The organism is Rhodococcus sp. IEGM 1306 (assembly GCF_036541985.1).
GTDB classification, from domain to species: domain Bacteria; phylum Actinomycetota; class Actinomycetes; order Mycobacteriales; family Mycobacteriaceae; genus Rhodococcus_F; species Rhodococcus_F qingshengii.
This window is the reverse complement of the sequence record NZ_JAZHFF010000004.1, coordinates 458,206-573,548: the sequence shown is the minus strand read 5'-3', so window position 1 is coordinate 573,548 and position 115,343 is coordinate 458,206. Positions and strand designations below refer to the sequence as shown.

Annotated in this window: 112 protein-coding genes and 4 tRNA genes (2 of these 116 only partly in view); 25 read left to right on the top strand and 91 right to left on the bottom strand. The window is 62.8% G+C overall.

What is annotated here, in order from left to right; all coding sequences use genetic code 11:
- Positions 1–610, top strand: the 3' portion of a protein-coding gene (locus V3587_RS15290) for a hypothetical protein (protein ID WP_283376687.1). Its footprint begins 839 nt before the window's first position; the window shows 610 of its 1,449 coding nt (coding positions 840–1,449); its start codon lies off the left edge, out of view; its stop codon occupies positions 608–610.
- 54 nt (positions 611–664) lie between these two features.
- On the opposite strand, the gene V3587_RS15285 is transcribed toward V3587_RS15290, so the two are convergent.
- From V3587_RS15285 to mftA, 24 genes are all read right to left on the bottom strand, one after another.
- Positions 665–1,777: an NDMA-dependent alcohol dehydrogenase gene (locus tag V3587_RS15285; protein WP_019744235.1), complete on the bottom strand. Its 1,113-nt coding sequence runs from the start codon at positions 1,775–1,777 to the stop codon at positions 665–667.
- A 47-nt stretch (positions 1,778–1,824) separates the two neighbouring features.
- Positions 1,825–3,324, bottom strand: coding sequence for an aldehyde dehydrogenase family protein (locus V3587_RS15280; protein ID WP_124569666.1), 1,500 nt, complete (start codon positions 3,322–3,324; stop codon positions 1,825–1,827).
- Positions 3,325–3,432: 108 nt separating this feature from the next.
- Positions 3,433–5,100 (bottom strand): sigma-54-dependent Fis family transcriptional regulator, encoded by a 1,668-nt coding sequence (locus V3587_RS15275; RefSeq protein WP_283376688.1) that lies wholly within the window; start codon positions 5,098–5,100, stop codon positions 3,433–3,435.
- Positions 5,101–5,104: 4 nt separating this feature from the next.
- Positions 5,105–6,742: an AMP-binding protein gene (locus tag V3587_RS15270; RefSeq protein WP_283376689.1), complete on the bottom strand. Its 1,638-nt coding sequence runs from the start codon at positions 6,740–6,742 to the stop codon at positions 5,105–5,107.
- A 207-nt stretch (positions 6,743–6,949) separates the two neighbouring features.
- Positions 6,950–8,227 carry an MFS transporter gene (locus V3587_RS15265; RefSeq protein WP_095970468.1) on the bottom strand — a complete coding sequence of 426 codons (1,278 nt, stop codon included), beginning with the start codon at positions 8,225–8,227 and terminating at the stop codon, positions 6,950–6,952.
- 330 nt (positions 8,228–8,557) lie between these two features.
- Positions 8,558–9,097 carry a hypothetical protein gene (locus V3587_RS15260; RefSeq protein WP_166811284.1) on the bottom strand — a complete coding sequence of 180 codons (540 nt, stop codon included), beginning with the start codon at positions 9,095–9,097 and terminating at the stop codon, positions 8,558–8,560.
- A gap of 142 nt (positions 9,098–9,239) precedes the next feature.
- A complete protein-coding gene (locus V3587_RS15255) occupies positions 9,240–10,538 on the bottom strand; it encodes an HAD-IB family phosphatase (protein ID WP_283376690.1) in 1,299 nt (432 codons plus the stop codon).
- A gap of 82 nt (positions 10,539–10,620) precedes the next feature.
- Complete coding sequence (eutC, locus tag V3587_RS15250) at positions 10,621–11,394, bottom strand: ethanolamine ammonia-lyase subunit EutC (protein WP_021343527.1); 774 nt, start codon at positions 11,392–11,394, stop codon at positions 10,621–10,623.
- Positions 11,391–12,803, bottom strand: coding sequence for an ethanolamine ammonia-lyase subunit EutB (locus tag V3587_RS15245; RefSeq protein WP_283376691.1), 1,413 nt, complete (start codon positions 12,801–12,803; stop codon positions 11,391–11,393). Before V3587_RS15245 ends, eutC begins: the two co-directional genes overlap by 4 nt.
- Positions 12,804–12,811: 8 nt before the next feature.
- Complete coding sequence (gene eat, locus V3587_RS15240; protein WP_003941913.1) at positions 12,812–14,284, bottom strand: ethanolamine permease; 1,473 nt, start codon at positions 14,282–14,284, stop codon at positions 12,812–12,814.
- Between the two features lie 165 nt (positions 14,285–14,449).
- Entirely contained in the window at positions 14,450–15,010 is a 561-nt protein-coding gene (locus V3587_RS15235; RefSeq protein WP_021343525.1) for a DUF779 domain-containing protein, read from the bottom strand.
- A gap of 91 nt (positions 15,011–15,101) precedes the next feature.
- Entirely contained in the window at positions 15,102–16,625 is a 1,524-nt protein-coding gene (gene adh / locus V3587_RS15230; RefSeq protein ID WP_007730158.1) for an aldehyde dehydrogenase, read from the bottom strand.
- A gap of 142 nt (positions 16,626–16,767) precedes the next feature.
- A complete protein-coding gene (locus V3587_RS15225) occupies positions 16,768–18,081 on the bottom strand; it encodes a helix-turn-helix domain-containing protein (protein ID WP_007730155.1) in 1,314 nt (437 codons plus the stop codon).
- Between the two features lie 105 nt (positions 18,082–18,186).
- The gene (mftG, locus tag V3587_RS15220; RefSeq protein WP_283376692.1) at positions 18,187–19,668 is read right to left on the bottom strand and encodes a mycofactocin dehydrogenase MftG; all 1,482 of its coding nucleotides are present in this window, start codon (positions 19,666–19,668) and stop codon (positions 18,187–18,189) included.
- Positions 19,665–21,062, bottom strand: coding sequence for a mycofactocin biosynthesis glycosyltransferase MftF (gene mftF / locus V3587_RS15215; RefSeq protein ID WP_166811277.1), 1,398 nt, complete (start codon positions 21,060–21,062; stop codon positions 19,665–19,667). The genes mftG and mftF overlap by 4 nt, the downstream gene beginning before the upstream one ends.
- A 97-nt stretch (positions 21,063–21,159) precedes the next feature.
- A complete protein-coding gene (mftE, locus tag V3587_RS15210) occupies positions 21,160–21,852 on the bottom strand; it encodes a mycofactocin biosynthesis peptidyl-dipeptidase MftE (protein WP_019744248.1) in 693 nt (230 codons plus the stop codon).
- Positions 21,853–21,945: 93 nt separating this feature from the next.
- Positions 21,946–23,184 (bottom strand): HNH endonuclease signature motif containing protein, encoded by a 1,239-nt coding sequence (locus V3587_RS15205; protein WP_283376693.1) that lies wholly within the window; start codon positions 23,182–23,184, stop codon positions 21,946–21,948.
- Positions 23,185–23,236: 52 nt separating this feature from the next.
- A complete protein-coding gene (locus V3587_RS15200) occupies positions 23,237–25,186 on the bottom strand; it encodes a mycofactocin system FadH/OYE family oxidoreductase 2 (protein WP_283376694.1) in 1,950 nt (649 codons plus the stop codon).
- Complete coding sequence (locus tag V3587_RS15195) at positions 25,186–26,013, bottom strand: mycofactocin-coupled SDR family oxidoreductase (RefSeq protein WP_283376695.1); 828 nt, start codon at positions 26,011–26,013, stop codon at positions 25,186–25,188. The genes V3587_RS15200 and V3587_RS15195 overlap by 1 nt, the downstream gene beginning before the upstream one ends.
- Positions 26,010–27,941 (bottom strand): mycofactocin system FadH/OYE family oxidoreductase 1, encoded by a 1,932-nt coding sequence (locus tag V3587_RS15190; protein WP_283376696.1) that lies wholly within the window; start codon positions 27,939–27,941, stop codon positions 26,010–26,012. The genes V3587_RS15195 and V3587_RS15190 overlap by 4 nt, the downstream gene beginning before the upstream one ends.
- 26 nt (positions 27,942–27,967) lie before the next feature.
- The gene (gene mftD, locus V3587_RS15185; RefSeq protein ID WP_283376697.1) at positions 27,968–29,146 is read right to left on the bottom strand and encodes a pre-mycofactocin synthase MftD; all 1,179 of its coding nucleotides are present in this window, start codon (positions 29,144–29,146) and stop codon (positions 27,968–27,970) included.
- 55 nt (positions 29,147–29,201) lie between these two features.
- Positions 29,202–30,419, bottom strand: a complete 1,218-nt coding sequence (gene mftC / locus V3587_RS15180; protein ID WP_003942089.1) for a mycofactocin radical SAM maturase — start codon at positions 30,417–30,419, stop codon at positions 29,202–29,204.
- Positions 30,420–30,495: 76 nt separating this feature from the next.
- Entirely contained in the window at positions 30,496–30,783 is a 288-nt protein-coding gene (gene mftB, locus V3587_RS15175; RefSeq protein ID WP_007728309.1) for a mycofactocin biosynthesis chaperone MftB, read from the bottom strand.
- Positions 30,768–30,863: a mycofactocin precursor MftA gene (gene mftA, locus V3587_RS15170; protein ID WP_063836238.1), complete on the bottom strand. Its 96-nt coding sequence runs from the start codon at positions 30,861–30,863 to the stop codon at positions 30,768–30,770. The genes mftB and mftA overlap by 16 nt, the downstream gene beginning before the upstream one ends.
- Positions 30,864–31,013: 150 nt before the next feature.
- Between mftA and mftR the strand changes: the two genes are divergently transcribed.
- Positions 31,014–31,613 carry a mycofactocin system transcriptional regulator gene (gene mftR, locus V3587_RS15165; RefSeq protein ID WP_021343507.1) on the top strand — a complete coding sequence of 200 codons (600 nt, stop codon included), beginning with the start codon at positions 31,014–31,016 and terminating at the stop codon, positions 31,611–31,613.
- Positions 31,614–31,642: 29 nt separating this feature from the next.
- Entirely contained in the window at positions 31,643–32,476 is an 834-nt protein-coding gene (mftM, locus tag V3587_RS15160) for a mycofactocin oligosaccharide methyltransferase MftM (protein WP_283376698.1), read from the top strand.
- A 6-nt stretch (positions 32,477–32,482) separates the two neighbouring features.
- Here the strand turns inward: mftM and V3587_RS15155 are convergent, their stop codons facing one another.
- Positions 32,483–32,686: a DUF4287 domain-containing protein gene (locus V3587_RS15155; protein ID WP_283376699.1), complete on the bottom strand. Its 204-nt coding sequence runs from the start codon at positions 32,684–32,686 to the stop codon at positions 32,483–32,485.
- 141 nt (positions 32,687–32,827) lie between these two features.
- Between V3587_RS15155 and V3587_RS15150 the strand changes: the two genes are divergently transcribed.
- On the top strand, positions 32,828–33,040 hold the full coding sequence (locus tag V3587_RS15150) for a TOBE domain-containing protein (protein WP_003942061.1): 213 nt from the start codon (positions 32,828–32,830) through the stop codon (positions 33,038–33,040).
- Between the two features lie 16 nt (positions 33,041–33,056).
- On the opposite strand, the gene V3587_RS15145 is transcribed toward V3587_RS15150, so the two are convergent.
- On the bottom strand, positions 33,057–33,482 hold the full coding sequence (locus V3587_RS15145) for a DUF6314 family protein (protein WP_283376700.1): 426 nt from the start codon (positions 33,480–33,482) through the stop codon (positions 33,057–33,059).
- Positions 33,483–33,585: 103 nt separating this feature from the next.
- Here V3587_RS15145 and V3587_RS15140 point away from each other — a divergent pair, with 103 nt between their 5' ends.
- Both V3587_RS15140 and V3587_RS15135 read left to right on the top strand, forming a co-directional pair.
- Positions 33,586–34,062 (top strand): MaoC/PaaZ C-terminal domain-containing protein, encoded by a 477-nt coding sequence (locus V3587_RS15140; RefSeq protein ID WP_095970295.1) that lies wholly within the window; start codon positions 33,586–33,588, stop codon positions 34,060–34,062.
- Between the two features lie 233 nt (positions 34,063–34,295).
- A complete protein-coding gene (locus tag V3587_RS15135) occupies positions 34,296–35,081 on the top strand; it encodes a thioesterase family protein (RefSeq protein WP_095970296.1) in 786 nt (261 codons plus the stop codon).
- An 11-nt stretch (positions 35,082–35,092) separates the two neighbouring features.
- Here the strand turns inward: V3587_RS15135 and V3587_RS15130 are convergent, their stop codons facing one another.
- A complete protein-coding gene (locus tag V3587_RS15130; RefSeq protein ID WP_283376701.1) occupies positions 35,093–36,760 on the bottom strand; it encodes an ABC transporter permease in 1,668 nt (555 codons plus the stop codon).
- Positions 36,757–37,692 (bottom strand): ABC transporter ATP-binding protein, encoded by a 936-nt coding sequence (locus V3587_RS15125; protein ID WP_124568260.1) that lies wholly within the window; start codon positions 37,690–37,692, stop codon positions 36,757–36,759. The genes V3587_RS15130 and V3587_RS15125 overlap by 4 nt, the downstream gene beginning before the upstream one ends.
- A gap of 68 nt (positions 37,693–37,760) precedes the next feature.
- Between V3587_RS15125 and V3587_RS15120 the strand changes: the two genes are divergently transcribed.
- On the top strand, positions 37,761–38,255 hold the full coding sequence (locus V3587_RS15120) for a GbsR/MarR family transcriptional regulator (protein ID WP_007728322.1): 495 nt from the start codon (positions 37,761–37,763) through the stop codon (positions 38,253–38,255).
- 83 nt (positions 38,256–38,338) lie between these two features.
- On the top strand, positions 38,339–38,878 hold the full coding sequence (locus V3587_RS15115; RefSeq protein WP_283376702.1) for an RNA polymerase subunit sigma: 540 nt from the start codon (positions 38,339–38,341) through the stop codon (positions 38,876–38,878).
- Here V3587_RS15115 and V3587_RS15110 read toward each other — a convergent pair.
- The 3 genes from V3587_RS15110 to V3587_RS15100 are packed head-to-tail and all read right to left on the bottom strand — an operon-like array spanning position 38,875 to position 42,183.
- Positions 38,875–39,558 carry a MadR family response regulator transcription factor gene (locus tag V3587_RS15110; RefSeq protein ID WP_124568258.1) on the bottom strand — a complete coding sequence of 228 codons (684 nt, stop codon included), beginning with the start codon at positions 39,556–39,558 and terminating at the stop codon, positions 38,875–38,877. The genes V3587_RS15115 and V3587_RS15110 overlap by 4 nt on opposite strands.
- Positions 39,555–40,946: a MadS family sensor histidine kinase gene (locus V3587_RS15105; RefSeq protein ID WP_095970300.1), complete on the bottom strand. Its 1,392-nt coding sequence runs from the start codon at positions 40,944–40,946 to the stop codon at positions 39,555–39,557. The genes V3587_RS15110 and V3587_RS15105 overlap by 4 nt, the downstream gene beginning before the upstream one ends.
- A gap of 31 nt (positions 40,947–40,977) precedes the next feature.
- Entirely contained in the window at positions 40,978–42,183 is a 1,206-nt protein-coding gene (locus V3587_RS15100; RefSeq protein WP_003942060.1) for an iron-containing alcohol dehydrogenase, read from the bottom strand.
- Positions 42,184–42,616: 433 nt separating this feature from the next.
- On the opposite strand from V3587_RS15100, the gene V3587_RS15095 reads away from it, so the two are divergent.
- Together V3587_RS15095 and V3587_RS15090 are read left to right on the top strand one after the other, a co-directional pair.
- On the top strand, positions 42,617–42,979 hold the full coding sequence (locus tag V3587_RS15095) for an RNHCP domain-containing protein (protein ID WP_095970302.1): 363 nt from the start codon (positions 42,617–42,619) through the stop codon (positions 42,977–42,979).
- Between the two features lie 14 nt (positions 42,980–42,993).
- Positions 42,994–43,413 (top strand): RNHCP domain-containing protein, encoded by a 420-nt coding sequence (locus tag V3587_RS15090; protein ID WP_235171690.1) that lies wholly within the window; start codon positions 42,994–42,996, stop codon positions 43,411–43,413.
- Here V3587_RS15090 and V3587_RS15085 read toward each other — a convergent pair.
- The 4 genes from V3587_RS15085 to mdo form a co-directional block, all read right to left on the bottom strand.
- Positions 43,402–43,749 carry a hypothetical protein gene (locus tag V3587_RS15085; RefSeq protein ID WP_235171689.1) on the bottom strand — a complete coding sequence of 116 codons (348 nt, stop codon included), beginning with the start codon at positions 43,747–43,749 and terminating at the stop codon, positions 43,402–43,404. The two genes, V3587_RS15090 and V3587_RS15085, sit on opposite strands and share 12 nt — an antisense overlap.
- Positions 43,750–43,803: 54 nt before the next feature.
- Positions 43,804–45,327 carry a MadC family VWA domain-containing protein gene (gene madC, locus V3587_RS15080; RefSeq protein ID WP_283376703.1) on the bottom strand — a complete coding sequence of 508 codons (1,524 nt, stop codon included), beginning with the start codon at positions 45,325–45,327 and terminating at the stop codon, positions 43,804–43,806.
- On the bottom strand, positions 45,324–46,406 hold the full coding sequence (locus V3587_RS15075) for a MadB family AAA-type ATPase (protein ID WP_124568254.1): 1,083 nt from the start codon (positions 46,404–46,406) through the stop codon (positions 45,324–45,326). Before V3587_RS15075 ends, madC begins: the two co-directional genes overlap by 4 nt.
- A gap of 86 nt (positions 46,407–46,492) precedes the next feature.
- Positions 46,493–47,767 carry an NDMA-dependent methanol dehydrogenase gene (gene mdo / locus V3587_RS15070; protein ID WP_003942095.1) on the bottom strand — a complete coding sequence of 425 codons (1,275 nt, stop codon included), beginning with the start codon at positions 47,765–47,767 and terminating at the stop codon, positions 46,493–46,495.
- Between the two features lie 361 nt (positions 47,768–48,128).
- On the opposite strand from mdo, the gene V3587_RS15065 reads away from it, so the two are divergent.
- Positions 48,129–49,184, top strand: a complete 1,056-nt coding sequence (locus tag V3587_RS15065) for a ferredoxin--NADP reductase (RefSeq protein ID WP_283376704.1) — start codon at positions 48,129–48,131, stop codon at positions 49,182–49,184.
- Here V3587_RS15065 and V3587_RS15060 read toward each other — a convergent pair.
- Positions 49,156–50,463, bottom strand: a complete 1,308-nt coding sequence (locus tag V3587_RS15060; RefSeq protein ID WP_283376705.1) for a glycosyltransferase 87 family protein — start codon at positions 50,461–50,463, stop codon at positions 49,156–49,158. The genes V3587_RS15065 and V3587_RS15060 overlap by 29 nt on opposite strands.
- 38 nt (positions 50,464–50,501) lie before the next feature.
- On the bottom strand, positions 50,502–51,239 hold the full coding sequence (locus V3587_RS15055; RefSeq protein ID WP_283376706.1) for a DNA alkylation repair protein: 738 nt from the start codon (positions 51,237–51,239) through the stop codon (positions 50,502–50,504).
- A 360-nt stretch (positions 51,240–51,599) separates the two neighbouring features.
- Here V3587_RS15055 and V3587_RS15050 point away from each other — a divergent pair, with 360 nt between their 5' ends.
- Positions 51,600–51,968, top strand: a complete 369-nt coding sequence (locus V3587_RS15050; protein ID WP_283376707.1) for an SPW repeat domain-containing protein — start codon at positions 51,600–51,602, stop codon at positions 51,966–51,968.
- Between the two features lie 61 nt (positions 51,969–52,029).
- Here the strand turns inward: V3587_RS15050 and V3587_RS15045 are convergent, their stop codons facing one another.
- Both V3587_RS15045 and V3587_RS15040 read right to left on the bottom strand, forming a co-directional pair.
- Entirely contained in the window at positions 52,030–52,794 is a 765-nt protein-coding gene (locus V3587_RS15045) for a glutamate racemase (protein ID WP_283376708.1), read from the bottom strand.
- A 42-nt stretch (positions 52,795–52,836) separates the two neighbouring features.
- On the bottom strand, positions 52,837–54,072 hold the full coding sequence (locus tag V3587_RS15040; RefSeq protein WP_331701455.1) for an NAD(P)/FAD-dependent oxidoreductase: 1,236 nt from the start codon (positions 54,070–54,072) through the stop codon (positions 52,837–52,839).
- A gap of 127 nt (positions 54,073–54,199) precedes the next feature.
- Here V3587_RS15040 and V3587_RS15035 point away from each other — a divergent pair, with 127 nt between their 5' ends.
- Genes V3587_RS15035 through V3587_RS15015 form a run of 5 tightly spaced genes read left to right on the top strand, consistent with a single transcriptional unit; the run spans position 54,200 to position 56,743 of the window.
- On the top strand, positions 54,200–54,667 hold the full coding sequence (locus tag V3587_RS15035; protein ID WP_003941912.1) for an Asp23/Gls24 family envelope stress response protein: 468 nt from the start codon (positions 54,200–54,202) through the stop codon (positions 54,665–54,667).
- Positions 54,664–55,041, top strand: a complete 378-nt coding sequence (locus V3587_RS15030; protein ID WP_124568249.1) for a hypothetical protein — start codon at positions 54,664–54,666, stop codon at positions 55,039–55,041. Before V3587_RS15035 ends, V3587_RS15030 begins: the two co-directional genes overlap by 4 nt.
- A gap of 1 nt (position 55,042) precedes the next feature.
- Positions 55,043–55,222: a hypothetical protein gene (locus tag V3587_RS15025; RefSeq protein WP_003942043.1), complete on the top strand. Its 180-nt coding sequence runs from the start codon at positions 55,043–55,045 to the stop codon at positions 55,220–55,222.
- A complete protein-coding gene (locus V3587_RS15020; RefSeq protein WP_124568248.1) occupies positions 55,209–56,183 on the top strand; it encodes a DUF6286 domain-containing Asp23/Gls24 family envelope stress response protein in 975 nt (324 codons plus the stop codon). The genes V3587_RS15025 and V3587_RS15020 overlap by 14 nt, the downstream gene beginning before the upstream one ends.
- Positions 56,180–56,743, top strand: a complete 564-nt coding sequence (locus V3587_RS15015) for a hypothetical protein (RefSeq protein WP_283376709.1) — start codon at positions 56,180–56,182, stop codon at positions 56,741–56,743. The genes V3587_RS15020 and V3587_RS15015 overlap by 4 nt, the downstream gene beginning before the upstream one ends.
- 116 nt (positions 56,744–56,859) lie before the next feature.
- Here V3587_RS15015 and tuf read toward each other — a convergent pair whose 3' ends face one another.
- The 14 genes from tuf to V3587_RS14945 form a co-directional block, all read right to left on the bottom strand.
- Entirely contained in the window at positions 56,860–58,050 is a 1,191-nt protein-coding gene (tuf, locus tag V3587_RS15010; RefSeq protein ID WP_003941926.1) for an elongation factor Tu, read from the bottom strand.
- A gap of 125 nt (positions 58,051–58,175) precedes the next feature.
- Positions 58,176–60,278, bottom strand: coding sequence for an elongation factor G (gene fusA, locus V3587_RS15005; RefSeq protein WP_007728394.1), 2,103 nt, complete (start codon positions 60,276–60,278; stop codon positions 58,176–58,178).
- Between the two features lie 200 nt (positions 60,279–60,478).
- A complete protein-coding gene (gene rpsG / locus V3587_RS15000; RefSeq protein WP_003941856.1) occupies positions 60,479–60,949 on the bottom strand; it encodes a 30S ribosomal protein S7 in 471 nt (156 codons plus the stop codon).
- Positions 60,949–61,323, bottom strand: a complete 375-nt coding sequence (gene rpsL, locus V3587_RS14995; RefSeq protein WP_003941908.1) for a 30S ribosomal protein S12 — start codon at positions 61,321–61,323, stop codon at positions 60,949–60,951. The genes rpsG and rpsL overlap by 1 nt, the downstream gene beginning before the upstream one ends.
- A gap of 421 nt (positions 61,324–61,744) precedes the next feature.
- Complete coding sequence (locus tag V3587_RS14990; protein WP_234036799.1) at positions 61,745–62,245, bottom strand: DUF3558 domain-containing protein; 501 nt, start codon at positions 62,243–62,245, stop codon at positions 61,745–61,747.
- 23 nt (positions 62,246–62,268) lie between these two features.
- Positions 62,269–62,817, bottom strand: a complete 549-nt coding sequence (locus V3587_RS14985; protein WP_095970315.1) for a DUF3558 domain-containing protein — start codon at positions 62,815–62,817, stop codon at positions 62,269–62,271.
- Between the two features lie 82 nt (positions 62,818–62,899).
- Positions 62,900–63,511 carry a TetR/AcrR family transcriptional regulator gene (locus tag V3587_RS14980; protein ID WP_003942008.1) on the bottom strand — a complete coding sequence of 204 codons (612 nt, stop codon included), beginning with the start codon at positions 63,509–63,511 and terminating at the stop codon, positions 62,900–62,902.
- Positions 63,512–63,571: 60 nt separating this feature from the next.
- Positions 63,572–64,357, bottom strand: coding sequence for an enoyl-CoA hydratase family protein (locus V3587_RS14975; RefSeq protein WP_283376710.1), 786 nt, complete (start codon positions 64,355–64,357; stop codon positions 63,572–63,574).
- 25 nt (positions 64,358–64,382) lie between these two features.
- Positions 64,383–65,543, bottom strand: a complete 1,161-nt coding sequence (locus V3587_RS14970) for an acyl-CoA dehydrogenase family protein (RefSeq protein WP_033236424.1) — start codon at positions 65,541–65,543, stop codon at positions 64,383–64,385.
- The gene (locus tag V3587_RS14965; protein WP_283376711.1) at positions 65,543–67,528 is read right to left on the bottom strand and encodes an acetyl/propionyl/methylcrotonyl-CoA carboxylase subunit alpha; all 1,986 of its coding nucleotides are present in this window, start codon (positions 67,526–67,528) and stop codon (positions 65,543–65,545) included. The genes V3587_RS14970 and V3587_RS14965 overlap by 1 nt, the downstream gene beginning before the upstream one ends.
- 8 nt (positions 67,529–67,536) lie before the next feature.
- A complete protein-coding gene (locus tag V3587_RS14960) occupies positions 67,537–69,135 on the bottom strand; it encodes an acyl-CoA carboxylase subunit beta (protein ID WP_283376712.1) in 1,599 nt (532 codons plus the stop codon).
- Positions 69,132–70,280 (bottom strand): acyl-CoA dehydrogenase family protein, encoded by a 1,149-nt coding sequence (locus V3587_RS14955; protein ID WP_007728404.1) that lies wholly within the window; start codon positions 70,278–70,280, stop codon positions 69,132–69,134. The genes V3587_RS14960 and V3587_RS14955 overlap by 4 nt, the downstream gene beginning before the upstream one ends.
- A complete protein-coding gene (locus V3587_RS14950) occupies positions 70,277–71,998 on the bottom strand; it encodes an acyclic terpene utilization AtuA family protein (protein WP_095970317.1) in 1,722 nt (573 codons plus the stop codon). The genes V3587_RS14955 and V3587_RS14950 overlap by 4 nt, the downstream gene beginning before the upstream one ends.
- A complete protein-coding gene (locus tag V3587_RS14945; RefSeq protein WP_283376713.1) occupies positions 71,995–72,816 on the bottom strand; it encodes a TIGR03084 family metal-binding protein in 822 nt (273 codons plus the stop codon). Before V3587_RS14945 ends, V3587_RS14950 begins: the two co-directional genes overlap by 4 nt.
- Before the next feature lie 110 nt (positions 72,817–72,926).
- On the opposite strand from V3587_RS14945, the gene V3587_RS14940 reads away from it, so the two are divergent.
- Genes V3587_RS14940 through V3587_RS14930 form a run of 3 tightly spaced genes read left to right on the top strand, consistent with a single transcriptional unit; the run spans position 72,927 to position 75,156 of the window.
- Complete coding sequence (locus V3587_RS14940) at positions 72,927–73,727, top strand: crotonase/enoyl-CoA hydratase family protein (protein ID WP_283376714.1); 801 nt, start codon at positions 72,927–72,929, stop codon at positions 73,725–73,727.
- Entirely contained in the window at positions 73,724–74,584 is an 861-nt protein-coding gene (locus tag V3587_RS14935; protein WP_283376715.1) for an EamA family transporter, read from the top strand. The genes V3587_RS14940 and V3587_RS14935 overlap by 4 nt, the downstream gene beginning before the upstream one ends.
- Before the next feature lie 44 nt (positions 74,585–74,628).
- Positions 74,629–75,156, top strand: a complete 528-nt coding sequence (locus tag V3587_RS14930) for a gamma carbonic anhydrase family protein (protein ID WP_095970321.1) — start codon at positions 74,629–74,631, stop codon at positions 75,154–75,156.
- 40 nt (positions 75,157–75,196) lie between these two features.
- On the opposite strand, the gene V3587_RS14925 is transcribed toward V3587_RS14930, so the two are convergent.
- From V3587_RS14925 to V3587_RS14895, 7 genes are all read right to left on the bottom strand, one after another.
- A complete protein-coding gene (locus V3587_RS14925) occupies positions 75,197–76,183 on the bottom strand; it encodes a pirin family protein (protein WP_283376716.1) in 987 nt (328 codons plus the stop codon).
- Positions 76,184–76,202: 19 nt separating this feature from the next.
- Complete coding sequence (locus tag V3587_RS14920; RefSeq protein ID WP_124568269.1) at positions 76,203–76,676, bottom strand: MarR family winged helix-turn-helix transcriptional regulator; 474 nt, start codon at positions 76,674–76,676, stop codon at positions 76,203–76,205.
- Entirely contained in the window at positions 76,663–77,757 is a 1,095-nt protein-coding gene (locus V3587_RS14915) for an LLM class flavin-dependent oxidoreductase (RefSeq protein WP_095970472.1), read from the bottom strand. Before V3587_RS14915 ends, V3587_RS14920 begins: the two co-directional genes overlap by 14 nt.
- A gap of 146 nt (positions 77,758–77,903) precedes the next feature.
- Positions 77,904–79,436, bottom strand: a complete 1,533-nt coding sequence (locus V3587_RS14910) for a DHA2 family efflux MFS transporter permease subunit (protein ID WP_050656395.1) — start codon at positions 79,434–79,436, stop codon at positions 77,904–77,906.
- Entirely contained in the window at positions 79,433–79,903 is a 471-nt protein-coding gene (locus tag V3587_RS14905) for a MarR family winged helix-turn-helix transcriptional regulator (protein WP_003941890.1), read from the bottom strand. Before V3587_RS14905 ends, V3587_RS14910 begins: the two co-directional genes overlap by 4 nt.
- 89 nt (positions 79,904–79,992) lie before the next feature.
- Positions 79,993–80,958: an NADPH:quinone oxidoreductase family protein gene (locus tag V3587_RS14900; protein WP_283376717.1), complete on the bottom strand. Its 966-nt coding sequence runs from the start codon at positions 80,956–80,958 to the stop codon at positions 79,993–79,995.
- 78 nt (positions 80,959–81,036) lie between these two features.
- Positions 81,037–81,693, bottom strand: a complete 657-nt coding sequence (locus V3587_RS14895; protein ID WP_283376718.1) for a TetR/AcrR family transcriptional regulator — start codon at positions 81,691–81,693, stop codon at positions 81,037–81,039.
- Between the two features lie 65 nt (positions 81,694–81,758).
- Here V3587_RS14895 and V3587_RS14890 point away from each other — a divergent pair, with 65 nt between their 5' ends.
- Positions 81,759–82,748, top strand: coding sequence for an NAD(P)-dependent alcohol dehydrogenase (locus tag V3587_RS14890; RefSeq protein WP_283376719.1), 990 nt, complete (start codon positions 81,759–81,761; stop codon positions 82,746–82,748).
- A 44-nt stretch (positions 82,749–82,792) separates the two neighbouring features.
- Positions 82,793–83,551 (top strand): acyl-[acyl-carrier-protein] thioesterase, encoded by a 759-nt coding sequence (locus tag V3587_RS14885; protein ID WP_007728423.1) that lies wholly within the window; start codon positions 82,793–82,795, stop codon positions 83,549–83,551.
- On the opposite strand, the gene V3587_RS14880 is transcribed toward V3587_RS14885, so the two are convergent.
- Complete coding sequence (locus V3587_RS14880; RefSeq protein ID WP_003941897.1) at positions 83,548–83,748, bottom strand: hypothetical protein; 201 nt, start codon at positions 83,746–83,748, stop codon at positions 83,548–83,550. The genes V3587_RS14885 and V3587_RS14880 overlap by 4 nt on opposite strands.
- A gap of 73 nt (positions 83,749–83,821) precedes the next feature.
- On the opposite strand from V3587_RS14880, the gene V3587_RS14875 reads away from it, so the two are divergent.
- Complete coding sequence (locus V3587_RS14875) at positions 83,822–84,319, top strand: SixA phosphatase family protein (protein ID WP_124568231.1); 498 nt, start codon at positions 83,822–83,824, stop codon at positions 84,317–84,319.
- Positions 84,320–84,332: 13 nt separating this feature from the next.
- On the opposite strand, the gene V3587_RS14870 is transcribed toward V3587_RS14875, so the two are convergent.
- Positions 84,333–85,340 carry an LLM class flavin-dependent oxidoreductase gene (locus tag V3587_RS14870; protein WP_283376720.1) on the bottom strand — a complete coding sequence of 336 codons (1,008 nt, stop codon included), beginning with the start codon at positions 85,338–85,340 and terminating at the stop codon, positions 84,333–84,335.
- Positions 85,341–85,428: 88 nt separating this feature from the next.
- Here V3587_RS14870 and V3587_RS14865 point away from each other — a divergent pair, with 88 nt between their 5' ends.
- A complete protein-coding gene (locus V3587_RS14865) occupies positions 85,429–85,815 on the top strand; it encodes a glyoxalase superfamily protein (protein ID WP_003942070.1) in 387 nt (128 codons plus the stop codon).
- A 72-nt stretch (positions 85,816–85,887) separates the two neighbouring features.
- Here V3587_RS14865 and V3587_RS14860 read toward each other — a convergent pair whose 3' ends face one another.
- The 27 genes from V3587_RS14860 to V3587_RS14730 form a co-directional block, all read right to left on the bottom strand.
- Positions 85,888–89,844 carry a DNA-directed RNA polymerase subunit beta' gene (locus V3587_RS14860; RefSeq protein WP_003941914.1) on the bottom strand — a complete coding sequence of 1,319 codons (3,957 nt, stop codon included), beginning with the start codon at positions 89,842–89,844 and terminating at the stop codon, positions 85,888–85,890.
- 117 nt (positions 89,845–89,961) lie between these two features.
- Complete coding sequence (gene rpoB / locus V3587_RS14855) at positions 89,962–93,468, bottom strand: DNA-directed RNA polymerase subunit beta (protein ID WP_003942068.1); 3,507 nt, start codon at positions 93,466–93,468, stop codon at positions 89,962–89,964.
- Positions 93,469–93,907: 439 nt separating this feature from the next.
- On the bottom strand, positions 93,908–94,783 hold the full coding sequence (locus V3587_RS14850; protein ID WP_283376721.1) for a hypothetical protein: 876 nt from the start codon (positions 94,781–94,783) through the stop codon (positions 93,908–93,910).
- A 45-nt stretch (positions 94,784–94,828) separates the two neighbouring features.
- On the bottom strand, positions 94,829–95,557 hold the full coding sequence (locus V3587_RS14845) for a hypothetical protein (protein ID WP_095970329.1): 729 nt from the start codon (positions 95,555–95,557) through the stop codon (positions 94,829–94,831).
- 99 nt (positions 95,558–95,656) lie between these two features.
- A complete protein-coding gene (locus V3587_RS14840) occupies positions 95,657–96,904 on the bottom strand; it encodes an MCE family protein (RefSeq protein ID WP_124568225.1) in 1,248 nt (415 codons plus the stop codon).
- On the bottom strand, positions 96,901–98,178 hold the full coding sequence (locus V3587_RS14835; protein WP_003941859.1) for an MCE family protein: 1,278 nt from the start codon (positions 98,176–98,178) through the stop codon (positions 96,901–96,903). The genes V3587_RS14840 and V3587_RS14835 overlap by 4 nt, the downstream gene beginning before the upstream one ends.
- Positions 98,175–99,428 (bottom strand): MCE family protein, encoded by a 1,254-nt coding sequence (locus tag V3587_RS14830; RefSeq protein WP_283376722.1) that lies wholly within the window; start codon positions 99,426–99,428, stop codon positions 98,175–98,177. The genes V3587_RS14835 and V3587_RS14830 overlap by 4 nt, the downstream gene beginning before the upstream one ends.
- Positions 99,428–100,423, bottom strand: coding sequence for an MCE family protein (locus V3587_RS14825; RefSeq protein ID WP_003942053.1), 996 nt, complete (start codon positions 100,421–100,423; stop codon positions 99,428–99,430). The genes V3587_RS14830 and V3587_RS14825 overlap by 1 nt, the downstream gene beginning before the upstream one ends.
- Complete coding sequence (locus tag V3587_RS14820) at positions 100,420–101,499, bottom strand: MCE family protein (RefSeq protein ID WP_003941932.1); 1,080 nt, start codon at positions 101,497–101,499, stop codon at positions 100,420–100,422. The genes V3587_RS14825 and V3587_RS14820 overlap by 4 nt, the downstream gene beginning before the upstream one ends.
- Positions 101,496–102,857 (bottom strand): MCE family protein, encoded by a 1,362-nt coding sequence (locus V3587_RS14815; RefSeq protein ID WP_283376723.1) that lies wholly within the window; start codon positions 102,855–102,857, stop codon positions 101,496–101,498. Before V3587_RS14815 ends, V3587_RS14820 begins: the two co-directional genes overlap by 4 nt.
- Positions 102,854–103,714, bottom strand: a complete 861-nt coding sequence (locus V3587_RS14810; RefSeq protein ID WP_003941894.1) for an MlaE family ABC transporter permease — start codon at positions 103,712–103,714, stop codon at positions 102,854–102,856. The genes V3587_RS14815 and V3587_RS14810 overlap by 4 nt, the downstream gene beginning before the upstream one ends.
- Before the next feature lie 5 nt (positions 103,715–103,719).
- The gene (locus tag V3587_RS14805; RefSeq protein WP_003942038.1) at positions 103,720–104,514 is read right to left on the bottom strand and encodes an MlaE family ABC transporter permease; all 795 of its coding nucleotides are present in this window, start codon (positions 104,512–104,514) and stop codon (positions 103,720–103,722) included.
- Positions 104,515–104,523: 9 nt separating this feature from the next.
- Positions 104,524–105,645, bottom strand: a complete 1,122-nt coding sequence (locus V3587_RS14800; protein WP_007728450.1) for an ABC transporter ATP-binding protein — start codon at positions 105,643–105,645, stop codon at positions 104,524–104,526.
- Between the two features lie 259 nt (positions 105,646–105,904).
- Positions 105,905–106,291 (bottom strand): 50S ribosomal protein L7/L12, encoded by a 387-nt coding sequence (rplL, locus tag V3587_RS14795; protein ID WP_003941857.1) that lies wholly within the window; start codon positions 106,289–106,291, stop codon positions 105,905–105,907.
- Positions 106,292–106,369: 78 nt separating this feature from the next.
- Positions 106,370–106,954 (bottom strand): 50S ribosomal protein L10, encoded by a 585-nt coding sequence (gene rplJ / locus V3587_RS14790; protein ID WP_003942074.1) that lies wholly within the window; start codon positions 106,952–106,954, stop codon positions 106,370–106,372.
- Positions 106,955–107,356: 402 nt separating this feature from the next.
- Complete coding sequence (locus tag V3587_RS14785; RefSeq protein ID WP_283376724.1) at positions 107,357–108,049, bottom strand: hypothetical protein; 693 nt, start codon at positions 108,047–108,049, stop codon at positions 107,357–107,359.
- 119 nt (positions 108,050–108,168) lie between these two features.
- Positions 108,169–108,888 carry a 50S ribosomal protein L1 gene (gene rplA / locus V3587_RS14780; RefSeq protein ID WP_003941982.1) on the bottom strand — a complete coding sequence of 240 codons (720 nt, stop codon included), beginning with the start codon at positions 108,886–108,888 and terminating at the stop codon, positions 108,169–108,171.
- A 109-nt stretch (positions 108,889–108,997) separates the two neighbouring features.
- Positions 108,998–109,432, bottom strand: a complete 435-nt coding sequence (gene rplK / locus V3587_RS14775; RefSeq protein WP_003941896.1) for a 50S ribosomal protein L11 — start codon at positions 109,430–109,432, stop codon at positions 108,998–109,000.
- Positions 109,433–109,498: 66 nt separating this feature from the next.
- Positions 109,499–110,335, bottom strand: a complete 837-nt coding sequence (gene nusG / locus V3587_RS14770; RefSeq protein WP_095970336.1) for a transcription termination/antitermination protein NusG — start codon at positions 110,333–110,335, stop codon at positions 109,499–109,501.
- 84 nt (positions 110,336–110,419) lie between these two features.
- Positions 110,420–110,923, bottom strand: a complete 504-nt coding sequence (gene secE / locus V3587_RS14765; protein ID WP_283376725.1) for a preprotein translocase subunit SecE — start codon at positions 110,921–110,923, stop codon at positions 110,420–110,422.
- A 31-nt stretch (positions 110,924–110,954) separates the two neighbouring features.
- Positions 110,955–111,027 (bottom strand) — tRNA-Trp (locus V3587_RS14760).
- A gap of 173 nt (positions 111,028–111,200) precedes the next feature.
- A complete protein-coding gene (gene hadB / locus V3587_RS14755) occupies positions 111,201–111,626 on the bottom strand; it encodes a (3R)-hydroxyacyl-ACP dehydratase subunit HadB (RefSeq protein WP_095970338.1) in 426 nt (141 codons plus the stop codon).
- Positions 111,613–112,167 carry a (3R)-hydroxyacyl-ACP dehydratase subunit HadA gene (hadA, locus tag V3587_RS14750; protein WP_019744315.1) on the bottom strand — a complete coding sequence of 185 codons (555 nt, stop codon included), beginning with the start codon at positions 112,165–112,167 and terminating at the stop codon, positions 111,613–111,615. Before hadA ends, hadB begins: the two co-directional genes overlap by 14 nt.
- 86 nt (positions 112,168–112,253) lie before the next feature.
- Positions 112,254–112,421: a 50S ribosomal protein L33 gene (rpmG, locus tag V3587_RS14745; RefSeq protein WP_003941903.1), complete on the bottom strand. Its 168-nt coding sequence runs from the start codon at positions 112,419–112,421 to the stop codon at positions 112,254–112,256.
- 61 nt (positions 112,422–112,482) lie between these two features.
- Positions 112,483–112,555, bottom strand: a tRNA-Met gene (locus tag V3587_RS14740).
- A gap of 45 nt (positions 112,556–112,600) precedes the next feature.
- Positions 112,601–112,673 (bottom strand) — tRNA-Thr (locus V3587_RS14735).
- Between the two features lie 299 nt (positions 112,674–112,972).
- Positions 112,973–113,055: transfer RNA gene (locus V3587_RS14730), tRNA-Tyr, on the bottom strand.
- Positions 113,056–113,279: 224 nt separating this feature from the next.
- Here V3587_RS14730 and V3587_RS14725 point away from each other — a divergent pair.
- Positions 113,280–113,771 (top strand): YajQ family cyclic di-GMP-binding protein, encoded by a 492-nt coding sequence (locus V3587_RS14725; protein WP_003941854.1) that lies wholly within the window; start codon positions 113,280–113,282, stop codon positions 113,769–113,771.
- Between the two features lie 70 nt (positions 113,772–113,841).
- Here the strand turns inward: V3587_RS14725 and htpX are convergent, their stop codons facing one another.
- Together htpX and V3587_RS14715 are read right to left on the bottom strand one after the other, a co-directional pair.
- A complete protein-coding gene (gene htpX, locus V3587_RS14720) occupies positions 113,842–114,705 on the bottom strand; it encodes a zinc metalloprotease HtpX (protein WP_283376877.1) in 864 nt (287 codons plus the stop codon).
- Positions 114,706–114,879: 174 nt separating this feature from the next.
- Positions 114,880–115,343: the end of a polyprenyl synthetase family protein gene (locus V3587_RS14715; protein ID WP_166811198.1), read on the bottom strand. 586 nt of this gene lie beyond the right edge of the window; the window shows 464 of its 1,050 coding nt (coding positions 587–1,050); its start codon lies off the right edge, out of view; its stop codon occupies positions 114,880–114,882.

Below are 115,343 nucleotides of genomic sequence, written 5' to 3'. Positions count from 1 at the left end.
TCGACGGTCGTACGTTTTCGTCCTGACGACCGGCCACCTTCGAATTCCGGCGGTGTCCAACCACGGGCAGGCAACGTCCACCTGGCTCGAAGCGCACCCCGAGATGTGGAAGGGCGAAGCCGGTCAGGCGCGAGCAGTGGCCGGGATCGCGATCGAACACCTCGGTGCACTGGGCGATACCGAAGACACCTCGACCGGCAGCTATGCCTTGGAGACCAGTCCGGAGCCGGAACTGCTCTACGCAACAAGTCGGGAAGTACACGACATCGTTGCACCACTGTGGCGCGACATCGGAGCGGGCGATCGCCGAATCGTGGCGCCAGGACCGGTCATTCACTTCGGTGAGGGTGAACCACTGTTCGAGCGGAAGATACCGGCAGTCGCCTTGGTGACGGCGCCGCAGTACCTACTCGCTCTGCGTGATGCCGGCGCCGTCACGCACGTCGATCTCGACGCGATGGTCAAGCAGGTCGAAAGCTTCCGCGATCTACTCGACGCGTTCGACGCAACCGACACCGCGGCTTTCGGCCCGGTGGTCTCGCGTTCGGTGTTCGCGAAGTTCTCGGCACTACTTCAGTTGATGCAGATTTTGTCGAAAGCCAAGAAATAGCGCTGTGCGCCTTTATTAACCGCCCGCGGTTTATAAAGGCGCACAGCAGTTGTCCTACTTGTCGTGAATGATCACGCCACGGATGTTCTTGCCGTCACGCAGATCCTGGTAGCCCTGGTTGACGTCTTCAAGGCTGTAGGTATTGGTGATCAGTTCGTCGAGCTTGAGCTGACCGGCATCGTAGAGACGGAGCAGACGCACGATGTCGTACTGCGGATTCATGGATCCGAACAGCGTGCCCTTGATCGTCTTCTGATTCAGCGTCAGATCGGTTCCCGACACGTGAACAGTCAGCTTGGCCGGATCGGCGAGACCTGTGATCACCACGGTGCCGCCCTTGCCGATCACTGCTGTCGCTGCACTGACCACGTCCTCGTCGACGGTGCCGACAAGGATGAGCGCAGCGTCGGCGCCCTGTCCCCAGGTCAGCTCGTTTACCTTGGCAGCAGCGCTCTCGGCATCCGCAAAGGCATGCGTGGCACCGAACTTGAGTGCGGTCTCACGCTTGAGCGCAACCGGGTCGACCACCACGACGTACTTGCAGCCTGCCGAAACGGCGCCCTGAACGGCGTTGATGCCGAGGCCACCGATGCCGTAGATCACCGCGGTGTCGCCGGCGCGGAGGTTACCGGCGTTGACGGCCGTTCCCCAACCCGACGGCACGCCGCAGCCGACCACCACTGCAGTCTCCAACGGAAGCCAGTCGTCGATCTTGACTACCGAGTGCTGGGAAATGGTCGCTCGCTCGGAGAACGTTCCGAGCATGCACATTCCGCCGAAATCCATTCCGTTGCCGTGGAAACGGAAGGACCCGTCCGTCATGGAACCTTCGAGGATGGTGGCACCCATGTCGCACAGGTTCTGGCGACCGGTCGAGCAGTAGCGACAGGTGCCGCAGTTGGGAATGAAGCTGCACACGACGTGGTCGCCCGGCTTGACCTTCGTGACGCCGGGTCCGACCTCTTCGATGATGCCCGAGCCTTCATGTCCGCCGACGATCGGGTAACGCGGCGGGAGATCACCGTCGGTCAGGTGCAGATCCGAATGGCACAGTCCGGCAGCGGTGTACTTGATCAGTACCTCACCCACGCCCGGGCCGTCGAGGTCGAGTTCCATGATCTCGAAAGGCTTTCCGGGCTCGAGCAGTACAGCAGCTTTGGTCTTCACTGGTGATCTCCTTGATTGTCGGACGAGAGAATGAGCGATGGGGTCGGTCAGAGGGCGATGTTGACGGCCTTGGTCTGGGTGTAGAGATCGATGGCTGAAGCGCCGAGCTCGCGGCCCCAACCCGACTGCTTGTATCCGCCGAAGGGCATTGCGGTGTCGAATCCGTTGTACTGATTGATCCACACCGAGCCGGCCTTCAGACGCTTTGCCGTGCGGTGGGCCTTGGAAATGTCCCGGGTCCAGATGCCGGCGGCAAGGCCGTAGATGGAATCGTTTGCGGCAGTGATCGGTCCGTCGTCCGCGTTGAACGGCAGCGCCGCCACGACGGGTCCGAAGATCTCCTCCTGAACGATGGAGAATTCGGGCTTGACGTCGACGAAGACGGTGGGCTCGACGAAGTAGCCCTGATCGCCCCAGCGGTTACCACCGGTGAGTGCGCGTGCGCCGTCGGCGATTCCCTCACGCAGGTAGCCGGTCACCTTGTCGAACTGCTCCTGCGAGACCAGCGGTCCGAGCTGGGTGGTGGGATCGAGACCGGGTCCGATCTTGACCTGGCTCGCTGCGTGGGCGACAGCCTCGGTGAACTTCTCGAAGATGGTGTCCTCGACGTACAGGCGTGTGCCCGCAACGCAGCACTGTCCATGGTTGAACAGCCAGGCGTTGAGCGAACCCTCCACCGCGGAATCGAAATCCGCGTCGGCGAACACGATGTTGGGGCTCTTCCCACCGAGTTCGAGCGTGACCTTCTTCAGATTGCCCTTGGCGGCGTCCACGATCTTCTTGCCCACCTCGGTGGAACCGGTGAACGCGACCTTGTCCACGTCGTCGTGGCCGGACAGTGCAGCGCCAGCATCGCCGAAGCCGGGAACGATGTTGACGACGCCCGGCGGGAAGCCGGCTTCTTCGAAGACCTCTGCGAGAAGGAGCGCGGTGAGCGGGGTCTGCTCGGCGGGCTTGAGGATCACCGTGTTGCCGGCAGCGAGAGCGGGTGCGAGTTTCCACGACGACATCAGCAGCGGGAAGTTCCACGGCACGATCAGTCCGCAGACGCCGATGGCCTCACGGAGCGTGTAGGCGTGGAACTCGCCTCCCGGCGAGAATGGCATCGACACGTTGACGGTGCTGCCTTCGATCTTGGTGGCCCAGCCTGCGTAGTAGCGGAAAACGTCTGCGGCCCAAGCAACGTCGACGGCAGTGGCGATGGCAACGGACTTGCCGTTGTCGAGAGCTTCGAGCTGGCCGAATTCCTCGGCGCGGGCGGTGAGAATGTCGCCGACACGCCAGATCATCCGCTCGCGCTCGTTTGCCTTCATACGTGACCAGGGGCCGTCTTCGAAGGCTGTGCGAGCGGCGCGCACCGCGCGGTCGATGTCTTCGGCTTGCCCGTGCGCCACGTCTGCGAGCTTCTGTCCGTCAGCCGGGTTGTACGTCGCGAAGGTCTGCCCCGAAGCGGCGTCGACGAATTCGCCGCCGATGTATAGCTTCTTCGGTCCGTTCAGGAAACCCTGTACCGCGGAACTGATGGTGTGTTCGGCTACTGCCGTCATCGGAAACTCCCCTGAAGTAGTGAGGTGCGAATGTGATGCACGCCATACTTCCGCGCTTCCAGGGGTGCTAACTGTCCGAACTTTGTACAACTGGAATCGGACAGAAAATTACACAGTGATATCGAGAGCCCGCATGCGTGTGTAGAGAGTGCTTCGGCTGATTCCGAGCTGCGCCGACGCGTGAACCTTGTTGCCGCCGCAGTCTTTCAACGCTCCGATGATCGCCTGACGCTCGGCCTTCTCCCGCCCGGCCAACCGCGACACCTTGGTGGTGGTGCGATAGTCCTCGGGCAGATCTGTGACGTCGATGCGATTGCTCGAGCGATCGCCGGAGGCGCGATGGAGTACGACGCGCAATTCGGCCAGATTGCCCGGCCAGCTGGCCGCCGCGAGCGCTTCGGCGGCGCTGGCGGTCAACCTCAGTTCGGGCGAGATCCCCTCCAACATCGCCTGCGCCAACTCGGCGATCTCGGCTTGTCTCTCGCGCAGTGGGCTGATGGCAATTCTGGAGGCACAACGCGAGATGAGCGACGCGATTGCCGGCGGTAGATCCGCGACCGCGCCGCTGGTCAGTACGATCCTCGGCCCCTCGGCGCTGGCATCGATCAGGTCTGCGACCAGCGGCAACACCGAGTCCGGAAGGAGTTGGACCTGTTCGATCACCACGACGCCCGAACGCTTACGAGCGGCTCGCACGAGATCGGTGACCCATTGCTCACGGCCGTCGAATGCGATTCGCGTGGCGTCGAGCCAACTCGCATCAACACTGCCGACGACGTCTGATGCTGCCGAGGTTCGGCCGGAACCCGCTTCACCCGAGATTGCCACGGCGGTAGAACCCGCCCGCGCTCGCAACAGGTCTCGACGCAGACGCTCGCCCGGAGACGGTGCACGCTCGTGAGTTCGGCGGATCGGTGCCCGTTCCCGCTGGAGCGGTTCGACCAGGAAGAGCGCACCGCCGTCGGCGCCGGAAATCCGGTCGGCTTGAACTCGCGCCAGCGCACCGGACGCCAATTCTACTGTCACCAATCGTGATTGGTCCGGGTTGAGGTCGGCAATCAAGGAACGCAGCGATACGTGGTCGGCGGTGTCGAGCAGATCCAAGGCGGTTCGGTTGCTCAGCAGGATGTCGTCACCGATGGCCGCGACGGCGATGTGGCGTTGATGTGACACTCGCTGAAACGCGTCGACCAACCGCTGCTCCGACGCTTTGGAGCCTTCGAGCAGCCGTTTCTCGATGTCTGCTGCCGCACGCGCAAGGAAGGGCGCGAACAGTGGGTTAGCCTGCGAGACAACGCCGGTCATGTCGAGAATGCCTTCGACGCGACGTGTGACGGGATGCAGGATCGGCTGGCCGTAGCAACTCAATCCCTTGAGGCTGTCGAGAAAATGCTCGTCACCGTGGATCACGACACTTCGTCCGACCTCGAGCGGCGTGCCGAGCGCATTGGTGCCGGCGTGCTCTTCACCGAAGCGTGAACCGTTGACAACACCCAACCGCTCGATCGTCCGCTCGACGCGGCTGTCGGAGTACACCGAGGCCACCACTCGGCAATCCCGATCGGCCAGCAGCACACAGAACCCGGTGCCCGCGATCTGTTGCGACACCTCGTCGAGCACGGGTGCGGCGGCCCGGAGTAGACGCGACTCGCCGTCCTGCTCCTCGGTGTCCACGGCGATTGCCGACGACGGATCGAGGCCACTGAGTCGAGAGCGCTTCCAGGAGAGCGCGATCTCGGGGCGTACCGGCTCACGCTCCCCTGGGTTCGCGGACATACTCTCAGGCCTGACCGATCAATTCGATCGCCTGTTCTCGCATTGCGATCTTGCGAACCTTGCCCGTGACTGTCATCGGGAACTCGTCCACGACATGGACGTAACGCGGAATCTTGTAGTGCGCGAGTTTGCCGGTGCAGAAGGCACGGACCGAATCGGCGTCCAGATCGTCTGCACCTTCGCGCATCTGGACCCACACCATCAATTCCTCGCCGTACTTAGCATCGGGCACACCGATGACCTGCGCGTCGAGAATGTCGGGGTGGGTGTAGAGGAACTCCTCGATCTCACGCGGATAGACGTTCTCACCACCGCGAATGACCATGTCCTTGATGCGTCCGGTGATGGCGACGTACCCCGCCCCGTCCATGACTCCGATGTCTCCGGTGTGCATCCACCTGGCAGCGTCGATCGCCTCGGCAGTCTTCTCCGGGTTCTCCCAGTAGCCGAGCATGACCGAGTAACCACGCGTGCACAGCTCACCAGGTTCGCCGCGCGGCACCGTCAATCCTGTTGCCGGATCGACGATCTTGATCTCGAGGTGCGGCCCCACCCGCCCGACCGTTTCGGTGCGTTGCGCGATCGAATCGTCGGAGCGAGTCTGCAGCGACACCGGCGACGTCTCCGTCATGCCGTAGCAGATGGACACCTCTGCCATGCCCATCCGATCGATGACCTGCTTCATCACCTCTACCGGGCAGGGCGAACCAGCCATGATGCCGGTACGAAGGCTCGACAGATCGAAGCTCTCGAAGTCCGGCAAAGCCAACTCTGCGATGAACATCGTCGGAACGCCGTAGAGAGATGTGCACTTTTCGGCCTGGACGGCTTCGAGCGAAGCGCGCGGATCGAATGCCGGGCCCGGAATGACCATGGCAGCACCGTGACTGGTGCACGCAAGATTGCCCATCACCATGCCGAAGCAGTGGTAGAACGGCACCGGGATGCACACCCGATCGATTTCGCTGTAGTGGCACAACTCGCCGACGAAGTAGCCGTTGTTGAGAATGTTGTGGTGGCTGAGCGTCGCACCCTTCGGGAAACCGGTAGTGCCCGAGGTGTATTGGATGTTGATCGCATCGTCCGCCGACAGCGCGGCCTGGGCAGCTGCAAGCGGAGCCGGATCGCTTGCCTGCGCCGCCAACCCGTCTGCAAGCACGGCGTCCCACTCGGGTGAGCCGAGCAAAAGCACCGAAGTCAGATCCGGGCACTGCGGCCGCACTGTCTCGATCATCGACGCGTAGTCCGAGGTCTTGAAGCTGGCCGCCGACACCAGGGTCGAGATTCCGGCCTGCTCGAGCACGTACTGCAACTCGTGCGAGCGGTATGCCGGGTTGATGTTGACCAGGATCGCCCCGATCTTTGCCGTCGCGTACTGCGTGAACGTCCATTCCGGGCCGTTGGGAGCCCAGATCCCCACCCGATCACCCTTCCCCACACCACGGGAAAGGAGTCCGGCAGCGAGCCCGTTCACCTGTTCGGCGAACTCTCGGTACGTCCATCGTCGACCGCTGGCATGGTCGATCAACGCATCACGGTCACCGTGCGCGGCAACCGTGCGATCCAGGTTGTCTCCGATGGTGTCGCCCAGCATCGGACCGTCCCATACTCCGGACGTATAGCTGGGCAGCGGCGTACTCATGTGTTCTGTCCTCTCCGGTTACCTGTTCAGGCACCTATGAGAGGGGCCGCCTCGGCGGACCCTCTCATCTACGAATTTACTCGATTCGGTGTGATGCACGACATACTTCCCGGTGCAGGGTGTCCGTAACTGTTCGAAGTCCGGACACCCCACCCGACTGCTGTGCGCCTTTATTAACCGCCGGCGGTTAATAAAGGCGCACAGTGTTTACAGGGCGTGATCCTTGGTCTCGACGAGCGCCCAGGTGCAGACAAGACTCACCACACCGAGGATTGCCAACATGATTCCGATGGCCATGCTCCCGTAGGCCGAGGCCAGCGGTGCGGCGATCAGCGGCGGCACTGCGCCGCCGAGCACTCCGGCGAGGTTGTAGCCGAGGCCGGCACCGGTGTAGCGGTAGCGGGTCTGGAACATTTCCGGAAGCAGCGCACCGCAGGGGCCGTACGCGATTCCGAAGATCATCAGCGTGCCGAACATTCCGAGGATGAACGCGATCGGTGTTCCGGTGTCCAGGAGCGGGAACAGAACGAGCGCCCACACCACAGCGAGACCACACGAGATCATGATGACCTTGCGACGCCCGATGCGGTCCGAGTACAAGGCGGAGACGATGATCGCCGCACCGAAGACGAAGGCCGACGCGATACCGACCGACAGGACGAACGGGCGGGAGAAGCCGAGGGTCTTGGTTCCGTAGCTCGTGAGGAACGCCGTGCCCATGTAGAAGAACGCGAACAGGCAAGCGAGGGCGCCGGCCGAGAGCAGGATTTCCTTGGTCTGGAATCGCCAGGCATCCAGGAACGGGAGGGTGCGCGGTGCTTCGTTCTTCTGCTCGGCGACGCGCTCTGCCTGCTCCGCCTTGAAGACCGGGGTCTCCTCGATAGCGAGTCGCATGTAGAGGCCGATGCCGACCAACACGATGGAGAACAGGAACGGGATACGCCAGCCGTAGTCGAGGAAGGCCTGATTGGTATCGCCGAGAACAGCGCCGGTGATGAGGAAGGTACTGCTCGAGAGAACGAAAGCGATTGCGGGGCCGAGCTGCGGGAACATCGCATACAGACCACGTTTGCCCGGTGGGGCGTATTCAGCGGTGAGCAGGGTTGCGCCCGCCCATTCGCCACCGACCGCGAAGCCTTGGCCGAATCGCAAGAGCACCAGGATGATCGGAGCCGCAACACCGATGGTTGCCGCACCGGGCAGCAAGCCGATCAGGAGCGTCGAGATACCCATGAGCAGGAGCGTCGAGATCAGAGTCTTCTTGCGACCGATGCGATCACCGAAGTGTCCGAACAGCATTGCGCCGACGGGCCGCGCGATGAATGCGACTGCGAAGGTCGCAAACGATGCGACGGTTCCCGCGGTGGCACCGAGCGCGGGGAAGAATACCGTCGGAAAGACAAGTGCCGCAGCGGTTCCGTAGATGAAGAAGTCGTAGAACTCGATGGTCGTGCCGATGCAGCTCGCGATCGCGACGCGCCGCACACTGGTGGTGTTCTGCGGGGGTTGCGTCGCACCTGCGGCACTCGCACCCCCGGCGCCGGCGGCACTGGTGCCGCCCGTGGGAGAGACTGTGGTCACTCGATTCCTCCGTGGTCCCGTGGTGTCGCCCTGTGGGCATCACCGTCGATAAGAGGAAAGGTAGTGATGTGGCTCACCCCCGCACTACCCCCGAAAGGGGGTGAAGTGATCTGAATCACGACTTGTATGCAATGGTAACGAGTTTCACGGCCGCTGACATGCCACAGGCCGTCCGATTCGTTCTCACGAATCGGACGGCCCATTGTGAACGGCGTCAGGGTAGAACGCTACGGATCAAGCCTTACCGGCAGCCCCGAACAGCTCCTGACGGATCTCCCCCCACACCGTGGCATAGGAGTCGATGATCGGTTCCGAAATCCACTTGGACTCCCCCGCTTGAACTTTCGCGAGAGCGTCCGAGAAGAGATCCTGGTAACGAGACAACCGCGGAACGAAAGCCGACAGATCGTCGAACAGGTTTGCAGCCCGGCGATCCAGCTCTGCAAGGGAATCCGCGTCTGCGCCGTCGACGAGTGCGACGAACTCGGCGTCCAAGGGAAGGAACGCCTCGTACACCTCACCGATGGAGTCCTCGTCGATCGAGACCCGCTCCGCGTCCAACTGATCTTCGAGTTCTGACAAGCCCTTCTCGGTCAGGCTGATGGCGTCGTCCGATTCGACCGCTTTGCCCTGCTCGACAAGTGCGTCGTACGCAGCTTGACCGGACGCTGCGCTGACGCCCAAGTGCTCGGCCAGGACCACCGCTCCGACCCGCTCCTTGAGACGTACTGCTTGAAGCAGCGCCAATTCGTCCACGTTGCCAGCGAAGGCCATCGATTTCTCCTACTCACGTGCCGCCTCTGCGGCTCCAGCATGTCAGCGGACACCCACCGGTTTCCGCAGCCCGACAAAGGGCTCGACAGAATCAGATCACACGCTGATCGATCGTTGTGAAGTCACTGCGACAAGCCGCCTATCAGGCAACGGAATCGACCTGATCGGGGATCACGCTGCCGTCCGCACGAGTTACGGCGCCTTTGGCCCCGGCCGCGTCGGTGTAGGCCTCGGTCGAGCAGTGATAGGGGGCATCTGCCTGGGCTTTGGGTTCGATGAACATGGGGTTGACCAGCCATTTCCCGTCACTGTTGTCGTAGGCATTGCACATCAGTTCGGGATTGTTCCGGTTGATCACCAGACGCGCACCGGTCGCATCTCCGAGAAAAGTCACGTCGGTGACGGAATCACCGGCAGCAAACACCTGACGCCGATCGGCAGGCAACTGCTCGAACGCCGTAGGCCCTTGGACCCCGTAGACAACCTCGTTGACCTGGCACCGCTTGCCGTCGATGTACGGAATGACCGAGTCGTCACCGTCCGCAACACCACCACATCCACGCAGGCGCCCGGACAGAACACCGTCCTCGACGATGGGCCGCACGCCCATCACGTGATCGGCGTCCAATCCCAGCTGTTCCGCCCAGACTCGAACGACCGGTTCGGCCGACGCGGAGATGATCCGCACGTCGAACCCATGAGCGCCGAGAGACTTCACCAAATCTTCGATCTGCGCGTAGTAGCGCACCGAGCCGTCGACTTCCGTCGTACCGACGATCTGATCGGATCCTTCTGCAGCAGTGAGATTCTCGGCACGCGCTGCGCGCGCGTACTCGGTGACCTCATCCTCGGTGTGCCCCGCCATCAACTGCACGGCCCACGCATACGCGGCCTTGGTCCGGCGGTGATCGTAGCCGTCGAATGCGGCCTGACCGTCGCGCGTCTTCTCCTCGAGCACCGCAACGATCTCGTCCGCGCAGTCCAAGTCGGTACTGGTTGCCAGGGGTTGACCCGGGGCGGTCTCCGAGCCACACGCGGCGGAAAGGGCGGCAGCGCCCGCTGGAGTCATGAAGCGACTGGTGGTTACCCAGTCGCCCCCGGCGGGCTGTAACACCTTGTTGTTCTTGATCATCCAGAATGCAGTTGCGCTTCCGATGTCGTTCTTGACAACTGTGTTGTCCCAGTCGAAGAGCGCCAACGGAGCACCGTCATCGACATCACCCGCAGCTCCACACGTTCCGAACTCCGTCATCATGGCATCCAACCTCACACGGTTGTCGCCGTACCACGCCAAACTGGGATCCAACGCCGCGCAGGATGAACCACTCTGCGCCGCATCCTCTTTCGTGGCGCTCTCGGCCGAACTACATGCAGTTGCACTCAACAGGACACTACCTACGGCCAACGCGCACAGGGCGCGGGCATGCAGCGAACGGAACATCGATTCCCTCATTTTCGTCGTGATTCGGGTACGACGGCATACCCGAGTGTCGATCGACCCGGGTATGCCGTGCAGCTGTCAACTAATCGAGCGTCAACACTTCGCCCGACGCAACGGCGTCGGCGCGAGAGGTGTCCTTGAGGTCGACACCGGAGCGGCCCAATTGGCGCGCTCCCGCCACCAGCCCAAGGACAACACGAGCAGCCTGCTCGTATCCGAGACCCTCGGGTGGGTGGACATTGGAAATGCAGTTTCGATCCGCGTCGGTGCGACCGACGCGCGGGAGGTGAGTCAGATAGATACCGACGCTGTCCGCAACGGAGAGCCCTGGACGTTCGCCGATCAGGACGATCGCCGTCTGCACTCCCATCGCTGCGGCGATGTGATCGCCCAGCGCCACACGGGCGTTGGTCGCAATCACGGGCGGCGCGATGGAGTACCGCTCCCCCAACAGCGTGACCAACGCGGACAGGAGTTGCTCGCCGTGGTCCATCAGTGCTCGCGGGGAGAGTCCGTCGGCGAGGATGAACCCGATTTCCTTGTCGGAACTCGAGATCGCGCTCAGGTCCGCGGGCCGGCGCCCTAGGTCGGGCCTCCGGAGATACTCGCTGCGGGTGGAGACGCTGCTCGCGACCACCACCGGAGCCCCGATACCCACCCCTTCGACCCGACTGGCGAGAGTCTCGGAATCGAGAGGCTCGTGGACCGCGTCGCGAGCTGCGGCGTGCGCCGCCTTGAATTCGAGAACCCGCTTGGTGGGCAACGAATCACCGGCGCGGCCCAACCCGATGCGCGATTGTGTGGTCTTGCGCAGTGGACCCCAGAAATCGAGGATCGGTGCCTGATCTTCTGTCATGAGTTCACCGTCAGAGCTCGCAGCGGCGACATCTCGGCATCGATCGGAAGAACCCGACCGTTTGCGTCGGTCATCCCCAAATTGTGGAGCCAGGTCTCGAACTCCGGGGCAGGCTGCAAGCCGAGAACCTTACGCACGTACAGCGCGTCGTGGAACGCCAGACTTTGATAGCCGAGCATCACGTCGTCGGCGCCGGGCACCGCGATCACGAACGCCGCGCCGGCGACGCCCAGCAAGGTGAGCAGGTTGTCCATGTCGTCTTGATCGGCTTCGGCGTGGTTGGTGTAGCAGACGTCCACTCCCATCGGCAGCCCGAGGAGTTTCCCGCAGAAGTGATCTTCCAAGCCCGCGCGAATGATCTGCTTGCCGTCGTAGAGATACTCGGGACCGATGAAGCCGACCACGGTGTTGACCAGCAACGGTTCGAGATCACGTGCCACCGCGTATGCCCGGGTTTCGAGCGTCTGTTGATCGACCGGGGCTCCGCCGGTGCCGTAGTGGGCACCTGAACTGAGGGCGGATCCCTGCCCCGTCTCGAGGTACATGACGTTGTTGCCGACCGTTCCGCGGTTCAAGGAGCGCCCGGCCTCGTTGCCCTCACGCAGGAGCGGAATATTCACTCCGAAACCGGAATTGGCGCCTTCGGTACCGGCAATCGATTGGAAGACCAGATCGACCGGCACCCCCGATTCGATCAGTCCGATCGTGGTGGTCACGTGCGAGAGCACGCACGACTGAGTCGGGATCTCGAATCTCTGACGGATGTCGTCGAGCAGGTGGAGCAGATCCGAGGTGGCCTGGGGCGAGTCCGTCGCGGGGTTGATACCGATGACGGCGTCGCCACATCCCATCAGGAGACCGTCGAGCGTTGCCGCCGCAATGCCGCGTGGATCGTCCGTCGGGTGATTCGGCTGGAGTCGAGTGCTCAGCCGTCCAGGTAGCCCGATGGTCGTGCGGAACCCCGCGGTGACCGTGACGGCCTTCGCGACGGCGATCAGGTCCTGATTGCGCATGATCTTGCTGACCGCGGCAACCATTTCCGGGGTGAGTCCGGGACTCACGGCGGACAAGCGTGCGGAAGCTTCCGGCGCCGACGCAGTCTCGAGCAGCCAGTCCCGCAGTCCGCCAACCGTCAGGTGGGCCACCGGTGCAAAGGCGAGGCGATCGTGGCTGTCGATGATGAGCCGAGTTACCTCGTCGTCCTCGTACGGAACCAACAGATCTTCGAGGAATACGGTCAGCGGAAGGTCAGCCAGAACCCATTGAGCAGCAGCACGTTCGGCGTCGGAGCTTGCCGCGCATCCGGCGAGCTCGTCGCCCGAGCGCAGCGGTGTCGCTTTTGCCATCAGATCGACGAGACCGTCGAACGAGTAGTTGGTTCCGGATACCTGCTGGTGATACTTGGCCATCCCGCGACTCATCCCAATTCTTCTTCCGCCTGTGCAAGTACAGCAAACTCCTCGTCCGGCGAGTTGGCAACAAGGTGGTGGCGACTGTAGAGACCGAAGTACGCCATGAGGACTCCGAAGGCAACCAAGGTCAACAGTGCTGCAACGGGATCGACCAGGAAGGTGGCCACCACCGATACTGCCGCGATCACGAGCGCAAACGAGGTGGTGGCGATACCACCGGGCGTACGGTACGGGCGCGGCATGTTCGGCTCGCGCTTACGAAGGACGATGTGACTCACCATCATCAGGACGTAGCTCACTGCCGCGCCGAACACGGCCATGTTGAGCAACATGGCACCTTCACCGGTGAGTGAGAGCGCGAAGCCGATGATTCCGGGAACGACGAGAGCGAGAGTGGGTGCCTTGCGCTTGTTGGTCACCGACAGGTTTTTCGGCAGGTAACCGGCGCGGGAGAGCGCAAACGTCTGACGGGAGTACGCGTACATGATCGAGAAGAAGCTCGCGACCAGACCGGCGAGGCCGATGTAGTTGACGGCCTTCGCCGCTCCGCTGTCCCCCAGAGCCTCGACGAGCGGATTTCCGGAGGTCGACAGGGCGTCGGCGCCGAGCGCACCGGTGGCGAGGAAGAGAACCGTTGCGCCTGTGACGATCAGGATCAACATGCTGATGATGATGCCGCGGGGTACGTTCTTCTCCGGCTCACGCGCTTCCTCGGCGGCCAGTGGCACACCCTCGACAGCAAGGAAGAACCAGATCGCGAAGGGCACGGCGGCCCAGATTCCGAGCAGACCGAACGGCAGGAACGACGAAGATCCGACCGCGCTGGTGTCGACGGCGATATCGGTGAGGTTGGACGAATCGAAAAGGCCGACAGCCGAAACCGCGAACACGACCAGGCCGACGAGTGCAATGGCGGTGATGATGAACATCGCCTTGAGTGCCTCACCGGCGCCGGTGAGGTGAATACCGATGAAGATCGCGTACACCGCGAGGTACACCCACCACCCGTCGGTGATCCCGAACAGGTTCAGGGATTCGACGTATGCACCGATGAAGGTCGCGATCGCCGCGGGCGCGATCGAGTACTCGATGAGAATTGCTGTGCCGGTGGCAAATCCGCCCCAAGGCCCCATGGCCCGTCTGGCGAAGGTGTATCCGCCACCCGCGGCCGGAAGCGCCGACGACATCTCGGCCATACCGAGCACCATCGCCAGGTACATACCCGCGATGACAACCGCCGCGATGAGAAGGCCACCGAAACCACCTTCGGCCAGACCGTTGTTCCAGCCGGCGTAGTCGCCGGAAATCACATAGCTGACGCCCAACCCCGCAAGCAGCACCCACCCCGCTGTTCCCTTTCGGAGGGTTCGTTTCTCCAGATACGAATTGTCTTCCGCATGGAAGTCTGCGCCGTCGTGGTGTGCACCCGCGGCACCGGCGTTTTTGCCGGTTGCGTGGTCGGAAAGAGACATGTCCATCCTCTGAATCGGTCAAGAATGAGACGACGCACGGTGGATGCGTCGCGTGAAATGAACGGTATGTGGGCGATGTGCGGAGAAGATCGCCTGGAGATGACCGCGCTGTTAACTGGCTGTCATGTGCGCGGCCCCGAGTCTGTTCAGATCTTCTTCAGGCGGCCGTTCTCAGGATCGGGCGGCCGTGCCCGGCACCGGGCAGGCATCGACGGCCTCGGCGACCACCTGGGGAACCGTCGGAGGCAAAGGTCGCACGCCCGCTTCCCAGTCAGCGCCTACGAGAATGCTCGACGCGCCGAGTGCTTCGTTTTCGTCCGGTGTGAATGCCCTTGCTCGACTGAGGAATCTGAATCCCTCAGGAGACTCCAGGCTGAATCCACTACCGCGGCCGGGCACGACGTCCAGCACCAACTGGGTGTGCTTCCAGGCTTCGAACTGTGATCCGGAAATCCAGACCTGGACTGCGTCGGTTCCGGTGGGAAGGTCTTCGGGAATCTCCCCGACAGCAAGTCGGAGATCGACGATTCCCAGTAGTACGTCGCGGTCCCCGACGATGAATTCGCCTGAGGGATAACACATCGGGGCCGAGCCGTCGCAGCATCCGCCGGATTGATGCATCATCAGTTCGCCGTGAGTCCCGCTGAGGCGGCGCAGGAGGTCAGCCGCCCCAGCGGTGGTCACCAACCGGGGTGGAACGGCGCCGGTATCGGGTGTGTCCGTGGCGCTCATTCCAACCTCCGTGTGTTTGTGCAGGTTTCGCGTGTTGCAGTCGTGCTCACCGGCACCCGCAGCGAGGGGCTCACGGGTGCCGGTGGGTCGATCAGAAGAAGCCCTGAGCCTTCTGGGCGTAGCTGACCAGGAGGTTCTTGGTCTGCTGGTAGTGCGAGAGCATCATCAGGTGGTTCTCGCGGCCGATGCCGGACTGCTTGTATCCACCGAAAGCGGCGTGTGCCGGGTACTGGTGGTACGTGTTGGTCCAGACGCGACCGGCCTGGATGTCGCGGCCCGCGCGGTACGCAACTCCGCCGTCGCGGGACCAGACACCGGCACCCAAACCGTAGAGGGTGTCGTTGGCGATTTCGATGGCCTCGTCGTAGTCCTTGAACGAGGTGACCGAGACGACGGGTCCAAAGATCTCTTCCTGGAAGATGCGCATCTTGTTGTTGCCGGTGAACACCGTCGGCTGGACGTAGTAGCCGCCGGACAGGTCTCCGCCGAGTTCGGCCCGCTCGCCGCCCGTGATGACCTTGGCGCCTTCGGCCTTGCCGATCTCGATGTACGAGAGGATCTTCTCGAGCTGGTCGTTGCTGGCCTGCGCACCGATCATGGTGTCGGTGTCGAGCGGATCCCCTTGGCGCACAGCCTTCGTGCGGATGGCCGCCATTGCGAGGAACTCGTCGAAGATGTCTTCCTGGATCAGCGAACGTGACGGGCATGTGCAGACCTCGCCCTGGTTGAGGGCGAACATCGTGAAGCCCTCGAGTGCCTTGTCCTGGTAGTCGTCGTTGGAGGCGAGGACGTCGGAGAAGAAGATGTTGGGGCTCTTGCCACCGAGTTCGAGGGTCACGGGGATGAGGTTCTGCGACGCGTACTGCATGATCAGGCGACCTGTGGTGGTTTCACCGGTGAACGCGATCTTCTTGATACGCGGGCTCGACGCCAGCGGCTTGCCGGCCTCGACGCCGAAGCCGTTGACGATGTTGAGAACACCGGCAGGCAGCAGGTCACCGATGATGCCGATGAGGTGCAGGATCGACACGGGTGTCTGCTCGGCAGGCTTGAGCACGATGGCATTGCCGGCAGCGAGGGCGGGAGCAAGCTTCCACACGGCCATGAGGATCGGGAAGTTCCACGGAATGATCTGGCCGACTACGCCGAGCGGCTCGTGGAAGTGGTACGCCACGGTGTCGGAGTTGATTTCCGAAAGCGAACCTTCCTGTGCGCGAATGGCTCCCGCGAAGTAACGGAAGTGATCGATGGCGAGAGGAATGTCGGCGTTGAGGGTCTCGCGGATCGGCTTGCCGTTGTCCCACGACTCGGCGAGTGCGATCGATTCGAGGTTCTCCTCCATGCGATCAGCGATCTTGTTCAAGATGATCGCGCGCTCGGCGACCGAGGTCTTGCCCCAGGCCGGAGCTGCTGCGTGCGCTGCGTCGAGAGCGAGTTCGATGTCTTCTGCGGTGGAACGAGCCACGTCACAGAAATTCTGTCCGGTCACCGGTGTCGGGTTCTCGAAGTACTGACCCTTGACCGGAGCAACCCATTCGTTGCCGATCCAGTTGTCGTATCGAGACTGGAAGGACATGATCGCGTCGGCGGTACCTGGGCGGGCGTACACGGTCATTGCAAGCTCCTATGTAAACGTGATCTTCCTGGGCGCACCCACCAAATCGGTGACTGCAATCCCACCCCCGGTGGGGTGTGATTCACAACACTAGGAGTTGCAACGTTGCAAGTACGTTGCGTGCGAGAAACGCAGATGATTCTCAGATGCCCAATTGGCGGTCGAGGAGATCAATTCTTGCCTGGACCTGTGAATACAGCGGAGATTGAGGATCCAATGTGGACAGGTAGGCCTCCCACACGACGGAGTCTTCGCGCCCGTGTACGGACGTGGTCCACCGGGCCAGAAGGTTGGCGTCACCTCCACGCAGCAGTGCCGCCTGAACCCTGGTGCGTAGCTCTTCCCGCACCTCTTCGATGCCGGGAGAGGCCGAGCCTGCCAGCACCGGGCCCGAATACAGTTTCATCGCCGTCGCCGCGTCTCCGCGATCCAACGCCGCCCGCACGTCGCCGACGTCTGTCGTGAACTCCGTGATGATCCGATAAGGACGCGAAGCCAAACGGTCGGCACCGAAAACCTTACGAAGACGCGACATTTCCGCACGAATGGTCACTGCGTCGAGTTCACCCTCGTCGAGCAGGACCGCAAGGTGGTCGGAGCTGAGACCCTCCGGATGTTCGGAGAGCAGAAGGAGAATCTCGGCGTGACGCTGCGAAATCGGGATGCGGTCACCGCCGCGAACCAGCGTCGGCCGGCCTGCTCCGAATGTTTCGAGGCGCGGAGCCGTGGCGCTGAGCGGGATGGGCGAGTTCAAGAGGTGGAATCGCAATTCCGATTCGGCGGCCGCAACAGTTGCACGGATCAGTGACAGCACTTCGGGAACCGCGACCCTGGGACCACCGGTGATGTCGATGGCACCGAGGATTTGCCCAGTGGTGGGATCGTGGACGGGTGCGGCCGAACAACTCCAGTCGTGCACGGTTCGGTTGAAATGCTCGGATCCGAATATCTGTACGGAGTGATCGAGAGCAAGAGCCGTTCCCGGCGCATTGGTGCCGACACGATCTTCGCTCCAGTCGGCGCCTTCGACGAAGTTCATGGACAACGCCTTGTCCTTGGCCGAATTGTCACCCTCCACCCAGAGCAATCGACCATGTGCGTCGCTGATCGCGATCAGCAATCCGGTCTCGGCAGCATCCTCCACCAGGAGTTTCCGAATCACCGGACGAATCAGTGACATGGGATGCGCGGAGCGATATTTTTCGAGCTCCAACCCTTCGAGCATCTCAGGGTTGCCGACAACATCAGGATTTACTCCCTTGTTGCGGCTCCGCATCCAGGACTCGAGCACGACCGAACGGACATGGGAGTCATCGGTCAGCCCTTGGCCGGGCACGCCGCGGGCATCGATGAACGACTGATGGGCAGACGAAAGTCGCCGCGCAAGTAACGCGACGTCATCGCCTGGCCTGACCGCCACCCACGGGTTGCCAGGCACAGCCTGTTCACGTGCCATATTTTGCGTTCCTCCGCTCCGTGGACCACTGTAACGCCGATCACAGCCAGTAGGCGAGAACGACCATTCGGTTTGACTGCCGACCCAGCCCGCTGCCCCTCGCGGTCACTCGTCACCGAGCAGGATGGCGCCTGCCCGCTCCGCGACCATCACCGCGGTCGCGTGTGGGCCGCGGGTCGGAATCGTCGGCAGGATTGACGTGTCAACAATACTGAGTCCTGCCGCGCCGATCACACGGCACCGATCATCGACGACTGCGAACGGGTCCGATTCGGCGCCCATTACGCAGCTACCGGACATGTGCAAGGACGTGCCGAGGCGAGATTCGATCCACTCGTCGGTGTACTCCACGACGGGGCGGTCGATCAACCCGGTCTCGGCGATCGACTCGAGAAGGTTCTCGGCGATCTGCATTCCTTCCCGAATGGCTGCTCGATCGTGCGTCGACGCGACGTAGTTGTATCGAATACGCGGCGCCCCAGCGGGATCCCCCGATGCCAGTTCGATACTTCCCCGGCTGCGCGGCGCCATGAGGACCACTCCGACGCCGTGATCCATGCGAGGCACACCGGGAACCAAATCCGTGAAAGATGCGGTGTACGGACGGATTTCAAGCTCGGCGAGATTGAGAGCAGTCTCCAGCACCGGTGTCTGCGAGCGAATCGCGCGAGGGGTCGAAAAATGGTAGGGCAGCAGCACTTCCGGATGGTCGACGAAGTTCTGTCCGACGCCAGGTCGGTCGAGAATGACGGAAACTCCTTGCTCTGCAAGTTGTTCCGCCGGACCAACGCCGGAATTCAAGAGAATGTGCGGCGTCGCCACAGCACCCGAACACACGATCACGCGGTCGGCACGAATGCGTCGGACGTTGCCGTCGTCGAGAACGTCGACGCCGATCGCACGGGTTCCCGAGAATACGATGCGAATGACGTTCACTCCGGATTCCACCCGCAAATTCGGGCGGTGCAACGCCGGCATCAGATACCCGATCGCAGTACTGATCCGACGATGATCCGCCACGTTCAGTGGCACTCGGCCGACGCCGAACGAGTCCGGCGCATTCTTGTCGACGTCGTCGGGAAAGCCTGCTGCGAGCGCTGCCGCCTGGAATTCGCCGCTCAGTGGATGCAGTTGGTCCCACGCTCGACGCTCGACCGGGATCGGACCGGCCGTCCCGTGGAACTCGCCCTCGAAATCACGATCCGTCTCAGACTTCTTGAAGTACGGCAAGACGTCGTCGTATCCCCATGAGCTCGGCCAATTCTCGAAATCAGCACGGGTCGCGCGGGTGAAGTACGCACCGTTGACGGCGCCGGACCCACCGAGTGTCCGCCCGCGCGCAATCGTGGACGCCCGACGCGGTGTCAGTTCGACCGGATACGTCCACGTGTATTCGCTCGCAGGTCCGACCGGCAATCGGTACGGATCACCCAGGACGTCCGGAAGTTCGAGCGCCGAACGATATCCACTTCCCGATTCGAGGAGCATCACCGTGGCGGATGGATCTTCACTGAGCCTGGCTGCGACGACGCAGCCACACGTGCCACCACCGACAACCAGGAAATCTGCGTAGTCGGCTTCTGTCACTTGGTGATTCGAGGTTTCAGTGCCGCCCAGTCACGGGCGTCGAACGCACCCCGCCAGAGTCCGGCTCCATACGCGATGTCGTCTGCTCGTTTGAACAAGACGTACCGAACCGGACCCAACCCGCCCGGCTCACGGTGGCGATACCAGTCCACCACACCTTCGGTAACGGCCGCAGCGACGGCCAGTCGCCGAATTCGACGGGAGGCGATCACCGCCAAGAGCGTCACGGGCCAGTAGTGACGACACATCGCCGAGGCGAGTTGCCAGAATCCTCCGACAAACCCCTGCGCAGTGAGGATCGCTGCGATCCGGGTGGGCTGACTCAGGCCGTTGAACATCTTTCGCAGGCGATACACGGTGAAGAGCAGTGCGCCCAACGCACCCGCAAGACCGGAACGGGTCAGTGTTGCGGCGGCGATGCACGCGAAGAGCGTCGAGAACGACATCGCCATCGGCGGAACCGAACCCTCGTGTCTTGCAGCCAACGGCGCCGCACCCGTGCCGTAGAACGCTCTCCTGGCGAACCACTTGTCGAACTGAACTCGATGATCGTGGGCGACATGCGCTACCGGTTCGTACCTCAGTCGCCAACCCGCAGCCTGCAGTCGCCAGCAGAAATCGACGTCCTCGGCTACTTCGAGACTCTCGTCGAAACCGTTGCATTCGAGCGCCACGTCGCGCCGGACGATTACGGCCGCGCTGGGGACATAGGCGACCGGACTGCCCGACTTCACCGCAGCTTCCTTGCGTCCGAGGTCGAGCGACGATCGCATGTTCTCGTACCGCGCCAGCGCCGTCCCGTACGGATCGAGGGCGACGATGCGGGGTGCGACAAGGGCAACCCCTGGATCGCTGAAGTGGCCCAACATCAACTCGAGCCAACCGGCACGCGGTATGACGTCGGAGTCGAGGAAAGCCACGAAACGTGTTTGGGCCGAACGCAATCCCGAGTTTCTCGCTGCCGATGGTCCGCGGGCGCTCTCGTGCCGCACCACTGTGATGGTGCCGGTGCCCGGGCAGGCGCGACGAGGCTCCACCGGCACTTCCGAACCGTCGTCGACAACGATGACGGTCAGATCCTTGAGGACGGGCAGCAACCGTTCGACGCCGGCCTGGTTGTCCTTGACCGGAATCACGACGGTGACATCGGCAGCGGACGGCGTCGACATCGGACGAGGATTCGCGACGCCTGAATCAAGGAGGTGCCGAGCAACCGCAGCGCTCTGCTGATCGACCACCTCGAGGAAGCCGTCACCGATCATCGCCGCAGCCGTCGGAGCCAGCTTGAGCATCCGTGTCGGAGAGCCGCCGATGAGCACCCGGCCGCCCGAGTACGTGCGCACCTTGGGGTCCAACCGAATGCCGAAGCCGTCGGGGAGTCTTGCTGGTCGCATCAGATGATCGTAAGGGACGTAGCCCGTCGTGCTGCCACTCGTCGCAGCCTCGAAAGCCGTCGCAGGTGGACCGTCCGCCCCCACTCGGTCGTGGTCGTCACCGAAGCCTCCCATCTGGACCAGGCTCCCACCGGGCCAGTCCATCCGTCACGCGTCCTACCAACTCACCGAAGATGTATGCGCCGTCTTCGGCGGTAGCCCCGACTGGATTGCCGAGAACGCCGTTTTGCGACACAGCGACCATACCGCCCGAACGCATTCCTGGCATCAGGTCCGCGATAGGAGACAAATTTCCTGTCTCAGCAAGGCTCATGTGCACCAAATCGGGCGAAAGGTGCAGCAATAGGCTCGTTTCAGTGTGTCCCGCGTGCGCATCGGCACCCGCAACAGCGCACGGCACCCACGCGGCGTCACGTCCCTCGTATCGAAGAAGTGCCACAGCTTTGGCCAGCGCGGGACCGTTTCCGCCGTGGCCGTTGACGAACAACACCCGCTTCGTCCATCTGAACGCCGACCTTCCGTATTCCACGACGAGGGTTTCCATGGCCTCGGCACCGATCGAAATCGTGCCGGCAAACCCTTCGTGTTCGCCGCTCGCCCCGTATTCGATAGCCGGGGCAACGACGACGTCGGGCAGAGCCTGTGCGACTGCTCTCGCGATCCGCGTGTCGGTATCGAGAGGCAGGTGCGGTCCGTGTTGTTCGAAAGAACCGACCGGGACCACGACGGTGAGCGCAGTGCCCTCGAGCGCAGGACTCGGGATGGCAGCAAGGTCACGCGGAGAACTCATCCCCCGATCGTATTGTGCACAGCTCCTCCCACTGCAACACTGCGTGCGGATACACCGGGGCATGTTGTGCCCCGGTGTATGAGTTGTCTCAATTCACGCAGCTGTGGGTGGACTGTTCCCGCCGATCGGCCGCTGATACGGGTCGATCGACATCGGCGGATAGAACACCGACTTCCGATCCGGGCCGATCTCCACCCGCCACTGCGTGTGGTGCAACGTCCGATGATGATGACCGCACAACAAGATCAGATTATCGAGATCTGTTGGGCCACCATCATTCCAATGAACAATATGATGGGCATCGCACCACCCCGATGGCGTTCCACACCCCGGAAACGCGCACCCACCATCACGCACCGCCAACGCCCGCCGCTGCGGAACCGTCGCTGTTCTCGCTTCCTTACCACAGTCGAGCGGAACACCATTCTCGTCCAACAAGATCCGGGTGACCGTGCAGTCGCAGGCGAGCATCCGGGCAGTATCGATACTGATCGGACCTACCCAATCCGTCCACGCGAACCCGAGTTCCTCGGTGGACGGCAACAGATCTTTCAGAGCTTTGAGATCGGTCATGTCTTTCGCACTGGCAGTGACCGTGATGTGCGGTTTCACCCCGCCCTCGATCGGACCCAACCCCGCCCGCTCATCCCGCCGCAGTAGTTCACAGAACCCGTCGGCACGCCGTAAAGCCGGAGTACGCGTGTCCTTGACGCCGTCCTTCTCCGGTGTCGGAGCCGACAGGCTCGACAACAACGTGATCAACCGCGCCCCGTTCACCGCATCCAAATCACCCTTCACAGACACACGCCCGTACAAGCCTTTCGAGGCATAGAACTCGTTACGTTCGGAATCCTCGCCGACCGGAACTCCGTCCTCGCGTGTGCCGTACTGCTTCTCGATCCGCCGAATCGCAGCCCGCACCGCATCACAATCCGCAATACTCTTCGACGCCAACCCCAACAAGATCCCGCGAGCCTTGTCCACATCCGCCAGCGACATGTTCTTCGGCGGATGCTGACAAAACGACGCCACCTGCCGGGCCTTCAACGCATCCACATCACCACGATGAAAAGCATCGCCCACCACAGGTTCGAGCATCAACAACCGCGCCAACCCGACCAGCAGACTGCACTCACCGATCTCCAGATTCGCCGAACCGTGCAACCACTGCGCGATCGCCCGAAAACCCTTCCCGCCGAGAACATCCCGGGAAAACAACTCCACGATCAACAGCACCATCCGCGACTGCAACTCGTGCCGGACACGCACCAGACCCAGAACCTCACCCTCGAGGTCCTCACCATCCAGCTGCCACGCATCCCGACTGTCCATACCGAAATCTTAATCGAACATACTTTCGATAACCAGGGACAAACCGGACGACTTATATCGCCAACGCAGCCCGATGCCCCTCGATGACGGCTGCATGTGAACGTCTCGGGGACAACGCATCACCGATGCGAAATATCTCGAAAGAACATCCCTGCAAGGTGTTCCACAAATCGTCGACAGGTTCCTGCTGTGTCGCGAAGACCACCCAGTCGACCGCAACTTCCTCGACCACACCCATCGGAAGGTGAACCAAGCTCACGAGCGGCGAAGCCCCACCGGCCACCGACGTCACCATCAGATCCGTCCGTTGCATGATCGACTTCTCGAACGCCCGGCGGTTCCACCCCTCGAAATCCAGGGTGATGCTCAGATCTTGGGCAACCACCATGCCGTTGGTCGCGATCGTGACAATGCAACCTCGGTCAGCGAGGAATTCCGCCACCGACGTGCCCTGATGGAATCCCAACTCGTCGTACACGAGCACCGTTCCACTCGGCAGAACCCTGCCGTCGAGAACGTCTCGAACACTCACCACACGCTCTGATCCACGCCCCCAGGCCGGTCGAACAGGCCGCGCTCCGGTTGCAATCACGACCACGTCGGGCGCCTGCTCCTCCACGATCGCGCGATCAGCTCCAGCACCCAGCTCGATCGTCACACCGCTTCGGCGACACTCCGATTCGAGATTCCGGACGAGGTCGGCGAGCTCGCGGCGAGCCGATACCACCGAGGCGGTGAGAATCTGTCCGCCAAGTCTTCGTTCACGCTCGAACAGCGTCACCGCATGACCTCGCTGGGCCGCGGTGGCCGCAGCTTGCAGGCCGGCCGGGCCTCCGCCGACCACCAGCACAGTGCGACCTCGTCGCCGCGGCATCGGCAGCGGTACCGATTCCCGACCAGCGCGCGGGTTTTCCGTGCACCCCAACCAACGTCCCAGACCCATCCGCCCGACACATTCCTGGTTGCAGGACAGGCAGGTTCGCACCTGTGCCGATTGTCCGGCACGCGCCTTGTTCACAAAATCCGGATCGGCGATCTGCCCGCGAACTACGCCCACCAGATCGCACACACCGTCCTCGAGCGCAGCTTCAGCGTGCTCTGGTGTCTTGAAACGGCCGACACCGACGACCGGAAGATCGACCGCTTCCTTGATCGCAGACGGGACGAAGTTGGCGTAGCCAGTGGGCACCGCCATCGACGCTTCGACCAGATGCAATGTTTCCGTGGCCATTCCGACGGTGGTGTTGATGTAGTCGACGTGACCGTCAGCTTCGACGAGTCGGGCGGTGGCTACTGCGTCGGACAGTTCGATCCCACCCCGCGTTCCTTCGTACCCACTGAGGCGCACGCCGAGCACACGATCCGGACCGATGGCCTCACGCAGTACCCCGAGCACTTCGAGAAGGAAACGCGCACGATGTGCCACGCCCCCGCCGTAGCGATCGGTGCGCAGGTTGGTCGAGGATGCGAGAAACGCGCGCACAATGGACGACTGCGACGCCTGCAGTTCCACCCCGTCGAAGCCACCGGCGACGCAGTTGCGCGCAACAAGGGCGAACCCTTCGAGAATCTCGGCGATGTCCGCGTCGTCGACAGCCTTGGGCACCTCGCGGAACAACGGATCGGCGACGGCGCTCGGCGCCCACAGAGGCAATCGTGAGTAGGTTCCAGCGCCCTGACCCCCATTGTGGTTGATCTGCGCGAGAATCGATGAACCATGTGCATGAACGGCGTCGGTGATCCGCCGGTATCCCTCGATCGCTTCGGGCCGATAGCCCGCAATCATCTTCTCGTACGGTCGATCCGAAGGATGCGTCGAGTGCTCCTCGGTGATGATCAGACCCGCACCACCGCGTGCCCGCGCCTCGTAGTAGCTCGCGTGCTGCTCCGTCGGCAACCCGCTCTCCGCGTAATTGGTCAGGTGCGCGGAGAACACGACCCGATTGCGGAGTGTCAGGTTGCCCAGGCGCAGTGGCGCGAAGAGGCGCGGGTACGGCGTCATCAGACCTTGGAGTTTCCTTGATCGAGCGCGATATGACTTGCCGTGACGGTGCGTGAACCGTCACCGGCAAGCCACAGGACGGTGTCGGCGATCTCGTCGGGTTCGGCGAACGCGATGTCCGAGAGGATCGGAGTGAAGTTGGGAAGGTACTGCGGGAACTTGGCAAACACCTCGAGCGCACCCTGGTCGACACCCATCGGCGTATTGACTCCGTAAGGATGGATCGAGTTGACCCTGATCTTGTACTCCCCCAGTTCCTTTGCCGCGGCCTGCGTCAGACCGACGAGACCGAACTTGGCGCTCGCGTAGTGCGCTTGCCCGGGCAGTGCCTTGAGTCCTGCCACCGAACTGACCACGATGATCGATCCACCGCGCCCACCTTCGATGATCGCCGGTACCGAGGCCTTGAGGGTTTTCCAGACTCCGGTCAGGTTGATGTCGATCAGGGTTTCCCACTGCACGTCCGACATTTCCCAGAATCGATTCCAATTACAGACCCCGGCATTGGCGACCACGATGTCGAGACGTCCGAACTGCTCGACACCGTCCTTGACCACCGCGGTGAGCGCTGCACCGTCACGGACATCGACCTCGCGAGCGAGGATCTTCCCACCCTCCGCTTCGACCAGACGTACCGTCTCGGCAAAGTCCTCGGAAGTTGCTGCGTCGTAAGAATTGTCCGACGCCACCGACGCGCACACGTCGACTGCGATGATCGCTGCTCCCTCGCGCGCCATCTTGACTGCGTGCGCACGTCCTTGACCGCGCGCTGCGCCGGTGATGAAAGCAACGCGACCTTCGAGCGAACGAACTGAACCCTGTGTCATGAGATAGCCCTCTCTGCAGAATTGAAACTCGTTCTAGTAGTAAACCCTGCAAAGCGCCCTTCGCGGATGGATTCGAGAACAGTTCTCGGGGCAACCGAGTCACCCACCTGGATGTCGGCCGCTTCCTTCAGCATTTCGTTCGGCAGACGGGGCGAGCAGTCGATCACCACTTCACACGCGAGCTGTGACCGCTCGCCGGTATGAACGTGCTCGACGCAGACGGCCCCTGAGGCGATTTCGACGACACGCGACGCGAGCACCCTGGTGATCCCGGCCCGCTGGATGCGAGTGTTGGCGCCGACCAGATCCCCACTCGCGCCGAGCCGCGAGCCGACGATGCTGTCCGGGGTGACAATCGAGACGGAAGCGCCCTGGGCCGCGAGTGCTTCTCCGAGGGCCACTGCGACCGGTCCACCGAGCGGATCGATCAGCACGACCGGACCCGGCCCCACGGGGCTCAACTTCTCGAAGGTTTCCGACGCATCCAGCCACCGAACCGAGTCGTCGACCGGATACGTCGGCGGCCGCGCAGCACTACCGGTGGCCACCACAACCAGCTCGCCCCGACGGCGTGCCTCGCCCAGGTCCTGCACGTCGACCGCCGCCTCGGTCCGCATCGTCACGCCGCTACGACGGCATTCGTCCTCGAGCCACTGCGCGAGGAGTGCGAACCGGCCGCGGCCGTCACCTCGCGCAAAAGTTCGGATCATGCCGCCGAACTGCGATGAACTCTCGACGAGTGTGACCGAGTGTCCCGCCACCGCTGAGATCCGCGCCGCCTCCATCCCGGCGGGGCCACCCCCCACGACCAGCACGGCTCCCGGTGTCGAAATCTGCTCTCGCTCATCGAGGTCCACCGACTCGAAACCCGCGCTCGGATTCCCGACGCACGTCACGACAGGATTTCGAGGATCACGCACGAGGCACGTCTGATTGCAGAGCACACACGGCCGGGGCCGATCGCCGCGCTCAGCTTTCACGACCAGGTCCGGGTCTGCGATCTGGGCCCTGGTCATCTCGACGAACTCGGCTACTTGCAGTGCTGCGTGAGCGTCGGCGATGTCCACGACGCTCCCCTGCAGGACAACGGGAATCGACACCGCGGCCTTGATCTCACGGCACAGATCGAGGTTGAAGTTCGTCGGGCAGTGAAAGTCGGGGCGGTACCTGTCAGACGAATAGAGTCCGCCACGAACGACAACAAGGAGATCGAGGAGCGGAGACACTTCACGCGCAATACCGATGGCAAGATCGGGCGTCAGGCCCGCCCATGGCGCTTCCTCGTCGCAGGACAACCGCAAGGAGACAACGCGATCCGGTCCTAGTTCGTCACGCACGGCCGAAAGGATCTCGCGAACAAGGGCAACGCGATCAGTACCGTATCGGTCGTGCCGAGTGTTGGTCAGGCCCGAAAGGAATTGCCGCAGAATACTTCGAGGGCCGGCATCGAGTTCCACTCCGTCCATTCCCGAAGCGACGGCCAGCGCCGACGCTTCGCAGAAGCCGGCTGTCAGCTGGTCGATTTCCGGCTGCCCCATTGCCATCGGCAATTCGCGAGTCACCGGGTCGGCCACTCTTGACGGTCCCCACAGCACCGATTGAGAGTATGCACTGGAACCCTGCATCCCGGTATGCCCCAGCCCGGCAAGAACCAACGCTCCGTACGGAGCGCACGCAGTCGCGATCGACTGCCACCCCCGGCCACATTGCGACGCCAGCGGTGCCCGCTCGTACGGCCAGTCGTCGGCAAGTACCGACGCCACTTCGGTGACGACGATCCCGGCACCGCCTTCGGCGCGGCGCTGGTAATACGCCCGGTGCCGATCGGAAAGCGAGCGCCTCACAGCAAGATTGGTCTCGTGCGGACCGAAAACAACCCTGGACCGGACTCTGCGTCCGGCCAGGGTTGTGTGTTCGTGAAGGCTCAACTCACAGCTCGATCAGAGCCGGAGATTCAGCTCGCACCCAGCGTGCGGGTGAAGCCTTCCGGGATCACCAGATCCGCCGGGCTCAGCTCGGTGATGGACGAGTGGCCGAGACCCATCAGCCCCGAGTCGATGCCCATCCGCATCAGGTCGAGCACGTTCTCGACACCGGCCTGGCCGTTCGCCGAGAGACCCCACAGGTAGGCGCGCCCGAGCATGACGGCCTTGGCTCCGAGTGCGAGTGCCTTGACGACATCGCCGCCGCGTCGAATACCGCCGTCGAGAACAACTTCCACCTGATCGCCCACGGCCTCGGCGATGTCCGGGAGCACGCGGATCGGCGCCGGGGTGCCGTCGAGGTTGTTACCACCGTGGTTGGAGACCGAGATAGCGGAGACACCGGCGTCGACAGCTCGCTTCGCGTCGTCGATGCGCATGATGCCCTTGAGCATGAACGGTCCACCCCACTGCTCACGCAGCCAGGCGATGTCTTCCCACGTCGGAAGCGGAGTCTGCATCCACTCGCCGTACGCGCCGAAGAACGTCGGTGCCGGCTGGCCGGGAGCCGCGAGGTTGGGTGTGGTCAGATCCGGGATCTTGCCGGTCTTGGCGAACTCCAGCAACCACTTCGGACGCATGATGCCCTCGGGAGCGAACTGGAACATCGCCTTGAGATCCATCTTCTCGGGGATGGACGGGCTGCCCCAGTCGCGACCGTACGAGAAGGACCAGTCGGTGGTGATGATCAGGCCCTTGGCACCGGCAGCGCGAGCGCGCTCCATACGCTGGAGAAGCACGTCGCGGCTGCCGACCCAATACATCTGGAAGAAGACCTGCGGGTTGGCCGCGGCAACTTCTTCGATGGACTTGCTGGCGAAAGAACTCAGTCCGATGGCTGTTCCCCGTGCTGCAGCCGCACGAGCTACAGCTACCTCACCATCGGGGTGCACTGCCTGCACACCGGTCGGTGAAATCATGACGGGCAACGAAATGTCCTGGCCCATAATGGTGGTGGACATCTCGCGCTTGTCCGACAGTCCCGCAGCGTGGGGAGCGAAACCCAGTTCGCTGAATGCCGCGACGTTGTCGTCGACAGTCAGCCCTTTCTCGGATCCCGCCACCAACGCCGCGTACACGGACTTGGGCAACCTCTTCTTCGCACGGCGCTGTGCTTCTGCCACCGTCTCGAAGAAAGCATTCTTAGCCATTGAACTGACCTCTCTGGGGTGCAGCTTTCGCCGCACTGTCGGTATCGCGCAGTAGTTACTGCATTCCCGCAAGCGGGTTTTCGTCACAAATCTTGGCGGGCGGACGCATCATCAGTGTCAGGGGCACCGATGCACGTGGGGTCTTACGTTGACCGGAACGGGAGTGATCGACACTGGACTTCGGGACCTCTCCCGCCGACGCCAATGCCATTTCACCGTTGCCGATGACGCACTCGGGGTCGGGTCCGTCCATCGGCAGTCCGGTGAAGAACTTGGCCGCCATGCAGCCGCCGCGGCAGGAGTCGTAGTGGTTGCACTTGCTGCAGGCGCCACCGGTCTGCGGCGAGCGCAGCTCCTCGAACAGGTCCGAGTGCTGCCAGACTTCCTGGAATCCACCGTCTTTCACGATGTTTCCGGCAAGGAACTGCTCGTGAATCGCGAACGGGCACGCGTACACGTCACCGACCGGATCGATCAGGCACACGACTCGCCCCGCACCACAGAGATTGAGACCAGGCAATGCATCGCCGAAGGCGGAGAGGTGGAAGAACGAGTCGCCCGTCAGGACGCCTTCACCATTGGCCACCAGCCAGTTGTAGAGCTCACGCTGCTGCTCGGGGCGTGGGTGCAGGTCGTCCCACACGTCGGCGCCGCGGCCCGAAGGACGCAGTCGAGTGATGCGCAGGGTCGCGTCGTACTTGTCCGCGAGAGCCTTGAACTCGTCGAGCTGACTGACATTGTGCCGCGTGACGACCACCGAAATCTTGGCGTCCTTGAAGCCGGCTTCCTTCAGGTTCGCGAGAGCGCGCTCAGCCATCGCGAACGAACCAGGCCCGCGCACAGCGTCATTGACCTCAGCGGTGGCACCGTCGATGGAAATCTGCACGTCGACGTAGTCACTGGCGGCGAGGCGCGCCGCGACCTTCTTGTCGATCTTCACTCCGTTGGTGGAGAACTTCACACCGACCTGGTGGTCCGTCGCGTAGTCGACGAGCTCCCAGAAGTCGGAGCGTACCGTCGGCTCGCCGCCACCGATGTTGACGTAGAAAACCTGCATACGCTGCAGCTCGTCGATGATGGACTTGCACTGTTCGGTGCTCAGCTCGTTGGGGTCACGACGACCCGAAGACGAAAGGCAGTGCACGCAGGACAGGTTGCAGGCGTAGGTGAGTTCCCACGTCAGGCAGATCGGGGCGTCGAGTCCGAGTTCGAACTGATCGACGAGGCGACCCACCTTGGCGGGCGGGGAGGGCTGTTCAAGAACTGAGGTCATGGCTGTGTCCTCGCGAAGAAATGAAGCGGGCGAACGTGCAGAAGGGCTGTTCCGCACGTGGGGGCGAGCGTCTGGCTCAGACAGGCACGATCATGTGCGAATCGGCGAGAGTGCTCAGCGCGCGGGCATATTGGGGAGCCGCGTCATCTTCGATGCCCTGCGCACGTAGTGCGGACCGGACATCAGGATGGTCTGGCAACGCCTTGACCACCGCAACGATGGTCGTGTTCTTCAGGAACGACAGCTTGCGCGTTCCGAAGTGGTAGAGCAACGCCCCGAAAGGTTCGGGGCGAAGCGCTACCTGCGGGTGGAGTTTCCACCCCGCATCGAGATCCAAAGCAGACACGGTCAGTACACGCCGCACATGCCGTCGATGGAAACTTCCTCCACGAGGGACTCCTCGACGAGGTCGTTCTCGAGCGCCTTGTTGTCACGATCTGACATGGATTCCTCCTGCGGTCGCACTCCGTCTGGAAGTCTGTAGATCAGACTTCCAACCTGGGAGTTGGTGGTCACTAGTGGGACTTCACTGTGACTCGGTTCACCACTGTAATGGCATCGAGTGCAGAATGACACACATGGAGCGAAAAAAGTATGCGTAGCCGCAAGAAACCGTCCGCTCGGATAGGTCGTCGCCCCTCCACAACGAAGGAGGGAATCAGCACGATCGGCATCGAACTGTTCTCCACAGTCGGCTTCAACGAGGTGAGCGTCGATCAGATAGCCGACGCCGCCGGCATCGCGCGTCGGACCTTCTTTCGCTACTTCCCGTCCAAGAACGCAGTTCCCTGGGGAGACTTCGACGGGCATCTCGACGAGATGCGCGAGCACCTGGACTCACTGCCCGCCGACATCCCGTTGGTAGACGCACTCGAATCCGCATTGCTGACGTTCAACACCTTCCCACCGGAAGAGACTGCGGTACATCGCAAACGGATGGAATTGATCCTCGAAGTTCCGACACTTCAGGCATACTCTGTGGTGATGTACGAAGGTTGGCGGCAGGTGGTCGCCGACTACGTCGCACGCCGAATGGATCTCGAGCCGACCGATCACGGCCCACGCACGGTCGGCTATCTTCTGCTCGGGGTCGCCATGTCGGCGTACGAACAGTGGCTCACCGACGATTCACTCGAGCTACCGGAACTCTTGAAAACGGGTACGCAGTCCCTGCGGACCGGCATCAGCACCTGAGAAAGCATCACCACCTGAGAAAGGCGATCATGTCCACCACCACGAACGAACCGGTCCTGGATTCGCTGGCACCGTCGACGCCGGGCTTGTGGTCGTTCGGGCATGTCACCGTCGAACGCGTCGAGTCCGGTCCGATCTCGCTGGATCGCCGAGGCGGTCGTCTCCACGTCAGACACTCCCTCACTCCCGCCGATCTGAGTGAGCGACTCGTCGCCGGAGTCACCTCGTCGATCCAGGACGCGGAGTTCGGTCAGGACGAATTCGAGTTGACGATGGTCGGCCTGGTTCGCTCCACCGTGGACGGTGCTCTCGCATCCTGGACCACGTACTACCGGAACTCCCTTGCCGAACTGTTGGACGGCACTGCAGATTTCGCGCCGATTCACGACAAAGCCGAAGAACTGGTTCGCGGTTCCGTGCTCGATCTGGGTTCCTGCTTCGGATTCCTGCCACTACGGCTCGCGCGCGCCGGAATGGACGTGACCGCCACGGACATCCTGCCCGGAACGATGATCCTGCTCGACGCGGTAGCCCCCGAACTCGGCATCACGATCGACACGGTGATCTGCGATGCGGGTGAAGTACCGGCACCGGACAACAGCGCCGACACCGTCACCGCGATTCATCTCCTCGAGCACGTCGACGACGCAGTCGGCGAGGCCGTGATCGCGCAGGCACTCCGAATCGCACGTCAGCGGGTCGTCATAGCCGTCCCCTTCGAGGACGAAGCCACCGCGTGCCACGGCCACATCCGCACTTTCGATCTCGAGTCACTGCAGGCGGTCGGCCGGCAGACCGGTGCGCCGTTCGAGGTATTCGAGCATCACGGCGGCTGGTTGGTGCTGGACACCACTGACGCCTGAGGAGACTCAGTCTTCTTTCAAGGTATGCGCGACAAGGGCATTCGCGTGTCCATGACCCATACCGTGCTCCGACTTCAACCAATTCACCAATTCCATGTGCTTGGTGAGGTCTGAGCTTCTGATCAGCTCTTGCCATTCACCGATCGGCCGACCGTACTTCTTCTCGATCGACGGAAAATACGACGCCGGGCCTTTCACGGGTTCAGTCATGACCGGAATCTACCTCCACCGCCCGACAATATTCGCGCACCGGCGGCGCCCGCATGTCCGCACCTGCGGAATCGCTGGGTAGATACGCGACCGTCGGATTATGGTCGACGTACACCCGCCCGAGAGCACAGGAGTTCAGCAATGCGACTGTCCACACGAAATCAACTCACCGGCACCATCACCGAGGTCAACCTCGGCACGGTCATGGCAACGGTCAAGGTGAAATTGGACGGCGGCAACCAGATCGTGACTTCGTCGATCACCCGCGATGCCGCGCTGGATCTCGACCTCGAACCAGGCCAAGCTGCAACGGTATTCGTGAAGTCCACCGAGGTGACGATCGGCGTCGAATAACTGGCACGACCGCTGTTCAGGGCCGAGTGAGATGCGTGGTCATCGTGTAGTCCTTGCTCGGCCCCGTCACAGTCCAGACCACAGCCCAAGCCGATCCATCCACGGCAGTGATGTCGATCCGCCCGCGATAGGTGTCAGCACCACACAGGTGCTCGACTTCCTCTCCCGGGGCCCAGTCGTGGAACTCTCTGCCGTCTTCGAAGGTCACGGCCCACTCGAGGCCGCGCTTCGCGATGAACAGAGTCCGGAACACGGCCAGTTCCACATCGCCGTCACGCAGAGTGCCGCTCTCGTACCAGCGCATCCGACCGTCACCGGCGTCGGAGATAGTGGTCTCGCCGAAGACTTGCTTGGTGGAACCGGAAAGGCGGTCGACGATGTCGCGCTCGAAGTGCCACGTCCCTGCCAGCACCCTCGGCTCGATCTTCGCGTCGTCAACCATGTGGCGATTCTAGTGACCCTGGACAAGGACGTGCGAAGGAGCCGAACACACTGCGGGAGTATGTTCCGAGTACACCCGGAACACGCAGGAGATTTGCACAACCATGAACGATTCGGCCGCCCTTCACAAACGCACAGTGTTCGCCGAGGATCTCGAGATCGGCCAAGTAATCCCTTTGGGCTCGTATTCGGTAACCGAGGAAGAAATCGTCGAGTTCGCAACCCAGTGGGATCCCCAGTGGTTTCACATCGACAAGGAAGCCGCCGGGTCCGGTGTCTTCGGCGGGTTGATCGCCAGCGGGCTGCACACCTTGTCGATCTGCCAGAAATTGGTGGTCGCCGGCCTCTACGACCAATGGAACGTGATCGCCGGAAAGACCATGCGCGACGTGAGCTTCCTACGGCCACTTCGCCCCGGTGACACCCTCAGCGGAAAGGTCACCGTCGACAACGTCGTGTTCGACAATCGCGCGCGGGGATTGGTCACCATCACAGCGAAATTGGTCGATGCACACGGCAATCGCGTTCTGGACGTGGTCACTGACGCCTACCTGCACTGTCGCCCGACTCGCGGACAGTGAATTATCGGTAAATTCCGCACCGCATTGCCTGAATTGCCGTACTTTCAGTGACGTTGCGACGCAACAATACCCATCCCCGCAAACAGGAGTTCCTCACACATGAGCAGCCTCGGCGAGATCAATCCCCTCGGCATTCTTCAGATCCTCATCTACATGCTCTTCGGTGGGTCGTCCAGCACTCCCGAGTAGACCCTAGCTTGCCATTGCCATAGTCAGCATCTACTGTGCTGACTATGGCAATTACTAGTCAGGTATCCGTGACGGCCGCGCCGTCAATCGACGCAGCGCGTCATCACACCGAGTTCGACTCCAGCTGGCGAAGTTTCGACGGCATTCAGGGCGGACTCGCCGTAGCACGGATGCTGCGAGTTGCCGCCGACGCGTCCGGAGCCGAACCCATGGCGGTCACGGCACACCTGGACCGCCCCGTCCCTCCGGGGCCGGCCGAGTTGACCGTCGGCGAGATGCGGGGCGGGCGGACTGTCAGTTGCCACGTCACGCTGACCGATGCGGGATCCGCCCTCGTTCGGTTGGCCCGCGACACAGGAGCCACGACGCTGTCCGCCCCCGGAATCGAGCCGAGTCCGGTCGACCCGGCAACCCTGCCACCGCTGGAGATCCCGGTGGACTTCGTGCCGTTCTCCCAGCACCTCGACATCCGTCCGATCAATTCCGCGAGGCCGTTCGCCGGTGGCGACTCCCCGGAATTCGACGTCTGGATCCGATTGCTGACCGACCTCGATTTCACGGCCCAGGAGCGCGCCGCCGTTCTGCTCGACGCGCTTCCGCCCGGACTGTTCGCGACGCTGACGACGCCCGTGGCCATTCCCACCGTCGAGTTCACCGCGCATTTCATGCCGGAGTACGTCACGGCAGATCAGTCACCGTTCCAGTGGTATCGCCTGCGTCATGGCACCGTGTGGGCAACCGACACACTCTGCGTCGACGAAACCGAATTATTCGACGCCGCAGGACGGCTCGCTGCACGGGCTCGCCAGCTTCGTCGAATTCTGAGTTGAGTTCAGCTCTCCTACACCTGGATGTCGCGACGACGGAAAGCAACAAGCGATGCTGTCGAAAGTGATACTGCCACAACGATCATTGCCAGCAGGGGTAGAACTGTCACCGGCTCGGCAGGGGCACCCGGCACGTGGGTGAAGGGCGACAGATCCAGCACTACCTGCGGAAGCTTCAGCAACGTGCCGAGTTGCCCGAGCACGATGCATGCCGCCAGGATTCCCCAGGAGAGCGCCGACGCGTAGGCCGGAAACAGTCCGAAAGCCAACGACACCAACCCCACGACTACGAGCACCGCAGGAAGATAGGCCAAGGCAGCGCCGGTCATTCGGAGTGTGTTGCCGCCGATGTCGTCCGTGACGAGCCCGAAGGCAAATCCGGTGAAGGCACCCATCAGGACGTGCGCAAGAACCACACCGCCCACAACCACACCCAGATGGGAAAGCATCCACCTCCACCGAGACAAGGAGGTTGCCAGCAACGGTTCGAGCCGTCCCGATGTTTCCTCGCCCCGCATCCGGAGAAGACTCTGGACCGAATACGCCGCGATCACTGTCGACGTGAGCCCCAGAGCAGTGGCCAGGTAGGAATCCACCAGATCCGTTCCGCCGCCACCAAGTTTCTCGAACATCTCCGCGGTTTGCTGCGACGATCCCACCATCGCGTCGATCTCGTTGCCCACGGCACCGTACGCGAACCCGAGAATGACAACGGCAAAGATCCACCAGAACATCGTCATTCGTTGCATCCGCCAGGCCAGGCCCCAGGCGGAAGGCAACCACGATGCCGCGGTCGGTGGGCCGGGACGGGGCTGAACGAGTCCCGCTCCCTGATCGCGATGACCGATGAGAACGAACGCCACCACCACGTGTACGGCAGCAAATCCGATCAGCAACAACAGGATCCACCAGGCGTCGTCGTCGAACGGTCTGATCTGTTGTGCCCATCCGATCGGCGAGAGCCACGACAACCAACCGCTCACCACGCGAGTTCCGTCGTCGACGACCGTACTGTTCACGTCACCGATCGCGCGCAGCATGAAGGCAACGCCGATCGCGGCACCCGCCAGACCGTTGGCCGTGCGAGCACCGTCGGTGATCTGCGCAGTCACCGCCGCCACACCGGCAAACGCGATTCCGGTACCGCCAACCGAGGCACCCAGCGCAAGCGAACCACCGACCGGCAGACCGACGGCCATCGCCCCCAGCGCGATTCCCAGTGCCAGAACGACGTTCGCACCGACCGTGACGGTCAGCGCGGAGGTGAGGAGCGCTCGTCTACCAACCACCGCTGCACCGATCATCTCGGCGCGGCCGGTCTCCTCGTTCTGTCGCGTATGACGAACCACCGCAACCGTGCTCATCAATGCCGCCACCAACGCGAACACGAGCACCGACTGGCTGGCGACTATCGCGCCCTGCGAATCGCCGGACACGATTCCGTTGGTCGCCAGCGCTACCGGCGAGACCGCGGAACTGACTGCGATGTTTCGCAATTCCTCGGGTGTCTTATACAGCCCGGTCACACTGGCGACGACGAGCAACATGAACAAGACGATCGAGATGACCCACACGGAAAGCTGAATTCGGTCCCGACGCAAAGCGAGCCGGACCAGTCGGCGCGTACCGGTGAATTGGCTCGCCGACGCCGGTACCGGTGGAGCGGCCTCGACGACGGTCACGGCCGTACTCCGGTCTCGGCTCGCAGGTGGACCGAAGTCTCCCTTGCCCGCTCGTCGCCGTAGTGCCGCAAGAAGAGTTCTTCGAGTGTCGGCGGAGTGGAACTGAGCGCAACGATCCCGAAGCCGACCAAGTACGTCATGAGAGGTCCGAGTTGCGCGCTGTCGACTTCGCAGGTGACATGGTTCCCGTCGATCACCGCGTCGTGGACACCGCCGAGCCCGTCCAGGCTACCGATCGGTCGCTGCGTCTCCGCCGAGACGGACGTGCGCGTGAGATGTCTGAGTTCGGACAGCGTTCCCTCTTCCACCGTCCGCCCGTCGCGGATGATGCTCACGCGATCGCACAGCGCTTCGACCTCGGCGAGGATATGGCTCGACAGCAGGACCGTCTTCCCGGCGTGAGCCACCTCCTCGACGCAATCCTGAAACACCGCTTCCATCAACGGGTCGAGCCCCGATGTCGGTTCGTCGAGGACGTAAAGGTCGACGTCGGACGAGAACGCCGCCACGAGTGCAACCTTCTGCCGGTTACCTTTCGAGTACGTCCGCGCTTTCTTGGTCGGGTCGAGTTCGAAGCGCTCGAGCAACTCGCTTCGGCGTTTTCGGTCGAGGCCACCACGCAGACCGGCCAGCAGATCGATGGCCTCCCCGCCGGTGAGATTGGGCCACAGGTTCACGTCACCAGGCACGTAAGCGAGACGTCGATGCAAAGTCACGGCGTCTCGCCACGGATCGCCGCCGAGGACGGTTGCGTCTCCGGAATCAGAGCGGAGCAGGCCGAGGAGTACCCGAATGGTGGTGGATTTTCCGGAGCCGTTCGGCCCCAGGAATCCGTGCACTTCGCCCGTCGAGACGTCGAGGTCGAGGCCATCCAGCGCGCGGGTGGTACCGAACGTCTTGACGAGGTTCTTCACTGAAATCGCCGCACCCATGAACTTGACCGTACGCCGATTTCACAAATGTGTGAAGATAGAAAAAGAGGAAAGATCGAAGGGTTCCGATGACCGACACCAGCCATACCGTTGCACCGGACGAGAGCCGCCATTATGTCGAGCGACTCTCACTCGTACTGAGCGACATGGGTTTTCCGCCGATGCCCGCCCGCGTCTGGGCCGCATTGATGACCAGCGAGACGCCCTCGTCCACGCCAGGAGATCTCGGATCTCGGTTGGGCGTGAGCCCCGCCGCCATTTCCGGTGCCGTCAGATACCTCCAGCAAGTCGGGTTGATCGAGCGTGTGGCCGTCCCCGGATCGAGGCGTCAGCACTACTGCGTCAGCGTCGACATGTGGGCCGACGCGTTTGTCACGAAACAGTCCTCGCTCTACCAGGTCTCGGCAGTGGCGGACGAGGGCATTCGGGTCCTCGGTGAAGGAACGACGGCCGGCGATCGTATGGCAGATCTGCGCGACTTCTTCGACTTCATGGCCGCGGAAATGCCGCGCATGCTCGCGGACTGGCGCTCCCGGCGAAAAGACCGGACACCTGGCAGGTAACTTCAGGTTTACCCGCAATTTCGGCGGGGTACCTCAATTCTCGTTCCAGCATGGTGAGGCGCGGCGTACTCGAGGAGTTGCTGATGAAGCTGTCGATCAGGGGCGCGAACACTTCACCGACTTCACCGTCAGCACGTACCGCTTCACCCGAGATCTGTGAACGATCGATTTCCTTGAACCGCACCGCCGCCGAGGCATTCGCCGGCGACCACCGAGCGCTCGCGAAACTCCTGGCCCGCGTGCACCCTCGCGTCGTTCTCTACTATCGCGCCAGGCTCCTCGGGACGTCTGTAGCAACATTCGCCGACGATCTCGCCCATCAATGCACCCTGGACGTCGTCACACGAATGTCCGACACGATCTCCGCCGACACGCGCATCGAGACTTTCGCTTACGAGTTGGCCTCTCGACGGATTGCGTCAATTCCCCAGTCACACAACACCGACGGGCGATTCAAACGCCCGCGCCGCCTGACCGACGACCAACGTGAGGTTCTCATATTGCGAATCGCAGTGGGTCTGACTGCCGAGATGACCGCGTCGACTCTGCGCACGACTCGATCGAGAGTGCTGCTCGTACAGCATCAGGCACTGCGCGCCTGGACCGTCTCCGAGCGCAGCTAGATCAGACCTTGCTTACTCGCGGCGTAGACAGCCTCTGCTCGTCGGCTCACCTCGAGTTTGCGCATGATGTTGCTGACGTGAAACTTGACGGTGGTCGGTGAGATGAACAATCGCTCACCGATCTTGATGTTGGACAGACCGTTTGCGAGAAGCCGCAATACTTCCAGTTCGCGATCGGTCAACCGTTCCTTGGTTGCCGATTGCCCGTTGAGCGAACGGACGACAGCAGATGCGCTGCGAGAGTCGAACGCACTCTCACCCCGCGAGACCGCCCTGATCGCACGCACCAGTTCGGTGGTGTCGACGTCCTTGACGACGTAGCCACGAGCGCCTGCGTGCACCGCTCGCACCACCAGTTGGTCATCGAGAAAGGTGGTGAGAACCAACAGTCCCAGCCCGGGATGTGCCGAGGACAGCTGACCGCAGAGGGTCAGCCCCTCGTAATCGGAACTGGCGGAGAGTTTGAGATCCATCAGGACGATGTCCGGGCCGACCTTGTCGACCACCGCGAGCGCCTCGGCCAGGGACGACGCCTCCCCCACGATCTCGAGGTCGCTTTCGCGCTCGAGCACCGAGCGGAGTCCTTGCCGAAGTATCGCGTGGTCGTCGACCAGGACTATGCGAACCGAACTTTGAACCGGCGACGTTCCACGGGTGACGACGGGACGAGCAGTGGTCATGATTCCTCGCTCTCGATTTCAGGTGTAGAGCAAAGGTTTTCCATGCCCGAGTCCAGCGGCGGCGCCTGCGGTAGCGGTAGTGGCAGTCGAACGAGAATCTGAATCCCACCGATCCGTGCCCGCCGCACTTCCAACGCGCCACCCAACTCCGAGGTTCGCGCCTGCATGTTCGCCAGTCCGCGGTGGCGACCGTCGACATCGTTGGTGGCTGCGAGTTTGAGGATCAGACGCATTCGCGCGGGGTCGCCGTCACCGTCGTCGGAGACCGACAGCAACACGGAGTCCGCGCGATAGGTCAGACGAAGCACCGCCCGATTCGCATGAGCATGAACCGCTGCGTTGAACAGGGCTTCTCCGGCGATCCGGAGAAGGGCATGTTCGGCATCGCCCGGAAGCTCCGTCGGGGTACCGCCGACGCGAACGCTGACCGCCAACTCGTCCGGCATGTGAACCACGCCGAGTTGCTCGAGCATCTCGGGCAGCGACGTCCGGTCCGCGTCCGAGGAATGATTGAGAGCGTAGATCGCCGAGCGAAGCTGCTCGACCGCACGCCTGGTCAAATCCTTGGCCAAGTCCAGTCTTTCACTGCGTTCCGCCTCCGGGATGTCGCTGCGGCAGACCTCGATCTGCATGCCGGCCGACAACACGGCCTGTGTCACGCTGTCGTGAAGTTCGCGGGCGATCCGGTGCCGTTCGTCGTCGACCACCTGATGCCGGTGCGCCACACCGAGTTGACGCTGCGTGGACTCCAATTCGCTGTTGCGCACCGCGAGGTCGGCTGCAGTGCGATTTGCCTCCGCGTACGCATCTTCGGCTCGTTCGAGCAGTAGTTGTCCGCGCTGATAGAGCGCCGAGTTCTGCAGAGCCACGGCAGTTTGGCTGGCCAAAATGCTCAGCACGGCTCCGTCCGTCGTGTCAAGCGTCCGGTTGGCCGGTGTCCAGGCTGCAAAGGCTCCGACCACGCCGCCGCCGAGCACGATCGGCACAAACGCGTAGTGTGCGTCGATCACCGAGTTGGACTCGATTCTCCCGTACCGGATGTCGTCGAGGCATTCGACGACGTCCTCCGGAAGCGGTGGTCCCTCCACGTTGTCGACCAGGAACGGCGTCGCATCCGGACCGAGAACCAATCGGCGTGGCCCGGCGTCCGGCAAGGTCCCGTCGGCCAAGGCGAACACTATCCAGTTGGCACTCAGATGAGCGCGGGCAGCTTCCGCGACCGCGCAGACCAGGGTTTCCGGCCCTTCGACGGTTCGCACCAAAGCCCGCGAGATCAACTCCAACGCATGCACGACGCGTTCGAGGCGCTCCGCCGCACCGCGATACTGCGGATAGAACGAACTCTTCCCCGACCGTAATCCGGTGAGCCTGGACAGGTCCGCGGTCATCGTCCGCACCGATTCACAACGCACCTCTTCTTCACAAGGCACCTCGGAACAACGCCACCATCTGCTCCTGCGTCGCTTCCCTGGGATTGGTGGACATGCAGGCGTCGAGCAACGCGAAGCTGGCGAGCCTGCTCAGATCTTCCTCGCGAACACCCAACTCCCCCAGACCCTTCGGCACGCCGACCTCGCGTGCGAGCCGTTCGACCCGGTCGGCCACTGCCAGCGCAGCTTCCTCCGGGGTGCCGCGTTGCTCGGGAAGACTCAACGCCGCAGCGATGGCAACGAAGGGGGCGGCGTCCGTCGTGGAATTGAACCGGATGACGTGGGGCAACAGAATCCCGTTGATGACGCCGTGCGGCAGGTCGAGCATGCCGCCCACCTGATGACTCATGGCGTGCGCGGCGCCGAGTATCGCGTTGGTGAACGCCAACCCGGCCTCGAGGCTGGCCTGCGCCATCACAGACCGCGCTTCCATCTCCATCGGGTCCTGGATCGTGTGCACCAGATTCTCCGTCACGAGGCCGACAGCGCGGAGCGCGTGATGATCGGTCAACGGATTGTGCGCCAGCGATACGAAGGCTTCGATTCCGTGCGTCAGTGCGTCCAATCCTGTTGCCGCATTGAGCCACTCGGGCATCGTCGTGAGCAACCGCGGATCGATGACCGTCACATCTGGCACCAGCGCCCGGCCGATGATGGTGATCTTGGTGCCGCGGGTCGTGTCCGTGACGATGCAGAACTGCGACACGTCCGCACCGGTGCCGGACGTGGTGGGAACCATCACCAACGGCGGGATCGGTTTTGTCGCCTGATCGACGCCTTCGTAGTCGAGGATGTTGCCGCCGTTGGCAGCGAGGACGGCGACACCTTTAGCCGCGTCGATGACGGAACCGCCGCCGAGCGCGATGATGACGTCACACTCACCTTCCTGGTACACCTCGAATCCGGCCGCGATCTCGAAGTCCTTGGGGTTGGGCGTCAGCCCTGACCACACCGTCGCGGTCAATCCCTGCTCCGTGAGATGGTCCTCGAGTTCGCTGACCCATCCCGCGTCGATCAAGCCGGGATCGGTGACCAGAAACGGGCGGAACCCGCCGAACCGCAGAGTCGCGTGTGCTGCCTCGACCAGGGAACCGATACCGAAGACGATCTCGGGGGCGTGAAATTTGACCAGTCGAGCAGCAGTGCCGCGGCGATGAACACCGTGGTTCACAGCATCCGGATATGCCACGGACACGACCCCACTCTCCTCTCGCTGCCCTGAGATCTCCGCTCGGGACTTTCCGTCCGTCGCTCTCAGTGCATCAGCTCTCACGTGCACCAACAGGTGTGATTCACCTTACAATCGCTGGCCCCGAGCCTACGCGGACGTCAGTCGCCGCACACCCACCGAAGGAGAGGCGCCTACCTACCCGTTCGGGCAGGTGCACACCGCCGAAAAATAGATGGCGCGGCGATCGGGTCGCGTTGTACTTTCGGTTGCGGCCAGAGCGGTCCGCAATACCGATCCAGAAGGTGTTTATGACCCAGCCCGCGCCGAGCGCGCCTCCCGCCTTTGCACAGTCCGCGACCTCGACGGTCACCTGCTGATCCCCGTGACGACGGACTGACAGCGCGAGGCCCCTCGGCCTGCTCCTACCTGCCTTGTTCACTCAGCTAGGAGTTCTCCAGTGCCTCAATCACACAATTCCATCTCGAAAACCGACACCTTCTCCTGCGTACAGTGCGGACTCACCGTCATGACGTACGGCCCCGAGGGCGATCGCCGAAACCATTGCCCCAGTTGCCTGCATTCCTTACACCTGTTCGACCAGGTGGACGGTGGGCCGTCAGACTGCGGCATGCGCATGGCTCCCATTTCGATCGCTGTGCTGCGCAGTGGCGATTGGATGATCATCCACCGCTGCGCACAGTGCCTCGAGCTCACCTCCAACCCCGTCAGCCGAGACGACAACCAGTTGTTGTTGATGAGAATGGCAGTGCGTCCTCTCGCGCAACCGCCCTTCCCGCTCGAAGCCTTCGGCGACCTGTGAGGGGTGAACCGCAGATGCCACGTAGGAACCCCACCACCCGGTCCCGGCGGACACCGCAACGCACCAAACACGTATTACACGGAACAGGTGGCGAGCACGGATCGAGTTTCCGTTGTCTCACATGCCGTTTGGACATCTCCACCGAGGCGCCGGGTACCGCTCATCGGAACCACTGCCCGAACTGCCTGGCCAGCCGTCACGTGGATGGTCGCGTTCCGGGCGACCGAGCACAACAGTGCAGAGGTGCCATGGCGGCGCTGTGCTTGTCGGTCCGGCGAGACGGTGAATGGATGCTCGTTCACCAGTGCGTCGAGTGCAATACCTTGAAAGTCAACAGGATCGCCGGCGACGACAACGCCTTGGTCCTGCTGCGCTTGGCGCTACGCCCGTTGTCGGATCCCCGACTGGGCTCGCGAGCATTGCTAGCGCTCTGATCGATCGTCCGGCGTAATCGCGCGGTCCTGCGCGCGATTACGCCGGGCGAGCACCACGAACACGATCCCGGCAAGCAAGCCGACCGCTGTCGGACCGAGAACCAATCCCGAATACAGCCACGGGGCAGGCTCTGCCGGAAAGAGGTCTATGAAATCGGGTCCGGTGAACGTCGGGTCGGAAAACGGTTCCCGATAGGATCCGCCGGTCAGAATGTGAGGTGATGCCAACGAGTTCCACCACCACTGAAACACGCCGAGCGCCACCAGCCCGCACACGGCGCCGAGCACGGTCAGTGCCGCGATCGGTCGCCAGATCGATCCCCTGATTTCAGACATGAGATCAAACTAGTTCACGACAGATCGCAGTGACATCAGTGAAGTGCGTTGACATCAGCGAAGTGCATGCCCTAGTTCGGCCGCCTTTGCCATCAGTTGCGCGGCATCTCGGGCAACGACAACCTCATCGCAGATCTCCGAATACTCCGGCATCGCGCACGACGCCTGGTTCCAGTAGCGCTGTGGTTCCGGCGTGATCCAAGCCAGACGGTGGACCTTGCGTCGCACCTCTTCCAGCTTGTCCACCTGCGGGGGCAACCCGTTGCACCGACCGTCGCCCACGATGATGACGGAAGTCCTCGAGTTCAAGGTGTTTCCGTGTTCGTCCAACAATTCGGTGAGCACCCGCCCGTAGTCGCTGCTGGCTTCCAGATCCAGGCCCGGGTGCGCGAGCACCGCTGCCAATGCACCGTCACCACTACTGGCGAGCAGGGTGTCGGTCACGTCGACCGGACGATCGACGAACGCGAGAACTTCACAACGATCCGCACGGCGATGCATTGCCTGAGCCAAGCGCAGAGTGAACGCGGTGATGGGGCGCACGGACAGCGACACGTCTGCGATCAAAAGTAGTCGGACTCGATCGGGGCGAGGAGCTTTCACGACCAGATGGAAGGGTATCCCGTCGGTGCGCAGGCTCGAACGCACCGTGCGTCGCATGTCGAGATGTCCTCGAGAGCGCTCCCGAGGACTAGGCCTGGACGGTCCTCTCATCCGCCGAAGCACCTCGTGGCACGCGAGTTCGATGTCGTTGTGCGTGGCGCCCGCAGCAGATTCACTGTCGGGCGCGTCGGGAGCGGATTCGGCGAGTGCAGCGGCCGAGAGCGCTTGCACGAACGCTTCGACCGCCTCGACGAGCCGGTTCAATTGTGCTTGCGTGAGTGGCCCGTCGTCGGAGACGTCCGCATACGCTTTGCTCGGGTCGTAGGCATTCAACCAGGCGAGGATCGACGTCGGATCGTCCCACGACAACGAGCCGACCACTGCTGCAGCAACACTGGTGCTCAGGTCACCGACCACTGCCGACGCGGCACGATCAACGTCGACCGTGTAACTGACTCCCCGCCGGCCTGTCTCCGAACCGGTATCGACCGACAGTTCCGCATCGCTGGATGTCATCGATACATCGTCGTCGTCCTTGTGCGGGTTGAACCCCTTCTCCGCCTCCGGAGTGTCGAAGTAGTCGCCGACCTCGGCTGCACGCTCGTTGTACTCGGCATACCGTCCTACTTCTTGATCCTCGTCGATCCCGAGCGCCGTGGGCAGACCGTCCGCCACTTCGGCTCGCGACGCCGGCCGTTCGGCGTGGGCCTTCTCCGCAGGCGGCCGGAACAGCGCGTCGAACGCCCGCTCGAAACCGGCCTGCTCGTGAGAGTACTTGGCGCACACTGCCCGAAGGCAGGCTCGTAACGTCTCACGATCCGAAGCGCCCACCATCGCGAGCACACGCCGAACTTCGATGACCTCGGCCGGTGACGCGGAAACTCCGGCCGCCCTCAGCAATCGGCCGAAACTCGCGGACACCACGTCGAGGACAAACGACGGCTGCCACACGGCGAGGCCACCGAGCGTCGTCATCGCGTCGAACGGATTCCGCTGCCGCCGCGGATTCCCTGTTGATGGGGGTCTCGTCCACCGGTCCCCCGGAACACGGCCGTCGTCGTGTTGGCGGGTTTGCTTGCCACCGTTGCGCGCTCGATCGGCTCACCACCGTCACGCGAGGGAGATTCGAGAAGCTTGCCGTCGAATCGTTCCTTGGCCAGCGTCACATCCGACGAGTACTTGAGCAGCGCCGTGAGCAGGATGTCGCGCACCTTGGCGTCGGAAGCGGTGTCGAATCCACTGGCCGCAAGGACGGTTGCCGCCCTGGCTGCGTCGATGACCTCCGAGATGGAGGGACTTTTGCGCAGCGGGAGGTCACGCAGGATGCGAGCCAATTCGACAACCTCGGTGGCAGTAGCGGCGTCCACTTCCGGCGCTCGGGCCGTGACGATCTCGCGTTCACGCTCCGACGTCGGATAGCCGAGATGGTAATGCAGGCAACGACGCTTGAGCGCGGGCGAGAGTTCGCGAGTGTCGTTGGATGTCAGGATGACCCAGGGCTGCGAACGGGCCACGAACGTACCGACCTCGGGAATGGTGATCTGCTGTTCGGCGAGAATCTCGAGGAGCAACGCTTCCATCGATTCCTCGGTGCGGTCCACCTCGTCGACCAGAAGCACTACCGGCTCGGGTGAGAGGATCGCTTCGAGCAGCGGCCGCACGGACAGGAAGTTCTCGGAGTACAAACCGAAATCCTGATCGGCCAGAAACTTCGACGCTTCGGCGACACTGTCGAATTCGGAAACCTGATCACTGATCCGGTCGCGGAGCATCTGCACGTGCAGGAGTTGCTTCGCGTAGTCCCATTCGTACAGGGCGCGATTGTCGTCCAACCCTTCGTAGCACTGCAAGCGCACCAGCTTGCGTCCGCCGATCGCAGCCAGCGACTTCGCCAGTTCCGTCTTGCCGACACCGGCCGGACCTTCGAGCAGGAGCGGACGCCCCAGCGCCGTCGCCAGATGAACGACTACCGCGAACTCGTCATCGGCAATGTAGTCCTGCTCTCGCAGAGCATCTTTCACTTCGATTCCGCTGGAGAAACTGCGACCGGACATGGAATACCTTTCGATAGGGGCACAGCCCCTGTGCGCGGTTAGGGAGCCTCTGGACTCCTTAACCGCGCACGGGGCCGAAGGCCCTGCTAGAAGTACGACTTGTTGATCGCGTGATCGACAACCGGGATCATCGACTCCACGGTGACCTCACGGGGATTACCCGGGGTGCACCAGTCGTCCTGAATGTGCTCGGAGATGGCGCGCACCGTCTTTTCGTCACCCTTGATGACATCACCACGACCCTCGTACTTCTTGGTGTTCATCTGGTTCTTCGCGTACGAGTCGGTGCGGACCTGACCGAAGTTGTCGGGGATACCGACGTCCTTGGCCAGACGGATGGCAGCCTCGACGGCGGCATCTGCGGCCTGAACCGTGGTGAGGTTGCGAGTGTCGACACCGAGTGCGCCGGCCAACTGGGCGTAGCGCTCGTAGCGTGAAGGCAGGTTGTACTCCCACACACGCGGCAACGCGATGGCGTTGTTCAAGCCGTGGTGGCTGTCGAAGAAGGCACTGACCGCGTGCGAGATCGAGTGAACGATGCCGAGGCCACCGGAGTTGAAGGCCTGCCCGGCAATGTACTGCGCGTTCATCATTCCCTCGCGGGCCTTGAGGTTTCGCGGCTCGAAGACAGCCTCGCGCAGGTTCTTCGCGACCAACTCGACCGAGTAGATCGCATTACCGAGTGAAGGCGCGAAATCGAGACGAGACACGAAAGGCTCACTGCCGTGCGCGAGTACGTCGAAGCCGCAGTACGCGGTGAAGTGCTGAGGGCAGGTGTAGTAGAGCAGCGGATCGTCGATCGCCAAGGTGACAATGGTCGCCTCGTCGAAGCCCACCCACTTGTGCGGGTTGTTCATGTCCGACGTGTCGGTGATGACGTATGCCCACGATGTCTCGGAACCCGTTCCGGCCGTGGTGGATACGGCGATGTGCGGCGGGTTCTCCTTGTTGGTGGACTTGGCGAAGCCCTCGAACTCGTTGATGTTGCGACCGTCGTGTGCGATCACGACGCGAGCACCCTTGGCGGCGTCGTGGCTCGAACCACCACCGATCGAGATGATCGAGTCGCACTTCTCCTTCTGGTAGAGAGCCGCGGCCTCCATGACGTTGTAGTCCTTGGGATTCGACTCGACCTTGTCGTAGAGCACGACCTCGACACCCTGGTACTCGATCTTGCCCACGAGTTCCTCGATGATGCCCGAACCGCGCAGACCGGTTGTCATCAGGAGGGTGCGCTTGAAGCCGAGATTCTTGGCCTCCACACCGATGATGTCGTGAGCGCCCACACCCATCAGGGCGCGCGGGAAGGGGTGGAACTCCTTGATGGGAAAGTCCCAGATCTGGTTGAGCTCGATAGCCATCGGTATCTCCTCAGGGATGTGCACGAATGTGACTGCGGGAGGGATTCGAGCCGATTCTTTGTGACCGGCGTCTCACCTGGTTCCCACTGTGTACCGACAAACAGCCCGTGCACAGGCTTCGGCAGCTCAACCGCCCGGACGCCGCCCGTGAACCGCCCGTTCGGGCAGGTGATCGCCACCCCGGACCGCCAGGACGGTTGGATCAGACCGCCGCGGTTCCCGCTGATCGGGAACGTGTTGCTCGGCGACTACGATCCCCAGTAGCTTTTCATCACTGCTAACATTGAACTAGAACACGTTCTAGATGTTGCACTTCACTGACCTGCGCTTTACCCAGCTTCACGAGAGGACTAGCTTCGCGATGACGACAGTCGAGGTACCGCACAGCTCGCGATCGGCGGTACTCACCGTGTCCGGAGTCATCGAAGAGACTTCCGACGCCCGGTCGCTGGTGTTCGAGATTCCCGCAGAACTGAAGGACAAGTTCGACTACAAGCCCGGTCAATTCCTGACCCTGCGCATCCCGAGCGATCAGACCGGCTCGGTCGCACGCTGCTACTCCCTGGCCAGTTCGCCTTTCACCGACGACGCCCCCAAGGTGACCGTCAAGCGAACCGTCGACGGTTACGGCTCCAACTGGTTGTGCGACAAGCTCCAGGTCGGCGACACCATCGAAGTGCTGCCGCCGTCAGGTGTCTTCACGCCCAAGTCGCTCGATCACGACTTCCTGCTCTTCGGTGCAGGCAGCGGAATCACTCCGGTGATCTCGATCCTCAAGTCCGCCCTCACGCAGGGCAACGGCAACGTCGTGCTGATCTACGCGAATCGCGACGAGAAGTCCGTCATCTTCGGCGCCGAACTTCGCGAGTTGGCAGCGCAACACCCCGGCCGCCTCACGGTGGTCCACTGGATCGAAACCGTGCAGGGACTCCCCGCCGTCTCACAGTTGGCGACACTGGCCAAGCCATTTGTCGCGTACGAGGCCTTCATGTGCGGTCCAGGCCCCTTCATGGACGCCGTCCACAAGGCACTGGCAGAGGCCGGCATGCCCCGCACGCAGGTTCACGCCGAGGTCTTCAATTCACTCGCCGGCGACCCGTTCCGTGACGTCGAGGTAGCCGAGGTCTCCGACGAAGAAGCAGCCGACGCCGCAACCGTCGAGGTCGAACTGGACGGTGAAACCCACACCCTCGTCTGGCCGCGCAAGCAGACGCTCGTCGACATCATGCTCGCCAAGGGCCTCGATGTTCCGTACTCCTGCCAGGAAGGTGAGTGCGGGTCGTGTGCCTGCACCGTCACCGAAGGCGAAGTTCAGATGAACAACTCTGAAATCCTCGACGCCGAGGACGTGGCGAACGGCTACATCCTCGGTTGCCAGGCGAAGCCGATCACCGATCACCTGAAGATCGAGTTCTGAACCCTGCTTCGATGCATGACGGCCCCTGATTCCCTGCGGAATCGGGGGCTTTGTCATCATCCGAGCCATCTTCGGAGTCCCGCCCCGACACCCACGCAGGCGCCGTCGTGGGCAACCGCCACAGTGCGAAGATCAGTACCAGGGTCACGATCAGGAAACCCTCCCGCAGGACCAACCCCACCGGCAGCAGGAGAGGCGACGTCTCGATGAACTGCTGGCCCATGCTCGGCCCGCAGTAGACGATTGCCAAGCCCAGAGCGGCCGAACCGAACTGCAGCGGCGATCGAAGCCGAAAGAGAACCGTGACGGCAGCAGGCACGAGATACACCCAGTGGTGAATCCAGCTGATCGGCGAAAGAATCGGCGCGCTCAATCCGATCACCAACGCCGCATCGACCGCGCGCCCGACGCGATAGACGTCTCGGGCGATCCAGAGCGCTACCGCCGCACACGGCACTGTCAACGGCATCGTCAGAGACGCTGTCCATGTGCCCAGCGCCGCAAGTCCGCCCTGCAGCGAACTGTTGCCGGCGCTCGCGATCGCCTGCCCACTCAAATCCACCCGGTCACTGAGATTCCAGACGACGTCCGACCAGAAGGTCCAGCTGACGGCCGGGTCCACCACTGCCGCGACGGCAGTCGCCGCGGCAAATCCGATCGAACTCCAGATCGCGAGTCGCCACTGCTTCGTGACGACGAAGTAGACGACGAACAGCGCCGGCGTCAGCTTGATCGCGGCCGCGATACCGATCAGAAGTCCTCGCGGAAACCACCGGCCGAACCTCGAATGCTCACTACGGGTCACGTCGAGCAGTACGAGCACCATGAGCACCAGGTTCACCTGGCCGAAAGAGATGTGTGCACTGACGATGGGCGTCACCGACACGGCCAGGACCAATGCCGCCATGACGAGCGGCCGCTTCGGGACGCGAGCGGGAGTGAACCTCGCAACCGTCCACACCACCGCCGCGATGCACAAGCCCGACCACAGCAGATAAGCCGTCCACCAGTCGAAGAGAACAGTCGGCCAGAGAAAGATCGCCGCGAACGGGGTGTAGGTGAACGGCATGCCCTCGTCGACGATCAACGGGCCGACAAGATTGCCCTCGTAGATGTTCGATCCCGCTGCGAATGCCTGGGCGGCGTAGCGGTAGACGAGAAAATCTACGGGTTCGACGGCTCGAACGGAGTACACCAGATAACACAGAGCTGCGACGCCGGCAGCGATCAGTGAACCGATCGTCACAATTCGAGACGCCTCGACACGGGTGGCGGGCATACCGAGAATCGTCCCACAACCTACCGAGCGGTACTTCGCTAGCGGGCCGCTCGGAAGTGCGCTCGCTCGTCTGCGGTCAGGTGTTCGCACGCGTAGCTCAGCGCTGTGCGTCCCATGTCTGCTGCATTCTCTGCGAGGAAGTCGGTCAACAAATCCCGATCCACCCGTTTGCCGACCTCGCGAAGCATCCAACCCATGGCCTTCTGTGTCAGGTCCCGTCGATCGCCCAGCACCTGCGCGGCGAGTTCGAGCGTGGTCGACGCGTCGCCACGAGTGATGAACCCGTACGTCGTCAGCAGCGCCACCCGTCGTCGCCACAGGTCACCCGAATCAGAAAGCTCGAAGATCAGCCGACGATCTCGGTCGTACAACCAGCCGCCGAGGATCTGTCCGGCGGACGAATCCACGAGATCCCAATTGTTCACCCGCCCGTCCTCGACAGCGCCGAGATAGAAGTCGGCGATGCGGGCGCGACTCTCGCCGTCGAAAAATTTTGGGCGACTGATTTTTTCGAATTGAGCAACCAGGATCAGCAGCCCGGCCAACCGGTGCTCGTGGACGTCGCTGTCGAGAAGGAGGCGTACCTGAGGCAACGCGAGGCCGACATGTTTCTTCACCACCGAGCGCGTCTTCGGCACTCGCACTCCGATGAATACGTCACCCTCGCCGTACTCCCCCGGCCCCGTCTTGAAGAACCGCTGTAGGTGGACGGCATCCGCGGGATCCGCGAGATCGGCCAACTGCTCGATCACGTCCTGGGCACTCGATTGCGTCACTCCAGAACCTTCTCACGGGTTGCGGTGCGAACTCTTCGATTCTCTCAGCGTCCTCACACCGTGCGCCCTGCTCGGCCACAGGTCGGCAGACGACACTCGAGGACAGTCAGTGAAAGGACCACCCATGATCACCGCCGCTATCGCATTCACCACTCTCACCCTCATGGCACTCTCGGGACATATCGCGGCAAGCGCTCCGCGCGGCCTCGTGGCAATCCGGACGAATGGTCACAAATCTTGATATTCAAGCCTCCGAACCGCTTCTAACTGCAACGCGAATGCAATTGGCGGAGAGTTGATCTCGATCTGCCGCGGGCGTGTACTACAGGTGGACACACTCTCGTCTTTGGAGGTCTCGTCATGAAGTCGTGGAATCGAATGCAAGATGCCGTCGCGGTGGTTCTCGGCGTCTTTGCGGCTCTCTCGCCGATGTGGCTCGACACCACCGATCGGGCAATGTGGTCACTCGTCGTCCTGGGTGTCCTGGTTGCACTGTCGGGTCTGGCACACATGGCTCGTCCGGACATGGCCATGGCGGATTACGCGATGGGCGTTTTCGGCGTCTTGATGTTCCTTTCACCCTGGGTCATGAACTTCGACGCGCTACGCGGTGCGTCGTGGACGGCCTGGGTGGTCGGGGTCCTGACCGTTGTGGTCGCGGTGAGTGCGATGCCGGTGATGAGTGCGCGGATGCATCACGGGGGTCACGGCGGCGTAGCTGCCCATTGACAGAGCGGCGTAGCTGCCCATTGACAGAGCGGCGTAGCTGCCCATTGACAGAGCGGCTGGATCAGGCTTTGATCGCGCCCAACAACCGCCCGGCGTCGAAGGCTTCGGCGCTGGGCGGTAGTGCACCCGGACGTCCACTCACGAAAACCTCGACGGTTCCCGATCCTTCACCCGCGGCACCGAGCCCGTCGATCCGCCGCAAAGTCTGTCGTGCAACGGCTTCGGCGCTGTCGAAGAGTGTGACGCCGGCGGGTAACCGCGCTGCGATTTCTTCGGCGAGCAGTGGGTAGTGCGTGCAGCCGAGGACAACGCCGCTGACCTCGTCCGGTGTTCGCGCCACTGCGGAATCGATGGCAGCGAGTGCGGCAGCGCGATCACCGAGATCTATCGAATCGGCGAGGCCGTGGCACGGCACTCCGACGACCTTTGCGCCGTTTCCGAACTGTTCGATCAGATCGGCTTGGTACCGGCTGGCGGTCGTGGCGGCTGTCGCCCAGATCGCCACGGAATCGCACGCGGCGGCGGCGGGCTTGATCGCGGGCACCGTTCCGATGACCGGCACCCCCGGTCCGACCAGTTCGCGGACGTGCGGCAGCGCGGTGACGCTGGCGGTATTGCACGGAAGAACGATGACCTGTGCCCCACGATCGAGGCTCCGCCGCACAGCACCGAGTACCCGGTCGACGACCCACGGCTCGGGCTTGGGGCCCCAAGGGGCGCCGTCCGGATCCAGGGACAGCACCAGATCGAGATCCGGGCGCAGGCGTCTAAGCCACGCAGAGGTAGGCAGCAGGCCCAGTCCCGAGTCGATGAGTGCAACGATCACCGCACAAATCTATCGTCTCGGAACCGGTCCTGCCGCATCCGTTCAGGCCGGTGTGGACTCCAACACGTCCGAGATGGGCGTGCCGGCCGCGATCTTTGCACGCATCTTCATCACCGCTCCCGCACTGCCTCCGCCGACGACAGCCGCCAACACGCCGTCGCGCTCGTAGTAGGCGACGAACTTGCGGCCGTCGTCCTTGACGATGTGAACGGTGTCCGTGGGTGCGACGGTGCCCAATGCCTGGATCTTGACGTCGTACTGATCGCTCCAGAAGTACGGAACCTGCGCCGGAGCATCCGGATCACCCGTTCCGGTGATCGCTCCCGCCAGGATCTTGGCCTGGTCGCCCGCATTGGTCCAGTGCTCGACGCGCTTGCGTCGATCACCGATCTGCCAGGACGCGACGTCGCCGACCGCCCATACGTGTTCGGTACTGGTGCGGCCGACGCCGTCGCAGAGCACTCCGTTGTCGAGTTCGATTCCCGAACCGTCGAGCCACCCCGTTACCGGCACCGAACCGACTCCGATCGCGACCACGTCGACCGGGATCTCCGAACCGTCGCTCAAGGTCGCAGCGGCAACCGCTCCGTCGCCGGACAACGAGGTCAAGCCGGTACCGACGCGGACGTCGATGCCCTCGTTCCGATGCAGACGCTCGACGAGGGCGCCGACAGTGGGGCCGAGTACCGACGCCAGCGGCGTCGGCTGAGGTTCGAGCAAGACGACGTCGACGCCGTGAGACTTCATGCTCGCGGCCAGTTCACAGCCGATGAAGCCGGCCCCGACGATCAGCGCACGCTTGCCGGGGGCCAGATCGGCGCGAAGAGCCAACGCTTCCTCGATGGAGCGCAGCACGTGTACCCCCGAGAGGTCCGGAAGGCCGGCGATGCGACGCGGCGTCAGTCCGGTCGCGATCACCAACTCGTCGTAGTCCAGGGTGGATCCGTCGGCGAACGCCACCGACTTCGCCGCAGTGTTCACGGACGTCGCCGGCGAACCGAGCTTGAGGTCGACCTTGTTCTCGACGTAGAACTCGGCCGGACGCAAGGTCGTCTCGTCCTTGTCACCGCGGATCACTTCCTTCGACAACGGAGGCCGGTCGTAAGGCAGATGCGTTTCCCCACCGGCGAGCGTCAACTCACCCTCGAAACCCGCTCGCCGTAGTTCCTCGACGGTCCGCAGCCCCGACAAACCCGCACCCACGATCACTATCCGTGCCACCACGTACCACCCTGTCCGACCCACGTCACTTGCAGCGCTCACTATGAACGCCGTCACTATTTGCCTCCGACTCTGCCATACCAAATGCCGGAGTAGGTGTGGTGCATCCCGCATGGCCACCTACCAGTCACTACAGTTGGAGGTACTTCAGACGCACGCACTGACACATGAGCAGGGAGCCCCCATGACCAGCGATTCCAGTGAAAAGAACAGCGTCCGATTCGGCGCCGACGGTGGCGCGGAACTAGTCAGCACCCAGGGCAAGACGATCATCGCCGACGCCGTGGTCGCCAAGATCGCCGGTATAGCAACACGCGAGATCAACGGCGTGTACGACGTCGGCGGGGGCACAGCGCGTGCGGTAGGGGCACTTCGCGACCGCATTCCGGGCGCCCGCGTCAACCATGCCCAGGGCGTGGCGGTGGAAGTGGGCGAGAAACAAGCCGCCATCGACATCGGCATTGTCGCCGAATACGGCGTCGCACTCCACGAACTGGCGGTGGGTATCCGTCGAAACGTCATTGCCGCAGTCGAAAGCATGACCGGCCTCGAGGTCACCGAGGTCAACATCACGGTCTTCGACGTCATGCTCTTCGAGGATGCCGAGAGCGGCGGCAGTACCGATCCGGAAGCCAAGCCGAGGGTTCAGTGAGTACCGCCGACGCCGGCCGCGAGATCGACGCGGCCGAGGTTGTCGCCGACGCAGTTCTTGCGATCCCGGAAGTGGCAGATCTACACGGCGGACAGTTCGGCGAGGTGGGAACCTACCTACCGGGACGTCGAATCACCGGCGTTGTCGTCGACGAAAACTCTTGTGCTGTACACATTTCCGTTCACTACCCGGCCGACGTTCGCAGCGTCGCCGAACGTGTCCGAGCGGTGGTGGCGAGATTGGTCGACGTACCGGTGAACGTGACGGTCGGAGACCTGTCGACAGCGGGATACCTACCGGATGTTTCCGAAAGTGCAGTCACCGAGCCTGCCACCGTCACCGACATTGCACCGAACATTCGAGAAGGGAACTGACATGAACAGCACCACCGTCGGACTGCTGGTCGGTCTGCTCCTCGCGCTCGCCGGAATCATGGGTGGGTTCAGCGGATTCGTCTTCGCAGTCCTGCTCGGCGCCGCCGGTATGGCGATCGGAGCACACCGCGACGGGCATCTCGATCTCGGCGCGATCCTCCGAAGCCGTGGCCGTGGCTGAGCCGTCCGATCCCAGCGCAGCGGACGATCCTGGCCTACGCGGCTCGTTGGTCATCAAGGACCGTGCGATGGCCAAGATCGCCACGGCCGCAGCGGTGAACGTTCCGGGAGTGGTCCGTCAGTCAGGCGGTTTGACCCGCCTGACCGGGCGCGACCTTCCGCGAGCCGACATCTCGATGGGCAGTGACGCCGTGGCCATCAATCTGTTCCTCGCTGTGTCTTGGCCGTGTTCGGTCACCGACCTGACGGGCCGCGTGCGGGCAGAAGTCGGACGCAGTGTCGAGTCGCTGACCGGCCTGCCCCTCCACGACATGAACGTCATGATCGCGGCAACCGAGGGCACCGACGAGTCATGTGCTTCGGGCGTCGAAATCGCCGAAGGCCCGGCGCAGGAGGCACTCTCGGATCCGATTCCACCCCGAGTTCCCTCCGCGAACCCGGCGGCCGCGGTTTCGGCCGTCGTCATCGCGTGCGGTCTACTCGCACTCGCCTTCGTGGTCTCGCGCGAATGGTTCATCAACCGCGGAACTTTCGAATCGGCACCCTGGATCCGAAACTCCGTGGAGTGGACGTCGCGGCTGCACTGGCAACCTTGGCTGCTTCCGGTAGCGATCGCTGCCGTTGTCGCGGGTGTGGTCCTGATAATGTCGGCGATCAAACGGCGCGCGAAAACCCATGTCCCACTGGGTAACCCGAAAGCATCGACGGTATGGATGCGACCGACGGACATTGCACGCCTGTGCAGTAGCCACGCAGCGGTCGTTCCCGGCGTCGATTCGGCCCACACGAGCGTCGACCGCAGACACGTCAAAGTCCACATCGAATCGACCGGTGGCGATCGGGCCGAACTTGCCGCGGCCGTGGACGCGGCAGTACGACCACATCTCGCGATACTGCAGCAGCCACTGCAACTTTCGGTTGTCGTGCGAGAAGCTGCCGTACGACGAAAGGACGCCTCGTGAACCGTTGGATTTCCGCGGTCGATCGGACCATCGTCCTGATTTTCGGAATCGTGCTCCTGGCGGCAGGCGCCTACGCCATCGCATGGGACGCGGGTGCCTCACTGATTCGAACCTGGGTGTCACGACTCGATCGGGAGGTCCTCTTCGGCCTTCCGGAGGAGCCTTGGTGGCACTGGGTGCTGTCCGGCACCTTCGTACTCTGCGTCTTCACCGGTTTCGGGCTGTTGTACTTGAACCTTCGCCGGCGCCGAACGAGCGCAGTCACGTTGCGGCACAACGAATCCGGTACCGACGTCAGTGTGGATCTGGGACCAGTCGCCGACGGCGTGGCCTCCGAACTCGCGCAACTGCCGGGCGTGCGAAGCACCAGAAGCAAAGCGACGGTCGATCGCGGACTGCCGACGCTGTGCGTCATCGTCACGGCGGACCCGGCGATCGACGTCGTCGGCTTCACTACTCAGGCCGAAGGCATCGCCCGTGCGACCAGGCGAAGCCTCGACGGCGCACCCGTCGCGGTACAGGTCCTGTTACATCTCGACCGGGTCGAAGCAACGAAGTAGGCAAGAACCTCACCAGCCACCAGACCGCCTGACTACAGACACAGAAAAGGCGCTCACTCCCCGAAGGGAATGAGCGCCTTTCTCAGTGCTGTGAATCAGCTAGCGAGACAAGAGTCTCACTTGATGATCTTGGCAACCTTGCCGGCGCCGACCGTACGGCCGCCTTCGCGAATTGCGAAGCGCAGGCCCTCGTCCATGGCGACAGGCTGGATGAGCTTGACGGACATCTCGGTGTTGTCACCGGGCATGACCATCTCGGTGCCCTCAGGCAGCGTCACGACGCCCGTAACGTCCGTGGTACGGAAGTAGAACTGCGGGCGGTAGTTGTTGAAGAACGGGGTGTGGCGGCCGCCCTCGTCCTTCGACAGGATGTATGCCTGGCCCTCGAACTCCGTGTGGGGAGTCGTGGTGCCCGGCTTGACGACAACCTGTCCACGCTCGACATCTTCGCGCTTGATGCCACGAACGAGCAGTCCGACGTTGTCGCCGGCCTGGCCCGAGTCGAGCAGCTTGCGGAACATCTCGATACCCGTGACCGTGGTCTTGGTCGAGGTTTCCTTGATGCCGACGATCTCGACCTCTTCGTTGACGTTGACAACGCCCCGCTCGATACGACCGGTGACAACGGTGCCACGGCCGGTGATCGTGAAGACATCCTCGACGGGCATGAGGAAGGGCTTCTCGGTCTCACGAATCGGGTCCGGGATGGACTCGTCGACAGCAGCCATCAGGTCGAGAATGGACTGCGTCCACTTCGGGTCACCCTCGAGTGCCTTGAGTGCCGAGATCGGAATGACGGGGGCTTCCTCGTCGAATTCCTGAGCGGCCAGCAGTTCGCGGACCTCCATCTCGACGAGCTCGAGGATCTCGTCGTCGTCAACCATGTCGGCCTTGTTCAGGGCGACGAGGATGTAAGGAACGCCAACCTGGCGAGCGAGCAGGACATGCTCGCGCGTCTGGGGCATCGGGCCGTCGGTAGCTGCGACGACGAGGATAGCGCCGTCCATCTGAGCTGCGCCGGTGATCATGTTCTTGATGTAGTCGGCGTGACCCGGTGCATCGACGTGCGCGTAGTGGCGCTTTTCCGTCTGGTACTCAACATGCGAGATGTTGATCGTGATGCCACGAGCCTTTTCCTCGGGAGCCTTGTCGATCTGATCGAAGGCCGAAGCCTCGTTCAGGTCGGGGAATGCATCCGCGAGAACCTTGGTGATGGCCGCCGTCGTCGTGGTCTTGCCGTGGTCGACGTGACCAATGGTGCCGATGTTCACGTGCGGCTTCGTCCGCTCGAACTTCGCCTTCGCCACTTTGTGTCCTCCTGGACTGTTGTTGCTTGCCGTATGCAGCAGTGCGGTTGGTTGTTACTTGGTCGTGCTTCGTGCCGGAAGAAACCGAGGTCACTTGCCGGCGCGGGCTGGGGAGCTCGCTGTGCTTACTCGCCCGTCGCCTTGGCGATGATTTCCTTCGAGACGTTCGCGGGAACCTCTGCGTAGGAATCGAACACCATGGAGAAGTTCGCTCGGCCCTGGGTCTTCGACCGCAGGTCACCGATGTAACCGAACATCTCCGAGAGCGGAACCAGCGCCTTCACGACACGGGCACCACTGCGTTCCTCCATGGCCTGGATCTGGCCACGGCGGGAGTTGAGGTCGCCGATCACGTCGCCCATGTACTCCTCGGGCGTTGTGACCTCGACAGCCATGAGCGGCTCGAGAATGACGGGGCCGGCCTTGCGGGCGGCTTCCTTCAGTGCCTGCGAACCGGCAACCTTGAACGCCATTTCCGAGGAGTCGACGTCGTGGTAAGCACCATCGAGCAGCGACAGCTTCAGGTTCACGAGCGGGTAGCCGGCGAGAACACCGTACTGCATCGCGTCCTGCGCACCGGCATCCACGGAGGGGATGTACTCGCGCGGGATACGTCCGCCGGAGACCTTGTTCTCGAACTCGTAGGTAGCACCGTCTTCGCCCACGAAAGGCTCCAGAGCGATGATGACCTTTGCGAACTGGCCCGAGCCACCCGTCTGCTTCTTGTGGGTGTAGTCGTGCTTCTCGACCTTCTTGGTGATGGTCTCGCGGTACGCAACCTGCGGCTTACCGACGTTCGCCTCGACCTTGAACTCGCGGCGCATGCGGTCGACGAGGATGTCGAGGTGGAGCTCGCCCATACCGCCGATGACGGTCTGGCCGGTCTCTTCGTCGAGTTCGACCGAGAAGGTCGGATCCTCTTCGGCGAGCTTCTGGATCGCGACGCCCAGCTTTTCCTGGTCGGACTTGGTCTTGGGCTCGATGGAGACCTGGATGACCGGCGCGGGGAACGACATCGACTCGAGGACGATGGGGCTCGCCTGATCGCACAAGGTGTCACCGGTGGTGGTGTCCTTGAGGCCGATCATCGCGTAGATGTGGCCGGCTACGGCCTCGTCTACCGGGTTCTCCTTGTTGGCGTGCATCTGGAAGAGCTTTCCGATGCGCTCCTTCTTGCCCTTGGTGGCATTGAGCACCTGAGCACCCGGATCGATACGACCCGAGTAGACGCGCACGAAGGTCAGCTTGCCGAAGAACGGGTGAGCAGCGATCTTGAAGGCGAGAGCCGAGAACGGCTCGTCCTTGCTCGGCTTGCGAGTGATCTCTACTTCTTCGTCACCGAGCTTGTGGCCGATTACCTCGCCGATGTCCAACGGGTTCGGAAGGTAGTCGATGACAGCGTCGAGCATGGGCTGAACGCCCTTGTTCTTGAACGCGGAGCCACAGAGAACCGGGTACAGCTCGGAGGCGACCGTCATCTTGCGGATGGCGCCCTTGATCTCCTCGATGGTGAGCTCTTCGCCGCCGAAGTACTTCTCCATGAGAGCTTCGTCGGACTCGGCAACCGTTTCGAGCAGCTTCTCGCGGTACTCGGCAGCCTTCTCGACGAGATCCGCGGGGATCTCCTCGATGGTCGGAGCGGTTCCCGTCGGGACCACGCCGCGCCAGGTGATGGCCTTCATCTCGACCAGGTCGACGACGCCGTCGAAGTCGTCCTCAGCGCCGATGGGCAGCTGGAGAACGAGCGGCTTCGCGCCCAAGCGGTCGATGATGGTCTGGACTGTGAAGTAGAAGTCCGCGCCCATCTTGTCCATCTTGTTGACGAAGCAGATGCGCGGAACGTCGTACTTGGCAGCCTGACGCCAAACCTGCTCGGACTGCGGCTCGACACCCTCTTTACCGTCGAAGACAGCAACTGCGCCGTCGAGCACGCGCAGCGACCGCTCCACCTCGACCGTGAAGTCGACGTGGCCGGGGGTGTCGATGATGTTGATCTGGTTGTTGTTCCAGAAGCAAGTCACGGCGGCAGACGTGATCGTGATGCCGCGTTCCTTCTCCTGCTCCATCCAGTCCGTCGTCGACGCACCGTCGTGCGTCTCACCGATCTTGTAATTGACACCGGTGTAGAACAGGATGCGCTCGGTGGTGGTGGTCTTGCCGGCATCGATGTGCGCCATGATGCCGATGTTGCGGACCTTGTTCAGGTCAGTCAGCACTTCCTGTGCCACAGGTTTCTTCCCCGCTCGTTGCTTGGTTTTCGGGTGTCGGCCTTATCGGTGTGTTCCACCGTCAGGGCCATGGTCTTTCAATTATGTCTCTGCCGAGGCGAACCTGGCCACCTGCGTCCGGAATCCGGCGAGATGAACAAGTCGCCAACGGCGACAAGCGTCGGAGCCCCACCCGATGGCAGTTGCTCCGACGCTTTACATCACCAGCGGTAGTGGGCGAATGCCTTGTTGGCTTCGGCCATCTTGTGAGTGTCTTCGCGACGCTTCACAGCTGCACCGAGGCCATTGCTGGCATCGAGGAGCTCGTTGGCGAGACGCTCGACCATGGTCTTCTCACGACGTGCACGCGAGAAGGTGACCAGCCAGCGCAGTGCCAGCGTGGTGGAACGACCGGGGCGAACCTCGACCGGCACCTGGTAGGTAGCGCCACCGACGCGGCGGCTACGAACCTCGAGTGCAGGCTTGACGTTGTCCAGGGCGCGCTTGAGAGTGACGACCGGATCGGTGCCGGTCTTCTCGCGTGCCTGCTCGAGAGCCTGGTACACGATTCGCTCTGCGGTGGACTTCTTGCCGTCCAGCAGGATCTTGTTGACGAGCTGCGTCACCAACGGGGAACCGTAAACCGGGTCGTTGATGAGCGGGCGCTTCGGAGCGGGGCCCTTACGTGGCATTAGCTCTTCTCCTTCTTGGCGCCGTAGCGGCTGCGTGCCTGCTTGCGACCCTTGACACCCTGGGTGTCGAGGGAGCCGCGGATGATCTTGTAGCGGACACCCGGGAGGTCCTTCACACGACCGCCACGGACGAGCACCATGGAGTGCTCCTGAAGGTTGTGACCTTCGCCGGGGATGTACGCGGTGACCTCGACCGAAGTCGTGAGGCGAACACGTGCGACCTTACGGAGCGCGGAGTTCGGCTTCTTGGGGGTGGTGGTGTACACGCGAGTGCACACGCCACGACGCTGCGGGCTGCCCTTGAGGGCTGCCGTCTTGACCTTGGCGGTCTTGTCGCGGCGACCCTTGCGGACCAGCTGGTTGATGGTTGGCATTTACCGGCTTTCTTGTGACGAACAGACTGCTCGAGCGAACTCGGGCCGTTCGAAAACGTGGCTGTTCTGAAATTAGGGATCTAGCAGTTGGAGCAAGAGAGCTGCTGCTCCTCACCCACCTCAGAGTGTGTACTCAGCACTTTCATGCCGTGCACCGCCCCCGAGGTCGGGCGTGTCGCATACCCCCACACAGGCAGCCGGATGCTCGTTCATCAGCAGATTCTGCTCGAACGCGCGCACGGCAATACCTAGCTAGGCACACAGATCGGCCCGGGCATGCCGGACACGACCCATAACGATACCTGTCGGCGCGCCACGAGGTCAAAGCGAGGCCACGGTGATAGTGACCTCACGCCCTGACCACCCACTCTGAGCGCCACTCTGAGCGCGCAGTGCGACCACCCGATCGGACCGGTCGCGATCAGATGCTGCGGTTCAACGTCAAAGCGCCGAGCTTTGCCGCCGCGTCGCACGGATCCGCGCCGCCTTGTGGCTCGGTGACCCACCACCCGAACACTCCCCCGGCCGGTGCGCTCGCGCTCACCCCGCAACTCTGCGGATCGGCCGGCTGGCGGACCTGGTACCCGCCACTGCCGTTGATGTCGATTTTCGCCACCACGTATCCGAGATGTTCGAAAGCAGCGCGCTCGTGATCGAGTGTGCCCGTCTCGAACCAGTTGAAGGTGATCTTGATCGGACCCGCGGCGCCGATGCCGTCCCAACGGCAGATAGCGCCGAAGAACCCACGCCCGACGGCGTCGGCACCCACGGCGCCGGCGATCTGCTCGTCGGTGACGGCTTCGCATTCTTGGAGGACGTTCGCGAATTCCTGGCTGTCGCTACCGCCGTAGCTGCCCTCCGCGCGGGGAGTCCCGGTAACCACCGAGCCGCAGCCTGTCAGCAGAACCAGCGACCCGGCCACGGCGAGTCCGATCCTTACTCGCTTCACTGTGCCCTCGACACTGTTTTTTCCATCAGATCCCGTGCCACCGTGCACGGATCCGCGGTCGGTGGCAGCAAACCGTAGGTGATCGACCAGTGCACGAAGTCTCCGCCGAACGCGATACCCAACTCGCACAACGAACCTGCCGTGGACGCGATGAAGCCCTGGTGTCCACCGATCGTGATGTCGTCGGCGGGGCGTCCGAGCAGGTCGGACCCAGCCCGTTCGCGGCCGATCGGGCTTCCGCGGTACCAGGAGAAACTGACGCTCGGACCGTTCGAGCCGGCGACTTCCCACTGGCAACCGACGCCGTTGCGCGTCGTCGTCGCGAAAGCGCCGAGATTGAAGGCGCTGACAACTTCTTCGTCGGTCACCGAGCCGCATTCGGCGAACATCGGTCCGGGATCCGTAGGTGCGAGTGCCTGCGAACCCGCTCCGTCGCCCGGCTGATCGACGGACCCGTCGTCGGAGCTGCATCCGACCACAGCCGAGAGCACGGCGGCCGAGACCAATACCGAAGTCCCGATCGAGGTGAGAGTGCGTGCGGCCATGGAGCCGACTGTACTTCGCGGTGGCCCCCGACACACGCCACGTGCGCGTCGCGCGCATCGGTGCGCCCACGCCGCTGCCGATTCAGGGAGTTGCGACCGGTACCCGAACCAGCGTGGAATCCAATTGCGCGGCCCACTGTTTGACCACCTCGGTGCGTCGGCGCGAGTCGTCGGTCAAGACGTCTGCAAGCCCCAGCCCACGGGCCAGGTCCAGGGTCGCCTGTACCAAGCGGTGCGTCACGGGATCGGAGTCGTCGACTCCCAGACTCTCGACGGCCATCCGGTGCGCGATCCGCCCGAACCGTTCCTCGAGGGGCAACACGCGAGCCCGCAGGTCGGGGTCCGAGGCGGCGGCCGTCCACACCTGCAGTGCTGCCTTGAACAGAGTCCCGGTGTAGTACTCGACCAACCGCGAAATGATCGCCTCTGTCCGTCCGGCACCCACCGGAAGGTCGGTGGATTCCTTGCGTGCCTGGTCCATCCTGGCGTCGAACATCACCTCGAGCGCCGCGGTGATGAGGTCCTCACGCGTCGGGAAGTGATGCTGCATCGCACCGCGGGACACCCCGGCACGCTGCGCGACGACGCTCATCGTCGTTGCGCTCCATCCGAGTTCGGCGAGACACTCCACAGTCACCTCCAGCAGGTGGGAGCGCGTGACTCGACTTCGGTCCTGCTTGGGCTCTCGAGTCATCGCGCCGCCATCCCTTCTACTGCTGTGTTCCAGCGCTTCTGTGTCCCAGCTGCGCAGTTTCTACTGCGCCCAGGCCGCTGGACGCTTCTGCAAGAAAGACATCATGCCCTCACGAGCCTCGTCGGACGAAAACAGCCGAGCCGATTGCGCGATCATCTCCTCGCCGTCCCGGTCGAATCCGGCCAGGACCGAACGCGTCGTGATCCACTTCGATTCGGCAAGCCCTTGCGGTGAACATTGGCGCAGGGTCCCGAGCAGCTCGGTGATCGACTCCCCCGTGTCCTGCGACGCGGCGGTGACGAGTCCGATGGATTCGGCCTCGTGCTGGCCGAACTTCTCTCCGGTGAGTAGATAGCGGCTCGCAGATCGCTGGTCGAGCCTCGGTAGGACGGTGAGCGAAATGATGGACGCTGCCAAACCCAACCGTGATTCCGTCACCGCGAAGGTGCTCGCCGGTCCGGCGACGACGATGTCGCACGCCCCGACAAGACCCATACCCCCGGCCCGGACGTGACCGTCGATCCGCCCGATCACCGGCTTGGGAAGCTCGAGAATGCTGCGCAAGAGCGTCAACATTCCCCGTCCTCGCTCCTTGACGGCCTCCTCCGGAGATGCCGACGACCCCGAGGCCTCACTGAGATCGGCTCCCGCGCAGAATGTTCCACCGGTGTGAGTGAGCACCACGGCTCGAACTTCCGGATCGGCCGCCGCCGACGTCAGCCCAGCCTGCAACTCCGTGACCAACCGCGTCGAAATCGCGTTGCGGTTGTGTGGTGAGTCGAGAGTGATCGTGGCCGCACCGCCCGATACGTCGTACCGTACGTATGGCTTGTCCTCGTCCGTCATGCTTCGCCCTTTCTCGTGAGACCGTCTAGTAGGACCGAGGCAGACCGAGAGAGTGTTGCGAGACGAAGTTGAGGATCATCTCGCGGCTCACCGGGGCAACGCGGGCGATACGTGCCGCGCCGAGCATGGCAGCCAACCCGTATTCCTTCGTCAGGCCTGCGCCGCCGTGCGTCTGGATCGCCTGATCGAGTGCCTTGATGCTGGCTTCGGCGGCCGCGTACTTCGCCATGTTCGCGGCTTCGGCAGCACCGAAATCGTCGCCACTGTCGTAGAGCACCGCAGCCTTCTGCATCATCAGCTTGGCGAGCTCGAGTTCGATCTTCACCTGGGCGAGTGGATGCGAAATACCTTGGTGCGCACCGATCGGCGTCTTCCAGACGGTGCGCTCGTTCGCGAACTTCACCGCAGCGTTCAGGGCGTAACGGCCCATTCCGATGGCCATCGACGCACCCAGGATGCGCTCGGGGTTCAGGCCGGCGAACAACTGCATCAGAGCGGCATCGGCTTCGCCGACCAGAGCGTCGGCCGGCAGACGCACATCGTCGAGAAAGAGGATGAACTGGTGGTCCGGTTCGATGATGTCCATCTCCATCTGCGTCTTCACGAATCCGGGAGAATCCGTGGGGACGATGAACAGAGCGGGCTTGAGCTTGCCGGTCTTGGAGTCCTCGGTGCGCGCAACGATGAGAACCGCATCAGCCTGATCGACACCCGAGATGTAAATCTTGTTCCCGCTCAGGATCCAGTCTTCTCCGTCACGCCGAGCAGTCGTCGTGATCTGATGCGAGTTGGAACCAGCGTCCGCCTCGGTGATTCCGAACGCCATGATCTTGGATCCGTCGGCGAGGCTGGGTAGCCATTGCTGCTTCTGCTCCGCCGTGCCGTACTTGCCGATGATGGTGCCGCAGATGGCCGGCGAGACGACAACCAGGAGCAGACCGGCACCCTGTGCCGCCAATTCCTCCTGCACCAGCGCGAGTTCGTAGATCCCCGCACCGCCGCCGCCGTATTCCTCCGGCAGGTTGACGCCGAGGAATCCGAGTTTGCCCGCCTCGTTCCACAATTCGGTGAGCGGCTCACCCTTTCGTGCCTTGGGCAGCACGTAGTCGACGTAGTTGAAGCGCTCACCCAGTTTGGAAACGGATGCCCGCAGTTCCTTCTGCTCTTCGGTTTCGATGAAACTCATCATGCTTCCTCTTCTGTAGCGGGTTCTTCCACACGTGCGAGTACCGATCCGACCTCGACCTGCTGGCCGACGGCAACCGGAAGTTCCACCAGGACACCGGCAGTCGGCGCGGTGACGGTGTGTTCCATCTTCATGGCCTCGAGCCACAGAATCGGCTGGCCGGCAGTGACGGTGTCACCGAGGGCGGCGCCGAGGCGGATGACCGAGCCCGGCATCGGAGCGAGCAACGAACCGGCGGCGACCTCCGCCGACGGATCCACGAAGCGCGGTGCTGCCGACAACGCGACGGGCCCGAGCGAGGAGTCGACGAAAATCTCACTCCCGTAGACCGCCACGTCGAACGAACGCCGTACTCCGCTTTCCTCGAGCACTACCCGGGACGCAGTAGCCGACACCAGACTCACGTCGTCGAAGCCTTCTGCACTCAGCACGCCGCTTCGGCTCAGGAAGTAGCGGACGTCGTAGTCGCCCGACGCAGTGGAATAACTCTTGCTCTGCGGCTGCGACGGCAGGTTGCGCCACCCGCTGGGCAAGCGGCCGATGACGCGGGCCGACGCCCGGTTGTGCGCGGCATCGGCAAGTGCGGCCGCCAGCGCCGAAAGTCTTTCGGCGTCAGTGTCGGCCAGAGGCGTTGACAGTTTCTCGAGGTCGTGGGTCTCGAAGAACGCCGTGTCGGTGTCTCCCGCAATGAAGGCCGGGTGGCTCAGGACGTTGACGAGCAGGTCCCGGTTGGTGCGCAGGCCGTGAATCCTGGTGCGCGCCAGCGTCGATCCGAGCAGCCGCGCAGCTGCCGTTCTGGTCGGCGCGTACGAGATGACCTTGGCCAACATCGGGTCGTAGTGGACGCCGACAACACTGCCGTCGACGACGCCGGAATCGAGGCGAACACCCTGCTCGCGCAGAACACTGAATTCTGCCACGTTACCGGGCAACTCGATGTGGTGAACGGTTCCGCTCTGCGGCTGCCAGTTCTTGGCGGGATCCTCGGCGTACAGACGCACCTCGATGGAATGCCCGCGGATCTCCGGCTGCTCGTCCGGCAGCGTGTCACCCGAAGCCACCTGCAATTGCAGCTCCACCAGGTCGAGCCCCGTGGTGCACTCGGTGACCGGGTGCTCCACCTGCAAACGAGTGTTCATCTCGAGGAAGAAGAAGTCGCCCTTTTCGTCGGCGAGGAACTCGACGGTTCCCGCCCCTTCGTAGCCGATGGCATTGGCGGCGAGCCGCGAGGCGTCGAAAAGCTTGTCGCGCATGGCTGGGATGCGCTGTACGAGCGGAGACGGCGCCTCTTCGACGACCTTCTGGTGTCGACGCTGGATCGAGCACTCGCGCTCTCCCACCGCCCACACGCCGCCGTGGCGGTCGGCCATGACCTGAACCTCGATGTGCCGACCGGTTTCGAGGTAGCGCTCGCAGAAGACCGTCGGGTCACCGAAAGCGGACTGCGCCTCACGCCGCGCCGCTTCCAGTTCGCCGTCCAGCGCCGACAATTCACGAACGACACGCATCCCGCGTCCGCCTCCGCCCGCCGACGCCTTGATGAGCACCGGCAGATGCGCTTCGGTCACCGCAGCGGGATCCAGTTCGGACAGCACCGGCACTCCGGCGGCATCCATGATCTTCTTGGACTCGACCTTCGACCCCATGAGCTCGATGGATTCGACGGGTGGGCCGATCCACGTCAGCCCCGCGTCGATGACGCTGCGCGCGAACTCCGCGTTCTCGGACAGGAACCCGTAGCCGGGGTGAATGGCGTCGGCGCCCGAAGCCTTTGCAGCGGCGATGATCAGCTCACCCCGCAGGTAGGTCTCGGCGGGCGTGTTACCCGGCAGCCGAACCGATGCGTCGGCTTCGGCGACGTGCGGGCTGTCGGCATCCGCATCGGAAAACACCGCGACCGTGCCGATTCCGTTCTTGCGGCAGGTTGCAAAGATACGGCGGGCGATTTCGCCACGATTGGCGACCAGTACAGAAGTGATTGTCACGGCGTGCCTCACATACGGAAGACGCCGAAGTTCTCGGTGCCTTCGATCGGGGCGGTGGCAATGGCCGACAGGCACATTCCCACCACGGTGCGGGTGTCTCGGGGATCGATGACGCCGTCGTCGTACAGACGTCCGGACAGGAACATCGGAAGTGACTCGGCCTCGATCTGGTTCTCGATCATCGCGCGCATACCGGCATCAGCCTGCTCGTCGAACACCTGGCCGCGGGCCTCGGCAGCAGCGCGTCCCACGATGGAGATGACGCCGGCGAGTTGCGCTCCGCCCATGACGGCGGACTTGGAACTGGGCCAGGCAAAGAGGAATCGCGGATCGAACGCCCGTCCGCACATGCCGTAGTGACCGGCGCCGTACGACGCTCCGAGCAGGATCGAGATGTGCGGAACCTTGGAGTTGGCAACCGCATTGATCATCATCGATCCGTGCTTGATCATGCCGCCCTCCTCGTATTCCTTGCCCACCATGTAGCCGGTGGTGTTGTGCAGGAACAGCAACGGCGTGTTGGAACGGTTGGCGAGCTGGATGAACTGCGTGGCCTTCTGGGATTCCTCGCTGAAGAGCACTCCACGGGCGTTGGCCAGGATGCCGATCGGGTAGCCGTTCAGCTCCGCCCAGCCGGTCACGAGAGAGGAACCGTAGAGCGGCTTGAACTCGTCGAAGTCGGAACCGTCGACGATGCGGGCGATGACCTCACGCGGATCGAACGGGATCTTCAGATCGGCGGGAACGATGCCGAGCAACTCTTCCGGATCCTCGAGCGGTTCGATGATCTCGGTGCGAGGCGCCGGCCCCCTCTTGGTCCAGTTGAGCCGCTTGACGATCGAGCGCCCGATGCGGATCGCATCCTGCTCGTCGGCGGCGAAGTAGTCGGCCAGACCGGACTTACGAGCGTGCATTTCGGCGCCGCCGAGTGCCTCGTCGTCGGATTCCTCACCGGTGGCCATCTTGACCAGCGGCGGGCCTGCGAGGAACACCTTGGAGCGTTCCTTGATCATCACGACGTGGTCGGACATGCCCGGGATGTACGCGCCGCCGGCCGTCGAGTTACCGAAGACCAGTGCAATGGTGGGGATTCCGGCTGCGGACAGCTGAGTGAGGTCACGGAACATCCGGCCACCGGGAATGAACACCTCTTTCTGCGTCGGCAAGTCTGCGCCACCGGACTCGACGAGCGAGATCACCGGAAGGCGATTCTGCATCGCGATGTCGTTCGCGCGGAATCCCTTACGCAGCGTCCATGGATTGCTGGTGCCGCCGCGCACGGTGGGATCGTTGGCGACGATCAGGCATTCGACGCCTTCGACGACGCCGATACCGACCACGGTGCTGGCGCCGACCGGGAAGTCGCTCCCCCACGCAGCGAGGGGGCACAGTTCGAGAAACGGTGAATCCTGATCGAGCAGAAGCTCGATCCGCTCGCGTGCCAGGAGCTTTCCCCGCTTGTGGTGACGCTCGGTGTACTTCTCGCCACCGCCCGCCAACGCCTTGGCGTGCTCGACCTCGATCTCGGCGAGCTTGGTGTTCATGGTCGATGTTGCGGTCTGGTACACCTCGGAGTTGGTGTCCAGTGTTGACCGAATGACACTCATGACTGATACCCCAATCGCTTGGCCGCGAGGCCGGTGAGGATTTCGGTGGTTCCGCCACCGATTCCCAGAATTCGCATGTCCCGGTACTGCCTCTCCACTTCACTTTCCTGCATGTATCCGAGGCCGCCGAACAGCTGAACGGCTTGGTTGGCAACCCATTCACCCGTTTCGACCGCCGTGTTCTTGGCGAAGCACACCTCGGCGATCAGATCGCCGTCACCGGCCATGTACCGCTCGATCACCGAGTGCGTGTACACCTTGGCGACGTCGATCTTGCGGGCCATCTCGGTGACGGTGTTCTGCACTGCCTGCCGACTGATCAGTGGGCGTCCGAAAGTCTCGCGGGCGCGGCACCATTCGAGGGTCAACTCGAGGCATCGCTCGGCGCTGGCATACGCCTGCGCAGCGAGGGCGACGCGCTCGGAAACGAAGGCCTGCGCGATCTGCGCGAAGCCGCTGTTCTCTGCCCCGACCAGATTCTCCACCGGAACACGGGCGTCGACGAAGGACAGCTCGGCGGTATCCGATGCACGCCACCCCATCTTCTCGAGTTTGCGCGAGACCGTGAATCCCGGTGTGCCCTTCTCGATTACGAGCAGCGAGACGCCACCCGCGCCGGGGCCACCGGTACGCACGGCAGTGACGACGAAGTCTGCGCGAACACCGGAGGTGATGAACGTCTTCGCACCGTTGACTACGTAATGGTCGCCGTCGCGCTTGGCTGTAGTTGTCAGGTGCCCGACGTCGCTGCCTCCGCCGGGTTCCGTGATGGCGAGCGAGCCGATCTTGTCGCCGCGCAGGGTCGGCTTGACCCACTTCTCGATCTGCGCCTCGTCGCCGGCCGCAATCAGGTGCGGCACGGCGATGCCGCAGGTGAACAGTGAGGCGAACAGCCCGCCCGACGCACCCGCCTGGTGCATCTCCTCACAGATCACGATGGAGTCGACGGCGTCGCCGCCCTCACCGCCCGCCGATTCGGGCGCACTGGCCCCGAGGAGGCCGAGAGCGCCTGCCTTGCGGTGCAATTCGCGCGGAATCTCGCCGTCGCGCTCCCACTGCGTCAGATGCGGCAGAATCTCTTGGTTCACGAATCCGCGTACGGTCTCGCGAAGCGCAAGCCTTTCCGGTGTGGTCCACACGGTCACCGTGAATCCTCTTTCTCGTCAGTTACGGGGAGTAGCGAAATCGGGATGTCGATGTGGCGCGAGCGCAGCCATTCACCAATTCCCTTGGCCTGCGGATCGAACCGCGCCTGCGAGGCCACACCCTGACCGAGGATTCCCTCGATCACGAAGTTGACGGCACGAAGGTGCGGAAGCTGGTAGCGAGTGACGTTCAGGTCTGCTGCTTCCGGTAGCAGTTCCTTGAGCATTTCGACGGTCAGAGTGTGCGCCAACCACTTCCACTGCTCGTCGGTGCGAACCCAGACTCCGACGTTGGCGTTTCCACCCTTGTCTCCACTGCGCGCACCGGCGATAGTGCCGAGCGGCACCGAGATCGAGGACTGTGGCGGCAAGGGCTGCGGACGCTCGGGTTCGTCGACCGGTTCGAGGTCCAGCGTCAGCGTCGACGGAGCGATGTCCACGCGCGTGCCGTCGGGAAGTACGGCGACGTGAGGCACCGATCCCGCGTCGACGTAGCCGGGGGTGAACACTCCGTACGGCTGGCCGTTGCTCGGCGGCGCGGTCAGCGAGAAGCCGGGGTAACTGGCGAGTGCCATTTCCACCGCAACCGCGGAGAAGGGACGACCGATCACCTTGGGGTCGGCGTCACGAACCACGCAGCGCAGCAACGCACTCGCTGTTTCCTCGGTGTCGGAATCCGGATGATCCGTGCGGGCGAGAGTCCAGACCAGTTCGGCCGGCTTCTTCGTCAGCCAGGATTCGAGTTGAGTCTTCGCCAGATCGGCCTTGGCCTCGATGTCGAGACCGGTCAGGATGAAGGTGGCCTCGTTGCGGAACCCGGCCAGCGTGTTCAGCGAGACCTTGTACTGCGGCGGCGGGGCCTCTCCCGTGACGCCGCTGATCAGCACCCGATCCGGGCCTTCCTGGGTGAGCACCGCATTGTCGATGCGGGTGGTCACGTCCGGTCCCGCGTAGCGTCCACCCGTGATCTCGTACAGCAGCTGCGCCGTCACGGTGCCGACGCTCACCTCGCCGTCCGTTCCGGCATGTTTGGTGATGACCGAAGATCCGTCCGCGTTGATCTCGGCGATCGGGAATCCCGGCCTACCCAAGTTGGGAATCTCTGTGAAGAACGCGTAGTTGCCGCCGGTGGCCTGAGTTCCGCACTCGATGACGTGGCCCGCCGCAACAGCACCGGCCAGCTGATCGAAATCATCTCGCTTCCAACCGAAATGGTGAGCGGCCGGACCGACGATCACCGACGCATCGGTGACACGTCCGGTGACCACGACATCGGCGTCGGCCGACAATGCTTCGACGATGCCCCAGGCACCGAGGTACGCATTGGCCGTCAGCGGGGAGCCGAGTCCGAGTTCGTCTGCGCGAGAGATCAAATCGTCGCCCTCGACGTGGGCGATCTTCGCGTTCAACCCAAGCTTGGTGTTGACCTCGCGCAGCGCATCGGCCAGGCCGGCGGGATTGAGACCGCCTGCATTCGCGACGATCTTCACCCCTTTGTCGAGCGCGAGGCCGAGAGTGTCCTCCACCTGCCGCAGGAACGTCTTCGCGTAGCCGAGCGACGGGTCCTTCATCCGATCCCGGCCGAGGATCAACATCGTCAGTTCGGCCAGGTAGTCGCCGGTCAGGTAGTCGAGTTCGCCACCCTCGAGCATCTCGCGCATCGCCGAGACGCGGTCGCCGTAGAAACCGGAACAGTTACCGATCCGTACCGAACTCATTTGCCCACCTCCGCTTCTCGTCCCTCGCCGCTGGATCCGACGGCAGCTCGTCCCTCGCCGCTGGGACCCGCGAACGCCTGCGCGAACCCGAGCCACTCGTCTGCGTCGGCACCGACGGCGACCAGGTCGAGATCAGCGCGATTGGCCCGCTGAGTGACCAGCAAGCAGAAGTCCAACGCCGACCCGGTCACCTTCTGCGGCGCATCTTCCGGCCCCCAGGTCCAGAGCGAGCCGTCGGGCGCGGTCAACTCAACCCGGAAATCGTCGGCGGGCGGCGTCTTCTCGTTGACCGAGTACGCGAAGTTCCGCGTCCGCACACCCAGGTGAGCGATGTTCTTGATGCGCGCCGTCGGGGCGCGTTCGACGCCAAGGGCATCAGCGACGTCCTGTCCGTGTGCCCACGTTTCCATCAACCGAGCGGTTGCCATGGAGACTCCGCCCATGGGCGGGCCGTACCAGGGAAACTTGGTGCCGGCCGGCGCTGCGGTCAGTGCCTCGACGAGAGCGGTGCGCCCCGCTCGCCAATCGGCCAGCAACTCTGCAGGCGGGCGAGCAGCCTGCTCGGCGGCACCGTCGTCGACGAACCCCGCCGGATTCACGAACGCCGCCTTCAACTGCTCCGCGAACCCGTCCGGGTCGGTGATCGCCAGGATCGCGGCACTGTCCGTCCAGTGCAGGTGCCCGATCTGATGCGCGATGGTCCACCCTTCCGCAGGCGTCAGTGTCGCCCACTTCTCCTCGGGCAGATCTGCAACCAGGGCGTCGAGGCTCTCGCCTTCGGCCCGCAAGTCATCGATGAACGTCTGAAGTTCGGCCATGCGACCAGCATCACACTCACTCCCATAAAAATCAAGCACGAATGATTGTTATTGCGAAATCTCGTGGTGAGAGACTGAGCTCAACTGCCATCGACTACCAGGAGCAACCCATGAGCGACGCCGTACTGATCTCGCGAACCGGCGATGTGGTCACGTGGACCCTCAATCGCACGGACACCCGCAACGCGATCTCCGAGATCGACATGATCGAAGCTCTCGAAGACGCGGTCACCGCGGTGAACCGAGATCAGAGTGTGCGCGCGGTCATCCTCACGGGAGCCGGGTCAGCCTTCTCCTCCGGTGGCAACGTCAAACACATGCGAGACAAGGAAGGCATGTTCGGTGGCGCGCCCGGCGAGATCCGCCAGGGCTACCGGCACGGCATCCAGCGCATTCCACTCGCGCTGTACACGTGTGAGGTGCCGACCATCGCAGCCGTCAACGGCCCGGCCATCGGAGCGGGCTGCGATCTCTCGCTCATGTGTGACCTCCGCATCGCCTCGACGGCGGCGGTCTTCGCCGAGAGCTTCGTCAAGGTGGGACTCATCCCCGGCGACGGCGGAGCGTGGCTGCTCCCCCGCGCGATCGGTAACGCCCGCGCCGCCGAGATGGCGTTCACCGGCGAACCGATCAATGCTGCGAAGGCACTCGACTGGGGGCTGGTCTCGCAGCTCACCGAGCCCGAGGAATTGCTCTCCGCAGCGCATGCCCTGGCAGCGCGGGTAGCGGCCAATCCCCCGCAGGTACTCCGGATGACCAAGAAACTGCTTCGCGAGGGCCAGCACCAAAGCCTCGAGAGCCTGCTCGAACTCTCGGCCGCCATGCAGTCGATCGCCCATCACACCCGCGATCACCACGAAGCCGTCGCTGCCATGCTCGAACGTCGTAGTCCTGAGTTCACTGGAGAATGAAGACCGGCAGTCAGCTACTGCCGGTCGGCGCGGTCCTCACCTCGATACTGTCGCTCCAGTTCGGAGCGGCATTCGCGACGACACTGTTCTCGCAGATCGGACCTGCCGGCGCCACGACGCTGCGACTGACGATCGCCGCGATCATCCTCGGCGTCATCGTCCGCCCGCGTTGGAGTCGGTGGTCGAACCGACAGCGCAAGGGCATCTTCGCGCTGGGCATCGCCCTGGCCGTGATGAACGGTGCCTTCTACCTCGCTCTCGAGACCGTGCCCATCGGCACCGCCGTCACCATCGAGTTCCTCGGACCGCTCACCCTGGCCGCAGTTCTGTCTCGTCGGTGGGCCGACGGGGCATGGGTGCTGCTCGCCTTCGGCGGAGTGTTGCTGCTGGGATTGGGCGATCACGGCGAATCCGGTTTGGACCCGATCGGGGTGATGTTCGCGTTGATCGCCGCTGCCGCGTGGGCCGGCTACATCGTGGCCGGTTCCCACCTGGCCGCGACACTCCCGAGCGCCGACGGGTTGGCGGGCGCAAGCATCGTCGCGGCGGTTTTGACGCTTCCCTTCGGCGTCGTCTCCGGCGGGAGTGAACTGCTGGAGCCGAAGATGCTCGCCGCCGGCGCGGCCGTCGCCATCCTCTCGTCCGTCATCCCGTACAGCTTGGAAATGTGGGCGTTGCGATCATTGGCCAAGAAGGTCTTTGCCGTCCTCATCGCCCTCGAACCCGCTGCGGCCGCACTGGCCGGAGTCCTCGTGATCGGGCAGACGCTCGACGCGTTCACACTCGTGGCCATCGGGCTGGTGGTGACCGCGGGCGTCGGCACAGTCGTCATGAATCGAAAGCCCACACCGAAATAGTCCAGGTACCGTCAGAGCACGTCATTCCAACGCACAGGAGAACCATGACCAACCCGATCATCGCCACCGTTCTCGGACGCACCCCGCAGATCGACGAAAGTGCGTTCATCGCACCCAACGCCACCGTTGTCGGCGCGGTGACCATCGCTGCGGGCGCCAGTATCTGGTACGGCGCAGTCCTGCGCGGCGACGCCGAATCGATCTCCATCGGCGCGGACACCAACATTCAGGACAACTGCACGGTGCACGCCGACCCCACGTTCCCCGCGGTACTGGGCGAACGAATCTCGGTCGGCCACAACGCGGTGCTACACGGGTGCACCGTCGAAGACGACGTGCTCGTCGGCATGGGCGCCGTGGTGCTCAACGGCGCGCACATCGGTTCGGGATCGCTGATCGCCGCCGGTGCGGTCGTGTCCCAGGGGATGCAGATCCCGCCTGGATCACTGGTCGCCGGCGTGCCCGCCAAGGTCAAACGTGAACTCTCCGAAGGTGAAAAGGCCGGTATCACCGCCAACGGCGCCGGCTACATCATGCTCGCGAAGGCTCACCAGGACATCGAGCACGCTTGATCGAGACGACGCTCGCGGCCGGTAGCAGCAAGGCCGGCGACTAGCCCCGGGGCCGCAACGTACTGTTCGGCAACTCGGGCGCCGGGAGCGCCGGACCGTCGTATCCCGGCACGACGCCGAAACGCTGGTCCGGGACGCTGCCGTCGAATCCGGAGGCAAGCTCAGCCTGCCACTTGCGTCGATACTCGACGACCTCTTCATGTGTACGGCCCATGAAGTTCCACCACATGACGACCTGCTCGCCCAACGGTTTTCCGCCGAGAAGTAGCAGTCGAGCCGGTTCGGATCCCGGATTACGCAAAGTCAGTTTTCCGAAACCCGGTGCTTGGTAACCCAACTCGGCCCAGCCGACGGTGGTACCACGCAGAACAACCGATCCTCGATCGACGATCACGCCGTGCTCATGTGAACGATCGACATCGAGGGCGATCTCGGCCCCAGGATCGAGAATCACCTCGGCACCGAGTAATTCGGTGAAGGTAGACACCGGAGACGTGTCACCGGCGAGCGAACCGAGGAACACACTGAGCGTGGCACCATCGGTGGTCACCGGCTCCGGTCGATAGTGAACGAACGCGGGTGCGGTATCGCGCGCCGCATCCGGCAGCGCCACCCACAACTGCATCCCGTGCAGAACCTTGGTGTTCGGCGTCGACACCTCGGAGTGCGCGATCCCACTCCCGGCCGTCATCAAATTCAGTTCACCCGGCCGCACCATCGCATGGGAACCGATGCTGTCACGGTGCTCGATCTCTCCGGTGAACAGCCAACTCACCGTTTGCAATCCGGTATGCGGATGCGGCGGCACATGCATGCCCGGTCCTGAGCCGACGTCATCCGGACCGTAATGATCGGCAAAACACCATGCCCCGATCAACGAACGCTCGCGTTGCGGAAGGGTGCGACGCACTCGCATCGCCCGCGGGCCACCGAGCGGAACGTCGCGCGGGGTGAGAATCTTAATCTCGCTCTCGGCCGGATGGCCTTCGCATTCCTGCTCGACGGGTTGCGCTTCGAGGTTGCTCATACTTCCATCCTGCCTCTAGTCATGACTGCGCGAGACGCAGACGCGTGCACAATTCCGCTAGTTGCCGGAGTTCATCGGCGTCCAACGCTGGTCCGACGTGGCGCCGAATGCTCGCTGCATGGCGGCGGCCCACTGATTTCTGCAGCGCTGCACCCGCTTCGGTGAGTTGCACGACCGTGCCGCGGCGATCGCGCGGATCAACACTCCTCGATACCAGACCTTCGCCCTCCAGCCGCTCCACCAAGCGACTGAGCGACGGTTGGCTCAACAGAATCTCCCGATTCAGGTCATGCAGGCGCAGGCAGTTCCGCGGCGCGAGACTGAGAGTGAACAGCACGTCGTACTCGCGCATCGTCACCTGATCCCAGACGTCATCGGCGGCCAGCCGCCGCAGCACCGACACCTGGGCGCGAAACAGTGCTTCCCAGGCGTCGGTGGCGAGTTCGGTGGTACTGACCGGAACGTCAAGCGGTTGCTCGTCAGGCAGTGACACTGCTTGCCTCACGAGCTGCCTTCATCGACGCGTGAGTGGGCGGGTTGTCCGGCACATGTGCGGGCCGCCTGGCCGCGAACTCACGGCGCAGAACCGGAACAACTTCCTCACCGAGCAGATCGAGCTGCTCGAGCACGGTCTTCAGCGGCAGCCCGGCGTGATCCATCAGGAACAGCTGGCGCTGATAGTCACCGAAGAAATCGGCGAACGCCAACGTCTTCTCGATGACCTGCTCAGGGGAACCGACGGTCAGCGGCGTCTGCTCGGTGAACTCTTCGAGTGAGGGGCCGTGTCCGTACACCGGAGCATTGTCGAAATACGGACGGAATTCCTTGACCGCGTCCTGACTGTTCTTGCGCATGAAGACCTGACCACCGAGTCCGACGATCGCCTGATCCGCCGACCCATGGCCGTAATGCTCGTAACGCCGGCGGTAGAGATTGATCAGCTCGATGTAGTGCTCTTTCGGCCAGAAGATGTTGTTGGCGAAGAATCCGTCGCCGTGATAAGCCGCGATCTCGGCGATCTCGGGGCTACGGATCGAACCGTGCCACACGAACGGCGCGATGCCGTCCAGCGGGCGCGGCGTGGACGTGAATCCCTGGAGCGGAGTGCGGTACTCCCCCTGCCAGTTCACGACCTCCTCGTCCCACAGCCGGCGCAGAAGTTGATAGTTCTCGAGCGCCAACGGGATGCCGGCGCGAATGTCCTTGCCGAACCACGGGTAGACCGGCGCGGTGTTCCCGCGTCCCATCATCAGATCGACGCGCCCCTCGGCGAGGTGTTGAAGCATCGCGTAGTCCTCGGCGATCTTCACCGGGTCGTTGGTGGTGATCAGCGTCGTGGACGTGGAAAGGGTGATCTTCTCGGTCTGGGCCGCGATGTATCCGAGCATCGTGGTCGGCGATGACGGCACGAACGGCTTGTTGTGATGCTCGCCGGTCGCGAAGACGTCGAGGCCGACTTCCTCGGCGTGCTTGGCGATGGTCGTCATGGCCTTGATGCGCTCGTGCTCTGTCGGGGTCGTCCCCGTCGTGGGATCAGTGGTGACGTCACCGACCGTGAAGATTCCGAACTGCATGGTTGCTCCTCCGCGAACTAGATCCATGCGTTTGCATGTAACTGATCAAACATTCAACCATCAAGCTCTATTCCACAGCAAAAAGGTGAGGGCGGCACACAAGATGTGTGCCGCCCTCACCGGACGAACGATCTATCGAAAAGCGGTCAGTGCATGACGATCGGCGTTGCCGTCTCGCCCTCGGCCACCGGCCTGGTGGTCTTGCTCCGCGGCAGGAAGAACGCCGGGATGAGGGTCAGGACGATCAGCACAGTGGCAACGAGGAAGGTGTTACCGAAGGCATCCGACGCCGCGCTGAGAATCGAATCTGCAGCGGACTCCTGCGGACTTCCCGGTTCGGTCGGAATGTGCGACGCCGCTCCGACCATCGTCGTATCGAGTCCACGATCGAGAAGCTGGTTGGTCAGGACCACCGACATCACGGCGGTACCGATCGAACCTGCGGTCTGCTGAACGATGTTCATCAGGGTGGAGCCGCGAGCGATCTGCTCGTTGGAAAGCGTCACGATAGCTGCGGTCATCAGCGGCATCATGGTGCAACCCATACCGAGGCCCATGACGAACAGCGCGCCCATCAACAGCCACGTCGGCGAGTCGGAAGCGACCTGCGTGAACACACCCAAGCCGATGAGAATCAACGGCAAACCGGTCAGGACGATCTTGCCCGGGCCGATCTTGTCGACCAGTCGACCAGCGATGGGCATGGTCACCATGGCGCCCAGACCCTGCGGAGCCATGAGCAACCCGGCAGCGAGCGTGGTGTGACCGCCGACCTGAATGAAGTAGCTCGGGAACAGCAACCCGGCTCCCATGAACGCGACGATGAACAGCGACGTCGTGATGACGGCGGTGGTCAACTGACGGTTCTTGAACAGGTGCAGGTCGATCAGCGGGTGATCCTTGTTGAGCGCGTGGAACACGAAGGCGATGATCAGCGCCAGACCGATACCGGCCGACACCAGAACCCGAGCCGACGCAACGGTTCCCACCTCGGGAATGGACGACACACCGAACAAGAACAGCGCGAGGCCGGGCGACAGCAGGATCATGCCGAGGAAGTCGAAGGACTCCGAAGGCTTCGCCTTGTCCGACGGCAAGATGATGAATGCCGCTGCCAACGCGATGATGCCGATCGGCAGGTTGATGAGGAAGATCCAGTGCCAGCTCGCAGCCTCGATCAGCCAACCACCGAGGATCGGGCCACCGATGGGGCCGAGCAGCATCGGGATACCGAGAACTGCCATGACGCGACCGACGCGGTCCGGACCGGCAGCCCGGGTCATGATCGTCATACCGAGCGGCATCAACATGCCGCCGCCGAGGCCCTGAAGCACACGGAAGCCGATGAGCGAGGTGATGTCCCACGCCATCGCACAGGCGACCGAACCGAGCACGAACAGCACCAGGGCAGTCATGTACAGGCGCTTGGTACCGAAACGGTCGGCAGCCCAGCCGGTAACCGGAATGACCGTCGCCAAAGCGAGGGTGTACGCCGTCATCGTCCACGCGACGGTGGCGTACGAAGTTTCGAAGTCCTCGGCAAAAGTGGTGAGCGCGACGCTCACCACGGTTACGTCGAGAATCGACATGATGGCGCCGAGCACCACCACGGAAGCGATCTTGAGGACCGCCCCGTCAAGTTTGTCGGACGCCGGTGCCGGCGCGTTCGGCGATGTCATCGCGAAGTCTCCTGGTTAAGTGCTCGCAGATAGTCACCCGCGAGAATGGGCTTGAGAGCCTCGAACAAACGAATCCGCTCTGGCTCAGGAACACGCGACGCGAATTCACGAAGCTGGCCGCGCTTGCACTCGATGTGGTTGGTCGTCACCTTACGACCGGCCTCCGACAAGGAAACCCGCTTGACGCGTCGGTCCCGCTCGTCTTCACGGCGATCGACCAGACCCATGTTCACGAGCTGATCGATGTTCCGCCCCGTCGCTGCCACCGAGAGCCGAAGCTCGTCGGCAACCTCGTTGATCGGGATCGCCGCATCACGTTGCGCAAGCACGAACAGCACACGCACCTGAGAGAACGAGAGATCCAGCTCGATCAACGCATCGATCGACTCCGAATCACCGGCGCTCATCAGGCGAGTGAACAACTCGTCGAGTGCTCCATACAGGTCATCAGAATCGGAAGCGATCACCTGGCAAATGGTAGTGCGGTTGCAACTATTGCCCAAATGAAAACATGTTGCAACTTATTATTTGGTGACCACCATCACGTTGCGAAGAATCATTCCTGCAGCAAGATGGCCTTTCCGAGAACTTTGCCGCTTTCGAGATCAGCCAGGGCAACTGCTGCATCAGCAAGGGGATACCGTGCCTTGACCAGGGGTCGCAAGCCGTTTCGGACGTGTTCTACCAGCGATGCGTGGACCTCGGCCACCGCTTCGGGATTGGTGCGTGTGAACTCGCCCCACGCGGCTCCGACAATGCTGATGTTGCGGAACAGCACCCGGTTCACCTTGACCTCCGGGATGCCGCCACCGGCAAAACCGATCACCACAAGACGGCCCTCCGGCGCCAGAACACGCACCGCGTCGTCGAACGCGTCGCCGCCCACCGGATCCACGACGATCTGCGCGCCGACGCCGTCGGTCAGTTCCCGAATACGCTCGCCCCATCCCGGAGCAAGCGGGACTACCTCGTCGGCGCCGAGCTCACGAAGGAAGTCCTCGACGCCCTCGCGGCGTACTACGGCAATCACCCGGGCGCCGTGCGCCTTGGCCAGCTGGATGGTTGCCGTTCCGACACCGCCCGCAGCGCCGAGTACAACGACTGTCTCCCCCGCGACGATCTTCGCGCGACGAGCGAGCGCGAACTCCATCGTCTGATAATTGATGATCAGCGACGCCGCCTCGCCGAAAGCGAGTCCGTCCGGAATTCGAAGCACCTGCGCCGGGTTGACGGCAATCCGCTCTGCATACCCACCCAGATACGCGGCCGCGAGAACACGATCACCCGGAGCGAAACCCGATCCCTCCGGCGCGGAGACCACGACGCCCGAGATCTCCGCTCCGGGAATGAACGGCGGTTCCGGGCGGATCTGGTACTTGCCGTAGGTGATCAGCAGATCCGGAAAGCAGACACCGCTGGCCTTCACATCGATGAGCACGAGACCTTCGGCGGCGGGCTCGGGGACCTCCTGCGCGACAATTCCTTCGGGACCGGACAGTTCCGTAACCACCATGGCGCGCACAGAAAGCTCCTCTTCGGGACATCTGAAGTCTGGACCGGTAACCCGGTTTCTCGACTTTAACCCGGTACACACGTCAGATCATCGTTCACTCCCGATATGCAGACGCTCGAGACCGTCGAGAATCAGATCCAGACCGAAAGCGAATTCGGCGGCATAGCTGTATCCGGGCGCCAGGACATGCTCGGTGGTCAACTCGGCCAGGTGCGGATACTGACCGCTCTCGAACGACCCCATGATCGCGTTCGCCAGTTCCGTCGTTTCCTGCGCGGTTTCGAACGGCAGACTCACCTCTTGGAGCACAAAGCCGTAGATGTACGCATCCATGATCGAAAAGGCGTGCGCAGCAAGGGCAACCGGAAATTCGGCGGCGCGTAGCGTTCCGATGACGGCGTCGTGGTGGCGCAGGGTCGCGGGACCAGGCGTCGTTCGGGACTCCATCAACGGAGTTGCCCACGGGTGTCTCCCCAACACTTCCCGCGTCGATACCGCTCGCGCGTGGAGTTCCGCGCGCCACGGGTGTCCCGGCGTCGGCAGATCGATCTCCGCGAAGACCGCATCGACCATTCCGTCGAGCAGATCCCCCTTGTCGGAAACATGGTTGTACAGAGACATCGCCTCGACGCCCAGTTCGGTCCCCAGCTTGCGCATGGTCATCGAATCGATTCCGACGGAATCGGCAAGCGCGACAGCAGCGCGTACAACGTCGTCTCGGGTCAATCTTGCGCGCTTGTCCACGTTGACAGAACTTACACCGTAAGTGCAATACTTACGGTGTAAGTATTCGACGAACGGAGACTCGCATGGCGAAGGAACTGATGACAGCCGTCGTACAGGATCGCTACGGCGAGGCCGACGTTCTCTACGTCGACCGCATTCCGCGGCCCGCTGTCGCCGACAACGAAGTGCTGATACGCGTCGAGGCCGCGTCCGTCGACCGCGGAGCATGGCATCTCATGGCCGGACTGCCATATCCGTTGCGCCTAGCCGGTTTCGGACTGCGCGCACCCAAAAATCGGGTCCGCGGGCTGGACGTGGCCGGCCGCGTCGAGGCCGTCGGCAGCTCGGTTACCCGCGTGGCAGTCGGCCAGGAGGTGTACGGGATCGCGGTCGGTTCGTTTGCGGAGTACGCACGCGCACTCGAAACCAAGATTGCCGCAAAACCTGCCCGGTTGTCGTTCGCACAAGCAGCAGCGGTGCCGGTCTCCGCCCTCACAGCGCTGCAAGCCGTACGCGACCACGGCCGCGTGCAGGCGGGGCAATCCGTCCTCGTACTCGGCGCATCCGGTGGCGTCGGGATCTACGCGGTGCAGGTGGCACAAGCCATGGGCGCTCACGTCACCGGCGTATGCAGCACCTCGAAAACCGACACCGTCCGCTCCCTCGGAGTCGACGAGGTTCTCGACTACCGCGTCGACGACGCCACCGACGGATCACATCGATACGACGTCATCATCGACACCGGCGGCAACCGCCGACTGCGAGACCTACGACCAGCGCTCACACGCACTGGAACGCTGGTAATCGTCGGCGGCGAGAACGGCGGACGGTGGCTCGGCGGAATCGATCGCCAGATCCGCGCACACTGCTTGTCTCCGTTCATATCTCAGAAAATGGGCACCCTCATCGCTTCGGAGAACGCCGAAGATCTGGAGGTCCTGACGCAGATGATCGACGCCGGAGACATCACCCCGGTGATCGACTCCGTTCATCCCCTTGCCGACACCGCCGTCGCCGTGGCACGAATGGTCGACGGTTCCGGCTGCGGAAAGCAGATAATCGCCACTCGCTGAAAAGCCTGACAGAATCGGCTCACTCCAGCGAACAGGAATCTCACGTGAACCCAGATCTCACGCTCGCGCAGCAGCCCGACAGAGGACCGATCTTCGTCAAGTCCCGCCCGGTCCGCACCGGCGACATCGACGTCGCCAAGCAGGTCAGGCTCGACGCCGTCGCCCGCTACCTGCAGGACATCGGCAACGACAACATCGAGGCCGCCGGCGCCATCGACACCCATCCGCTCTGGATCGTGCGTCGTACGGTCGTCGATGTCGTACGCCCGGCGATCTGGCCGGAAGAGTTGACGATGACTCGCTGGTGCTCCGGCTTCTCCACGAGGTGGGCGAACATGCGCGTGCGCTTCGACGGCAGCAACGGCGCCCTGATGGAGACCGAAGGTTTCTGGATCAACATCAGCGCCGAGTCAGGCATGCCCACCCGGATGAGCGACGACTTCATGCGGCCGTTGGAAGAATCCACCGACGAGCATCGTCTGAAGTGGAAGCGTGTCCTCGCCGAGAACGCACCGGAGGCGGACGACGCCGGTGTTCTCGACACGCCGTTCGCTCTGCGCGCCACCGACATCGACCCGTTCGACCACGTCAACAACGCCGTCTACTGGCAGGCGGTCGAAGAGGTCCTCAGCGCTCGCACCGAACTGCGTACGGTTCCGCATCGAGCACTGATCGAGTACCTCTCCCCCATCGTCTCCAGCGACGACGTCGTCCTGCGCAGCCGCGTCGACGACAAGACCGTCACGGTCTGGTTCCTGGTCGGCGAAGCGCTCCGCGCAGTTGCGCAGGTGAGCGCCCTCTAACGCAGTTTCTGGGTCGCGACAGCCGCGACACCGAACACCAACGCGAGAAGAATCGCGGCCCAGAAACCGAAGAGCCACCACACCACGCCGAACACGACCACTGCCGGGGCAACGGTGATGAAAGCGATGGTGGGGCTTTCGCGTACAACCTCGAGTGCAGTTCGGGCATTAGTTCGATCGAGCTTCTTACCGGCCATCGAAAACCTCCTTCAAGGTCCTGACCATCCAGAGTAACCGGACTGGCGGGCATAAAGCGGATACCGTGAACGCATGGCCGACCACCGCACCCTCGTCCTCATGCGACACGGCAAGTCCAGCTACCCCGAGGGCATCCGTGATCACGAGCGTCCGCTCGCCGAACGGGGCCTGCGCGAGGCCCGCATCGGCGGCGAATGGATCCGCGAAAACGTCCCGCCCGTCGACGCCGTCCTGTGCTCCACCTCCCGGCGGACCGTCGAAACTCTTGCCTCGACGGGAATCGAAGCTCCCGCCGGATTCGAGAAGTCCATCTACGGCGGCTCACCCGCAGACGTCATTGCAGCTGCGCGAACCACGTCCGACCACGTCAAGACGCTCCTGATCGTCGGACACGAACCCGGAATTCCCTGGACTGCACTCGATCTCGCATCGAACGAAAACTCCGAAGCGGCCCAACGTATCCGCGACAAGTTCCCGACTTCGGCGATCGCCGTCCTCTCCGTACCGGTGCCGTGGACCGACCTCGACGACTCCGTCGCGACGCTGCTCGAGTTTCACGTGCCTCGTTAGATCAACCACACCGCTAGAGCACCTCACGTAGCAGGCGGTCCGAAAGTGCGAGCGCGTCACGGTCGTACGTCGACGTCGACGCCAACACTTCGTCGGCACCGGTCCGCTCGGCCAGGTAGTGAAGTTGCTGCTTCACCTCGACGGGCGTCCCGTGGAGCGCCGACGCCATGAACGACTCGATCCGCCTGGTGTTTCGGTCACTGCGCGGGGCGTGCCTGATCTCGTCCGGTGACACCAGCGGCGGAAACTCCCCTGTCCGTGACGATTCTGCGAGTGCGTATGCCTCCGGGATCAGCAACTCACGCGCCGCGTCGGTGGTATCGGCAACCGCCACCTCGAGAGAGACCACCACATAGGGTTCGGGATGAGCGTCGGTGGCCCGGAAAGCCCGGCGGTACTCGTCCAGTGCATCCACCCGGCCGGTACCCCCGATTCCGAGTATCGGCCCACCCACGACCACCGGAAGCCCCAGTTGCGCTGCCACTTCCAGGCCCGTGCGCGTCGCGAGCACGAAGATCGGCACCCCGGTCTCCGACGCCGGCCGTGCCGTCACAGCCGCGGATCCGTCAAGGTAGCGCCTCACCTCTTCCAGATCCGACGCAAACGTGTCCGGAGCGTCCTTGCTGCGTCGTAATGCCTGACGAACAGGCTCCGTGAATCCCAGCGATCGACCGAGGCCGAGATCGATTCGCCCCGGGTACAGAGCCTCCAGCATCAAGAACTGCTCGGCGACGATCAGTGGTTGGTGATTCGGCAGCATGACCCCACCGCTCCCGAGTCTGATCTCGCGCGTCTGCGCGCCGATCGCGGCGAGCAGTACTGCCGGCGACCCGCTCCCGATCCCGGGCACTGCGTGATGCTCGGCCACCCAGAACCGGTGGTAGCCGAGCGCGTCGGCGTGCGCGGCGCGTTCGACGGAATGCGTCAGAGCTGCGGAGTCGGGGTATCCGCTCCTGGTTCGGGATCGGTCGAGCAGTGAGAGAAGCACTCTCGGAGCAACAAGGAATTCGGAAAGTTTCATCCGAGCCGCAATCGAGGACCGTTTCTGACCGCAATACCCGCAACACTGGACCTGTCGCCGGAATTCACCATCACATGAAGGGCACGTCATGGACATCAAGCTCGAACTGGTCGCCATTCCCGTCACCGACATCGACCGCGCCAAGGACTTCTACGTCCGCCTCGGCTTCAATGCCGACCACGATCACACGGTCAGCGAGGACCTGCGATTCGTCCAGCTGACCCCACCCGGCTCCGCCTGCTCGATCTGCATCGGCAAGGGAATCACCGACGCCGAGCCCGGTTCCGTCGTCGGCATGCAGGTCGTGGTCAAAGACATCGAAGAGGCCGAGCGCGAGTTCAAGAGCCGCGGCATCGACATCAGCCCGATCGACGACCAGGCCTGGGGACGGTTCATCTACTTCGCCGACCCCGACGGCAACAAGTGGGCTGTCCAGGAGATCGTCATCCCGGACCTCAGCGGCAGTAACTCCTGAACACGAACGACTCCTGCCATGAAAAATCCCCCCGCCTCTTTCGAGGTGGGGGGATCTTCTACGAACTAACCGCTAGCGGTAGTCGTTGCTGAAGCCGTAGTCGTCCAGCGGAACTGCAGCACCGGTGTTCTGGCCGAAGCCGTCCGGGCTGTAGTACTGGTCGTCGTACGACGGCACTGCGTAAGCAGCGGCGCGTGCCTCTTCGGTGGGCTGAACCTGGATGTTGCGGTAACGGTTGATACCGGTACCGGCAGGGATCAGCTTGCCGATGATGACATTTTCCTTCAGACCGATCAGCTTGTCCGAACGGCAGTTGATAGCCGCGTCGGTCAAGACACGAGTGGTCTCCTGGAACGATGCCGCGGACAGCCACGAATCCGTCGCGAGCGACGCCTTCGTGATACCCATGAGCACCGGACGGCCGGCTGCGGGCTCGCCACCCTCGGCGACAACGCGGCGGTTTGCCGACTCGAACTCGGCGCGCTCGGTGAGCGAACCGGGCAGGAACTCGGTGGCACCGGAATCGATGATCGTCACGCGACGAAGCATCTGGCGCACGATGACCTCGATGTGCTTGTCGTGGATCGACACACCCTGGCTCCGGTACACCTCCTGGACCTCGTTGACCAAGTGGATCTGAACCTGACGCGGACCCATGACTCGCAGGACCTCGTGGGGATCGGCAGCACCTTCCATGAGCTGCTGTCCGACCTCGACGTGGTCACCGTCAGCCAAGAGGCTTTCGCGACCGTCGGCGTGCTTGAAGACGCGCAGACGCTGACGCTTGCTGAGCTTGTCGTAGACAACCTCTTCGCCGCCGTCGTCCGGAACGATGGTGATCTTGTAGAAACGATCGCCGTCTTCGAGCTGTACCCGACCGGTGACGTCCGCGATAGGAGCCTTGCCCTTGGGCACACGTGCCTCGAACAGCTCCTGGACACGCGGCAGACCGCCGGTGATGTCATCTCCTGCGACACCACCCTGGTGGAAGGTACGCATGGTCAGCTGGGTACCGGGCTCACCGATCGACTGAGCGGCGACGATACCGACAGCCTCACCGATGTCGACCAGCTTGCCGGTGGCCATCGAGCGGCCGTAGCAAGTGGCGCAAACGCCGGTGCCGGTGGTGCAGGTCAGGACCGAGCGGACCTTGACCGTCGTGATGCCGGCTTCGAGCAGAGCATCGATCGCGGGATCACCGAGATCGTGGCCACGCTCGACGATGACGGTGCCGTTCGCGTCGACTGCATCGGCCGCCAAGGTACGGGCGTACGTGCTGGTCTCCACGTGAGCATCGCGGATCATCGTGCCGTCGGCCTGCTTCTCGGCGATCGTGGTGACGATGCCGCGCTCTGTTCCACAGTCGACCTCGCGGACGATGACGTCCTGCGAAACGTCCACCAGACGACGGGTCAGGTAACCCGAGTCGGCGGTGCGGAGTGCGGTATCGGCCAGACCCTTGCGAGCACCGTGCGTGTTGATGAAGTACTCGAGAACGGTCAGGCCTTCCTTGAAGGAAGACTTGATCGGACGCGGGATGAACTCACCCTTCGGGTTTGTCACCAGACCCTTCATACCGGCGAGCGAGCGAACCTGAGTCATGTTGCCGGCTGCGCCGGACTTCACGATCATCGGGATCGGGTTGCTGTCGGGGAAGTGAGCCTCCATGGCCTTGCCGACCTTGTCGGTCGCTTCCTGCCAAATGGTGACCAGAGCGCTGTTGCGCTCCTTCTTGTCCAGAGCACCACGCTGGTACTGCTTCTCGATCTTGTCGGCCTGAGCCTCGAAGTCCTCGATGATGGCAGGCTTCTCCGGCGGCACGAGCACGTCGGAAATCGAGACCGTGACACCCGAACGGGTGGCCCAGTAGAACCCGACGTCCTTGAGCTTGTCGACGGTCTGAGCAACCACGATCATCGGGTACCGCTCGGCGAGATCGTTGATGATCGTCGCCTGGCGCTTCTTCGGCATCTGCTCGTTGACGAACGGGTAGTCCGCCGGAAGCAGCTCGTTGAAGAGCACACGGCCGAGTGTCGTGGTGGCGGTCCAGCCGTCACCGTAGTTCCAGCCCTCGGGGAACAGTTCGTTCTCGAGGTCGCGCGGCGGACGCTGCTGCGTCAGACGCACCTTGATCTGAGCCTGAACCGAGAGCGCGCCGCGGTCGACTGCCATCTGAGCCTCGGCGGGCGAGGAGTACACGCCCTGCTCTGCCTCGTCGTTGGTCGGAGCAACGAGCTCACCGGTGACACCCTCGTCGAGACGGGTCAGGTGGAACAGACCCGTGACCATGTCCAGACGCGGCATGGCGAGCGGGCGACCCGAAGCAGGCGAGAGGATGTTGTTCGAGGACAGCATCAAGATGCGTGCCTCGGCCTGAGCCTCTGCCGACAGCGGGAGGTGAACAGCCATCTGGTCACCGTCGAAGTCGGCGTTGAAGGCCTCACACACCAGCGGGTGGAGCTGAATGGCCTTGCCCTCGACGAGCTGCGGCTCGAATGCCTGGATACCCAGACGGTGCAGCGTAGGTGCACGGTTGAGCAGCACGGGGTGCTCGGCGATGACCTCTTCGAGGACGTCCCACACCTGGACGCGCTTGCGCTCGACCATGCGCTTTGCCGACTTGATGTTCTGCGCGTGGTTGAGATCGACCAGACGCTTCATCACGAACGGCTTGAACAGCTCGAGAGCCATCAGCTTGGGCAGACCACACTGGTGCAGCTTGAGCTGAGGACCGACGACGATCACGGAACGACCCGAGTAGTCGACGCGCTTACCGAGCAGGTTCTGACGGAAACGACCCTGCTTGCCCTTGAGCAGATCGCTCAGGGACTTCAGCGGGCGGTTACCCGGTCCGGTGACCGGACGTCCACGACGGCCGTTGTCGAACAGGGCGTCGACGGACTCCTGCAGCATCCGCTTCTCGTTGTTGACGATGATCTCGGGAGCACCGAGGTCGATCAGTCGCTTGAGGCGGTTGTTGCGGTTGATGACGCGGCGGTACAGGTCGTTGAGGTCGGACGTCGCGAAACGTCCACCGTCGAGCTGAACCATCGGGCGAAGCTCCGGCGGGATCACCGGAACAGCGTTGAGGACCATGCCCATCGGCGAGTTGCCGTTGGTTTGGAAAGCCGCAACCACCTTGAGGCGCTTGAGTGCACGCAGCTTCTTCTGGCCCTTGCCGCTGCGGATGGTCTCGCGGAGAGACTCTGCCTCGGCGTCGAGGTCGAAGTTCTGCATCAGGATCTGGATGGACTCTGCGCCCATCGCACCCGTGAAGTACTCGCCGTAACGGTCGACCAGCTCGCGGTACAGGAGCTCGTCGATGATGAGCTGCTTGACGCTCAGCTTGGTGAAGGTGGTCCAGATCTCGTCGAGACGATCCAGCTCACGCTGCGCGCGGTCACGGAGCTGACGCATTTCGCGCTCGCCGCCGTCCTTGACCTTGCGGCGGACATCGGACTTCGCGCCCTCTGCCTCCAGCTCGGCGATGTCGGCTTCGAGCTTCTGCGCACGTGCCTCGAGATCGGCGTCACGCTGATCTGCGACGGTCTTCTTCTCGACCTGCATCTCGGCTTCGAGGGTGGACAGCTCGTTGTGACGGAGCTCCTCGTCGACGCCGACGATGACGTAGGCAGCGAAGTAGATGATCTTTTCGAGATCCTTCGGAGCCAGGTCGAGCAGGTAACCGAGACGGCTCGGAACACCCTTGAAGTACCAGATGTGCGTGACCGGTGCGGCCAGTTCGATGTGACCCATGCGCTCACGACGAACCTTGGCGCGAGTGACCTCGACGCCACAGCGCTCACAGATGATGCCCTTGAAGCGGACACGCTTGTACTTACCGCAGTAGCACTCCCAGTCCCGGGTGGGGCCGAAGATCTTCTCGCAGAAGAGGCCGTCCTTCTCGGGCTTGAGCGTGCGGTAGTTGATGGTCTCCGGCTTCTTGACCTCGCCGTAGGACCAATTGCGGATGTCCTCTGCACTGGCCAAGCCAATGCGGAGTTCATCGAAGAAGTTGACGTCGAGCACGTAACTTCCTTTCCCCGTTGGGGTTACGGTTGCCGGTCACCCGGCAACCTGACTGCCAATTCAAATGTGAACTACGCCCCCGGGCCGCTCTTTCAAGAGCAACCCGGGGACCGAAACCTAGTTCGCGAGGTCGTCGACCGTCGCAGCTTCGTTCCTGGACAGGTTGATGCCCAGGTTCGCTGCGGCCCGCTCCAAGTCCTCGTCGTCGCCGTCCGCCATCGTGATGGCCGCGCCGTCCGAGGACAGCACCTCCACGTTGAGGCAGAGCGACTGGAGCTCCTTGAGGAGCACCTTGAACGACTCGGGGATGCCGGGTTCGGGGATGTTCTCGCCCTTGACGATGGCTTCGTACACCTTGACTCGACCGACCACGTCGTCAGACTTGATGGTCAGCAGTTCCTGCAGCGTGTAAGCCGCGCCGTAGGCCTGCATCGCCCAGCACTCCATCTCACCGAAGCGCTGGCCACCGAACTGGGCCTTACCACCGAGAGGCTGCTGCGTGATCATCGAGTACGGACCGGTCGAACGAGCGTGGATCTTGTCGTCGACCAAGTGGTGCAGCTTGATGATGTACATGTAACCGACCGAGACCGGGTACGGGAACGGCTCGCCGGAGCGGCCGTCGAACAAGGTGGCCTTTCCGTCGGGTCCGACCATCTGCTCGCCGTCACGGTTCGGCAGCGTCGCGCCGAGGAGACCGGTGAGCTCGTCTTCCTTCGCACCGTCGAACACCGGGGTGGCGATGTTCGAGTCGGCCGGAGCGGACAGCATCTCTTCCGGCAGGGTCGCAGCCCAGTCGGGACGAGAGCCGTCGGACGCGATCTGAACGTTCCAGCCGGTCTTGCCGATCCACCCGAGGTGGGTCTCCAAGACCTGACCGATGTTCATACGACGCGGGACGCCGTGCGTGTTCAAGATGATGTCGACAGGCGTGCCGTCCGAGAGGAACGGCATGTCTTCCTGCGGCAGGATCTTGCCGATGACGCCCTTGTTGCCGTGGCGGCCGGCGAGCTTGTCGCCGTCCTGGATCTTGCGCTTCTGTGCCACGTAGACGCGGACCAACTCGTTGACACCGGGAGGCAGATCGTCGTCTTCGTCACGCGAGAACACGCGGATTCCGATGACCTTGCCGGTCTCACCGTGAGGAACCTTGAGGGACGTGTCACGAACCTCGCGAGCCTTCTCACCGAAGATGGCGCGAAGGAGGCGCTCTTCGGGGGTCAGCTCGGTCTCGCCCTTCGGCGTGACCTTTCCGACCAGCACGTCACCGTCACGAACCTCGGCACCGATACGGATGATGCCGCGCTCGTCGAGGTCGGCGAGGACCTCGTCGGAGACGTTCGGGATGTCGCGAGTGATTTCCTCGGCACCGAGCTTGGTGTCGCGGGCATCGATCTCGTGCTCCTCGATGTGAATCGAGGTCAGGACGTCCTCTTCCACGAGACGCTGCGACAGAATGATCGCGTCCTCGTAGTTGTGGCCTTCCCACGGCATGATCGCGACGAGCAAGTTCTTGCCCAGCGCCATCTCACCGTTCTCGGTGCAAGGGCCGTCGGCCAGAACCTGGCCGGCCTCGACACGCTGTCCCTCGTCCACGATCGGACGCTGGTTGGCGCACGTGCCCTGGTTGGAACGCGCGAACTTGCGCATCCGGTACGTCTTGCGGCTTCCGTCGTCAGCCATCACCGTGACGTAGTCCGCGGAGATCTCCTCCACGACACCTGTCTTCTCGGTGATGATGACGTCGCCGGCATCCACAGCTGCACGCAGCTCCATGCCGGTTCCGACGAGAGGTGCCTCGCTGCGAACCAGCGGGACAGCCTGACGCTGCATGTTCGCGCCCATCAGGGCACGGTTTGCATCGTCGTGCTCGAGGAACGGAATCATCGCGGTTGCGACGGACACCATCTGACGCGGCGAAACGTCCATGTAGTCGATGTCGGAGGACGCGACGAACTCGACCTCGCCACCCTTACGACGGACGAGAATCTTCGAGTCGGTGAAGCGACCCTCGCGGTCGATGGCCGAGTTGGCCTGCGCGACCACGTGGCGGTCTTCTTCGTCAGCGGTCAGGTAGTCGACCTCGTCGGTCACCTGTCCGTCGACGACGCGACGGTACGGGGTCTCGATGAAACCGAACGGGTTGACGCGGGCGTAGACCGACAGCGAACCGATCAGGCCGATGTTCGGGCCTTCCGGGGTCTCGATCGGGCACATGCGGCCGTAGTGCGACGGGTGAACGTCGCGAACCTCGAGGCCGGCGCGCTCACGGGACAGACCACCCGGGCCGAGGGCGGACAGACGACGCTTGTGCGTCAGCCCCGACAGCGGGTTGTTCTGGTCCATGAACTGCGACAGCTGGGAGGTTCCGAAGAACTCCCTGATCGCAGCGACGACGGGACGGATGTTGATCAGCGTCTGAGGCGTGATTGCCTCGACGTCCTGCGTGGTCATGCGCTCACGAACCACACGCTCCATGCGGGACAAGCCCACGCGGATCTGGTTCTGGATGAGCTCGCCGACCGTACGCAGACGACGGTTGCCGAAGTGGTCGATGTCGTCGACCTCGACGGGAACCTCGACGCCGCCCGGAGCCGTCATCGAGGTGTCACCTGCGTGCAGACGCACGAGGTACTCGACGGTGGCGACGATGTCTTCTTCGGTGAGAGTGGATGCAACGATCGGCTGACCCGCGTTCAGGCCGAGCTTCTTGTTGATCTTGTAACGACCCACGCGAGCGAGGTCGTAGCGCTTGTCCTTGAAGAACAGGTTCTCCAGCAGGGTCTGCGCGCTCTCCTTGGTGGGGGGCTCGCCCGGACGCAGCTTGCGGTAGATGTCGAGCAACGCCTCATCGGTGCCGGCGGTGTTGTCCTTCTCCAGCGTGGCCATGAGGATCTCGGAGAAGCCGAAGCGCTCCGTGATCTGCTCGGTGGTCCAGCCGAGTGCCTTGAGCAGGACGGTGACAGGCTGACGACGCTTGCGGTCGATACGGACACCAACGGTGTCGCGCTTGTCGACGTCGAACTCGAGCCATGCGCCGCGACCCGGGATCACCTTGACGCTGTGCAGATCCTTCTCGGTGCTCTTGTCGACGCTCATGTCGAAGTACACACCGGGGGAACGCACGAGCTGCGAGACGACCACGCGCTCGGTGCCGTTGATGATGAAGGTGCCCTTGTCGGTCATCATCGGGAAATCTCCCATGAAGACCGTCTGGCTCTTGATCTCACCAGTGTTGTTGTTGATGAACTCCGCGGTGACGAACAACGGCGCCGCGTAGGTCATGTCCTTGTCTTTGCACTCGTCCGTCGAGGCCTTGACCTCGTCGAATCGAGGGTCGGAGAAGGACAGCGACATGGTGCCGTTGAAATCCTCGATCGGAGAAAGCTCCGCGAGGATGTCCTCGAGACCACCGGACACTGCATTGTCGCCGAGTGCCGCTGCTCGTTCGCGCCAACTCTGCGCGCCGATCAGCCACTCGAACGAATCTGTCTGTACGTCAAGAAGCCCGGGAACTTCGAGGGGTTCGCGAACTTTCGCGAACGAAACCCTCTTCGGGGCTCCGGGGATTCCGGAAACTGCCTTGGTCTGGCTAGAGACTGCCAAGATGCGTCCTTCCAGCACCTCACGCGGGCCGCTCCGTGCTGTTGCGACCGCCGCTGTATCTGCTTCGAATTTCGCTGGTTACAACCCGAACGAAACCCGTCGCAGAAAGCAAGAAGTACTTGACTTCGCAGCGGTTGAGACGAGGGGTGGACAGGAGGCAGCCAGCGCAACGTCCAAAAGTACACCCTTACTCTGGAAATGTCGAGTCGGGTGTAACTGAGGGTCGAATTCAGAAACTGACGTGAGACTGCCGATCACTCGTCCGTGCATGTTCACCGATCAGAGTGGACCTTGCGGACCGCTCCGTCAAGGGCGAGAGCGCGTGTCGCGGCATTCGAACATTCGTGACGCGCATTCGAACACTGCCACCGGAAGTGTAGCCAGCAACGGCGTCACATACGAAAAATCTGGACCGAGATCGTGCGTCGGTCCAGATCCTCGTCGTGGTACGCAGGTGCTACTGGTCGCGAATCTCCGAGATCAGCCAGTTTCCGTCTTGTTTCTCCAGGCTCACGATGACCATTCCGGAGCGAGAGTCTGCCGCCACGCCGTTCTGCGTCGAACTGACGTTCAGTTGGGCGAGCAACTGTGCCCGGTCCTTCTCGAGTCGTGTGATCCCGATCAGCGGGACATCAGCGGTCGTTGCCGTCTGAGTTTGTTCGACGCCGGCCTTCTGCGTGTCCTTGTACTGCGTCAGCTGGTCACGCATCGACTGATTCAGGCCCTGGACACCCTTGTCGAAATCGGCGTCGAACGTGTCGGGAGAAAACGTGAAGACTGCCGCCAACGCCGACGGCGTCACGCGAAGAACCTCGGCCGTGGCGCCTTCGTCCACCCAGGCGATGTCGTCCGTCTTCGCGCCGACTTTGAAGAAGGCGATGCCGGCGACGATCGCGACGATCACCGCCGCGGCCCCCAGGATCGCAACCAGGCGCCAGCTGCCCTTCGGCTGTGTGGATGTTGCCGGCGACTCCCCCGCGTCGGCCTGCGGGGCAGTGGGGGCGACGCCCTCCGCCTCTCCCGCGGCTACCTTCGGTTCGTCTGCGGCTGTCTTCACCGGCTTGGTGAGATCGGGGACCGGGGTGGATTCCGGAGCGTCGGTTTCCGGCTTCGGCGGCTCGGCGTCTCCGGATTCTGCCTTCGCGAGCGTCGGCTTCGCAGCCTCCGATGTCACAGCCTCCTGTGTTTCTTCTTCCGGCTTTTCGATCGTGGGCTCGACCGAATCCGAATCGGACGTCCCCGCGGGGACGTTGAGTGAACGAGCGCTTCCGGCGATCTTCGGCCGACGGTTCTGCGGGGAGGACGGTCCGCCGGTACGACGTTTGGGTGGCATTACGCGCTTCTCCTTCGAGGGATGTCGGTGTGCAGATTCGACGAACTACTGGCCACCGGAATCACCACCCTCGGTTGTCGGTGCAGGAGCACCGGACGCAGGTGCCTCGGTCCCCGAACCAGGGGCAGGCGTTGCATCAGGTGCAGGCGTGGAGCCGTCGGCCGCCGGCAGAGTGCCGGAGCCGAGATCGAGTCGCGATCCGATCGGATCAGCTGACTGCGCCTTCCAGACCCCGTCGACCTCGACCATGCCCAGCCGCATGCCGAGCTGATTCTTGACGAACTGATTGCCCTGCGTCGTGGTCACTCGAACGACGACCAGAGCCGTGGCGGTCCGGTCATCGGTGTTGAGTTCGGTGAGCGCGGACTGAACGACTTCGGTGTCAGCCTTCGAGCCCGAGTTACGCAACTCGTCGGTGATGGAATCCTGAACGGTCTGCAGATACGTCGTCATCTCGTCACCGGTCACCGAAGAACGCATGTTCTCGATCGACTGGTCGAGATTCGCCGAATCCGCGTTGTTGAGGTTGATCGCGACTTGCTGCGCACCGACCAGCGCGTCGTCACGCATCTCGGCGGTAGTGCGGTCGGTGGTGAGCGCCCGGACGTACGGGACGCCGAACACACCGAGCGCAACCACTGCCGCCAGAAGCAAGACACCGACCGCAATCAGAGACGCTGTCAGCCCCTTCGGTCTACCGGTTGTCGGCGCTCCCGATTCGACTTGCTCGGGCCCGCCGGACTGCGGGGAACTGTTTCTCTGAATCACACTCACTACCCTACTTACCTGTTTTGCCCAGCCTCTGGCCGCGAATCGTCAACTGCCACAACTCAGTAGCCTGAACTGCACAAACTCGATCACATTCGGATCGGTCTACTTCGGTGTCACTCCGAGCAACGGCGCCAACTGCGTCGCGATCGGGTTGAGGTTCAACTTGTCCGGATCGACCTTCGGCTTGAAGTCCCAAGGCTGGATCGTGTCGGGATCGGCGTACACCACGCGGTTGGCACTGCGGACGCCCGTCTCGCTGCCCAGCGGCGTCTCACACGACGCCGCGGTGTTGAGTGGGAAATCCTGCTGCGTGTCGTCGAAATTGGGGTTCTGACGCTTCATCTCGTCCAGGATTGCCATGGTGCCTTCGTAACCAACCGTGCACGAGAGCGGATTGTTGGTCTCCAGCACCAAGCCCTGATGGACCGTTCCGTCGCCGGGAGCAACCGTCGGTGCGGCAGCGGCGAGGCCGGGAAGGAAGATCAGGAACGGCTGCAACGCGATCGTTCGCGGTGCAAGCGTTTTGGTGGTGGCCGCCAGGTTTGTCAGGTCGGTCGTCAGGCTCGGACCACCCTCGTTGATCAGGGCGCCGATCTGATCGCTCGCCGGGATGCCGTTGTCGATCAAGCGTCGGATATCCGGATCGCTGGTCCGCAACTGCGCCGTCACGGCATCGAGATCGGTGCTGAACTGCTTGATCGCGGAGGACTGATCCGACTGCGTCGTCAGTACCGTCTCACTGTTCCGAATCAGCGCGAGCGTCTGAGGCAGAGTGTCGAGCCCGGACTGCGAGAGACCGGACAACGAATCGGCCAGGACCTGAATGTCCTCGCCCTTGCCGTTGAACGCTGCACCGAGTTCGACGGCGACGGTGTGGAGTGCGTCGACCGGCACGGACTTGACCAAGCCGTTGGCACTGGTCAGCACATCCTCGATCGGGATCGGAGTTGTGGTGTCCCCCACCGCGATCACCGAGCCGTCCTCGAGGAACGGTCCCTGATCGGTATCGGGCTGGAGGTCGACATACTGCTCACCGATGGCGGAGCGGTTAGCCACGACGGCACGGGCCGACGCAGGAATCTCCGGAGCACTGTTGTCGATTTTCAGGTCGACCTGAATTCCGTCCTCGGTCAACGACATGTCGCCCACTCGCCCGACCGGCACGCCGCGATACGTCACTTCGGCGTTGGTGAAAATTCCACCGGACGTGGCCAATTCGGTCTTGACCGTGTACTGCCCGAACCCCATGAGGTTGTCCAGGCGCACGTACTTGGCGCCGACGTAGATGAGACCCAGGAGCGCTACCACGACAAAGCCGACGAGCTGCCATCTGACCAGAGCTGATCTCACTGTCCATCACCGCCGATTCCGAACTGTTCCAGCATTCCCTGGATGGGGTTGAGTGGGTTCGCCGCGGGCGCCGGCGTTGCCGGATCACCCGCTGTTGTGGCGGGAAGACCGGCGACAACGGGAACCTGCGGCAGGATCGGAGCGATCGGCAGCAGTGACACCGTCGGCCAACCCGGACGCGGGCCGTTTCCGTTGTAGTACGGGTTCGACGGATCGACTACCGGCTTGGGATTGCCGAACTTCGGCTGACGGTATTCCGGTTCGCCTTGTCCGACACCGAGACCCGAGAGAGTATTGCCGATCTGCAGGTCGACACTCAGGAAGAGGTTCACGGAACCACCCTGTGCAATCTTCTCGACACCGTCCGGGAACGGGAACGTCGGCAGGAACGGAAGTGCCCCGACGAAGTCGTCACCGGAGTCTGCGAGCGCCTGCAGCGTCGGACGCAGAGCCTGAAGATCGGCGATCAGATCGTCCTTGGACTGTGTGAGGACGTCGGTTCCCACTGTTCCGAGTCGATCCACCTGAGCGAGCATCTGAGTCAACTGCGGACGCTGCTCGTTGAGAACCTGTGTCGCAACGGGGAGTTCCTCGAGAATCTTCCCGATCTTCTCGTTCTGATCGTTGACGCGGGTCGAGAGCACATCCAGGCCGTCGAGCGCGCGTGTGATGTCGTCACGCTGCTCGTTGAGTCCACCGATGAGTGTGTTCGCCTGCTCCAGAAGGCTTCTCGTCTTGCCTTCGCGACCGTCGAACGCGGCACCGAGTTCTTCGACGATGGGTTGCAGCTGGCCCACACCGCCGCCGTTGAGCAGCAGCGACAATGCGCCGAGAACCTGCTCGATCTCCGTGGCGTGGCGAGTGCGATCCAACGGAATCAGGTCTCCGTCGGCCAGCTTCGCAGAGTCCGGTCCGGACGGCGGGGCCGACAACTGGATGAACTTCTCGCCGAGCAGGTTGGTCTGCTCGACCGCGGCAATTGCGTTGGCGGGTAGATCAACCGACGAGTCGAGGATGATACCGACGTCCGCGGTCCATCCGTCCGGTCCGACCGACACGTCGTCGACGCGCCCGACGGGAACACCGTCGACCTTCACAGCAGACTGCGGAACCAAGTCGAGCACGTCGTCGAACTGAATGGTCAAGTGCATCGGATCGGAACCCACATCGGGACCGCCGGGAAGCGGGACCGCGTAGATGCCCTCGGACGAGCAGGCGGTTGCCGAGATCAGGACGGCGCACAGTCCGGCGCCGACTATCAATGAACGCTTCACTCGCCCTCCCCGTTTCCACTGTTGAGTCGCGGTGACACGACGCCAGGCACAGTGCCCGGAACTACCTGCATCTGACGCTCGGATCCGGCGAGGATGCCGAAGGGAAGATTCAGTCCTGCGGCCTGATTCGCTGCATCGGTCATCGCGGCGACATTTGCACACTGGTCGATGGCCGGTTGCATCTGCCGTCCCAGCGCCTCGAATCGCGGATCACCGGGCAACAGCTTGCCGAGGTCCATCAACTTGCAGAGCACCCCGGCCGGGTTCTGCAGATCGGGGAACGCCAGACGTGAAGCCAGCACACCTGATTCGGCGTCGTAGGAGTTGACGAGGTTGGAGATCGCCAGCGGAAGCATGGTGAGCGTGTTGGCCAGCGCTTCCTTGTTGTTCGCCAGTGTCTGTGTCGGTTCGACGAGTCCCTCGGTTGTCTGGACCAATTGATCACGGTTGTCGGCCACGAACTTCCCGACGTCGCCGAGAGCAATCGACAGCTGATTCAGGGCGGCGCCGAGGTCGTCGCGTTCACCCGCCAAGAACCCGGTCAGATCCGACAGCTGAGTGTTGAACTGACGCACCTGCTGATCGTTGGCCGCGAGTGCGCCCACGAAAGTATCCAGGTTCTTGATGGTCAGCGAGATGTTGTCACGCGAATCGTTCAGCGTCCGAGCAGCATCCGAGAGGTTGGTGATGCTGTCCCCCAACGCTTCGCCGTTGCCCTCGAGGTTGGCCGCACCGGTCTCGACGAAATCGGACAGCGCGCCGTTCTTGTTGGCACCCTCGGGACCGAGCGCCGACGCGAGTTCGTCGATGCTGGAGTACAACTGGTCGACCTCGACGGGCGTCGCCGTCTTCTCGATCGGAATTACTGCACCGCTGGCCATCTTGTCGCCACCGGTGAAGACCGGGGTCAGCTGGATGTAGCGGTCGGCAACCACCGACGGCGTGATCTGAGCGGCGCTGGCACCGGCGGGGATGTCGATCCCACGATCGACACGCAACTCGACCTTGACCTGGTCTCCCTGAGGTTCGACCGACTCGACGGTGCCGACCTTCACTCCGAGAACACGAACGTCGGACCCGTCGTAGATACCCACCGACTTGTCGAAGTAGGCGGTGATCTTGGTGGTACCGGCGCGAGTGAACACCCACCACAGCGCACCACCGATCACGAGTAATCCGATCAGAACAGCAGCGATGATCGCGATCGAGCGCTTCTTGGAGCCGCTTCCGGCTTCGGCGGTATCAGCCATCAGTTGCCTCCCAACGTACGAACGGGGTCACGGTAGCCCGGAATATCCGGCAGACCCGGCGGAAGGAGGTTCACGACGACCTGGTCGAACCAACGGCCGTTGCCGACCACGTTGGCGTACAAGCGAATGAAGGGTTCGTAGAGCTTCAGTGCCTTGTCCAAGTTCTCGTTGTTGGCCTTCAGGATGTCGATGACGCCGTTGAGCTGCGTCAGCGCCGGCCCGATTGCCGCCTCGTTGTCACGAACGAGACCGGTGAGCTGCTGAGAGACGCGCTGAGTTCCGGTGAGCAGCTGCGAAATCGCCTGCTGGCGATTGTTGAGCTCCTGCACCAGCAGTCCGCCGTCCCGGATCAGCTGGGTGAATTCCTTGTTGCGGTCAGCAAGAATCTGCGACGTCTTCCCGGTGGCGGCGAAGAGCTTCTGCAGGTCCTGATCGCGACTCGCGATCGTCTGCGACAGCCGACTGACACCGTCGAGCGACGCGCGGACATCGCCAGGTGTCTCGGAGAATGCCTGGGACAACGTCTCCATGCTCTTCGCCAACTGGTCGGTGTCGATGTCGCCGACCGTGTCCGCTGCGGCCGAGAAGGCCTGAACGACGTCGTACGGAGACGTGGTGCGCTCGAGCGGAATCCGGTCCTTTGGATCGAGGTTGTCGGTTCCACGCGGATCGAGTGCGAGGTACTTCTGTCCCAGAATCGTCTTGATCTGAATGGACGCAGAGGTTTGATCTCCCACCCACGCGTCGCTGACCTTGAAGTCGACGAGAACACGGTCACCGTCGAGATCTACGGAAGTGACCTTGCCGACCTTCACGCCGGCGATACGAACCTCGTTACCAGGTTTGAGTCCCGCAGCTTCGGAGAACTCGGCCGAGTAGGACGAGCCTGCTCCCACGAACGGAAGCGAATCGAGGAAGAACGCGGACAAAGTGGCCAACAGCACCACGAAGATACCGATGGCTCCGGCCATGGCCGGACTGCGACGTTTGCTCATCGACCTTGCAACTCCCTCATACCGTCTTGAGTGCATCGCGTGGCCGCGTTGGTGTAAATCGGCTGATTGACCGTCGGCAGGCCGGTGGGCAGATTCAGCGACGCAGACTGTCCTGGACCGGCAACGATGTCGATTCCGCACAGGTAGAACTGGAACCAGGAACCGTAACTCGCTACGCGAGCAAGCTTCTCGAGCTTGACCGGCAAGGTTTCGAGCACCGCGTTCACGTCGTCACTCCGACGGTTGAGTGTGGTCGCCAACGTGTTGAGAGCCGTGATCGAACCCTGAATGGACGGCCTTGTCGGCTCGAGCAGGTCGGCCGTCGCGTCGGTCAGGCCCGCAAGTGAGGTGACGGCCGAACCGACCACGCCACGCTCGTTGGCCAACCCGGTGACGAGTTGCTGGGTGTTGACGATCAGTGAATCGAGGTTCTTGTCGTTCGCGTTGACGGTGTCGAGAACGTCGTTGAGGTTCTTGATCACCGCCCCGATGACGGCGTCCTTGTCCGCGACGGTGTTGGTCAGGCTCGCGGTGTTGCGCACGAGCTCGCTGATGGTGCCCGATTCGCCTTGGAAGACCTGGATGATCTGGTACGACAGCTTGTTGACGTCGTCCGCGCTCAGGGTGGTGAACAGCGGCTTGAAGCCGTTGAAGAGCGTCGTGAGATTGACTGCCGGGCGCGTCTGGGACAGCGGCAGGGTATCGCCGCCGGTGATCTTCTTGCCCTGGCTGCCTTCACCTTGCGAGAGCGAGATGTATCGCTGCCCGACCAGGTTGCGGAACCGGATGGTGGCAATGGAACTGGCCGGCAACCAATCACGGTCGGATACCGAGAACTGAACCTCGGCCTGGTTGTCGTTGACGATGGCGATCTTCTCGACCTGGCCGACACGAACACCGGCAATGCGGACCTCGTCGCCCTCGTTCAACGACGTGACGTCGGAGAAGACGGCGTTGAACTTGGTACCGCCACCACCGCCGAGGTTGGCGATGCTGGCTGCCAGCAGTCCTGTCGCCAGGACCGTCACCACCACGAAGATGATGAGCTTTGTCAGCGGAGCTGCGAGTCCTCTCATTGGACGCTCACCTCCGCACCTGCGAATGCCGGAGCGCTGACCATCGTGGTCCACGCCGGAACATCGTCCGGCGCAACACCGTTGGCCTGTCCGTAGATCACCTTCAACGTATCCTCTTCGAGTTTCGAGCCCGCGTAGCCGGCCTGCTGAGCAGGACCGCTGTTGTTGGTCGAGAACAACTGAGGTCCGGAGCCCTCGGGTGCAGGCAGGAATTCCATGGTGGCGGGACCTGGATTGCGGGAAGGAACCTGGTAGGAACCGTCACCGTACGAACCGCCGGGGTACTGCGGGAACGGACGACCGGGCTCGGTGACGTTGTCGTAGCAAACCGGGCCGCGGTTGTCGACGAGTCGTGGCTCGTCCTGGTTGGGCAGGTAGCGACCCTTGGGGTTCACGATCTGAAAACTCGCACGCACACCAGGATTGGGCGCGTCGGTGGACAGGATCTTGGCAGCTTCCGGAGCGGTGTCCGAGAAGCCCTTGAACGTGCACCCGAAGGTCGGTGAGTACTGAGCCAGAAGCTGGAGAGCTTCCTTCGAATCCGCAGCGAGCGTGATGATCGAGGACGAGTTCGCTTCGAGGAAGGCTGCGGTGTCCGACGATGTCACGGTGAGCGACGCCAGCAGTGTCCGCAACTGGTCCTGCTTCTGCACCACCGTGTTACCCGTGGTCCGCAGATTGTCGAGAGCGTTGATCAGATCGGGCGCTGCGTCCGAGTACGTCTGGGAGAAGTCCGCGAACTTGCGCAGATCCTCTTGCACCGCGGGCAGCTCGGTGTTGACGCCGCGGAAGATCTCCTCGAGACGATCGACCGTCAGACCGAGCTCAGCGCCGCGCCCCGTCAGACCCTGCGCGAGAGAACCGAGAGTGTTCGCCAGATCCTGCGGCGGAATGGCCTGCAGAAGTGGGAGCAGCCCGTCCAGAACGTCGCCGACCTCGACAGCATTGCCGCTCTTGTCCTGGTGGATCACCGTTCCCGCGGAAATCGGGGTCGCGGTGGTTCCCTCCGGAATGATCAAGGAGACGTATCGCTCACCGAATAGCGTCTTCGGAAGCAGACGCGCCGTGACATTGGACGGAATCAGATCGGCCTTGTCCGGCTCGATCGCGAGGACCGACGTGACCTGGCCGTCTTTCGTCGACGCGGACCGCACCTCGCCCACAAGCAGCCCACGAACCTTGACGTCAGCGTTGGGTGGCAAGGCATTTCCGACGGTATCGGTCACGAGGTCGATCTTCACGACGTCCTTGAACGTCTTGTTGAAGGTCCCGATGGTGAAGGCCAGGAACAAGGCCAACACCACGAAGAACACGAGTCCGAGCACACGGCGGCGCAGGACTGACGGAGCCTCGATCATCCGGCCACCCTCACAGTCGTCGTGGTTCCCCAGATAGCAAGGCTGAGGAAGAAGTCGAGAACGGCGATCGTCACGATTGCGGCGCGAACAGCGCGGCCGACGGCCACACCCACGCCTGCGGGACCACCAGAGGCGTGGAAACCGTAGTAGCAGTGGATCAGGATCAGCACGAAGGCGAAGACCAGGACTTTCGCGAACGAATACAGCACGTCCTGCGGTGGCAGGAACAGATTGAAGTAGTGGTCGTACGAGCCAGTCGACTGCCCGTTGAACACCGTACTGATCACTCTCGAGGCGAGGTACGCCGCGAGTAGACCCACGATGTACAGCGGGATGACGGCGACGAAGCCGGCGATCATGCGCGTCGTGACCAGGAACGGCACCGACGGAACTGCCATGACCTCCAGTGCGTCGATCTCTTCGGAGATTCGCATGGCACCGAGTTGCGCGGTGAAACCACAACCGACCGTGGCCGAGAGCGCAAGGGCCGCAACGATCGGAGCGATCTCACGGGTGTTGACGTAGGCGGAGAGGAAGCCGGTCAGAACCGAGCTTCCCAACTGCTCGAGAGCTGCGAAGCCCTGCAGACCGACGACGACACCGGTGAATCCCGACATCATCGCGATGACGCCGATCGTTCCGCCGATGACTGCGAGCGCACCGCTACCGAACGTCACTTCGGCGAGTAGCCGAAGCGTCTCCTTCCGATACCGGTGCAGGGTGCGCGGAGTCCACGCGATGGCGCGCGCGTAGAACGACATCTGCTCGCCTGCGCGGTCCAACGCGTTCACTGGAATTCTGGCAACTTTGCGGCTCTTCAGCAGGAACTGATCGCCGCGGCCTCGTGCGATGGTCATTTAGGTCAAGATCCCTTCGCCGGCACGATCTGGAGGTACACCATCGTCAGAATCAGATTGGCGAAGAACAACAGCAGGAACGTGATGACGACGGCCTGGTTCACCGCCTCACCGACGCCCTTCGGGCCACCGGACGGGTGGAGTCCCTTGTACGCGGAGATCACACCAGCGATGACACCGAACACCGCGGCTTTGATCTCACCGCTCCAAATGTCCGGTAGCTGCGCAAAAGCTGAGAACGAGGAGATGTAGGCACCGGGGTTACCGCCCTGCAGGATCACGTTGAAGAAGTAACCACCCGCGATACCGACCACGGACACCAGTCCGTTGAGCAGCACGGCGATCAGCACCATCGCGAGTACACGCGGAACCACCAGGCGCTGAATCGGATTGATTCCGAGGACTTCCATCGCGTCGATCTCTTCGCGAATGGTTCGCGAACCGAGGTCGGCCGTCACGGCCGATCCGGCCGCACCGGCGACCAGCAACGCTGTCACCAGAGGGCTACCCTGCTGGATCACCGCCAGGACGCTGGCAGCGCCGGTGAACGATTCTGCACCCAACTGCTTGATCAGCGAACCGGTCTGCAGTGAGACGACGGCGCCGAAAGGGATGGCTACCAATGCCGTCGGCAAAATTGTCACGCTGGCGATGAACCAGGCCTGCTCGATGAACTCACGGAACTGAAACGGACGCCGGAACGTATTCCTGACGACGTCGACGAACAGTTCGACGATGTTTCCGGCCTGAGTTAATGCTCCGTTGACCGGACTCAGAACCGAGTTGCGGGTAACCCCCATCCGATATGCCTACCCTTGCCCGTGTGTCGTGTTTCCGTAGGGATCGCCCTCGTATGCAGGAATGACCTGCGTGTCTTGCGAGTTGTCGTTCCACTCCCCCTGATAGCCGCTCGCTTCGGCGTACTGGGGATCGTACTGCCCAGTTCCGTCAACCTCGTCCAGGCTGTCCTGAATTGCCGCCTGAGCGTTAGCTGGGAGGGTGTGCATGATCTGGCGGACGCGCTCCTGGCGACGACGAACAGCCTGACGCTCGGGGTTTCCGGGGGTGGCCTTCATCTGCGGCACGATGCCCTCGACGTCGTCGACACCACCAGCGTGGTGACCGGCGTCGACGAGCGCCTGCTCGTGCGCCATCTGAGCCTCGTCCTTCTCCTCCGACATACCGATCGGACCGATCATCGTTCCGTTCAGGAACTGCTTGACGACGGGCTCGTCCGAGGTGAGCAGCACCTCGCGAGGACCGAACATCACCAACTGACGACGGAAGAGCATGCCGATGTTGTCCGGCACCGTACGTGCGAGGTTGATGTTGTGCGAGACGATCAGAATCGTCGCGTCGGACTGGGCGTTGATGTCGATCAGCGTCTGGCTGATGTACGTCGTACGCACCGGGTCCAGACCGGAGTCAGGCTCGTCGACGAGGATGATCTCGGGATCGAGCACGAGTGCACGCGCCAGACCGGCACGCTTGCGCATACCGCCGGAGATCTCACCGGGAAGCTTGTCCTCGGCGCCGACCAGACCCGTGAGGTCCAACTTCTCCATCACGATCTTGCGGATATCGGATTCCGACTTCTTGGTGTGCTCACGAAGGGGGAAGGCGATGTTGTCGTACAAGTTCATCGAGCCGAACAGCGCGCCGTCCTGGAAGAGAACGCCGAACAGCTTGCGGATCTCGTAGAGCTCCTTGGAGGAGCACTGCAGGATGTCCGTGCCGTCGATGACGATGGAGCCTTGTTCAGGGCGGAGCAGTCCGATCAGGGACTTCAGGAACACCGACTTACCGGTACCCGAAGGCCCGAGCAGTGCGCTGACCTCACCCGCGGGAAGTGTCAACGACACGTCCTGCCAAATCCTCTGCGACCCGAAAGACTTTGTCAGTCCTTGTACCGCTACCTCGACTCCCACCATTACCTCCGCGACGTCCGTTGCATGCATGCACCCGTGTGGGTTGGGTCACTCTATCGCATGGGAGTGGTACCCGTGACTACGAATACTACTAACGAGTAGGGAAGAAGCATAATTCAGGTCACAGCCTAGTTCGGACACCCCTCCCACCTGCATGGATTCCGACATATCACCCACGAAAAAAGTTCAAAAAAAGAGGGCCACTCCCCGTGGGGAGTGGCCCTCTTCGTTACTACTCGCGAAGAGCAGCGGGAAAACCGTCTTACTTGATGACGATCTTTGCGCCGGCAGCTTCGAGCTTTTCCTTGGCAGCCTCTGCGGCGTCCTTGGCAACCTTCTCGAGGATGGCCTTCGGAGCGCTCTCGACGAGGTCCTTGGCTTCCTTCAGGCCGAGGCCGGAAACGACCTCACGGACGACCTTGATGACCTGGATCTTCTTGTCGCCAGCCGACTCGAGGACGACGTCGAACTCGTCCTGCTCTTCAGCAGCTTCTGCGCCGGCAGCCGGTGCGCCTGCAGCGGCGACGGCGACGGGAGCAGCAGCGGTGACCTCGAAGGTCTCCTCGAATGCCTTAACGAACTCCGAGAGCTCGAGGAGGGTGAGCTCCTTGAACTGGTCCAACAACTCTTCGGTGCTGAGCTTCGCCATTGTGGCGGTCCTTCCTGTAAGTCCCATGTCGCTGATCCGCGACCGGGCGGGGTTATAGCAGTGATGCGCGGGTGCGGATCAGCTTTCGGCTTCGGCCTCGGCCGGAGCCTCGGTGGCAGCCTCTGCGGGGGCCTCTGCGGCTCCGCCTTCTGCAGCCTTCTTCTCCTGCAGGGCAGCGGCCAAACGGGCCATCTGCGAAGCGGGAGCATTGAACAGGCCTGCGGCCTTTGCCAAGTTGCCCTTCATCGCGCCGGCAAGCTTTGCCAACAGGATCTCGCGGGATTCGAGATCCGCGATCTTGTTGACCTCTTCCACGGACAGCGCAGCGCCGTCCATGTAGCCGCCCTTGATGATGAGCGCCTTGTTGTCCTTAGCGAAGTTCTTCAGAGCCTTCGCAGCGTCGACCGGTTCGCCCTTGATGAATGCAATGGCGGTCGGACCAACGAACAGGTCATCAAGGCCCTCGATGCCAGCCTCTGCGGCGGCACGCTTGACCAGGGTGTTCTTGGCGACGGAGTAGGTGGCACCTTCTCCGAGAGCGCGTCGCAGTGTCGTGATGTTGCCAACCGAAAGGCCACGGTATTCCGTGACCACAGCGGCGGTCGAACCCTTGAACTGCTCGGTGATTTCCGCAACTGCGGAAACCTTCTCAGGCTTTGCCATACTTCGCCTCCTCTCGTGACAGTCGTTGTCCCACTCAGGAACCGCTGCACCTCATCGGGGTGAACCCGAGAAGACACAGTCCGCGACATGCAAAACGCCCCGGCGCAAGCGCACGGGGCGTACAGAGGAAACATGAAGAAGAGGCTTACGAATCAGCGTAACGATGCAACGCAAAGCAGTGCATAACCAGGCAAACTGTAGAACCACTACATCAAGCTATCCCCCTACCTCGTTCACCTACGTGGGCCGCCGGGCACTCCCGGACTTTCAACCACACTCATCACTGAGTGCAATCACCAACGGTCTTGGGTAGAACATGATTTTGGGGTGAAGTTCATATCCAGCACTGAACTCCGCGTCGAAGACTACCTGACTGCTCGCTGCATAACCAAATCGGGTTCGTCACGCGCCTATAGCCCTGGCGATCTTGTGTTCGATCTCTGCCCGAGCTCGGTCCGGCAACACCAGCAGCCCATCGAGTTCCTTGTGGGCCTTCCGATACGCACTCTGACGTTCCTGTGGCGTCGCGCCCTCGTCCATGGCCAGTCGCAGCAGACGCTGCGCCCGTACCAGGCGCTCTTGTTCGTCGAGGGTGAATCCGCTCCGTCGGCGACGCTTCGCCTCCGCTTCCGCGATCTCGAAGGCGATCGAGTACGCGTGCACCGCCTCGCGATACTCGGTTTGTGCCTGCTGATTGCCGATCATCGTCTCCGGATTGCCTGGACGGAGCAGATCGGCACGATATTTGGCTCGATGAAAATCGGCCGTCAAAGACTCACGCATGTCCGTCATCATCGGGGTGTCGAGCAGTGTGACCGGATCGAGCTCGTATGAGAACCATCGGGCGTCGACCGCATCGTGCTGCTCGATTACCTTCGCCAGCTCTCGGCGCTGTGTTTCTTCGTCGGCGTGATGTTGTGCATTGGCCTGCGCGATGGCGACCTTGGTCTGCTGCTTGAGCCGGAAGCGCTCTTGCCGGCGCTCGATCCGCTTTTCGTTGGCAACCGCGACACCTTTCAGCGCCCCACCGATGGTGCCGCCGAAAACGAAGATCAGCCACCAAAAGTTTCCGAGGAACTGGAACGCTTCGTGCATACCCCGATGATGCCACCGTTGGACCGATACCACCGGCAGGGATCACTCCCTCCCGAAACAGACAAGAAGGCCGGCAGGGAGTTGATCCCTGCCGGCCTTCTTGTTCGTATGCGGACTGCTTACGCGTCTGCAGCATCCTCGAGGAGGTTGCGAGTACGGTTCGGATCCACCGGGATGCCCGGACCGGTGGTGGTCGAGACCGTGATCTTCTTCACGTAGCGTCCCTTGGCCGACGAGGGCTTCGCACGCAGGATCTCGTCCAGGGCTGCGCCGTAGTTCTCCACCAGCTTCTCATCGTCGAACGATGCCTTGCCGATTACGAAGTGCAGGTTGGCCTGCTTGTCGACGCGGAAGTTGATCTTTCCGCCCTTGATGTCGTTGACAGCCTTGGTGACATCCGCCGTGACGGTGCCCGTCTTCGGGTTCGGCATCAGGCCACGCGGTCCGAGGACACGGGCGATGCGGCCGACCTTGGCCATCTGATCAGGAGTCGCGATTGCGGCGTCGAAATCGACCCATCCACCCTGGATGCGCTCGATCAGGTCTTCTGCACCGACTACGTCAGCGCCTGCAGCCTCGGCTTCTGCTGCCTTCTCGCCAACAGCGAACACGATGACGCGAGCGGTCTTACCGGTGCCGTGGGGCAGGTTGACCGTTCCGCGGACCATCTGGTCAGCCTTACGGGGGTCGACGCCCAGACGAACTGCAACCTCAACGGTTGCATCCATCTTGGTGGACGACGTCTCCTTGGCGAGCTTTGCAGCCTGAAGCGGGCTGTAGAGCTTGTCTGCGTCGATCTTCTCAGCGGCGGCGAGGTACGCCTTGCTGCGCTTTGCCATTTGTTCTGTCCTTACTTATCACTGCAGCGAATTACCTGTGCAGTGGTGAATGGTTCAGTTGTGGTCGGGGCCTGGCCGGCCCTCCCACGTAATGCTGTGGAGCGGACTACTAGCCCTGGACCGTGATGCCCATGGAACGAGCGGTGCCGGCGATGATCTTCGCGGCCTGCTCGATGTCATTGGCATTGAGGTCTTCAGCCTTGGTCTTCGCGATTTCGCGCACCTGATCCATGGTCACCGAGGCGACCTTGGTCTTGTGCGGTTCGCCGGAGCCCTTGGCGACGCCGGCTGCCTTGAGGAGCAGCTTGGCGGCGGGAGGGGTCTTCAGCTTGAAATCGAAGGTCCGGTCTTCGTAGACCGAGATCTCGACCGGCACAACGTTGCCGCGCTGGGACTCAGTCGCCGCGTTGTAGGCCTTGCAGAACTCCATGATGTTCACGCCGTGCTGACCGAGCGCGGGACCCACGGGAGGTGCAGGGTTAGCCTGACCTGCCTGGATCTGCAGCTTGATGAGCCCGGCGAGCTTCTTCTTCTTTGGGGGCATCTCTAGTTCCTAGTTTCTAGCTTGGGTGTGTGTCTTGCGTCGAACAAATTGCAAGTTTTGGGGTGGTCAGATCTTCGCGACCTGGTTGAAGTTGAGCTCAACCGGGGTTTCACGACCGAAGATCGACACGAGAACCTTGAGCTTCTGCTGCTCGCCGTTGACCTCGCTGATGCTGGCCGGAAGGGTTGCGAACGGGCCGTCCATGACGGTGACCGACTCGCCGACCTCGAAGTCGACCTCGATGAGGGGCTTGCCGAAGGACTCGGACGGTGCCTCGCCTGCTGCGACGGCGGCCGCTGCAGCCTGCTGCTTCTTCTGCTCCTGCTGCGGGAGCAGGAACTTGACGACCTCGTTGAGGGTCAGCGGCGAGGGACGCGACGTGGCACCGACAAAACCGGTGACGCCAGGCGTGTTGCGCACGGCGCCCCACGACTCGTCGTTGAGCTCCATGCGAACGAGGATGTATCCGGGCAGAACCTTGCGGTTGACCTGCTTGCGCTGGCCGTTCTTGATCTCGGTGACCTCTTCGGTGGGAACTTCCACCTGGAAGATGTAGTCACCGACGTCGAGGTTCTGAACGCGAGTCTCGAGGTTGGTCTTGACCTTGTTCTCGTAACCGGCGTACGAGTGGATGACGTACCAGTCACCCGGGGCGCGACGAAGCGCAGCCTTGAGTTCGGCAACGGGATCCTCGACCTCGAGCTCGGCGGCGGGAGCGGCCTCGTCGGAGTTCTCGGCATCGTCGGAGATGACGTCCTCGGTCGCTGCAGCGTCTGCGTCGGTGCCTTCGGCAACGTCCACATCGGTGCCTTCGGCAACCACGACGTCTACTTCGGCTGCCGCCTCGGCAGAAACACGCTCTTCGGCCAAAGCCTCATTCGTGTCGTTCTCGGGGGTGCTCACTGGGGCACTCGCTTCCTCTCGTTACTCGGACCCGGGTCGGGTCTTGTCGCGCTCGCAGGCAAAGACGCCCGACTGCTACGGCGATCAGCCGAACAGCCAGGTGACACCCTTGATCACAGCGATATCGACGCCGCTGATGAAAGCGACCATGAAGACCACGAACGTCAGCACGACGCTGGTGTAGGTGATCATCTGCTTGCGGTTCGGCCAGATGACCTTACGGAGTTCTGCGATGACCTCGCGGAAGAACTTGCGCAGGCGCTTGAAGATGTTGTCTTTCTTCGCCTTGGGCTTCTTGCCTAGGTTCGTTGCAGTCGGCTTGGCCGAAGATGTCCGGGATGCCGTCCGGGCCGGAGTCTTCACGGTGGACGCGCTGACCGAGGCGCCGCGTGCAGCGCGCTTGCCGGTCGGCTTGTTGGAAACCCCACTAGATGCGGAGGGTGCCTTCTCGGCGCCGTCCTTGTCCAGCGACAGATCGGAACGCGTAGTCGCGTCAGCTGCAGTGTCGTCGACACCGGTCGAATCGGCAGACGTTGAAGTCTCCGCATCCGAAGTGTCGGCGTCGCGCTTGGCGCGCTCCTCGCTCACGTCGTTCCTCTCAGTCGCTGGCATCCGGGGGCAGGGGCGACAGGACTTGAACCTGCAACCTGCGGTTTTGGAGACCGCTGCTCTGCCAGTTGAGCTACGCCCCTTTGGTTGACCTCGACAGGTGGACCCTGCCTGAATCAACCGTTCTGCGATCACACAACATACGCGCTACCCGAGGTGAATGTCTTGCAACATTCAGGGCAGCGCGCAGCGCTGAGGAATCCCAGAAATCTCAGTGTACTTCAAAGCCCCGGAACAAACACAATCCGCCCTGCGATCAGGCTAGACGGACCGTGGCGGTGGCCCGACCGAAGATTTTCTTACCTTCGGACTTGGCCACGATTGCCAGTACTGCAGTCTTGCTTTCTTCGTCGACCGACTTCACCTTGGCGGTGAACTCGATCTCGGCCGCCTTGTCGGCTGCCACGATCACCGGGCTCGTGAACCGTACGTTGTACTCGGTCACCGCGCCCGGATCTCCCAGCCATTCGGTGACGTAGCCGGCACCGATGCCCATGGAGAGCATGCCGTGCGCGACGACGTCCGGCAAGCCGGCAAGTCGAGCGACCTCGTCACTGAAGTGAATCGGATTGGGATCTCCCGAAACACCCGCGTAGTTGGCGAGGTTTCCACGCGTCAGGGTGACGGACTTCTCGGGAAGAAGTTCGCCGACAGTGACGTCGGAAAATTTACGAAGCGACATGCATCATCACGTCCTTGACTGCGTGGGCGATGTTCTCGTCCACTTCCCCACCCGTACGAGCAACAAGCGTCGTCCACGTGGTGACAACTGCTTCGTCGTTCTGATCGGTGATGATGTTCTTGGTCACGATGATGTCGCTACCTGCGGCCTGCCTGAACGAATCCAGGAAAACGTCGCAGAAGAGTCGGTCACCGACCTGCATGGGCTTGTGCAGCACCAGTCGCTGATCGGTCTGAAGAATCTGACTCAGGTCGTAGCCTGTGACGATCTCTTCGAACAGACGTCGCTGAGCAATGGCACCCACGATGGCGACGAACGTGATGGGAGCGATCAGGCCGTCGTATCCGAGGCCTTTGGCTGCCGACTCGTCGTAGTGCGCGGGATGAGCGTCCTGGACGGCGCGAGCGAACTCGCGCACCTTCTCGCGTCCGACCTCGTAGAAGTCTTCGACACGATAGTGGTGACCGACCATCTGGACGGCATGAGCGGCCGGGTCCGTAGGGACCTCGGCCGCTGCCTGGTTCTCTTGCAAATCTGTCACGCGGTGAGACTCTCTTCTAGCTAGGACCCGAAGACGCAGGCCCAGAGAGGGTCTTCCGCGAAAATCGTCGTCCTGTTAAGGACTTACTACTTCGACTCGCGATGCGACTGGTGGGTTCCGCAGTTGGGGCAGAACTTCTTGAGCTCCAGGCGATCGGGGTCGTTGCGCCGATTCTTCTTGGTGATGTAGTTGCGGTGCTTGCATACCTCGCAGGCCAAGGTGATCTTGGGCCGAACGTCGGTCGAGGAGGCCACGGGATGCCTTCTTTCGGGTGTATCTGATTACGAGCAATCAGGGTGGATCATGCATATTGTGTAGCGGTGACCGGACTTGAACCGGCGACGCAACGATTATGAGTCGTTTGCTCTACCAACTGAGCTACACCGCCTCGGTGTCGAGTGTCGCGCGGAAAGCACGGCACCACAATCCAGCGAGCCCCCTAACGGAATCGAACCGTTGACCTTTTCCTTACCATGGAAACGCTCTACCGACTGAGCTAAGGGGGCGTGGCTCAGGAGTGCGTTGCCGCTCTCTTGAAGCCTCCGAAAGATTACACACGAACGAGCGCCAGCACCAAATCCGCTGGTCATCGGGGCAAAAATGGTGCCGGAGCCCATTGTTGCACCGATCGGGGCCGCTGGCGAGGGCTTTGCGGGAACCCGCTTGACCCTGTACTCCCCCGAAACCCTCCCCCGGCGCCCCTGAGCCGCGGCCGGCGTCGGCGTCGGCGTCACGCCCGACCTCGGAACACCCACAAAAAAAGTCAGCCCCGACTCTCGTGAAGAGAATCGGGGCTGACTTGGGGTGGCAGATGTAGGATTCGAACCTACGTAGGCATAAGCCGACGGATTTACAGTCCGCTCCCATTGGCCGCTCGGGCAATCTGCCGTGCTTGCACCAGGCTTCGATCCGGCGCATTCGCAAGTATATCGCGACGTGCGGCGGCCGAAAACGGCTTCCTCGGTGCGGTGAGAAGAATACAACGAACACACCCCCATTTTGCAAACCGGGTGGTAACGGGCGGTGCCAACCCGATAACGTCGAGGTGTCCACCGGTATGGAAGGTGGGCGGAACTCGATGTTCGTGAACTACCGGAAAGCGGGAGTGTGAAGTGGCTGATTCGTCCTTCGACGTGGTGAGCAAGGTTGACCGTCAAGAGGTGGACAACGCCCTACATCAGGCTGCCAAGGAGTTGACCACGCGTTTCGACTTCCGAAACACGGGAGCGTCGATCGAGTGGTCTGGTGAAGAGACGATCACGTTGAACGCCGACACCGAGGAGCGACTGCTAGCCGCCCTCGACGTGTTCAAGGAGAAGTTGATCCGTCGTGACATCTCGCTGAAGGCATTCGATGCCGGCGAGCCGGCGCAGTCCGGAAAGATCTACAAGCTGTCCGGAACCTTGGTCCAGGGCATCAGCAGCGAGAACGCGAAGAAGATCACCAAGAAGATCCGCGACGAGGGCCCCAAGGGCGTCAAGGCGCAGATCCAGGGTGAAGAGCTTCGTGTGAGCAGCAAGAAGCGCGACGACCTCCAGGGCGTCATCTCCCTGCTCAAGGGTGAGGACTTCGGGATCGCCCTGCAGTTCGTGAACTACCGGTAGTAGGGGCTGCGCCCCTGTGCGCGGTTAAGGAGTCCTGCGACTGCCTAACCGCGCACAGGGGCCGAAGGCCCTACATCCCGGCCATCTTCTCCAAGCGCTCGATCCGGTCCGCCATGGGCGGATGCGTGGAGAACAGCTTGCTCACCTTGTCCCCCGCTCTGAAGGGGTTGGCAATCATCAGGTGAGACTGCGCGGCGAGCTTCGGTTCGGGCGGCAACGGCGCGGCCGCGACGCCCGACTCGAGCTTCCGTAGCGCCGACGCCAACGCCAACGGGTCACCGGTGAGCTCGGCTCCCGATTGATCGGCCTGATACTCGCGAGAGCGCGAGACGGCCAGCTTGACCACGGTTGCCGCGATCGGTCCCAATAGGGAGACGAGCAGCAGCGCGATCGGATTACTTCCCTGCCCGTTCCCTCGGCCACCGAAGATGCTCGCGTACATAGCGAAGTTGGCCAGACCCGAGATGACGCTGGCCATCGCGCCGGCAACGGACGAAATCAGTATGTCCCGGTTGCAGACGTGGGAGAGTTCGTGCCCGAGCACGGCCCGCAATTCGCGTTCGTTCAGAATCTGCATAATGCCGCTGGTCACGCATACCGCGGCGTGGCGAGGGCTACGACCGGTGGCAAACGCGTTCGGGGCGTTCGTGGGACTGATGTACAGCCGAGGCATCGGTTGGTGCGCTGTCGTGGCGAGTTCGCGCACGATCCGGTAGATCGCCGGTGCCTCGACCTCGGTGATGGGCTGCGCGCGCATCGATCGGAGCGCCAGTTTGTCGCTGTTGAAGTAGACGTAGGCATTCATGCCGACGGCAAACAGAACGGATCCCCACAGAAGGAACGGGCTGTTGAACAGCGAGCCGATGAAGACGATCAGCGCCGACATCCCCACCAACAACCCGAATGTCTTCGCACCGTTCGCGTAGCCGTGCAAACTGCTCACCTCTTGCCTCGCCGGAGCCGAAGGCTCACCCGAACTGCCCGGCGTGTGCACCGGGTCTGTTCAGTCAACGAAGGACAGGGTCATCAGGGTTCCCACCCAGGGTCGTCAGGGATTCACCCCAGGGACTATCGGGGTTTCCACCCGGGAACCCCGATTCGTCGAGTGTCAGCCGACTCGTTCGATCGTGTAGTCCACGAGACGCACCAGTGCTTCGTTCGCCGGCCCCTGGGGCAGTTCGGCCAACTGAGCCTTTGCCGCGACGGCGTACTCGCCGAGCTTTGCCTTTGCCTTGACCATGCCCGGCGAACGCTCGAGCAGTTCGAGTGCCTCGTCTACCAGTGCATCTTCGGTGACCGGGCCCGCGAGCAGCTCCCGCAGGCGATCTGCGTCGGCTCCTTCTTCGCGGAACGCGTACAGAACAGGCAGGGTGTGCACGCCCTCGCGCAGGTCGGTGCCCGGCGTCTTGCCGGACTGCGCCGACACGGACGAGATGTCGATGATGTCGTCGGAGATCTGGAACGCGGTGCCGACGGCGTCACCCAGGCGCTCGAGGCGCTCGATGTGGGCTGCGTCGGCGCCGGAGAAGGTACCGCCGAATCGTCCCGAGGCAGCGATCAGCGAACCGGTCT

What these genes read in the sequence shown, in the direction of transcription:
- rplL (WP_003941857.1), bottom strand. Translation starts at nt 106,291, where the DNA reads ATGGCGAAGCTCAGCACCGAAGAGTTGTTGGACCAGTTCAAGGAGCTC.
- V3587_RS15035 (WP_003941912.1), top strand. Translation starts at nt 54,200, where the DNA reads ATGACCAGCGATTCCAGTGAAAAGAACAGCGTCCGATTCGGCGCCGAC.
- eutC (WP_021343527.1), bottom strand. Translation starts at nt 11,394, where the DNA reads ATGACAGAAGATCAGGCACCGATCCTCGATTTCTGGGGTCCACTGCGC.
- V3587_RS15085 (WP_235171689.1), bottom strand. Translation starts at nt 43,749, where the DNA reads ATGTCTGAAATCAGGGGATCGATCTGGCGACCGATCGCGGCACTGACC.
- V3587_RS14915 (WP_095970472.1), bottom strand. Translation starts at nt 77,757, where the DNA reads ATGCAGTTCGGAATCTTCACGGTCGGTGACGTCACCACTGATCCCACG.
- V3587_RS14785 (WP_283376724.1), bottom strand. Translation starts at nt 108,049, where the DNA reads ATGCACGAAGCGTTCCAGTTCCTCGGAAACTTTTGGTGGCTGATCTTC.
- V3587_RS15225 (WP_007730155.1), bottom strand. Translation starts at nt 18,081, where the DNA reads ATGGCACGTGAACAGGCTGTGCCTGGCAACCCGTGGGTGGCGGTCAGG.
- V3587_RS15155 (WP_283376699.1), bottom strand. Translation starts at nt 32,686, where the DNA reads ATGACTGAACCCGTGAAAGGCCCGGCGTCGTATTTTCCGTCGATCGAG.
- V3587_RS15050 (WP_283376707.1), top strand. Translation starts at nt 51,600, where the DNA reads ATGAAGTCGTGGAATCGAATGCAAGATGCCGTCGCGGTGGTTCTCGGC.
- rpsL (WP_003941908.1), bottom strand. Translation starts at nt 61,323, where the DNA reads ATGCCAACCATCAACCAGCTGGTCCGCAAGGGTCGCCGCGACAAGACC.
- V3587_RS15200 (WP_283376694.1), bottom strand. Translation starts at nt 25,186, where the DNA reads ATGACGCCGTACCCGCGCCTCTTCGCGCCACTGCGCCTGGGCAACCTG.
- V3587_RS14890 (WP_283376719.1), top strand. Translation starts at nt 81,759, where the DNA reads ATGGCGAAGGAACTGATGACAGCCGTCGTACAGGATCGCTACGGCGAG.
- V3587_RS15075 (WP_124568254.1), bottom strand. Translation starts at nt 46,406, where the DNA reads ATGTCCGGTCGCAGTTTCTCCAGCGGAATCGAAGTGAAAGATGCTCTG.
- mdo (WP_003942095.1), bottom strand. Translation starts at nt 47,767, where the DNA reads ATGGCTATCGAGCTCAACCAGATCTGGGACTTTCCCATCAAGGAGTTC.
- eat (WP_003941913.1), bottom strand. Translation starts at nt 14,284, where the DNA reads ATGGACATGTCTCTTTCCGACCACGCAACCGGCAAAAACGCCGGTGCC.
- V3587_RS14930 (WP_095970321.1), top strand. Translation starts at nt 74,629, where the DNA reads ATGACCAACCCGATCATCGCCACCGTTCTCGGACGCACCCCGCAGATC.
- V3587_RS14945 (WP_283376713.1), bottom strand. Translation starts at nt 72,816, where the DNA reads ATGGCCGAACTTCAGACGTTCATCGATGACTTGCGGGCCGAAGGCGAG.
- V3587_RS14805 (WP_003942038.1), bottom strand. Translation starts at nt 104,514, where the DNA reads ATGGGGGTTACCCGCAACTCGGTTCTGAGTCCGGTCAACGGAGCATTA.
- V3587_RS15275 (WP_283376688.1), bottom strand. Translation starts at nt 5,100, where the DNA reads ATGTCCGCGAACCCAGGGGAGCGTGAGCCGGTACGCCCCGAGATCGCG.
- V3587_RS14985 (WP_095970315.1), bottom strand. Translation starts at nt 62,817, where the DNA reads ATGGCCGCACGCACTCTCACCTCGATCGGGACTTCGGTATTGGTCTCG.
- V3587_RS14865 (WP_003942070.1), top strand. Translation starts at nt 85,429, where the DNA reads ATGGACATCAAGCTCGAACTGGTCGCCATTCCCGTCACCGACATCGAC.
- V3587_RS15270 (WP_283376689.1), bottom strand. Translation starts at nt 6,742, where the DNA reads ATGAGTACGCCGCTGCCCAGCTATACGTCCGGAGTATGGGACGGTCCG.
- V3587_RS15245 (WP_283376691.1), bottom strand. Translation starts at nt 12,803, where the DNA reads ATGGCCAAGTATCACCAGCAGGTATCCGGAACCAACTACTCGTTCGAC.
- mftA (WP_063836238.1), bottom strand. Translation starts at nt 30,863, where the DNA reads ATGTCAGATCGTGACAACAAGGCGCTCGAGAACGACCTCGTCGAGGAG.
- mftC (WP_003942089.1), bottom strand. Translation starts at nt 30,419, where the DNA reads ATGACCTCAGTTCTTGAACAGCCCTCCCCGCCCGCCAAGGTGGGTCGC.
- rplJ (WP_003942074.1), bottom strand. Translation starts at nt 106,954, where the DNA reads ATGGCAAAGCCTGAGAAGGTTTCCGCAGTTGCGGAAATCACCGAGCAG.
- V3587_RS14870 (WP_283376720.1), bottom strand. Translation starts at nt 85,340, where the DNA reads ATGAAACTTTCCGAATTCCTTGTTGCTCCGAGAGTGCTTCTCTCACTG.
- mftD (WP_283376697.1), bottom strand. Translation starts at nt 29,146, where the DNA reads ATGGCTAAGAATGCTTTCTTCGAGACGGTGGCAGAAGCACAGCGCCGT.
- V3587_RS14925 (WP_283376716.1), bottom strand. Translation starts at nt 76,183, where the DNA reads ATGAGCAACCTCGAAGCGCAACCCGTCGAGCAGGAATGCGAAGGCCAT.
- V3587_RS14830 (WP_283376722.1), bottom strand. Translation starts at nt 99,428, where the DNA reads ATGGCTGATACCGCCGAAGCCGGAAGCGGCTCCAAGAAGCGCTCGATC.
- V3587_RS15120 (WP_007728322.1), top strand. Translation starts at nt 37,761, where the DNA reads ATGACCGACACCAGCCATACCGTTGCACCGGACGAGAGCCGCCATTAT.
- V3587_RS14935 (WP_283376715.1), top strand. Translation starts at nt 73,724, where the DNA reads ATGAAGACCGGCAGTCAGCTACTGCCGGTCGGCGCGGTCCTCACCTCG.
- rplK (WP_003941896.1), bottom strand. Translation starts at nt 109,432, where the DNA reads ATGCCCCCAAAGAAGAAGAAGCTCGCCGGGCTCATCAAGCTGCAGATC.
- V3587_RS15255 (WP_283376690.1), bottom strand. Translation starts at nt 10,538, where the DNA reads ATGTTCCGTTCGCTGCATGCCCGCGCCCTGTGCGCGTTGGCCGTAGGT.
- rpsG (WP_003941856.1), bottom strand. Translation starts at nt 60,949, where the DNA reads ATGCCACGTAAGGGCCCCGCTCCGAAGCGCCCGCTCATCAACGACCCG.
- V3587_RS14815 (WP_283376723.1), bottom strand. Translation starts at nt 102,857, where the DNA reads ATGATCGAGGCTCCGTCAGTCCTGCGCCGCCGTGTGCTCGGACTCGTG.
- V3587_RS15145 (WP_283376700.1), bottom strand. Translation starts at nt 33,482, where the DNA reads ATGGTTGACGACGCGAAGATCGAGCCGAGGGTGCTGGCAGGGACGTGG.
- mftF (WP_166811277.1), bottom strand. Translation starts at nt 21,062, where the DNA reads ATGCGACCAGCAAGACTCCCCGACGGCTTCGGCATTCGGTTGGACCCC.
- V3587_RS14850 (WP_283376721.1), bottom strand. Translation starts at nt 94,783, where the DNA reads ATGCCACCCAAACGTCGTACCGGCGGACCGTCCTCCCCGCAGAACCGT.
- V3587_RS15235 (WP_021343525.1), bottom strand. Translation starts at nt 15,010, where the DNA reads ATGAGCGCCACGGACACACCCGATACCGGCGCCGTTCCACCCCGGTTG.
- V3587_RS15060 (WP_283376705.1), bottom strand. Translation starts at nt 50,463, where the DNA reads ATGCCCGCCACCCGTGTCGAGGCGTCTCGAATTGTGACGATCGGTTCA.
- V3587_RS15090 (WP_235171690.1), top strand. Translation starts at nt 42,994, where the DNA reads ATGCCACGTAGGAACCCCACCACCCGGTCCCGGCGGACACCGCAACGC.
- V3587_RS14810 (WP_003941894.1), bottom strand. Translation starts at nt 103,714, where the DNA reads ATGACCATCGCACGAGGCCGCGGCGATCAGTTCCTGCTGAAGAGCCGC.
- V3587_RS14970 (WP_033236424.1), bottom strand. Translation starts at nt 65,543, where the DNA reads ATGAGTTTCATCGAAACCGAAGAGCAGAAGGAACTGCGGGCATCCGTT.
- V3587_RS15280 (WP_124569666.1), bottom strand. Translation starts at nt 3,324, where the DNA reads ATGACGGCAGTAGCCGAACACACCATCAGTTCCGCGGTACAGGGTTTC.
- V3587_RS15105 (WP_095970300.1), bottom strand. Translation starts at nt 40,946, where the DNA reads ATGACCGCGGACCTGTCCAGGCTCACCGGATTACGGTCGGGGAAGAGT.
- adh (WP_007730158.1), bottom strand. Translation starts at nt 16,625, where the DNA reads ATGACCGTGTACGCCCGCCCAGGTACCGCCGACGCGATCATGTCCTTC.
- V3587_RS15140 (WP_095970295.1), top strand. Translation starts at nt 33,586, where the DNA reads ATGAACGATTCGGCCGCCCTTCACAAACGCACAGTGTTCGCCGAGGAT.
- V3587_RS14875 (WP_124568231.1), top strand. Translation starts at nt 83,822, where the DNA reads ATGGCCGACCACCGCACCCTCGTCCTCATGCGACACGGCAAGTCCAGC.
- V3587_RS14975 (WP_283376710.1), bottom strand. Translation starts at nt 64,357, where the DNA reads ATGACGGACGAGGACAAGCCATACGTACGGTACGACGTATCGGGCGGT.
- V3587_RS15205 (WP_283376693.1), bottom strand. Translation starts at nt 23,184, where the DNA reads ATGGACAGTCGGGATGCGTGGCAGCTGGATGGTGAGGACCTCGAGGGT.
- V3587_RS15260 (WP_166811284.1), bottom strand. Translation starts at nt 9,097, where the DNA reads ATGGCCTTCGCTGGCAACGTGGACGAATTGGCGCTGCTTCAAGCAGTA.
- V3587_RS14940 (WP_283376714.1), top strand. Translation starts at nt 72,927, where the DNA reads ATGAGCGACGCCGTACTGATCTCGCGAACCGGCGATGTGGTCACGTGG.
- mftE (WP_019744248.1), bottom strand. Translation starts at nt 21,852, where the DNA reads ATGAGTTCTCCGCGTGACCTTGCTGCCATCCCGAGTCCTGCGCTCGAG.
- V3587_RS14825 (WP_003942053.1), bottom strand. Translation starts at nt 100,423, where the DNA reads ATGAGCAAACGTCGCAGTCCGGCCATGGCCGGAGCCATCGGTATCTTC.
- V3587_RS14960 (WP_283376712.1), bottom strand. Translation starts at nt 69,135, where the DNA reads ATGAGTGTCATTCGGTCAACACTGGACACCAACTCCGAGGTGTACCAG.
- V3587_RS15110 (WP_124568258.1), bottom strand. Translation starts at nt 39,558, where the DNA reads ATGACCACTGCTCGTCCCGTCGTCACCCGTGGAACGTCGCCGGTTCAA.
- V3587_RS14980 (WP_003942008.1), bottom strand. Translation starts at nt 63,511, where the DNA reads ATGACTCGAGAGCCCAAGCAGGACCGAAGTCGAGTCACGCGCTCCCAC.
- V3587_RS15125 (WP_124568260.1), bottom strand. Translation starts at nt 37,692, where the DNA reads ATGGGTGCGGCGATTTCAGTGAAGAACCTCGTCAAGACGTTCGGTACC.
- hadB (WP_095970338.1), bottom strand. Translation starts at nt 111,626, where the DNA reads ATGTCGCTTCGTAAATTTTCCGACGTCACTGTCGGCGAACTTCTTCCC.
- V3587_RS14950 (WP_095970317.1), bottom strand. Translation starts at nt 71,998, where the DNA reads ATGAGTTCGGTACGGATCGGTAACTGTTCCGGTTTCTACGGCGACCGC.
- V3587_RS15025 (WP_003942043.1), top strand. Translation starts at nt 55,043, where the DNA reads ATGAACAGCACCACCGTCGGACTGCTGGTCGGTCTGCTCCTCGCGCTC.
- V3587_RS14910 (WP_050656395.1), bottom strand. Translation starts at nt 79,436, where the DNA reads ATGACATCGCCGAACGCGCCGGCACCGGCGTCCGACAAACTTGACGGG.
- madC (WP_283376703.1), bottom strand. Translation starts at nt 45,327, where the DNA reads ATGACGACGCTCGGTGGCCTCGCCGTGTGGCAGCCGTCGTTTGTCCTC.
- V3587_RS14800 (WP_007728450.1), bottom strand. Translation starts at nt 105,645, where the DNA reads ATGGTGGGAGTCGAGGTAGCGGTACAAGGACTGACAAAGTCTTTCGGG.
- V3587_RS15150 (WP_003942061.1), top strand. Translation starts at nt 32,828, where the DNA reads ATGCGACTGTCCACACGAAATCAACTCACCGGCACCATCACCGAGGTC.
- mftM (WP_283376698.1), top strand. Translation starts at nt 31,643, where the DNA reads ATGTCCACCACCACGAACGAACCGGTCCTGGATTCGCTGGCACCGTCG.
- mftR (WP_021343507.1), top strand. Translation starts at nt 31,014, where the DNA reads ATGCGTAGCCGCAAGAAACCGTCCGCTCGGATAGGTCGTCGCCCCTCC.
- V3587_RS15115 (WP_283376702.1), top strand. Translation starts at nt 38,339, where the DNA reads ATGAAGCTGTCGATCAGGGGCGCGAACACTTCACCGACTTCACCGTCA.
- V3587_RS15135 (WP_095970296.1), top strand. Translation starts at nt 34,296, where the DNA reads ATGGCAATTACTAGTCAGGTATCCGTGACGGCCGCGCCGTCAATCGAC.
- V3587_RS14880 (WP_003941897.1), bottom strand. Translation starts at nt 83,748, where the DNA reads ATGGCCGGTAAGAAGCTCGATCGAACTAATGCCCGAACTGCACTCGAG.
- V3587_RS15065 (WP_283376704.1), top strand. Translation starts at nt 48,129, where the DNA reads ATGACGACAGTCGAGGTACCGCACAGCTCGCGATCGGCGGTACTCACC.
- V3587_RS15195 (WP_283376695.1), bottom strand. Translation starts at nt 26,013, where the DNA reads ATGACACAGGGTTCAGTTCGTTCGCTCGAAGGTCGCGTTGCTTTCATC.
- rplA (WP_003941982.1), bottom strand. Translation starts at nt 108,888, where the DNA reads ATGGCAAAGCGCAGCAAGGCGTACCTCGCCGCCGCTGAGAAGATCGAC.
- V3587_RS14820 (WP_003941932.1), bottom strand. Translation starts at nt 101,499, where the DNA reads ATGAGAGGACTCGCAGCTCCGCTGACAAAGCTCATCATCTTCGTGGTG.